Annotated in this window: 106 protein-coding genes and 1 pseudogene (1 of these 107 cut by a window edge); 59 read left to right on the forward strand and 48 right to left on the reverse strand. The window is 60.0% G+C overall.

All coding sequences use genetic code 11. The annotated features are described in order from the left end of the window. Window positions 1-153: 153 nt before the first annotated feature. On the reverse strand, window positions 154-996 hold the full coding sequence (locus AC07V0_RS21700; RefSeq protein WP_086944497.1) for a mechanosensitive ion channel family protein: 843 nt from the start codon (window positions 994-996) through the stop codon (window positions 154-156). A gap of 136 nt (window positions 997-1,132) precedes the next feature. After that, a complete protein-coding gene (locus tag AC07V0_RS21705) occupies window positions 1,133-1,618 on the reverse strand; it encodes a YajQ family cyclic di-GMP-binding protein (protein WP_018926510.1) in 486 nt (161 codons plus the stop codon). A gap of 140 nt (window positions 1,619-1,758) precedes the next feature. On the opposite strand from AC07V0_RS21705, the gene AC07V0_RS21710 reads away from it, so the two are divergent. From AC07V0_RS21710 to AC07V0_RS21720, 3 genes are read left to right on the forward strand one after another with little or no spacing between them, the layout of a single operon-like run. Next, window positions 1,759-2,676, forward strand: coding sequence for a putative 2-dehydropantoate 2-reductase (locus AC07V0_RS21710; RefSeq protein ID WP_086944496.1), 918 nt, complete (start codon window positions 1,759-1,761; stop codon window positions 2,674-2,676). 45 nt (window positions 2,677-2,721) lie between these two features. Further along, a complete protein-coding gene (locus AC07V0_RS21715; protein WP_064621203.1) occupies window positions 2,722-4,758 on the forward strand; it encodes a sensor histidine kinase in 2,037 nt (678 codons plus the stop codon). Window positions 4,759-4,760: 2 nt separating this feature from the next. Further along, window positions 4,761-5,342: a cob(I)yrinic acid a,c-diamide adenosyltransferase gene (locus AC07V0_RS21720; RefSeq protein ID WP_018926513.1), complete on the forward strand. Its 582-nt coding sequence runs from the start codon at window positions 4,761-4,763 to the stop codon at window positions 5,340-5,342. A 50-nt stretch (window positions 5,343-5,392) separates the two neighbouring features. On the opposite strand, the gene AC07V0_RS21725 is transcribed toward AC07V0_RS21720, so the two are convergent. The 4 genes from AC07V0_RS21725 to secA form a co-directional block, all read right to left on the reverse strand. Further along, on the reverse strand, window positions 5,393-6,337 hold the full coding sequence (locus tag AC07V0_RS21725; protein WP_018926514.1) for a Nudix family hydrolase: 945 nt from the start codon (window positions 6,335-6,337) through the stop codon (window positions 5,393-5,395). After that, window positions 6,334-6,966, reverse strand: coding sequence for a glutathione S-transferase family protein (locus AC07V0_RS21730; RefSeq protein ID WP_019581491.1), 633 nt, complete (start codon window positions 6,964-6,966; stop codon window positions 6,334-6,336). Before AC07V0_RS21730 ends, AC07V0_RS21725 begins: the two co-directional genes overlap by 4 nt. Before the next feature lie 146 nt (window positions 6,967-7,112). Beyond that, window positions 7,113-8,330 (reverse strand): bifunctional glutamate N-acetyltransferase/amino-acid acetyltransferase ArgJ, encoded by a 1,218-nt coding sequence (gene argJ / locus AC07V0_RS21735; protein ID WP_192351701.1) that lies wholly within the window; start codon window positions 8,328-8,330, stop codon window positions 7,113-7,115. A 119-nt stretch (window positions 8,331-8,449) separates the two neighbouring features. Beyond that, window positions 8,450-11,185 (reverse strand): preprotein translocase subunit SecA, encoded by a 2,736-nt coding sequence (secA, locus tag AC07V0_RS21740; RefSeq protein WP_018926517.1) that lies wholly within the window; start codon window positions 11,183-11,185, stop codon window positions 8,450-8,452. Between the two features lie 307 nt (window positions 11,186-11,492). Between secA and AC07V0_RS21745 the strand changes: the two genes are divergently transcribed. Beyond that, window positions 11,493-11,948 carry a DUF721 domain-containing protein gene (locus tag AC07V0_RS21745; RefSeq protein WP_018926518.1) on the forward strand — a complete coding sequence of 152 codons (456 nt, stop codon included), beginning with the start codon at window positions 11,493-11,495 and terminating at the stop codon, window positions 11,946-11,948. A 59-nt stretch (window positions 11,949-12,007) separates the two neighbouring features. Here AC07V0_RS21745 and AC07V0_RS21750 read toward each other — a convergent pair whose 3' ends face one another. After that, entirely contained in the window at window positions 12,008-13,495 is a 1,488-nt protein-coding gene (locus AC07V0_RS21750) for a helicase HerA-like domain-containing protein (protein WP_064621202.1), read from the reverse strand. Window positions 13,496-13,677: 182 nt separating this feature from the next. Here AC07V0_RS21750 and AC07V0_RS21755 point away from each other — a divergent pair. From AC07V0_RS21755 to gpgF, 5 genes and pseudogenes are all read left to right on the forward strand, one after another. After that, window positions 13,678-14,709, forward strand: a pseudogene (locus AC07V0_RS21755) (HAMP domain-containing protein); the annotation flags it as partial. 93 nt (window positions 14,710-14,802) lie between these two features. Next, window positions 14,803-15,567 (forward strand): methyl-accepting chemotaxis protein, encoded by a 765-nt coding sequence (locus AC07V0_RS21760; RefSeq protein WP_425439644.1) that lies wholly within the window; start codon window positions 14,803-14,805, stop codon window positions 15,565-15,567. A 244-nt stretch (window positions 15,568-15,811) separates the two neighbouring features. Continuing rightward, window positions 15,812-16,933 carry an N-acetylglucosaminyl phosphatidylglycerol synthase gene (gpgS, locus tag AC07V0_RS21765; RefSeq protein WP_086944495.1) on the forward strand — a complete coding sequence of 374 codons (1,122 nt, stop codon included), beginning with the start codon at window positions 15,812-15,814 and terminating at the stop codon, window positions 16,931-16,933. Beyond that, entirely contained in the window at window positions 16,926-17,702 is a 777-nt protein-coding gene (gpgD, locus tag AC07V0_RS21770; RefSeq protein ID WP_192351699.1) for an N-acetylglucosaminyl phosphatidylglycerol deacetylase, read from the forward strand. Before gpgS ends, gpgD begins: the two co-directional genes overlap by 8 nt. Next, window positions 17,699-18,694, forward strand: coding sequence for a glucosaminyl phosphatidylglycerol flippase (gene gpgF / locus AC07V0_RS21775; protein WP_086944494.1), 996 nt, complete (start codon window positions 17,699-17,701; stop codon window positions 18,692-18,694). The genes gpgD and gpgF overlap by 4 nt, the downstream gene beginning before the upstream one ends. Before the next feature lie 19 nt (window positions 18,695-18,713). Here the strand turns inward: gpgF and AC07V0_RS21780 are convergent, their stop codons facing one another. Both AC07V0_RS21780 and purU read right to left on the reverse strand, forming a co-directional pair. Further along, window positions 18,714-18,890 (reverse strand): hypothetical protein, encoded by a 177-nt coding sequence (locus tag AC07V0_RS21780; protein ID WP_173861182.1) that lies wholly within the window; start codon window positions 18,888-18,890, stop codon window positions 18,714-18,716. An 81-nt stretch (window positions 18,891-18,971) separates the two neighbouring features. Then, window positions 18,972-19,820, reverse strand: coding sequence for a formyltetrahydrofolate deformylase (gene purU / locus AC07V0_RS21785; RefSeq protein ID WP_018926525.1), 849 nt, complete (start codon window positions 19,818-19,820; stop codon window positions 18,972-18,974). A gap of 327 nt (window positions 19,821-20,147) precedes the next feature. Between purU and mvaT the strand changes: the two genes are divergently transcribed. Beyond that, on the forward strand, window positions 20,148-20,525 hold the full coding sequence (mvaT, locus tag AC07V0_RS21790) for a histone-like nucleoid-structuring protein MvaT (protein WP_007933316.1): 378 nt from the start codon (window positions 20,148-20,150) through the stop codon (window positions 20,523-20,525). Between the two features lie 98 nt (window positions 20,526-20,623). Here mvaT and sbcB read toward each other — a convergent pair whose 3' ends face one another. Beyond that, window positions 20,624-22,054 carry an exodeoxyribonuclease I gene (sbcB, locus tag AC07V0_RS21795; protein WP_086944493.1) on the reverse strand — a complete coding sequence of 477 codons (1,431 nt, stop codon included), beginning with the start codon at window positions 22,052-22,054 and terminating at the stop codon, window positions 20,624-20,626. Between the two features lie 183 nt (window positions 22,055-22,237). On the opposite strand from sbcB, the gene AC07V0_RS21800 reads away from it, so the two are divergent. The 8 genes from AC07V0_RS21800 (at window position 22,238) to AC07V0_RS21835 (ending at window position 30,158) form a co-directional block, all read left to right on the forward strand. Further along, window positions 22,238-22,963, forward strand: a complete 726-nt coding sequence (locus AC07V0_RS21800; RefSeq protein WP_064616343.1) for an RDD family protein — start codon at window positions 22,238-22,240, stop codon at window positions 22,961-22,963. Continuing rightward, a complete protein-coding gene (locus tag AC07V0_RS21805) occupies window positions 22,960-23,937 on the forward strand; it encodes a stage II sporulation protein M (protein ID WP_064616342.1) in 978 nt (325 codons plus the stop codon). The genes AC07V0_RS21800 and AC07V0_RS21805 overlap by 4 nt, the downstream gene beginning before the upstream one ends. Next, complete coding sequence (locus AC07V0_RS21810) at window positions 23,924-25,468, forward strand: DUF4129 domain-containing protein (protein ID WP_086944492.1); 1,545 nt, start codon at window positions 23,924-23,926, stop codon at window positions 25,466-25,468. The genes AC07V0_RS21805 and AC07V0_RS21810 overlap by 14 nt, the downstream gene beginning before the upstream one ends. Further along, on the forward strand, window positions 25,465-26,628 hold the full coding sequence (locus tag AC07V0_RS21815; protein WP_064616340.1) for a DUF4350 domain-containing protein: 1,164 nt from the start codon (window positions 25,465-25,467) through the stop codon (window positions 26,626-26,628). Before AC07V0_RS21810 ends, AC07V0_RS21815 begins: the two co-directional genes overlap by 4 nt. Next, window positions 26,625-27,626, forward strand: a complete 1,002-nt coding sequence (locus tag AC07V0_RS21820; protein WP_086944491.1) for an AAA family ATPase — start codon at window positions 26,625-26,627, stop codon at window positions 27,624-27,626. The genes AC07V0_RS21815 and AC07V0_RS21820 overlap by 4 nt, the downstream gene beginning before the upstream one ends. A gap of 148 nt (window positions 27,627-27,774) precedes the next feature. Next, complete coding sequence (locus AC07V0_RS21825; protein ID WP_495019924.1) at window positions 27,775-29,106, forward strand: DUF58 domain-containing protein; 1,332 nt, start codon at window positions 27,775-27,777, stop codon at window positions 29,104-29,106. Between the two features lie 142 nt (window positions 29,107-29,248). Continuing rightward, the gene (locus AC07V0_RS21830; RefSeq protein ID WP_064616337.1) at window positions 29,249-29,497 is read left to right on the forward strand and encodes a hypothetical protein; all 249 of its coding nucleotides are present in this window, start codon (window positions 29,249-29,251) and stop codon (window positions 29,495-29,497) included. A 274-nt stretch (window positions 29,498-29,771) separates the two neighbouring features. After that, complete coding sequence (locus AC07V0_RS21835; RefSeq protein WP_370741096.1) at window positions 29,772-30,158, forward strand: DUF6124 family protein; 387 nt, start codon at window positions 29,772-29,774, stop codon at window positions 30,156-30,158. A 53-nt stretch (window positions 30,159-30,211) separates the two neighbouring features. Here the strand turns inward: AC07V0_RS21835 and AC07V0_RS21840 are convergent, their stop codons facing one another. After that, on the reverse strand, window positions 30,212-30,571 hold the full coding sequence (locus AC07V0_RS21840; protein ID WP_495019925.1) for a PilZ domain-containing protein: 360 nt from the start codon (window positions 30,569-30,571) through the stop codon (window positions 30,212-30,214). A gap of 237 nt (window positions 30,572-30,808) precedes the next feature. Then, on the reverse strand, window positions 30,809-31,183 hold the full coding sequence (locus tag AC07V0_RS21845; protein WP_018926536.1) for a tetratricopeptide repeat protein: 375 nt from the start codon (window positions 31,181-31,183) through the stop codon (window positions 30,809-30,811). 173 nt (window positions 31,184-31,356) lie between these two features. On the opposite strand from AC07V0_RS21845, the gene pyk reads away from it, so the two are divergent. Further along, window positions 31,357-32,808 carry a pyruvate kinase gene (gene pyk / locus AC07V0_RS21850; protein ID WP_018926537.1) on the forward strand — a complete coding sequence of 484 codons (1,452 nt, stop codon included), beginning with the start codon at window positions 31,357-31,359 and terminating at the stop codon, window positions 32,806-32,808. 97 nt (window positions 32,809-32,905) lie between these two features. On the opposite strand, the gene AC07V0_RS21855 is transcribed toward pyk, so the two are convergent. The 3 genes from AC07V0_RS21855 to AC07V0_RS21865 form a co-directional block, all read right to left on the reverse strand. Beyond that, window positions 32,906-33,655 carry an enoyl-CoA hydratase-related protein gene (locus AC07V0_RS21855; protein ID WP_192351694.1) on the reverse strand — a complete coding sequence of 250 codons (750 nt, stop codon included), beginning with the start codon at window positions 33,653-33,655 and terminating at the stop codon, window positions 32,906-32,908. Window positions 33,656-33,803: 148 nt separating this feature from the next. Continuing rightward, window positions 33,804-34,739: an iron-sulfur-binding ferredoxin reductase gene (locus AC07V0_RS21860; protein WP_495019926.1), complete on the reverse strand. Its 936-nt coding sequence runs from the start codon at window positions 34,737-34,739 to the stop codon at window positions 33,804-33,806. Continuing rightward, window positions 34,732-35,838, reverse strand: a complete 1,107-nt coding sequence (locus AC07V0_RS21865) for a GGDEF domain-containing protein (protein WP_064616332.1) — start codon at window positions 35,836-35,838, stop codon at window positions 34,732-34,734. Before AC07V0_RS21865 ends, AC07V0_RS21860 begins: the two co-directional genes overlap by 8 nt. Window positions 35,839-36,404: 566 nt before the next feature. Here AC07V0_RS21865 and AC07V0_RS21870 point away from each other — a divergent pair. From AC07V0_RS21870 to AC07V0_RS21885, 4 genes are all read left to right on the forward strand, one after another. Further along, on the forward strand, window positions 36,405-37,928 hold the full coding sequence (locus AC07V0_RS21870) for a fumarate hydratase (RefSeq protein WP_007938826.1): 1,524 nt from the start codon (window positions 36,405-36,407) through the stop codon (window positions 37,926-37,928). A 217-nt stretch (window positions 37,929-38,145) separates the two neighbouring features. Beyond that, window positions 38,146-39,906, forward strand: a complete 1,761-nt coding sequence (locus AC07V0_RS21875) for a sensor histidine kinase (RefSeq protein WP_086944484.1) — start codon at window positions 38,146-38,148, stop codon at window positions 39,904-39,906. After that, complete coding sequence (locus AC07V0_RS21880) at window positions 39,906-41,249, forward strand: sigma-54-dependent transcriptional regulator (RefSeq protein ID WP_086944483.1); 1,344 nt, start codon at window positions 39,906-39,908, stop codon at window positions 41,247-41,249. The genes AC07V0_RS21875 and AC07V0_RS21880 overlap by 1 nt, the downstream gene beginning before the upstream one ends. Before the next feature lie 264 nt (window positions 41,250-41,513). Beyond that, entirely contained in the window at window positions 41,514-42,833 is a 1,320-nt protein-coding gene (locus AC07V0_RS21885; protein WP_018926549.1) for an MFS transporter, read from the forward strand. A gap of 112 nt (window positions 42,834-42,945) precedes the next feature. Here AC07V0_RS21885 and AC07V0_RS21890 read toward each other — a convergent pair whose 3' ends face one another. Beyond that, window positions 42,946-43,701 carry a COG4705 family protein gene (locus tag AC07V0_RS21890; protein WP_018926550.1) on the reverse strand — a complete coding sequence of 252 codons (756 nt, stop codon included), beginning with the start codon at window positions 43,699-43,701 and terminating at the stop codon, window positions 42,946-42,948. Between the two features lie 206 nt (window positions 43,702-43,907). On the opposite strand from AC07V0_RS21890, the gene AC07V0_RS21895 reads away from it, so the two are divergent. Beyond that, complete coding sequence (locus AC07V0_RS21895; RefSeq protein WP_018926551.1) at window positions 43,908-44,099, forward strand: hypothetical protein; 192 nt, start codon at window positions 43,908-43,910, stop codon at window positions 44,097-44,099. Between the two features lie 160 nt (window positions 44,100-44,259). Then, entirely contained in the window at window positions 44,260-44,889 is a 630-nt protein-coding gene (locus AC07V0_RS21900; RefSeq protein ID WP_018926552.1) for a flavin reductase family protein, read from the forward strand. On the opposite strand, the gene AC07V0_RS21905 is transcribed toward AC07V0_RS21900, so the two are convergent. Continuing rightward, window positions 44,890-45,120 (reverse strand): hypothetical protein, encoded by a 231-nt coding sequence (locus AC07V0_RS21905; RefSeq protein ID WP_018926553.1) that lies wholly within the window; start codon window positions 45,118-45,120, stop codon window positions 44,890-44,892. It abuts the gene before it with no gap. Window positions 45,121-45,161: 41 nt separating this feature from the next. Further along, window positions 45,162-45,515, reverse strand: a complete 354-nt coding sequence (locus AC07V0_RS21910) for a putative quinol monooxygenase (RefSeq protein ID WP_026286455.1) — start codon at window positions 45,513-45,515, stop codon at window positions 45,162-45,164. A gap of 336 nt (window positions 45,516-45,851) precedes the next feature. Between AC07V0_RS21910 and AC07V0_RS21915 the strand changes: the two genes are divergently transcribed. Further along, a complete protein-coding gene (locus AC07V0_RS21915; RefSeq protein WP_086944482.1) occupies window positions 45,852-46,781 on the forward strand; it encodes an AraC family transcriptional regulator in 930 nt (309 codons plus the stop codon). A 123-nt stretch (window positions 46,782-46,904) separates the two neighbouring features. On the opposite strand, the gene AC07V0_RS21920 is transcribed toward AC07V0_RS21915, so the two are convergent. The 6 genes from AC07V0_RS21920 to AC07V0_RS21945 all read right to left on the reverse strand — a co-directional run bounded on the left by AC07V0_RS21920 (window position 46,905) and on the right by AC07V0_RS21945 (window position 54,352). Continuing rightward, a complete protein-coding gene (locus AC07V0_RS21920; protein ID WP_495019927.1) occupies window positions 46,905-47,960 on the reverse strand; it encodes an ABC transporter ATP-binding protein in 1,056 nt (351 codons plus the stop codon). Between the two features lie 18 nt (window positions 47,961-47,978). Beyond that, entirely contained in the window at window positions 47,979-48,827 is an 849-nt protein-coding gene (locus AC07V0_RS21925) for an ABC transporter permease (RefSeq protein ID WP_018926557.1), read from the reverse strand. Further along, entirely contained in the window at window positions 48,824-49,732 is a 909-nt protein-coding gene (locus AC07V0_RS21930) for an ABC transporter permease (protein ID WP_019581522.1), read from the reverse strand. Before AC07V0_RS21930 ends, AC07V0_RS21925 begins: the two co-directional genes overlap by 4 nt. A gap of 203 nt (window positions 49,733-49,935) precedes the next feature. Next, entirely contained in the window at window positions 49,936-51,039 is a 1,104-nt protein-coding gene (locus AC07V0_RS21935; RefSeq protein WP_495019928.1) for an extracellular solute-binding protein, read from the reverse strand. A gap of 218 nt (window positions 51,040-51,257) precedes the next feature. Further along, window positions 51,258-52,706 carry an aldehyde dehydrogenase family protein gene (locus tag AC07V0_RS21940; RefSeq protein ID WP_495019929.1) on the reverse strand — a complete coding sequence of 483 codons (1,449 nt, stop codon included), beginning with the start codon at window positions 52,704-52,706 and terminating at the stop codon, window positions 51,258-51,260. 8 nt (window positions 52,707-52,714) lie between these two features. After that, on the reverse strand, window positions 52,715-54,352 hold the full coding sequence (locus AC07V0_RS21945; RefSeq protein WP_064616327.1) for a 5-guanidino-2-oxopentanoate decarboxylase: 1,638 nt from the start codon (window positions 54,350-54,352) through the stop codon (window positions 52,715-52,717). A 159-nt stretch (window positions 54,353-54,511) separates the two neighbouring features. On the opposite strand from AC07V0_RS21945, the gene AC07V0_RS21950 reads away from it, so the two are divergent. Next, the gene (locus AC07V0_RS21950) at window positions 54,512-55,393 is read left to right on the forward strand and encodes a LysR substrate-binding domain-containing protein (protein WP_018926562.1); all 882 of its coding nucleotides are present in this window, start codon (window positions 54,512-54,514) and stop codon (window positions 55,391-55,393) included. A gap of 60 nt (window positions 55,394-55,453) precedes the next feature. Here the strand turns inward: AC07V0_RS21950 and AC07V0_RS21955 are convergent, their stop codons facing one another. Next, complete coding sequence (locus AC07V0_RS21955; protein WP_086944480.1) at window positions 55,454-56,068, reverse strand: NAD(P)-dependent oxidoreductase; 615 nt, start codon at window positions 56,066-56,068, stop codon at window positions 55,454-55,456. 208 nt (window positions 56,069-56,276) lie between these two features. Next, window positions 56,277-57,158 (reverse strand): MBL fold metallo-hydrolase, encoded by an 882-nt coding sequence (locus tag AC07V0_RS21960; RefSeq protein WP_086944479.1) that lies wholly within the window; start codon window positions 57,156-57,158, stop codon window positions 56,277-56,279. Between the two features lie 114 nt (window positions 57,159-57,272). Here AC07V0_RS21960 and AC07V0_RS21965 point away from each other — a divergent pair, with 114 nt between their 5' ends. Continuing rightward, a complete protein-coding gene (locus AC07V0_RS21965) occupies window positions 57,273-58,178 on the forward strand; it encodes a LysR family transcriptional regulator (protein ID WP_310396896.1) in 906 nt (301 codons plus the stop codon). Window positions 58,179-58,272: 94 nt separating this feature from the next. Further along, the gene (locus tag AC07V0_RS21970) at window positions 58,273-58,449 is read left to right on the forward strand and encodes a hypothetical protein (protein WP_167331182.1); all 177 of its coding nucleotides are present in this window, start codon (window positions 58,273-58,275) and stop codon (window positions 58,447-58,449) included. 22 nt (window positions 58,450-58,471) lie between these two features. Here AC07V0_RS21970 and AC07V0_RS21975 read toward each other — a convergent pair whose 3' ends face one another. After that, window positions 58,472-59,383 (reverse strand): helix-turn-helix domain-containing protein, encoded by a 912-nt coding sequence (locus tag AC07V0_RS21975; RefSeq protein ID WP_019581529.1) that lies wholly within the window; start codon window positions 59,381-59,383, stop codon window positions 58,472-58,474. 179 nt (window positions 59,384-59,562) lie between these two features. On the opposite strand from AC07V0_RS21975, the gene pobA reads away from it, so the two are divergent. Together pobA and AC07V0_RS21985 are read left to right on the forward strand one after the other, a co-directional pair. Further along, window positions 59,563-60,756: a 4-hydroxybenzoate 3-monooxygenase gene (gene pobA, locus AC07V0_RS21980; RefSeq protein ID WP_018926568.1), complete on the forward strand. Its 1,194-nt coding sequence runs from the start codon at window positions 59,563-59,565 to the stop codon at window positions 60,754-60,756. Window positions 60,757-60,834: 78 nt separating this feature from the next. Beyond that, the gene (locus AC07V0_RS21985) at window positions 60,835-62,352 is read left to right on the forward strand and encodes an MDR family MFS transporter (RefSeq protein WP_018926569.1); all 1,518 of its coding nucleotides are present in this window, start codon (window positions 60,835-60,837) and stop codon (window positions 62,350-62,352) included. 246 nt (window positions 62,353-62,598) lie between these two features. Here the strand turns inward: AC07V0_RS21985 and AC07V0_RS21990 are convergent, their stop codons facing one another. The 3 genes from AC07V0_RS21990 to AC07V0_RS22000 all read right to left on the reverse strand — a co-directional run bounded on the left by AC07V0_RS21990 (window position 62,599) and on the right by AC07V0_RS22000 (window position 65,539). Then, window positions 62,599-63,468, reverse strand: a complete 870-nt coding sequence (locus AC07V0_RS21990) for a coiled-coil domain-containing protein (protein ID WP_173861197.1) — start codon at window positions 63,466-63,468, stop codon at window positions 62,599-62,601. 116 nt (window positions 63,469-63,584) lie between these two features. Next, window positions 63,585-64,577, reverse strand: coding sequence for an NAD-dependent epimerase/dehydratase family protein (locus AC07V0_RS21995; RefSeq protein WP_018926571.1), 993 nt, complete (start codon window positions 64,575-64,577; stop codon window positions 63,585-63,587). Between the two features lie 68 nt (window positions 64,578-64,645). Then, a complete protein-coding gene (locus AC07V0_RS22000; RefSeq protein WP_018926572.1) occupies window positions 64,646-65,539 on the reverse strand; it encodes a LysR family transcriptional regulator ArgP in 894 nt (297 codons plus the stop codon). A 96-nt stretch (window positions 65,540-65,635) separates the two neighbouring features. Here AC07V0_RS22000 and AC07V0_RS22005 point away from each other — a divergent pair, with 96 nt between their 5' ends. The 10 genes from AC07V0_RS22005 (at window position 65,636) to AC07V0_RS22050 (ending at window position 79,474) form a co-directional block, all read left to right on the forward strand. Beyond that, window positions 65,636-66,037, forward strand: coding sequence for an ACT domain-containing protein (locus tag AC07V0_RS22005; protein ID WP_086944476.1), 402 nt, complete (start codon window positions 65,636-65,638; stop codon window positions 66,035-66,037). Window positions 66,038-66,044: 7 nt separating this feature from the next. Further along, a complete protein-coding gene (locus AC07V0_RS22010) occupies window positions 66,045-66,647 on the forward strand; it encodes a LysE/ArgO family amino acid transporter (RefSeq protein ID WP_086944475.1) in 603 nt (200 codons plus the stop codon). 176 nt (window positions 66,648-66,823) lie between these two features. Further along, entirely contained in the window at window positions 66,824-67,420 is a 597-nt protein-coding gene (locus AC07V0_RS22015; RefSeq protein ID WP_007938876.1) for a superoxide dismutase, read from the forward strand. Between the two features lie 342 nt (window positions 67,421-67,762). Beyond that, window positions 67,763-69,814 carry a putative bifunctional diguanylate cyclase/phosphodiesterase gene (locus tag AC07V0_RS22020; protein WP_018926575.1) on the forward strand — a complete coding sequence of 684 codons (2,052 nt, stop codon included), beginning with the start codon at window positions 67,763-67,765 and terminating at the stop codon, window positions 69,812-69,814. Between the two features lie 144 nt (window positions 69,815-69,958). Then, window positions 69,959-71,293: an imelysin family protein gene (locus tag AC07V0_RS22025; RefSeq protein WP_018926576.1), complete on the forward strand. Its 1,335-nt coding sequence runs from the start codon at window positions 69,959-69,961 to the stop codon at window positions 71,291-71,293. A gap of 271 nt (window positions 71,294-71,564) precedes the next feature. After that, window positions 71,565-72,992: a di-heme oxidoreductase family protein gene (locus AC07V0_RS22030; protein WP_086946097.1), complete on the forward strand. Its 1,428-nt coding sequence runs from the start codon at window positions 71,565-71,567 to the stop codon at window positions 72,990-72,992. A gap of 27 nt (window positions 72,993-73,019) precedes the next feature. After that, window positions 73,020-74,084, forward strand: coding sequence for an imelysin family protein (locus AC07V0_RS22035; protein WP_019651380.1), 1,065 nt, complete (start codon window positions 73,020-73,022; stop codon window positions 74,082-74,084). A 14-nt stretch (window positions 74,085-74,098) separates the two neighbouring features. After that, a complete protein-coding gene (locus tag AC07V0_RS22040; RefSeq protein WP_018926579.1) occupies window positions 74,099-75,196 on the forward strand; it encodes a DUF1513 domain-containing protein in 1,098 nt (365 codons plus the stop codon). Window positions 75,197-75,285: 89 nt separating this feature from the next. Further along, on the forward strand, window positions 75,286-76,434 hold the full coding sequence (locus tag AC07V0_RS22045) for an efflux RND transporter periplasmic adaptor subunit (protein WP_086946095.1): 1,149 nt from the start codon (window positions 75,286-75,288) through the stop codon (window positions 76,432-76,434). 13 nt (window positions 76,435-76,447) lie between these two features. Next, a complete protein-coding gene (locus AC07V0_RS22050) occupies window positions 76,448-79,474 on the forward strand; it encodes a multidrug efflux RND transporter permease subunit (protein WP_028939448.1) in 3,027 nt (1,008 codons plus the stop codon). A gap of 57 nt (window positions 79,475-79,531) precedes the next feature. Here AC07V0_RS22050 and AC07V0_RS22055 read toward each other — a convergent pair whose 3' ends face one another. From AC07V0_RS22055 to colR, 5 genes are all read right to left on the reverse strand, one after another. Continuing rightward, window positions 79,532-79,759, reverse strand: a complete 228-nt coding sequence (locus AC07V0_RS22055; RefSeq protein WP_082920824.1) for a hypothetical protein — start codon at window positions 79,757-79,759, stop codon at window positions 79,532-79,534. After that, window positions 79,756-79,896, reverse strand: coding sequence for a hypothetical protein (locus AC07V0_RS22060; protein WP_173861190.1), 141 nt, complete (start codon window positions 79,894-79,896; stop codon window positions 79,756-79,758). Before AC07V0_RS22060 ends, AC07V0_RS22055 begins: the two co-directional genes overlap by 4 nt. Window positions 79,897-79,900: 4 nt before the next feature. Next, window positions 79,901-80,569 carry a class I SAM-dependent methyltransferase gene (locus tag AC07V0_RS22065; protein ID WP_064616321.1) on the reverse strand — a complete coding sequence of 223 codons (669 nt, stop codon included), beginning with the start codon at window positions 80,567-80,569 and terminating at the stop codon, window positions 79,901-79,903. A 141-nt stretch (window positions 80,570-80,710) separates the two neighbouring features. Beyond that, window positions 80,711-81,991 carry a sensor histidine kinase gene (locus AC07V0_RS22070; protein WP_064616320.1) on the reverse strand — a complete coding sequence of 427 codons (1,281 nt, stop codon included), beginning with the start codon at window positions 81,989-81,991 and terminating at the stop codon, window positions 80,711-80,713. Continuing rightward, entirely contained in the window at window positions 81,981-82,664 is a 684-nt protein-coding gene (colR, locus tag AC07V0_RS22075) for a two-component system response regulator ColR (RefSeq protein WP_007938890.1), read from the reverse strand. Before colR ends, AC07V0_RS22070 begins: the two co-directional genes overlap by 11 nt. A gap of 201 nt (window positions 82,665-82,865) precedes the next feature. Here colR and AC07V0_RS22080 point away from each other — a divergent pair, with 201 nt between their 5' ends. Together AC07V0_RS22080 and AC07V0_RS22085 are read left to right on the forward strand one after the other, a co-directional pair. Beyond that, on the forward strand, window positions 82,866-84,815 hold the full coding sequence (locus AC07V0_RS22080) for an LTA synthase family protein (RefSeq protein ID WP_138866895.1): 1,950 nt from the start codon (window positions 82,866-82,868) through the stop codon (window positions 84,813-84,815). A gap of 53 nt (window positions 84,816-84,868) precedes the next feature. Beyond that, on the forward strand, window positions 84,869-85,612 hold the full coding sequence (locus tag AC07V0_RS22085; RefSeq protein WP_064616318.1) for a phosphatase PAP2 family protein: 744 nt from the start codon (window positions 84,869-84,871) through the stop codon (window positions 85,610-85,612). Window positions 85,613-85,787: 175 nt separating this feature from the next. Here the strand turns inward: AC07V0_RS22085 and groL are convergent, their stop codons facing one another. The 4 genes from groL to AC07V0_RS22105 form a co-directional block, all read right to left on the reverse strand. Further along, window positions 85,788-87,434 carry a chaperonin GroEL gene (gene groL / locus AC07V0_RS22090; protein ID WP_018926587.1) on the reverse strand — a complete coding sequence of 549 codons (1,647 nt, stop codon included), beginning with the start codon at window positions 87,432-87,434 and terminating at the stop codon, window positions 85,788-85,790. Between the two features lie 49 nt (window positions 87,435-87,483). Continuing rightward, the gene (locus tag AC07V0_RS22095) at window positions 87,484-87,777 is read right to left on the reverse strand and encodes a co-chaperone GroES (RefSeq protein ID WP_018926588.1); all 294 of its coding nucleotides are present in this window, start codon (window positions 87,775-87,777) and stop codon (window positions 87,484-87,486) included. A 245-nt stretch (window positions 87,778-88,022) separates the two neighbouring features. Next, a complete protein-coding gene (locus tag AC07V0_RS22100; protein ID WP_018926589.1) occupies window positions 88,023-88,499 on the reverse strand; it encodes an FxsA family protein in 477 nt (158 codons plus the stop codon). A 66-nt stretch (window positions 88,500-88,565) separates the two neighbouring features. Continuing rightward, the gene (locus AC07V0_RS22105) at window positions 88,566-89,297 is read right to left on the reverse strand and encodes a HugZ family pyridoxamine 5'-phosphate oxidase (RefSeq protein ID WP_026286457.1); all 732 of its coding nucleotides are present in this window, start codon (window positions 89,295-89,297) and stop codon (window positions 88,566-88,568) included. Window positions 89,298-89,462: 165 nt separating this feature from the next. Here AC07V0_RS22105 and AC07V0_RS22110 point away from each other — a divergent pair, with 165 nt between their 5' ends. Beyond that, complete coding sequence (locus tag AC07V0_RS22110; protein WP_086946092.1) at window positions 89,463-90,221, forward strand: SDR family oxidoreductase; 759 nt, start codon at window positions 89,463-89,465, stop codon at window positions 90,219-90,221. Between the two features lie 64 nt (window positions 90,222-90,285). Here AC07V0_RS22110 and apbC read toward each other — a convergent pair whose 3' ends face one another. Then, window positions 90,286-91,380: an iron-sulfur cluster carrier protein ApbC gene (gene apbC, locus AC07V0_RS22115; RefSeq protein WP_018926592.1), complete on the reverse strand. Its 1,095-nt coding sequence runs from the start codon at window positions 91,378-91,380 to the stop codon at window positions 90,286-90,288. A 198-nt stretch (window positions 91,381-91,578) separates the two neighbouring features. On the opposite strand from apbC, the gene metG reads away from it, so the two are divergent. From metG to AC07V0_RS22155, 8 genes are all read left to right on the forward strand, one after another. Continuing rightward, complete coding sequence (gene metG, locus AC07V0_RS22120) at window positions 91,579-93,633, forward strand: methionine--tRNA ligase (protein ID WP_086946091.1); 2,055 nt, start codon at window positions 91,579-91,581, stop codon at window positions 93,631-93,633. A gap of 144 nt (window positions 93,634-93,777) precedes the next feature. Then, window positions 93,778-94,347 (forward strand): Rnf-Nqr domain containing protein, encoded by a 570-nt coding sequence (locus AC07V0_RS22125; protein ID WP_086946090.1) that lies wholly within the window; start codon window positions 93,778-93,780, stop codon window positions 94,345-94,347. After that, on the forward strand, window positions 94,344-95,348 hold the full coding sequence (rsxB, locus tag AC07V0_RS22130; RefSeq protein WP_018926596.1) for an electron transport complex subunit RsxB: 1,005 nt from the start codon (window positions 94,344-94,346) through the stop codon (window positions 95,346-95,348). The genes AC07V0_RS22125 and rsxB overlap by 4 nt, the downstream gene beginning before the upstream one ends. Then, window positions 95,335-96,327: an RnfABCDGE type electron transport complex subunit D gene (locus AC07V0_RS22135; RefSeq protein ID WP_018926597.1), complete on the forward strand. Its 993-nt coding sequence runs from the start codon at window positions 95,335-95,337 to the stop codon at window positions 96,325-96,327. Before rsxB ends, AC07V0_RS22135 begins: the two co-directional genes overlap by 14 nt. Further along, window positions 96,324-96,935, forward strand: a complete 612-nt coding sequence (locus AC07V0_RS22140; protein WP_064616314.1) for an RnfABCDGE type electron transport complex subunit G — start codon at window positions 96,324-96,326, stop codon at window positions 96,933-96,935. The genes AC07V0_RS22135 and AC07V0_RS22140 overlap by 4 nt, the downstream gene beginning before the upstream one ends. Continuing rightward, window positions 96,928-97,542, forward strand: coding sequence for an Rnf-Nqr domain containing protein (locus AC07V0_RS22145; protein WP_495019930.1), 615 nt, complete (start codon window positions 96,928-96,930; stop codon window positions 97,540-97,542). Before AC07V0_RS22140 ends, AC07V0_RS22145 begins: the two co-directional genes overlap by 8 nt. Further along, complete coding sequence (gene nth, locus AC07V0_RS22150; RefSeq protein WP_018926600.1) at window positions 97,539-98,177, forward strand: endonuclease III; 639 nt, start codon at window positions 97,539-97,541, stop codon at window positions 98,175-98,177. Before AC07V0_RS22145 ends, nth begins: the two co-directional genes overlap by 4 nt. 107 nt (window positions 98,178-98,284) lie before the next feature. Next, on the forward strand, window positions 98,285-98,464 hold the full coding sequence (locus AC07V0_RS22155) for a PA3496 family putative envelope integrity protein (protein ID WP_018926601.1): 180 nt from the start codon (window positions 98,285-98,287) through the stop codon (window positions 98,462-98,464). Between the two features lie 91 nt (window positions 98,465-98,555). Here AC07V0_RS22155 and AC07V0_RS22160 read toward each other — a convergent pair whose 3' ends face one another. Next, window positions 98,556-99,182 (reverse strand): response regulator transcription factor, encoded by a 627-nt coding sequence (locus tag AC07V0_RS22160; protein WP_018926602.1) that lies wholly within the window; start codon window positions 99,180-99,182, stop codon window positions 98,556-98,558. 565 nt (window positions 99,183-99,747) lie between these two features. Here AC07V0_RS22160 and AC07V0_RS22165 point away from each other — a divergent pair. Then, complete coding sequence (locus AC07V0_RS22165) at window positions 99,748-100,329, forward strand: hypothetical protein (RefSeq protein ID WP_064616313.1); 582 nt, start codon at window positions 99,748-99,750, stop codon at window positions 100,327-100,329. A 174-nt stretch (window positions 100,330-100,503) separates the two neighbouring features. Here AC07V0_RS22165 and AC07V0_RS22170 read toward each other — a convergent pair whose 3' ends face one another. Together AC07V0_RS22170 and AC07V0_RS22175 are read right to left on the reverse strand one after the other, a co-directional pair. Then, complete coding sequence (locus AC07V0_RS22170; RefSeq protein WP_020799894.1) at window positions 100,504-101,721, reverse strand: argininosuccinate synthase; 1,218 nt, start codon at window positions 101,719-101,721, stop codon at window positions 100,504-100,506. 129 nt (window positions 101,722-101,850) lie between these two features. After that, window positions 101,851-102,759, reverse strand: coding sequence for a flagellar protein MotY (locus AC07V0_RS22175; RefSeq protein ID WP_018926605.1), 909 nt, complete (start codon window positions 102,757-102,759; stop codon window positions 101,851-101,853). Between the two features lie 157 nt (window positions 102,760-102,916). Between AC07V0_RS22175 and pyrC the strand changes: the two genes are divergently transcribed. Both pyrC and rnt read left to right on the forward strand, forming a co-directional pair. Then, complete coding sequence (gene pyrC / locus AC07V0_RS22180; RefSeq protein WP_018926606.1) at window positions 102,917-103,963, forward strand: dihydroorotase; 1,047 nt, start codon at window positions 102,917-102,919, stop codon at window positions 103,961-103,963. After that, window positions 103,960-104,637: a ribonuclease T gene (rnt, locus tag AC07V0_RS22185; protein ID WP_007938919.1), complete on the forward strand. Its 678-nt coding sequence runs from the start codon at window positions 103,960-103,962 to the stop codon at window positions 104,635-104,637. Before pyrC ends, rnt begins: the two co-directional genes overlap by 4 nt. Window positions 104,638-104,713: 76 nt before the next feature. Here the strand turns inward: rnt and AC07V0_RS22190 are convergent, their stop codons facing one another. Further along, window positions 104,714-105,316, reverse strand: coding sequence for a peroxiredoxin (locus AC07V0_RS22190; RefSeq protein WP_018926607.1), 603 nt, complete (start codon window positions 105,314-105,316; stop codon window positions 104,714-104,716). 313 nt (window positions 105,317-105,629) lie between these two features. Here AC07V0_RS22190 and AC07V0_RS22195 point away from each other — a divergent pair, with 313 nt between their 5' ends. Both AC07V0_RS22195 and bfr read left to right on the forward strand, forming a co-directional pair. Next, the gene (locus AC07V0_RS22195; protein ID WP_018926608.1) at window positions 105,630-105,848 is read left to right on the forward strand and encodes a bacterioferritin-associated ferredoxin; all 219 of its coding nucleotides are present in this window, start codon (window positions 105,630-105,632) and stop codon (window positions 105,846-105,848) included. 200 nt (window positions 105,849-106,048) lie between these two features. Next, on the forward strand, window positions 106,049-106,522 hold the full coding sequence (gene bfr / locus AC07V0_RS22200) for a bacterioferritin (protein WP_007898512.1): 474 nt from the start codon (window positions 106,049-106,051) through the stop codon (window positions 106,520-106,522). A 174-nt stretch (window positions 106,523-106,696) separates the two neighbouring features. On the opposite strand, the gene grxD is transcribed toward bfr, so the two are convergent. From grxD to plzR, 3 genes are all read right to left on the reverse strand, one after another. Continuing rightward, on the reverse strand, window positions 106,697-107,038 hold the full coding sequence (gene grxD, locus AC07V0_RS22205) for a Grx4 family monothiol glutaredoxin (RefSeq protein ID WP_007938922.1): 342 nt from the start codon (window positions 107,036-107,038) through the stop codon (window positions 106,697-106,699). Between the two features lie 97 nt (window positions 107,039-107,135). Beyond that, the gene (locus AC07V0_RS22210) at window positions 107,136-109,244 is read right to left on the reverse strand and encodes a molybdopterin oxidoreductase family protein (protein ID WP_086946087.1); all 2,109 of its coding nucleotides are present in this window, start codon (window positions 109,242-109,244) and stop codon (window positions 107,136-107,138) included. A 135-nt stretch (window positions 109,245-109,379) separates the two neighbouring features. Further along, entirely contained in the window at window positions 109,380-109,670 is a 291-nt protein-coding gene (gene plzR, locus AC07V0_RS22215; RefSeq protein WP_018926610.1) for a PlzR type 4 pili assembly inhibitor, read from the reverse strand. A gap of 406 nt (window positions 109,671-110,076) precedes the next feature. Here plzR and argF point away from each other — a divergent pair, with 406 nt between their 5' ends. Together argF and AC07V0_RS22225 are read left to right on the forward strand one after the other, a co-directional pair. Then, on the forward strand, window positions 110,077-110,997 hold the full coding sequence (gene argF / locus AC07V0_RS22220; RefSeq protein WP_026286458.1) for an ornithine carbamoyltransferase: 921 nt from the start codon (window positions 110,077-110,079) through the stop codon (window positions 110,995-110,997). Next, window positions 110,994-112,103: an ABC transporter ATP-binding protein gene (locus AC07V0_RS22225; RefSeq protein WP_086946086.1), complete on the forward strand. Its 1,110-nt coding sequence runs from the start codon at window positions 110,994-110,996 to the stop codon at window positions 112,101-112,103. Before argF ends, AC07V0_RS22225 begins: the two co-directional genes overlap by 4 nt. Before the next feature lie 48 nt (window positions 112,104-112,151). Here the strand turns inward: AC07V0_RS22225 and AC07V0_RS22230 are convergent, their stop codons facing one another. Beyond that, window positions 112,152-112,723, reverse strand: partial view of a PhzF family phenazine biosynthesis protein gene (locus AC07V0_RS22230; protein WP_086946099.1) — the 3' portion only. Its footprint extends 211 nt past the window's final position; only the last 572 of its 783 coding nucleotides appear in the window; its start codon lies off the right edge, out of view; the stop codon is at window positions 112,152-112,154.

Genomic DNA, 112,723 nt, shown 5'->3' on the forward strand with positions numbered 1-112,723 from the left:
GAAATGCAAAACGCCCGATGCGGTGCATCGGGCGTTTTGAGGGTGAAACAGGTGTAAACCTATTTCAGGACTAGACACTACAGCATTGTTTAAAGGATCGGGGCTTGCAAAATGTTTGACCAAAAGGTCAGACATCAGTTGATTGACTGTTCCTTACACCGCCGCCGATTCCTGCACCACGCGAATAACCCGCTGCGGAAATGGAATATCGATGCCGGCAGTCTTCAAGCGATCGCGCGAATGCTCATTGAACATGAACATCACATTCCAATAGTCAGCGGTTTTCACCCACACGCGCAGGGAAACAGTAATTGAACTGTCGCCCAGTGTGGAAATCACCGCTTCCGGTGCCGGCTCAGCCAATACTCGCGGATCCTTGGCCAGCTCCAGCAACACTTCACGAGCCTTCTGCAAGTCCGCTTCGTAGTCCACACCCACATCAAATACTACTTTGCGGGTCGGCTGGCGGTTGGTGTTGGTGATGATGCCATTCGACAGATTACCGTTAGGCACGATGATGGTTTTGTTATCGCCTGTGCGCAGAACAGTATGGAAGATCTGGATGCTGTCGACAGTACCGGCAACACCTTGGGCTTCGATCCAGTCACCGATACGGAACGGACGGAACAACAGAATCAACACGCCGCCGGCGAAATTCGCCAGGCTGCCCTGCAGGGCCAGACCGATGGCCAGGCCGGCTGCACCGATAGCCGCGACGAAGGAGGTGGTTTCCACACCGATCATCGACGCCACGCTGACGATCAACAGAACCTTGAGAATGATGTTCGCCAGGCTGCTGATGAAGCCTTGCAGCGCCAGGTCGGCGTTGCGCAACGCCAACAGGCCGCCCAGTTTTTGCGTAACTTTGTTGATCAGCCACCAGCCAATGGCCAGGGTGATCACCGCCAGCAACACGCGGCTGCCGTATTCCATGATCATCGGAATCCAGGCTTGAGATGCCTTGACCAGGTTGTCCACTTCAGTATTCAAATCCATCTACTTTCTCCTGATTTCCGGCTGCCCGGCACGCAAAAAATGAGCGGCAGAAAGACCGACCCCATAAGGCTCGGTCGTTTCTGCCGTTGCTTGGGCCTCGGACGTCGAAATCGCCGAGAGGTTCCCGCTTGAAAGATCAGTCGCGGAAGTTATTGAACTGCAGCGGCATGTCGAAAGTTTTGGCGCGCAGGGCGGCGATGGCTTCCTGCAGATCGTCACGCTTTTTACCGGTGATACGCACCTGCTCACCCTGAATGGCAGCCTGGACCTTGAGCTTGGCATCTTTGACGTGAGCGACAATTTTCTTCGCCAGCTCTTTGTCGATGCCTTCCTTGAGGACCGCTTCCTGCTTCATCAGCTTGCCCGACGCATAGGCATCCTTGACTTCAAGGCATTGCACGTCGATCTTGCGCTTGACCAGGGCCAGCTTGAGGATCTCGATCATCGCTTCGAGCTGGAAATCGGCTTCAGCGGTCAGGTTGACGGTCAGGTCTTTTTCCTTGAACTCGAAGCTGCCCTTGCCTTTCAGGTCATAACGACGATCGAGTTCCTTGACGGCGTTCTCGACCGCGTTGGTGACTTCGTGTTTGTCCAGTTCGGATACCACGTCGAACGACGGCATGTAATTTCTCCAATAAAAAGGCGCGCTCGATAACGATGGAGCGCGCTTGGCTTGCGGTTAAAATCGGGCTCATTATAACGGGTCTTTTCCAACCGATACTGCGAGCCTCACATGCCAGCGACAAACCGAGTAAAAAGCTGATGTCTACCCCTTGGCATGTTCTGGGCGCCGGCAGCCTCGGCACGTTGTGGGCCACCCGTCTGGCACGGGCTTCAGTGCCGGTCAGGCTGATCGTACGGGACGCGGCACGCCTGCAGGCCTATCAGGCGGCGGGCGGGCTGACGCTGGTCGAGCACGGCGAAGCGCAGCTGTACCCGGTGCCTGGCGAAACAGCCGACAGCGACGGGCCGATCAGCCGTCTGCTGGTAGCCTGTAAAGCCTATGACGCCGTAACAGCCGTGGCCCAGCTCGCCCACCGCCTGACACCGGACGCCGAACTGATCCTGTTGCAAAACGGCCTTGGCAGCCAGGACGCCGTCGCCGCGCAAGTCCCGCATGCCCGCTGCATCTTCGCTTCCAGTACCGAAGGCGCGTTTCGCGATGGCGACTGGCGTGTGGTGTTTGCCGGTCATGGTTACACCTGGCTGGGAGATGCCGGCCATCCAGTGGCACCGTTCTGGCTGGAGGACTTGAGCGACGCCGGCATTCCCCATGAGTGGAGCACCGACATTCTCACAAGGCTGTGGCGCAAGCTGGCGCTCAATTGTGCAATCAACCCGTTGACCGTCCTGCACGAATGCCGCAACGGCGGTTTGCAGCAACATCAGTGCGAAGTGGCCACCCTGTGCGCCGAACTCACCGAACTGCTGGAGCGCTGCGGCCAGCCGGCGGCAGCCGAAAACCTCCGGGAGGAAGTCGAACGGGTGATCAAGGCTACCGCGACCAATTTCTCCTCGATGTACCAGGATGTCGCCAATCAGCGCCGCACCGAAATCAGCTACCTCTTGGGCCATGCCTGCAAAGTTGCGTCGCGGCATCAGTTGAACCTGCCCCACCTCAATCAATTGCAGCAGCGCTTGATCGATCATCTGCACAGCCTTGGATTGCCCAGCGACTGAGCAGCGGCTACGCTGGCCACTTGTTCCTTTTCAGCGATGAACCTGATGCCATTGCGCCAGCGCCTTGAAAACCTTCCGGTCGGCCAGAAACTGCTGGCCGCCCTGCTGGTGCTGTTGACCACCGTTTTGCTGGTCGCCAACCTGACCTTTATCAGCGCCGCGTATTACATCTCCCAGGAAAGCATGGCCCCCCAGGCCCTGCAGACCATCGGCCGACTGGTGTCCAACCCGAGCCTGGTGTCCGACGCCCTGAAGTCGCCGCAAAACGCCGAACGCCTGCTCAACGAACTCAACAGTTATTCACCACTGCGTGCGGCAGCCCTTTACGACGGCACGGGTACGCGTCTGGCGCAGCTGCAACACGGCGACATGCTGAGCCTGCCAGAGCACTACCAGCACCTCGAAGCCTGGCAAGCCACGGAGTTTCGCAGCAATCAAGTGATCACCCTGCCCCGCCCCGGCACCGCTCCCGGGCATTTGCTGCTGGTGGCCAGCAGCGAATTGCCGATGGCGTTCTACACCGGGACCCTGACCGCCAGCCTGGGGATTCTGATCTTCAGCGTGCTGTTGTGGCTGGTGATCGCCCGGCAGATCAAACGCCTGATTACCCGCCCCATCCATCAGCTCGAAGAGCTGTCCCGGCAAGTCACCCGGGAAGAGAACTACGCCCTGCGCGCCTCTCGCGGCAACCACGACGAAATCGGCAGCCTCGCCGAAGCGTTCAACACCATGCTCTCGCGCATCGAGGCCCGGGAGCAGCAGCTCAAGCGCGCCCGCGACGATTCCCAGGCGGCTTACGACCAGGCCCAGGGGCTGGCCGAAGAAACCCGTCACACCAACCGCAAGCTGGAACTGGAAGTTCAGGTGCGGAGCAAGATCGAGAAAAAACTCACCGGTTTCCAGAACTACCTCAACAGCATCATCGACTCCATGCCATCGGCACTGATCGCCCTCGACGAGCAGCTTTACGTGACCCAGTGGAATCAGGAGGCCAGCGCACTGTCCGGCACGCGCCTGGACGAAGCCCTGAACCAGCCGATCTTTCTCGCCTTCAAACCCCTCAAGCCGTTCCTGCCGCAGCTCAAGCAAACCGTCGAGCAGCATACGGTGGCCAAGATCGAACGCGTTACCTGGCCCAAGGACGACGAGCCCCGGCATTACGCCCTGACGTTCTACCCGTTGATGGGCGGTGCCGGACGTGGCGTGGTCATCCGGATCGACGACATCACCCAGCGTCTGTCCCTGGAAGAGATGATGGTGCAGTCGGAAAAAATGCTCTCGGTCGGCGGCCTCGCCGCCGGTATGGCCCATGAGATCAACAACCCGCTGGGCGCAATCCTGCACAATGTGCAGAACATTCGTCGACGTCTGTCCCCCGACCTGCCGAAGAACCTCGAACAGGCCGAGCAAATGGGCATCGAACTGGAAACGGTCAATAAGTACCTGAAAGCGCGTGAAGTACCGCAGCTGCTCGACGGCATTCAGCAGGCTGGCGCCCGGGCGGCGAAGATCGTGACCCACATGCTCAGCTTCAGCCGCCGCAGCACTCGGCAAATGGCACCATGCGACCTGCCGGCACTGATCGATCAAGCGGTGGAAATCGCCGGCAACGACTTCGACCTGGCCATTGGCTTCGACTTCAAGGGCCAGGCGATCATTCGCCAGTTCGATCCGGCGCTGGGCCCGGTACCCGGCACCGCCAACGAACTGGAACAGGTGCTGCTCAACCTGCTGAAAAACGCTGCGCAAGCCATTCACCAGCGTACAGACGACCGCGAACCGGGGCGGATCATTCTGCGCACAAAACTGAATCCGCCGTGGGCGGAAATCCAGGTCGAGGACAACGGCATCGGCATGAGCGAAAGCGTGCGCAAACGCACGTTCGAGCCGTTCTTCACCACCAAGGAAATCGGTCAGGGCACCGGCCTTGGGCTCTCGGTTTCGTATTTCATCATCACCAACAACCACAAGGGCCAGATGGAAGTGCAATCGACGCCGGGCCAAGGCACTTGCTTCACCTTGCGCCTGCCTTTGTCGGGCACTGCGGTGAACTCTCAAGAACTCAATCAGCTGTCGAGGTAACCATGGGCTTTCGTTTGTCGAAGATTTACACCCGCACCGGTGACAAAGGCGAAACCGGGCTTGGTGACGGCCGCCGGGTGCCCAAGGACCATCCGCGAATCGAGGCCATTGGCGAGGTCGATACGCTGAACAGCCAGGTGGGCGTGCTGTTGGCCGGGTTGGCCGCGCAAAGTGGCGAGTTTCCCGGACTTGGCGAAGTGATCGAGGTATTGGCGCCCTGCCAGCATCGGTTGTTCGACCTCGGTGGCGAACTGGCCATGCCGGTGTATCAGGCACTGAACACGGCAGAAATCGAACGGCTGGAAGCGGCCATTGATGTGTGGAATGAAGAGCTGGGGCCGCTGGAGAATTTCATTCTGCCCGGCGGTTCGGCGCTGATTGCCCAGGCCCACGTGTGCCGCAGCCTGGCGCGTAGTGCCGAACGCCGGTGTCAGCAGTTGAATACGATCGAACCGTTGGCCGGGGTGGGCCTGGCGTATATCAATCGGTTGTCGGATTTGTTGTTTGTGGCGGCACGGTTGATTGCCAAGCGCCAGGGGATTGCCGAGATTTTATGGCAGCCTGCGGCGAAACCTTCAAACTGATCGACTGATCATTCCCACGCGGAGCGTGGGAATGATCACAGCACTGCAAATCAAGCCTCAGGCCAGAACGCCCGAATCCCCGCCACACCTTGCGCGCCCGCTTCCCAGGCTTTCTGCCGCTCTACCGGGCCAACACCACCCAACAAGAACACCGGTTTGCTGAAGCCTTCGATCAAAGTCGACGCCAGCTCCCAACCCAGCGGCTGAGCATCCGGGTGCGTCTGGGTCGGCTGCACCGGCGACAGGGTCACAAAGTCCACGCCCATCTGCTCGGCCAGCGCCAGCTCTTCAGCGTTGTGGCAGGACGCCGCCAACCAGCGCGACGCCGGTAGCGGTCGGCCGGCCGCCGCGTACTTGCGCAACTGCGCGGCAGTGATGTGCCAGCCGGCGGACGGAAAGTCCCCCAGCCATTCAAACGGCCCCTTGATCATCAACTGCGCCTTGCCGGCACACAGCCCTGCCGCGTCCACCGCCAAATCGCGGTATTGCGGGTCATAGCCATTGGGCGCACGCAACTGAATCAGCTTGATGCCGCCCGCGATGGCTTTCTGAATACCGCGCAGCAAGGCCGGGGTTTCCAGACCGTCCGGGGTGATCAGGTACTCGCCAGGCAAGCGTGCTGCCGCGACGATCGGCTGGTTGGCGGCTGGAAACTCGTAGTCCAGCAGTTCCCGCGCAGTCACCCAGGCCAAAGGCTGACCTTCGGCACCATGGGGTTCGCCGGTAAACGCCGAGACTTCCCAGACATCCAGCAACACCTGCTTGTCCGGGTAGTCGTGGCGAACCTTGATCAACGGTCGCGCGGTATTGACCACAATGCCCAACTCTTCGTGAAGCTCGCGGGCCAGGGCGGTTTCGACGGATTCGTTATCCTCGACCTTGCCACCGGGGAACTCCCACAAGCCGCCCTGATGCTGGGTGTCGGCACGCCGGGCGATGAGGATCTTGCCGTTGCTATCGCGGATAACCGCCGCGGCCACGTGTACTCGTTTCACTGCCCGACCTCCTCCAGACCTGCCTTCTGCCAGGCCTTGAAAGCTGGCCATTGGTAAATGGTTTCGACATAGGCTGCATCGACCTCGGGCAGCTTCACTTGATAGGTGCGCAGGCGGACGGCGATCGGTGCGAAAAACGCATCGGCCAGGGTCGCGCCACCGAACAGGAACGGGCCGGCTTCAGTCGCGGCCGCACGACATTCAGCCCACAACGCCAGCATGCGCTCGATCTCGGCCTGAACGTCAGGCGGAGTCGGCAACAACGGCGCATTGTGGCTCAGGTCGAACGGCATGTTGCCGCGCATGGCGAAGAAACCGCTGTGCATCTGCGCGCAAGCCGAACGCGCTTGGGCGCGGGCGGCGGTGTCTTTGGGCCAGAGGCCGGCATCGGGGAATTGCTCGGCCAGGTACTCGGCAATCGCCAGCGAATCGGCGATGGTGCCGTGTTCGCTTTTCAGCAGCGGGACTTTCCCGGTCGGCGAATGCTTGAGCACGCGTGCGCGGGTGTCCGGCTGGTTCAGCTTGATCAGTTCTTCGGTGTAGGACGCGCCGGTCAGGTCGAGGGCCAGCGCGGCGCGCAGGGACCAGGAAGAATACAGTTTGTCGCCGATGATCAGGTGGAGGCTCATGTTCGGGCGCCTTTTGGTAAGAGTACAAGCCAGAATCTTTAGCGTCTGGTGGTCCGTCTTCGTGGGCAAGTCGGATCGCCGCACCGCTCGGCCCTACAGGTGGTGTGACCTGTAGGAACGAGGTTTGCCCGCGAAAGCGATCTGTCTTACGTGCGGTACTCGGCGTTGATCTTCACGTATTCGTGGGACAGGTCGGTGGTCCAGATGGTTTCGCTGCAATCGCCGCGACCCAGCTCGATGCGGATGGTGATTTCTTCCTGCTGCATCACCGCCGCGCCCTGGGCTTCGGTGTAGGTGGCAGAACGCGCGCCACGGCTGGCGATGCACACCTCGCCAAGGAATACGTCGATCTTGCTCACGTCCAGGTTCGGTACACCGGCACGGCCTACAGCGGCCAGGATGCGGCCCCAGTTCGGGTCGGAGGCGAACAGCGCAGTCTTGATCAGCGGCGAGTGGGCCACGGTGTAACCGACGTCCAGGCATTCCTGGTGATTGCCGCCGCCGTTGACTTCAACGGTGACGAACTTGGTCGCGCCTTCGCCGTCACGCACGATGGCCTGGGCCACGTCCATGCACACTTCGAATACCGCTTGTTTCAACTTGGCGAACAGCTCGCCTTCGGCACGGGTGATTTCCGGCAGTGCGGCCTTGCCGGTGGCGATCAGCATGCAGCAGTCGTTAGTCGAGGTGTCGCCGTCGATGGTGATGCGGTTGAACGACTTGTTGGCGCCGTCCAGCAGCAGGTTTTGCAGCACCTCGCGGGAGACTTTGGCGTCTGTGGCGATGTAACCGAGCATGGTCGCCATGTTCGGGCGAATCATGCCCGCGCCTTTGCTGATGCCGGTGACAGTGATGGTCACGCCGTCATGCTGGAACTGACGGCTGGCGCCCTTGGGTAGAGTGTCGGTGGTCATGATGCCGGTGGCGGCAGCTTCCCAGTTGTTTTCCGACAAATCATCGAGGGCAGCTTGCAACGCGCCTTCGATTTTCTCGACCGGCAGCGGTTCGCCGATCACGCCGGTGGAATACGGCAGCACCAGGCTGGCATCAACGCCGGTCAGCTCGGCCAGCTTGGCGCAGGTGCGCTCGGCGGCGGCCAGGCCTGGTTCGCCGGTGCCGGCGTTGGCATTGCCGGTGTTGGTCAGCAGGTAACGTGCCGGACCTTGCACGCGTTGCTTGGCCAGGATCACGGGAGCGGCGCAAAAGGCGTTCAGGGTGAACACGCCCGCCACGGTGGAACCTTCGGCACAGCGCATGACCACGACATCCTTGCGCCCCGGGCGCTTGATACCGGCCGAGGCGATACCGAGTTCAAAACCGGCAACCGGGTGCAACGTTGGCAAAGGACCAAGACCAACAGCCATGAATGCGCTCCTTAAAAAATGTTGTCACCGTCAGTGCGATGGACGGTGGTTTAAATGGCAAAACGCCGCGACGGCAGAAGCCGGTCGCGGCGCGGGTATTTCAGCGTTTGAAACGGGGTTTACTGGATCTGCCCGTGGCAATGCTTGTACTTCTTGCCCGAGCCGCAGTAGCACAGCTCGTTACGGCCCAGCTTCTGCTCGTTGCGAACCGGTGCGGTGGCGAGAGCTACATCGATCTCTTCACCCAACACTTCCGGTTGCTCCAGGCCAGGCGCTTCGTCGTGCTGGAACTGCATGCGCGCAGCCAGCGCCTCGGCTTCCTGACGCAGACGTTGCTCTTCGGCTTCCGGATCTTCGCGGCGCACCTGAACGTGCGACAGCACACGAATCGAGTCGCGCTTGATCGAATCCAGCAGCTCGGAGAACAAGGTGAAGGACTCGCGCTTGTACTCTTGCTTCGGGTTCTTCTGCGCATAACCACGCAAGTGAATGCCGTGACGCAGGTGATCCATGGTCGACAGGTGGTCTTTCCACAGGTCGTCGAGCACGCGCAGTACGATTTGCTTCTCGAAGGAGCGCAGTGCTTCGGCACCGGCCTGGTCTTCTTTCTCGTTGTACGCGGCGATCAGTTCGTTGAGCAGCTTCTCACGCAGGGTTTCTTCGTACAGGTGGTCGTCTTCGTCGAGCCATTGCTGGATCGGCAGCGCCACACCGAAGTCGCTCTGCAACGCCGCTTCCAGACCGGACACGTCCCACTGCTCAGGCAGCGATTGTGGCGGAATGTGTGCGCTGACGGTTGCGTTGAGCACGTCCTGACGGAAATCGGCAATGGTTTCGCCAATGTTGTCGGCGGCCAACAAACTGTTACGCATGTGATAGATCACTTTACGTTGTTCGTTGTTGACGTCGTCGAACTCAAGCAGCTGCTTACGGATGTCGAAGTTGCGGCCTTCAACCTTGCGCTGAGCCTTCTCGATGGCGTTGGTCACCATGCGGTGCTCGATCGCTTCACCGGACTGCATGCCCAGCGCCTTCATGAAGTTCTTCACCCGGTCAGAGGCGAAGATGCGCATCAGGCTGTCTTCCAGCGACAGGTAGAAACGGCTGGAACCGGCGTCGCCCTGACGACCGGCACGACCGCGCAACTGGTTGTCGATACGACGCGATTCGTGACGCTCGGAAGCGATCACCTGCAAGCCGCCCGACTCCAGCACTTGCTGGTGACGCTTCTGCCAGTCGGCCTTGATCTGGGCAATCTGCTCAGGGGTCGGGTCTTCCAGCGAAGCCACTTCCACTTCCCAGTTGCCGCCCAACAGGATGTCGGTACCACGACCGGCCATGTTGGTGGCGATGGTCAGTGCACCCGGACGACCGGCCTGAGCGATGATTTCGGCTTCTTTTTCGTGGAACTTGGCGTTCAGAACCTTGTGTTCGATGCCTTCCTTCTGAAGCAGGCCGGACATGTGCTCGGACGTTTCGATGGTGGCGGTACCCACCAGCACTGGACGGCCCTGAGCCATGCACTCCTTGATGTCGCCGATGATCGCCGCGTATTTCTCTTCGGCGGTCAGGAACACCAGGTCGTTGTAGTCTTTACGCGCCAACGGCTTGTTCGGCGGGATGACCATGACCTGCAGGCCATAGATCTGATGGAATTCGAACGCTTCGGTGTCCGCGGTACCGGTCATGCCGGACAGCTTGTTGTACAGACGGAAGTAGTTCTGGAACGTGGTCGACGCCAGGGTCTGGCTCTCGGCCTGGATGTTCAGGTTTTCCTTGGCTTCGATGGCCTGGTGCAGACCTTCGGACAAACGGCGACCCGGCATGGTACGGCCGGTGTGTTCGTCGACCAGCACCACCTGACCGTCCTGCACGATGTACTCGACATTGCGATGGAACAGTTTGTGCGCACGCAGGCCGGCATAGACGTGAGTCAGCAAGCCCAGGTTATGCGCCGAATACAGGCTCTCGCCTTCAGCCAGCAGGCCGACGCGGGTGAGCATTTCTTCGATGAACTGGTGACCGGCTTCGTTGAGTTCGACCTGACGGGTCTTCTCGTCGATGGTGTAATGGCCGGCCTTGGTGACTTCCCCTTCGACTTCCTCGATGTGCAATTCAAGCTGCGGGATCAGTTTGTTGATCTCGATGTACAGCTTGGAGCTGTCCTCGGCCTGACCGGAGATGATCAGCGGGGTACGGGCTTCGTCGATGAGGATGGAGTCGACTTCGTCGATCACGGCAAAATTGAGTTCGCGCTGGAATTTTTCTTCCATGCTGAACGCCATGTTGTCGCGCAAGTAGTCGAAACCGAATTCGTTATTGGTGCCGTAGGTGATGTCGGCGGCGTAAGCGGCGCGCTTCTCTTCCGGCGGCTGGAATGGCGTGACCACGCCGACCGTCATGCCAAGGAATTCGTAGAGCGGACGCATCCAGTTGGCGTCACGACGGGCCAGGTAGTCGTTCACCGTCACAACGTGCACGCCCTTGCCGGACAGCGCGTTGAGGTAAACGCCCAGTGTTGCCACCAGGGTCTTGCCTTCACCGGTACGCATTTCCGCGATCATGCCTTCATGCAAGGTCATGCCGCCGATCAGCTGGACATCGAAGTGGCGCATACCCATGACGCGCTTACCGGCTTCGCGGGCGACCGCAAAGGCTTCTGGCAGCAGCTTGTCGAGGGTTTCCCCTTTGGCGAGGCGGGCCTTGAACTCGTTGGTCTTGGCACGCAATTGATCGTCCGAAAGGGCCACCATTTGCTCTTCGAAGGCATTGACGAGCTGCACCGTCTTGAGCATGCGTTTGACTTCACGCTCGTTCTTGCTTCCAAAAAGTTTCTTTAACAAAGGCGCAAACATATCGGCAGGATCTTCCACACTAAAGGGATGGAGGGCGGCCCCGTGAGTCGCCCGTGCAGCCCTCATGGCCGCATGCGAACGAGCATTCTACCCGGAAACGATGGTGAGGAAAGTGGCGTTGTTCCACGATGCATGCACTGCGCTATGACGGGGCTCACTTAAAATAAGGGCTTTTTACTGAACTTCAACCCATTGAGGGTACAAGTTACTCGTTGATTTAATGGGTAAAGCGCTCGTAAAGCAATGGGTCGGGACCAGCGGGTGCTTTCTGTTACCATGGCCATTCTGTTACTTCAGGTGTTCGATCATGGCATTTCGCCCTCTCACGGCCAGAGCACCCGCCGTTCTGCTTCGCGAAGCCAAACCGCTGAAAGCCATCTTTGGCCACGCTCAACGCCTGGGTCATTTGCAACGTCTGGTGGAAAGCCAGCTGCAACCGGCCGCCCGCGAGCATTGCCATGTGGCGTCGTGGCGCGAAGGCAGTTTATTGCTGATTGTCACCGACGGTCACTGGGCCACCCGCCTGCGTTATCAACAAAAGCGTCTGCAACGCCAGTTACAGCTGTTCGACGAGTTCGCCAGCCTGACGCGGATCCTGTTCAAGGTGCAGCCACCGACCGTTCAGCAAGGAGCGGCTGGGCATACCATGGATTTGTCGACGGATGCCGCGGCGACCATTCAGGCGACGGCTGACGGGATTACCGACCCGAATCTAAGGGCGGCGCTGGAGCGCCTTGCGGCGCACGCAAAACCTAAATCCTGACTCAAATTTAATGTGGGAGCGCCACACCGCCGCTCCCACATTTTGACTGCGTACACTCGCTAGCGGCGCTTACTGCCCCCAAGCAATGACCCCATCAACCCGCGTACCAGTTGTCGGCCCAATTGATTGGCCGCCTGTCGCATCGCCGATTTAAGCGCCTGTCCTGCGGCCGTACCGAGGAATTCCCCAGCCTGTTCGGTGAAACTCGGCTCTTCGGGGGCAGGTTTGCCCGGCGCGGTTTCAGGCTCCGGCGCCAACCCCTTGCGCCCCATCAGCACTTCATAGGCCGATTCGCGATCAACCGGTTTGTCATATCGCCCTTTAAACGGCGAACCGGCAATCAGCACCGTGCGCTCAGTCTCGGTCAGCGGCCCGATCCGCGATTGCGGCGGTGCGACCAGTACACGCTGGACCATCTCCGGCGTGCCCTTGTCCTGCAAGGTGCCGACCAATGCCTCGCCGATGCCCAGCTCAGTCAACACCGACAAGGCATCAAATGCCGGGTTCGGCCGGAAGCCCTCGGCCACTGCACGCAGGGATTTCTGCTCTTTGGCGGTGAACGCGCGCAAGCCATGCTGAACACGCAGGCCCAACTGAGCCAGCACATCATCCGGTAAGTCCCCCGGCGATTGGGTGACGAAATACACGCCCACGCCTTTCGAACGGATCAGCCGCACCACTTGTTCCAGACGATCCTGCAACGCCTTGGGCGTACCGGCGAACAACAAGTGCGCCTCGTCGAAAAACAGCGCCAGCAGCGGTTTATCGGCATCGCCGCGTTCCGGCAGTTGCTCGAACAATTCAGCCAGCAACCACAGCAGGAACGTCGCGTAGACCTTCGGTGCTTCGTGCACCAGACGGCTGGCGTCGAGCAAGTGGATGCGCCCGCGACCGTCCATCGCCGGCTGCAAAATATCTTCCAGTTGCAGTGCCGGTTCACCGAACAACGCTTCGGCGCCCTGCTGTTCCAGCGTCGCCAAACGGCGCAACAGTGCCTGGCTGGAACCGGTGGTCATCAGCGCGGCGTCATCGCCCAGCAATTCGGGGTTATCGCGCAGATGATTGAGCAGCGCCTTCAAATCCTTCAAATCCAGCAGCAACAGCCCTTCGCGGTCGGCCACCTTGAACGCGGCATAAAGTGCCGACTGCTGACTGTCGGTCAGCTCCAGCAGGCTGCCGAGCAGCAACGGCCCCATTTCGCTCAAGGTGGTACGCAATGGATGACCGGACTGACCGTGAATATCCCACAGGGTTACCGGATACGCCTGAGGCTTATGGTTCAGCCAGGGCATGCCGGCGATCCGCTCCGCGACCTTGCCTTGAGGGTTACCGGCGGCGCCCAGGCCGCACAAGTCGCCTTTGATATCCGCCGCGAACACCGCCACGCCTGCATCGCTGAACGCTTCGGCCAGGCGCTGCAACGTAACGGTTTTACCGGTCCCGGTAGCGCCCGCTACCAAACCGTGACGGTTCGCCAGGCGCATGGCCTGGGCGATTGGCTGGCCAGCGAGGTCAGCGCCGATAACGAGTTGCGATGAGTCAGGCATTTTGTCACCCATGGTTAATCTTTGATCCTGCATGGCCGATAACAACCGAGAGACCAGACTGAAAATAGCGTCGGTAATTCCCTAAGGAGAGACGGAACTATCAGCTTACTTTCAACACTGCCCAATTTGCGTGCCTTTATAAAAGCACGCCCTGGACATTAAGACCTAGCGGACCCCAAGCCATGAATAAAAACCTGCGCTTCAGCCATAAAATACTGCTTGCCGCCGCCCTGATCGTTATCGCCGCATTCGCTTCGTTCACACTGTACAACGACTATTTGCAGCGCAATGCGATACGCCGCGACCTGGACAACTACCTGCAAGAAATGGGTAACGTCACCGCCAAGAACATTCAGACCTGGCTGGCGGGTCGTAGCCTGTTGATCGAAAACCTGTCACAGACCGTTGCCCTGAACGCCGAGACCGACAACGTCGCCAAACTGCTGGAACAGAAGGCTGTCACATCGACCTTCATGGGTGCCTACCTGGGCAACAAGGATGGCACCTTCATTATCCGTCCGGACAGCAAGATGCCCGACGGCTATGACCCTCGCGTCCGCCCTTGGTACAAGAGCGCGCAAAGCACCAGCGGGTCAGCCTTGACCGAACCTTACATCGACCTGGCGTCTGGCCAGTTGGTGATTTCCATCGTCGACAGCGTTCTCAAGGACGGTCAGAACATCGGTGTGGTCGGTGGCGACCTGAGCCTGCAAGCGATCACCGACAGCCTCAACGCGCTGGACTTCGACGGCATGGGCTATGCGTTCCTGGTCAGCGCCGACGGCAAGATCCTGGTCCACCCGGACAAAACGCTGGCGATGAAAAACCTCAAGGACGTCTACCCACAAGACACGCCCGTCATCGGTAATAAGCCGAGCGAGATCGAAGTCGACGGCAAAACCCGCATCGTGACCTTCACCCCGATCAAGGGACTGTCCTCGGTCAACTGGTACATCGGCCTGTCGGTGGACAAGGACAAAGCCTTCTCCATGCTCAGCGAATTCCGCACCTCGGCGATCATCGCGACCCTGATTGCAGTGGCCATCATCATTGGCTTGCTGGGCATGCTGATCCGCCTGCTGATCCAGCCGCTGCACGTGATGACCCGCGCCATGGAAGACATCGCCGACGGTGAAGGCGACCTGACCAAACGCCTGACCATCCAGAATCAGGACGAATTCGGCGTCCTTGGCACGGCGTTCAATCGTTTCGTGGAGCGAATTCATACATCGATCCGCGAAGTGTCCTCGGCCACCGGCCAGGTCAACGAAGTGGCCTTGCGGGTGGTGGCGGCCTCGAACTCGTCGATGTTCAACTCCGACCAGCAAGCTTCGCGCACCAGCAGCGTCGCCGCGGCCATCAACCAGCTCGGCGCCGCGGCTCAGGAAATCGCCCGTAACGCCGCCCAGGCATCGAATCAGGCCAGCGATGCCCGCAGCCTGGCCGAAGACGGCCAGCAAGTGGTGGATCGCAGCATTGCCGCGATGAATCAGCTGTCGAGCATGCTCAGCGCTTCGAGCACCAACATCGAATCGCTGAACAGCAAAACCGTGAACATCGGGCAGATTCTCGAAGTGATCACCAGCATTTCCCAGCAAACCAACCTGCTGGCGCTCAACGCCGCCATCGAAGCAGCGCGGGCCGGTGAAGCCGGGCGCGGTTTTGCCGTGGTGGCCGACGAGGTGCGCAACCTGGCGCACCGCACACAGGAGTCGGCGCAACAGGTGCAGACCATGATCGAGGAGCTGCAAGTCGGCGCCCGCGAATCCGTCAGCACCATGAGCGACAGCCAGCGCCACAGCCAGGACAGCGTGGAAATCGCCAACCTGGCGGGCGAGCGCCTGAACAGCGTGACGTTGCGCATCGGCGAAATCGACGGCATGAACCAGTCGGTGGCCACGGCGACCGAGGAACAGACGGCAGTGGTGGAGTCGATCAATGTGGACATCACCGAGATCAACACGCTGAACCAGGAAGGCGTGGAAAACCTGCAATCGACCCTGCGGGCGTGCTCGGACCTTGAGCAACAGGCTTCTCGATTGAAGCAATTGGTAGGCAGTTTCCGTATCTAGCGTCTGATCACAGACGCTGTGGCGAGGGAGCTTGCTCCCGCTGGGTCGCAAAGCGACCCAAAAATCGGGATTGAAGGTGTGTCAGATTGAACACACCAGCTGATTTTACGACTGCTTCGCAGCCGAGCGGGAGCACGCTCCCTCGCCACACAACAGTCCAAAGCCCTCGGCATCGCCGCAAAACCCAACCGAACATCTATCCTTCATATAGGTCAACCAAAGGGAGCACATCGAACCCGGAGGGATGTTCATCGTGCATATCGCTGACATAACCATGTTCTACGCCCCTGCCAGCGGTGGCGTGCGCACGTATCTGGATGCCAAGCACCGTCGTTTGGGCATCAAACCCGGCATTTGCCATAGCCTGCTGATCCCAGGGGCGCATTTGAGTGAACAGGATGGTGTCTATACGGTTCCGGCCCCCGCCCTGCCCTTCGGCAAGGGTTATCGCTTCCCCCTCCGTCTCGGGCCGTGGCGCAATGTTCTGCGAGATTTACAACCCGATCTGATTGAAGTCGGCGACCCTTACCTGACCGCCTGGGCCGCTTTGGACGCCAAGCGACAACTCGATGTGCCGGTAATCGGTTTTTATCACTCCGACCTGCCGATGCTGGTCAGCAATCGCATGGGCAACTGGGTTACACCCAATGTCGAGGCTTATGTCAGCAAGCTCTACGGCAACTTCGACCGGGTTCTGGCGCCAAGCCAGGTCATGGCCGACAAACTGATCGGGTTAGGGGTGAAGAACGTTTTCGTACAGCCCCTGGGCGTCGACCTGCAAACGTTCAACCCCAGCGTTCGGGATCCAGGCCTGCGGGCCGAATTGGGCATCGATGAAAACACTCACCTGCTGATCTTCGCCGGCCGTGGCTCCAAGGAAAAAAACCTGCCGGTGCTGCTCAACTGCATGAAACGCCTGGGTCGTCGCTACCACTTGCTGCTGGTGGGCTCGTCGATGCCGACCCTGGTGCCGCGCAATGTCACCGTCCTCGATGAATTCTGCCCGGCAGCGCAAGTCGCACGCCTGATGGCCAGCGCCGACGCGCTGGTGCATGCCGGCGACCAGGAAACCTTTGGCCTGGTGGTTCTCGAAGCCATGGCCAGTGGCATTCCCGTGGTGGCCGTGGCGGCCGGGGCTTTCCGGGAGATTGTCACCGATCAATGCGGCTTGCTCTGCGCGCCGAACAATCCAGTGGCGATGGCCAACACCGTTCGCGAACTGTTCAGCCAAGGCAGCGCCGCGTTGGGCAAACAGGCCCGACGGCATGTCGAGCAACATTACGCCTGGGACACCGTGGTCCACAGCCTGCTGGGGCACTATCACGCCGTACTCGGCACGCAATGGCCGCTGATCGCCAATGGCTGAGCCCATGAACACACCCAGTCTGTTATTGGTGCTACACGACGTTGCACCGCAGACCTGGCCCGATTACCAGGCCTTCGTCGAAGCCGTCGACGCATTGGGTACAGTGCCGATGACCTGGCTGGTGGTGCCGAATTTCCACAAACATGACGACCTTGACGCACATCCGGAGTTTCGACGTTTGCTGAGCCGTCGCGTCGCTCGCGGCGACGAACTGGTACTGCACGGTTACTACCATTGCGATGAAGGGCCGATTCCCACCACTCCCCAAGACTGGTTCATGCGCAGGATCTATACCCATGAAGGCGAGTTCTATGACCTGCCTCTAGACGCCGCCCTCGCCCGCCTGCGCGCCGGAATCGAGGTATTCCATCGCTACAACTGGCCGCTCGAAGGCTTTGTCGCCCCCGCCTGGCTGATGAGCGAAGGCACCCGTCAGGCGTTGCGTCAGTTACCGCTGCGCTACACCAGCGATTCGCAGCACCTGTATCGTTTGCCGGATTTCACTGCGATCGATGCCCCAGGCCTGGTCTGGAGCGCACGCAGCGCCTGGCGCCGTGGCCTGTCGAAAATCGTCAGCGATCAGCGCGAACAGCGCTGGCGCCAGGCGCCGGTGATTCGTCTCGGCTTGCACCCGGTGGACATGCGCCATGAGTTCTCGCGTCAATATTGGCTGCAAACGCTCAAGCGCTTGCTCGACGAGGGCCGTGTGCCGATGACCAAGGCCGGTTGGTTGAAACTGCAACGCGACCCCATCGGTCGCGCAGCATGAGCCGGGGAATTCTGCTGGTCATCGCGCTGCTCGCTGCGGTGCTCATCCCGGCGTTGCTGGGCGGCGGCGAGACATGGTCGCGGTTGCAACGCTTCCCGCTGGAATGGCTGCTGATCATGTTCGGCATGATCCTGTTGTGCTGGGTGCTCAACACCCTGCGCTTGCGCCTGTTGCTGGGCGATCAGCGTGACAAGGTGAGCCGACTCAAAAGCCTCGGGGTGGTGATGTCCGCCGAGTTCGCCTACTGCGCCACCCCCGGCGGCAGTGGTGGACCGCTGACCATCATGGCCCTGTTGGCGCGCCACGGCGTGCGGCCGGCCAGGGGCAGCGCCGTGTTCGCCATGGACCAGTTGAGCGACTTGCTGTTTTTTCTCTGCGCGCTGAGCGCGATTCTGATTTATGCACTGTTCCAGCACCTCAGTCAGCGCCTGGAATGGATGCTGACGGTCAGCGCCATCTCGTTGTTCGGCGGGCTGTTCAGCTGTGTATTGATGGCTCGCTGCCACCGTTCGCTGATTCGCCTGAGTGGTCGGTTGCTCGCCCGTTTCAATGTCAAGGAAGCGACCCGGCTTCGTTGGGCGCGAAAGCTCCTGCACTTCCTGGCGGCATTCACCGACACACTGAAGTTACCCTTTCAAACATTGATCACGGTGTTTGCCCTGACCTGTCTGCATTGGGTCTTGCGGTATAGCGTGCTGTATCTGGCGTTACGCGGGCTGGGCGTGGACTTGCAATGGGCCTGGTGCTTTCTGATCCAGATGCTGTCATTGAGTGCGGGGCAATTCAGTCTGTTGCCGGGCGGTGCCGGGGCGGCGGAACTGACATCGGCGGCGCTGCTGGCGCCGATGGTAGGGAAATCCACCGCGGCGGCAGCGATTCTGATCTGGCGGACGGTGACTTATTACTTCTATCTGGTGATCGGTGGCCCGGTGTTTCTGCTGATGCTCGGGCGGCCATTGCTGAAGAAGTTGATGAAGTTCAAGCAAGCTTAAAGATCCCCACAGGGGCTTTTCAGGCACCACCGGCTGTATCTTCAGAATCGTCCTGCAACTGCTCCCACAACTCGGCGGCGCCGGGAAACTCCGTGCCGTCTTCGGGGCTCAGGTCGTCCGGATCGTAGCGGCTCAAACAGCCCTCGCCCAATGTGGCGGGCGCCTTGGAAACGGCTTTATCCAGCGGATCGGCCATGGTCATGTCCTCGGTGCAGAAACGGCGAAGGGCCTGAAGCGATTGAACGCCCAGGCCCTTCGGATTTCAACCGTATGGTTGTCAGAACACGACGGTTTTGTTGCCGTGCACCAACACCCGGTCTTCCAGGTGATAACGCAGACCACGGGCCAGCACCATTTTCTCGACGTCACGACCGAAGCGCACCATGTCTTCAATACTGTCGCTGTGGCTGACACGCACCACGTCCTGCTCGATGATCGGACCGGCGTCCAACTCTTCGGTGACATAGTGGCAAGTGGCACCGATCAACTTCACACCGCGCATCGAAGCCTGATGATACGGCTTGGCGCCGACGAACGACGGCAGGAAGCTATGGTGAATGTTGATGACTTTGTGGGCATATTCGCTGCACAAGTCGGGCGGCAGAATCTGCATGTAACGAGCAAGTACCACCACTTCGGCGTCGTGCTGTTTGACCAGGCGCGAGACTTCGGCGAAGGCCGGTTCCTTGTCCTGCGGGTTGACCGGTACATGGTAGTAAGGAATACCGTGCCACTCGACCATGCTGCGCAAATCGTCATGGTTGGAAATCACGCAGGCGATTTCGCAGTCCAGTTCGTCGCTGTGCCAGCGGTGCAACAAGTCAGCCAGGCAATGGGACTCACGGCTGGCCATCAACACCACGCGCTTCTTCTGCTCGGTGTCGGTGATGCGCCAGTCCATCGAGAACTCTTGGGCAATCGGTGCAAACGCTTCGCGAAAGGCTTCGATACCGAAAGGCAGCGAATCGGCACGAATTTCGTGACGCATGAAGAACCAGCCACTCTGATTGTCCGAGTGATGGCTCGCTTCAGTGATCCAGCCGTTATGTGACGCCAGAAAGTTACTGACTTTAGCAACGATACCGACGCGGTCCGGGCAAGCAATCACCAGCCGAAAAGTGCGCATGAGGGGGAAACTCCAGAACTTCGCAAAGGCCGCCATTCTAGCGATTGCGCAGCAAAACTGCAGTATTGATGACGCGCGGCTGCGGATTGCGGTCATCGGCACAGGTTCCGGCGGTGCCATACGCCAGTGCATGGTGCTCTTGTAGCCAGCCTTCAAGAGGTTAACTGTGAATATTTGTGACGCTATTTAACTGCCTCTCCAATGTGTGTCCTATTCACCGCAACTAATTTAAGTAAAACTTCGGTTAAATGTTTACTTGATGAAACACCCTGACTATTATTGTCGCACTGTCACCCTGTCATCCAGCGCCAACATAAGGTAGTCCTCATGTCCTTGATCAACGAATATCGCGCCACCGAAGAAGCTATCAAAGAGCTGCAAGCCCGTTTGAAGAACCTGTCCCAAGACGACAAACTGCAAACCGAGCTGGAATTCGAAGGCAAATTGCGCACCCTGATGGGCGAATACTCCAAATCCCTGCGTGACATCATTGCCCTATTGGATCCAGAGTCCAAAACCAAGGCTCCACGTGGCGGCGCAGTAAAAACTACTGGCACCAAGCGTGCTCGCAAAGTTAAACAATACAAAAACCCGCACAACGGCGAAGTCATCGAAACCAAAGGTGGCAACCACAAAACTCTGAAAGAGTGGAAAGCCAAGTGGGGCGGTGATGTGGTTGAAGGCTGGGCTACCCTGCTGGGCTAAGCCGCAAGCACGTCGCAGACTGATCCGCGACCAAAAGAACGCCAGCAAATGCTGGCGTTTTTTTATGCCCGGAATTCAATCGCAAGTCATTTTCGTTTTCAAATATTCAAACGTTTGCGTAATGCCTGGACATGAATCTGCCATTCATCCAGAACCTCTTGCTGAAACGATGTAGGACTAATCGTCAATTGGGCGGCAGCTGTCAGAAAACTTTCCAGCGTATTGGGAGCGCCCCACTCCGGCACGGACAAACGCTGCTGACAAAATATTCGCCAGCGTTCTTGCTCTTCCAGGCTCAACGTATCCGGAAAGTTGCGTGCGCGATAACGAAACAATAATTCGGGCAAACGTTCATCATCGAAAGGCCACTGCTCTTGTGCTAATTGCGCAGGGTCGGCGGCTCTGACTTGCTCACATAGACGCCGATCCCGATCGCCGATAAAACCGTCGTATAACTGTTGCTCGGGGTCCAGGCTCGCGGCGAAATCCTCGCGGGCATAAACTCCCGAGACTTTATCTTGCCAAAGTTGTTGTGCGGCACTTAGCCGCAGCGCCCGTTCCTGATAGAGCGCCATGTCCAGCCCCAAACGTTGCTGATCTTCGGGACGAAGTACCGATAACGGCGCCACGACCGGGCACTTGTTGATGTGTATGAGCTTGAGCGGCACGGGCAGTTCGCCTTCGGCCAGATCGTCACGGCGTGTATAAAGCCGCTGACGCAAGGTTTCGGTATCCAGATCGAGCAGCCCCTGAGGGTCCAGGTGCAGGTCACAGACAATCAGCGCGTTGCGATTGCGTGGATGCCAGGCCAGTGGCAGTACCACGCCGACATAATGGCGGGCCGCCGAAAAGCGCCCGGAAATGTGCACCATCGGCTGCAACAGCCGAATCTGGTCCATCACCTTTTGTTTGCTGCGCAACTGAAACAGCCAGTCATACAACTTCGGCTGTTTTTCACGAATCAGACGCGCCAGGGCGATTGTGGCGCGAACATCCGATAGCGCCTCGTGGGCATTTCCGTGATCGATGCCATTGGCGGCGGTCAGGCGTTCGAGCTTGAGCGTCACCCGCCCTTCGTCATCCGTGGGCCAGACGAAGCCATCGGGACGCAACGCATAAGCCGCGCGCACGATGTCGATCAGGTCCCAGCGGCTGTTGCCGCCCTGCCACTCCCGTGCGTAGGGGTCGAAAAAGTTTCGATACAGGCTGTAACGGGTCATCTCGTCGTCGAAACGCAGCGTGTTGTACCCTGCCCCACAAGTGCCGGGCAGGGCGAGCTGGGCATGAACCCGTGTCATGAAATCGGCTTCGCTCAAACCTTGCTCGGCCAGAAGGCCAGGCGTGATACCGGTGATCGCGCAGGCTGCCGGATGCGGCAGGATGTCGTCACTGGGCTGGCAGTAGAGATTAACCGGCTCGTCTATTTCATTGAGATCGAAGTCAGTGCGAATCCCCGCCACTTGCAACGGACGGTCGCAACGGGGGTTGATGCCAGTGGTTTCGTAGTCGTACCAGAAGATCGAGGTCACGGGTTGTTCCTGAACAGAAGACCGGCGAAGTCTAGGCGCACACAGGCTGCCCCGACCAGAATTCTTGTTATTCAATCACCTCTGGCCACGCACCGTGCAATACATAGTTATGTCGTTTTCCCCCGAGAGGCTGCTAGCATCGAACGGACATCGAATCGCAAACCGGCCACAGCAAGGTTGCCCATGCTCGAGACCACAGCACTGCCACGGAAAGCAACGCTGGCCCCGCCACTGGACACGTGGTATCAGGTCGAAACGCCCGAAGGCATCGACTTGCCACTGCGCCCGGCCGGGTTGATGGTCCGTGCGCTGGCGTTCACCATCGACCTGGGCCTGCGCGGGTTGATCCTGGGCCTGCTGTTCATGGTGCTGGCGTTCCTCGGCAAACTCGGCGCGGGGCTTGGCTCGATTTTGCTGTTCGTGGTGAGCTGGTGGTACATGGTGCTGTTCGAGGTGCTCAATCAGGGGCGCTCGCCGGGCAAGCAATGGATGGGATTGCGCGTGGTGCACGACGATGGCACCCCGATCGGCTGGTCCGCGTCCTTGCTGCGCAACCTATTGCGATTTGTCGACATGTTGCCGTTCGGCTACTTCCTCGGGGCGATCAGTTGCCTGCAACATCCCACCTTCAAACGCCTCGGCGACCTGGCCGCCGGCACGCTGGTGATCTACCGCGAACAACCGCTCACCCGACCGCAGTTACCCGATGCCCCGCCGCGCCGTGCCGCTTTCGCGCTGACGCTGACCGAGCAACGCGCCATCCTCGGGTTTGCCGAGCGCCAGGGTGAACTCTCCGAGGCGCGGGCAGGTGAACTCGCCTCGATACTCGCGCAACCGCTGCACGTTTCAGCGCCGCAGGCCGTGGCCGAACTCAACGGCATCGCCCGCGGACTGTTGGGCCCGACATGAAGCAAAGCCTATTCGAAAGCCGCCACAAGACCGAATGGGAGCAGTTTGCACTCATGCTCGAACGGCTGGAACGCGGCAAGGAAACCTCGCGAGTCGCCAGCTTCCCCAGCGACTATCGACGGCTCTGCCAACACCTGGCCCTGGCTCAGGAGCGTGGTTACAGCAGCTTTTTGGTCGACTCGTTACAGCAACAAGTGCTGCGCGGGCATCAACAGCTTTATCGGCATCGCAGTTGGCTGAGGGCCAACGTACTGAGCTTCATCCTTGCCGACTTCCCGCGACTGGTGCGCGAACAATGGCCCTTCGTGCTTGCTGCCAGCCTGATATTTTTTGGCAGCCTGATTGGCATCGGGCTGCTGGTGTATCTGTTCCCGGAACTGGTCTACAACCTGATCCCGGCCGAGCAGGTCAGTGAGATGCAAAGCATGTACGACCCCGTCGCCGGTCATCTGGGGCGCTTGGCAGAACGGGCGGCCAGTGAAGACTGGGAGATGTTCGGTTACTACATCATGCACAACATCGGCATCGCGTTTCAGACCTTCGCCAGCGGTTTGCTGTTTGGCCTGGGCAGCGCGTTTTTCCTGTTCTTCAACGGCTTGATGATCGGTGCGGTGGCCGGGCACCTGACGCACATCGGCTACGGGCAAACCTTCTGGTCATTCGTGATCGGGCACGGCGCCTTCGAACTGAGCGCCATTGCCCTGGCCGGTGCCGCCGGCCTGCAACTGGGCTGGGCGTTGATCGCGCCGGGACGTTTGCCCCGCGCCGAAGCCCTGCGAGTGGCGGCGAGCAAGAGCGTGTTGCTGATTTGCGGGGTCATGCTGTTTTTGTTGATTGCAGCGTTTATAGAAGCCTACTGGTCGTCGCGGACCGGAGTCACGCCGCTGACCAAATACCTGGTCGGCGCAGCGCTCTGGGTGTTGGTCGCGACTTATCTGCTGTTTGCCGGACGGACCCGCCATGCGCCTGAGTGACGCCAGTGCAGTGATTCGCCCACGCACAAACTGGGAAGCCATGGACCTGGGGGTGCTGCTGAGTCAGCGCCATCGACGCCTGTTGATGACCAGTTGGGCGATCGTGACCCTACCGATTTTTACCTTGCTCAGCTTGATGCTGTGGGAGTCGCCCTCCCTCGCCCTGTTCCTGTTCTGGTGGCTCAAACCGGCGTTCGATCGGCTGCCGCTGTACATCCTGTCCAAAGCCATGTTCGGCGAAACACCCACGCTGAAACAGGCCCTGCGCCAATGGCCGCGCCTGCTCCCGCCGCAACTGCTGGCCAGCCTGACCTGGCGCCGCCTGAGCCTGAGCCGCAGCTTTCTGATGCCGGTGGTACAACTCGAAGGCCTGGAGGGCGAAGCACGACAACAGCGTTTACGCGTGCTGTTGCAGCGCAATGCCGGTGCCGCGCAATGGCTGACGATCATCGGCGTGCACCTGGAAACCGCGTTGTGGATCGGCCTGATGGTGCTGTTCTACATGCTCTTGCCGCTGCAGGTCGAACTCGACTGGGGCTGGCAGACCTTGATTGCCGCCGCCACACAAGACTGGCGCTGGCTGGAACACCTGACCAATGCTTTTTACGCCCTGGTGCTGGTGGTCTGGGAACCGATTTATGTCGCCTGTGGTTTCAGCCTTTACCTGAACCGGCGCACACGGCTGGAAGCCTGGGACATCGAACTGGTGTTCCGCCGCTTGCGCCAACGCCTGAGCAGCGCAGTCATCACGCTACTGCTGGCGGCGCTTGTGCTGGTGCCGACGGGGCAAAGCGTCTGGGCCGCCGAACCGGGCATGTCACCGGACAGCCCGCGTCTGCTGGAGCAACCGCTGACCAGTCAGGCATCCCGAGACAGCATCAAGGCCATCCTCGATCAGCCACCGTTCAAGAACAAGGAAACGGTGACCCGCTATCGGTTCGGCGAAGACAAGCCCGCCGACGACACTGCGCACGGTGGTCAAACACCCGCCTGGCTGAAAGCGCTGTTCAGTTTGCTCGACAGCCAACGTTTCGGCGCATTGGCCAACCTGATCGAGGTGTTGCTGTGGGGCGCGGTGATCGGCGCCATTGGCCTGTTGATCTGGCGTTACCGCGACTGGTTGCAGGCGTTCGTCAGCCGCCGGCCAGCGCTCAACCGAAAAGTGACGCGACCATTGCCGCAGCAGGCGTTCGGCCTGGACCTCAACCGCGAAACCCTGCCCGCCGATATTGCGGCCAGCGCCGAAAGTCTCTGGCAAACCAACCCGCGTGAAGCCCTTGGCTTGCTCTATCGCGCCTTGCTCAGCCACTTGCTGAACGACTTCGACATGACGCTCAAGCCCGCCGACACCGAAGGCGAAGTGCTTCAGCGCGTTGAACATTTGAAGCAACCGGCGTTGCTGGCCTTCAGCAAAAACCTGACTGCACACTGGCAGAACATGGCCTACGGGCATCGCCTGCCACCGGCGCATTTGCAACAGGAACTGTGTGACGGCTGGCGCGCATTGTTCGGCCCCGGAGCGGTCCGTTGAATCGCAGGGCATGGCTGGCGGTCGGCGTGTTCATCGTCGTGCTCTTGGGTGCGCTGAGTGTTTACCTGTATTTCAAGGCCACACCCTATCAGGTACAAATCGAACACGGCCCGTCCCCTGAAGCCCAGGCCAATCCCTACCTGGCCGCCGAGCATTTTCTGCGCAAACAGGGCCTGACCGTCAGCCACGCCAACAGCCTCGACATCCTGCCGACCCTCGAACCGCGTCAGCACAGCCTGTTGTTGCTCGGCGACCGCTCGAACATGTCGCCGCGCCAGGTGGATCAGGTGTTGAACTGGACCCGGGCCGGTGGGCGCCTGGTATTCGTCGCCGAAGCCCTGTGGGATGAAAAGACCGGCCAAAGCAATGACCTGCTGCTCGACCGGGTGCAGTTGCACCAGTTCCTGAGCAAAGACCTCAAGGACTCGCCTCCCGATCTGCGCGATGATCCCTACCCCAAACTGACCAAGCTCTATCTGGAAAACGAAGAGGCGCCGGCCTACTTCAGCTTCGATACCGCGTTCCACCTCGACGACCCGAAAAACCTCGCCCAGGCCTGGGCCAACAGTGGCAAGGCCACGCACATGATGCAGCTGAGCCACGGGCTGGGTTCGATCACCGTGGTCACCGATGCCGACCTCTGGAAAACCCCGGCCATCAACCAGTACGACAACGCCTGGCTGCTGTGGTACCTGACGGCCGACACCGATGTGACCCTGCTGTTCAATACCGAGCACGACAGTCTGCTGACCTTGTTGTGGCGTTACTTTCCCCAAGCCCTGGTGGCCCTGATCGCCTTGATCGCTTTGGGTTTCTGGCACGTTGGCGTGCGCAGCGGCCCGTTGCTGGAGCCGGCCCCAAGGGCGCGTCGGCATCTTCAGGAACACCTGCGCGCAAGCGCCGATTTCATGCTGCGCCGCAGCGGTCAGCACAGCCTGTTGCACGCCTTGCAGCAAGACATCCTGCGTCGTGTCCGCCACCGTCATCCCGGTTTTGAACAACTCGGCGTCGCCGAACAATGGCTGGTGCTCGCACGCCTGACCGGCCACCCCACACGCGCCATCAGCCAGGCCATGAGCCCGCGACCGAAACAGCGGCTGTCCAGCGCTGAATTCAGCCGTCAGGTCGCCCACCTGCAAACCTTGAGGAACGCCTTATGAGTGAACAGATCGAGCCCGGCACCCAGACCCACGCCGCCCAGCAGCGCCAGCGCGCAGGCCAGTTGGCCCAGGCGATAAGAACGGAGTTGCAAAAAGCGGTGATTGGCCAGAACACCGTGATCGACGATGTGCTCACCGCCCTGATCGCCGGCGGCCATGTGCTGCTCGAAGGCGTGCCGGGGTTGGGCAAGACGTTGCTGGTGCGCGCCCTCGCCCGTTGCTTCGGTGGCGAATACGCCCGCATCCAGTTCACCCCGGACCTGATGCCCAGCGACGTCACCGGGCATGCGGTGTACGACCTGCAAACCGAGCAATTCAAACTGCGCAAAGGCCCGTTGTTCACCAACCTGCTGCTGGCCGATGAAATCAACCGCGCCCCGGCAAAAACCCAGGCCGCGTTGCTCGAAGCCATGCAGGAACGCCAGGTCACCCTCGAAGGCCGCGCCCTGCCCATCGTGCAACCGTTCATGGTGCTCGCCACCCAGAACCCGATCGAGCAGGAAGGCACCTACCCACTGCCGGAAGCCGAGCTCGACCGCTTCATGCTCAAGGTGCGCATGGACTACCCCGAGGCCGATCAGGAATTGGACATGGTGCGTCAGGTCAGCCGCTCGACCCGCGCCGACATGCTCGATGTACAACCGCTGCGCACCGTGTTGCAAGCCAAGGACGTGCTGGCCTTGCAGCGCATTGCCAGTGACCTGCCGCTGGACGATCAGGTGCTCGATTACGCCGTGCGCCTGGCCCGCACCACCCGCACCTGGCCAGGTTTGACCCTCGGCGCCGGGCCTCGCGCCTCCATCGCCCTGGCACGTTGCGCCCGCGCCCGCGCCTTGTTGCGAGGAGGCGAGTTCGTGATTCCCGACGACATCAAAGGTTGCGCCCTGGCGGTACTGCGTCACCGCGTGCGGATTGCCCCGGAGCTGGACATCGAAGGGCTGGACGTCGATCAGGTGCTCAAGCAACTGCTCGACCAAGTGCCGGCGCCACGCCTGTGAACATGGCCATCCGGACCACCCCTGTGGCGAGGGAGCTTGCTCCCGCTGGGCTGCGAAGCGGCCCCAACATTTCTGATAGGGCGAAGAACTTGCCAGCGCTGCGCACTGGAGCGGGAGCAAGCTACCTCGCCACAGGAACTGTGTGCCGATGAAACCATCCCGGCTTCTACTGGCCTGGCTTGCGGCCTTGCTAGCCATCGGCATCGTGCTGGGCGCCTTACGGGCGCTGGACATCGCCGTTCCATCTAGCCTTTTATCGATCAACTGGGGATTACTGCTGGCCCTGCTGGCCCTGACGATACTCGACGCCATTCGCCTCAAGCGTTTGCCCTCACCGCGCCTCCAGCGACAAATGCCTGGCAGCCTGGCACTCGGTCGATGGAGCGAAGTGCGACTGGAGGTCGAGCATGATTTTACCCAGCCACTGAACATTCAGATCTTCGACCACGTACCCGACGGCCTGAGCTTCGAAAACCTGCCCCTGTCGGTCGAACTGCAACCCGGCCAACAGAGCCAGATCAGCTACCGCCTGCGCCCGCTCATGCGCGGCCATTTCAGCTTCGAATACTGCGAAATCAACCTGCCGAGCCCCATGGGTTTGTGGTCCGACAAACGCCTGCTCAACATACCCGACACCACCCGCGTCTACCCCGACTTCGCCCGCCTCTACGGCGGCCAGTTGCTGGCGGTAGACAACTGGCTCAGCCAACTCGGCGTACGCCAGCGCCAACGTCGCGGCCTGGGCCTGGAATTCCATCAACTGCGCGAATTCCGCGAAGGCGACAGCCTGCGCCAGATCGACTGGAAAGCCACCGCCCGCCAACGCACCCCCATCGCCCGCGAGTACCAGGACGAGCGCGACCAGCAAATCATCTTCATGCTCGATTGCGGCCGTCGCATGCGCAGCCAGGACGGCGAGCTCGCGCATTTCGATCACGCTCTCAATGCCTGCCTGCTGCTCAGCTACATCGCGTTGCGCCAGGGCGACGCGGTGGGCTTGAGCACCTTCGCCAGCAACCATCCGCACTACCTTGCCCCGGTCAAGGGCACAGGCCAGCTCAATGTGTTGCTCAACACCGTCTACGACCTCGACAGCACCCAACGCCCGGCCGACTACCAGGCTGCCGCCACACAGCTACTGGCCCGACAAAAACGCCGGGCACTGGTAGTGCTGGTGACCAACCTGAGGGATGAAGACGACGAAGAGCTGCTGACTGCGGTCAAACGCCTGAGCAAACTGCATCGGGTGTTGGTGGCGAGCCTGCGTGAAGACTTGCTCGACAATCTACGGCACGCCCCGGTGCAGACCTTGCCTGAAGCGCTGGCCTATTGCGGGACGGTGGATTATTTGAATGACCGGGCGCAGCTCCATGAGCGGTTGAGTGCTCATGGAGTGCCGGTGGTGGATGCTCGGCCCCAAGAGTTGGGGGCCGAGTTGGTGACGGCGTACTTGGGGTGGAAAAAAGCTGGAACGATGTAACGTCGAATCGTATATAAAATCGTCATATCACGATGCCGACATGGATATGACGTGCGAGCACGTACTACAAGCCCTCAATCCGGGTACTTACGAAAACCAGTCCCACTCAACAACCTGAAAGCTCTATCGCAAGGAATCCATCATGGACGAGACAAAACTATTTGCTTCAGTGCTAACGCAGATCAATGAGAACCAACTGGCTTTGGGGGCCGCTATAGAAGAACTATCGAATTGGATAGCGCAACGAGGTGCTACCGAAATAGCGGATAACATCCGATGTGCATTGCAAGCGATAGATCGAAACCAAGAATTCATCTCTTTGGCACTTATTTCTATCTCCACCGATTTTAAAGAATCACAAGCTCCAAAAAAGCATGACCCTAATGACTAGCTAACCATCAAGAGTCGTAATTCTCCTCGGCTGTTACCCGATGCTCCTCATCGGGTAACAACTGACGTTCATGGTCAGTAATATGCTTGTTGTCCTCCTCCCGACTTCTCGAATAGCAGCGCTAACGGCTACAGAATGAAGCGCATCTGCCTACAAGTGTCAGCGACCCAGGCTGATTGTGGGTGGTGTCCGTCCCAACATAAGGTTCTCCTTCCCTCGCTGCCGTCCATTCGTCTACCTCCGAATCGGCGGTAGCTCCAACAAGGAGTTAACCGTGTCAATGCCTCGACCCAATTCACTCAATACCATCCCGCGTTCCCCCTACGGAACCCTCGACTCAAGAAAACTCCAAGACGCTGCCAACAGGGCTCTAGATCACTATCTCAAACAGGAAAACACTGAGCCGCGTTTTGCCAACGAACGCCCCACCGAGGAACGATCCATGAAAATGTTCACCGTTGTCCCCGATGCCAATCCCGAAGCCTTGACCATCGAGACCTACGAAACCTTTTCGACGGTCAGCATTCTGCTACTCGACCTGGCGGAAAGCCTGGACGACAAGCCGCGGCATCTGGCCATGGCAATTTACCGGATGAGTGAGTTGGGGCTGATGCTGGTGGAACGGTCGCTGGATAACGAGAAGGCGATTAAAACGACGTAGCGACGAATCCCAGTAGCAGCAGGCTGCGCCAGCTGCTACTGGTTGCGGATTTGTCAGGCTGAAGCAGGCAATGGCTGAAAGCTGAAATACTGCGTCAACGCCTCCACCAATTGCCCGTACTCCGGCGGTGCCCGTTGCAGGCTGAACCCGGCGTCGTAATGATGGGGCGTGACGTCTTCATGGCACCACAGACAACACGCCTTCAGGTCAATGATCTGCTGGCAGCCGTCGCTGGCGGGGATTTTCAATCGCAGGTCAAAGTCGACGCCCACCATCATCGGCAACTGGCTGATGAGCATCAGCCCGTCGCTGGACAAGTTGCCCAGAAAGCCGATGGGTTTGTCGGTGACGCTGTTGAACACTTTCAGAAAACACGGCAGTTGATGCCGCTCGATCCGGCGGTCGGTAAACATGCGCAAATGGCCCAGCAAGGCCCTTAAGCAGGGCCGCACTAATGCTTCGGAACGTGCCGGCTGCTTGATAAGCCTGGGCGCGCTCTCCCCGATCCTGGTGCGTCAGTCCTTACAACGCTGACGCTTACTGCTGCCGATCACAGGTATCACCCCGGTTTAGAGGCAAGGCTCTAAAACCGATCCATTCGACTATAGCTCACCACCGCCGGGCCGCCAGCCGTTGCATGACAGTGGCCATCAGAACTGCGTCGGGCGCACGGCCGCCGCGCTGCGCGCTGGGTAATGGCCCAGGCTCTGCAAGGTTTCCAGACGGGCACGGGCGCGATAGGCATATTCGCTTTGCGGGTACGAGGCAATGATGAACTGATAAGTCTGCGCCGCATCGATGAACAGCTTCTGCCGTTCCAGGCACTGGCCGCGCATCATCGACACTTCCGGCTGTACGTAGCGGCGGGAACGACTTTCACGATCGACCTTGGACAGTTCGAGCATCACCTGTTCGCAGTTGCCGCGTTCGTAGGCGCTGTAGGCATTGTTCAAATGATGGTCCATCGACCAATGGGTGCAGCCCGCAGCACTGAGGGCAAGGACGGCAATGAGCACGAATCGCATAAGGGGATCTCCTGTCTTGCGCTCTGTATCGACCCGTCGTCGGAAATCTTCAGGATGGCGTGCTGCAAAGTTGTCACGTTCAATAAAGAAAGCAATAAGTAGTGCAAACGAACAATGACTACACCCAAAGACCATAGTAGCCTCTGCTAGCGCTTGAACTCAGGAGTCTTTGCATGTCCGTTCGTCGTACCAAAATCGTCGCTACCCTTGGCCCGGCCAGTAACTCGCCGGAAGTTCTCGAACAGCTGATTCTGGCTGGCCTGGACGTCGCCCGCCTGAACTTCTCCCACGGCACCCCCGACGAGCACAAGGCTCGCGCGAAGCTGGTGCGTGACCTCGCTGCCAAGCACGGCCGCTTCGTCGCCCTGCTGGGTGACCTGCAAGGCCCGAAAATCCGTATCGCCAAATTCGCCAACAAGCGGATCGAGCTGAAGATCGGTGATCAATTCACCTTCTCCACCAGCCATCCGCTGACCGAAGGCAACCAGCAAGTGGTCGGCATCGACTACCCGGACCTGGTGAAAGACTGCGGCGTGGGCGACGAGCTGCTGCTCGACGACGGCCGCGTGGTGATGCGCGTCGATACCGCCACCGCCACCGAACTGAACTGCACCGTGACCATCGGCGGCCCGCTGTCGGACCATAAAGGCATCAACCGTCGCGGCGGTGGCCTGACGGCACCGGCCCTGACCGAGAAAGACAAGGCCGACATCAAGCTCGCCGCCGAAATGGAAGTCGACTACCTCGCCGTGTCCTTCCCCCGTGACGCCGCCGACATGGAATACGCCCGTCAACTGCGCGACGAAGCCGGCGGTACTGCCTGGCTGGTGGCGAAGATCGAACGCGCCGAAGCCGTGGCCGACGACGAAACCCTCGACGGCCTGATCAAGGCCTCCGACGCGGTGATGGTGGCCCGTGGTGACCTGGGTGTGGAAATCGGCGACGCTGAGCTGGTGGGCATTCAGAAGAAAATCATTCTGCACGCACGTCGCCACAACAAGGCCGTGATCGTCGCGACCCAGATGATGGAGTCGATGATCCAGAACCCGATGCCGACCCGCGCCGAAGTGTCCGACGTAGCCAACGCCGTGCTCGACTACACCGACGCCGTGATGCTCTCGGCTGAAAGTGCTGCTGGCCTGTACCCGCTGGAAGCGGTGCAAGCCATGGCGCGCATCTGCATCGGCGCTGAAAAGCACCCGACCAGCAAGACCTCCAGCCACCGCATCGGCAAGGAATTCGAGCGCTGCGACGAGAGCATCGCGCTGGCAACCATGTACACCGCCAACCACTTCCCAGGCGTGAAAGCGATCATCGCGCTGACCGAAAGCGGCTACACCCCGCTGATCATGTCGCGTATCCGCTCGTCGGTGCCGATTTACGCGTTCACCCCGCACCGCGAAGCCCAGGCCCGCGCAGCGATGTTCCGTGGCGTGTACACCGTTCCGTTCGACCCGGCCTCGCTGGCACCGAACGAAGTCAGCCAGAAAGCCATCGACGAGCTGGTCAAGCGCGGCGTCGTGCAGAAAGGTGACTGGGTGATCCTGACCAAGGGCGACAGCTACCACACCACCGGCGGTACCAACGGCATGAAGATCCTGCACGTGGGCGACCCGCAGGTCTGAGTGACCGATTGCTGAAAAACAAAAGCCCCGCCATGTGAATGGCGGGGCTTTTTTCGTCTGTGGTGATCGTTCCCACGCAGAGCGTGGGAACGATCGGTTAGTGTTTGCTGATAAACGCTGACAACGCCGCCATCGCTTCCGGCGAGCGCAACCGCTGGGTGAACAACGCGCCCTCTTCTTCTATGACCTGGCGCAGCTGTTCCCGGTCCGGCGCTTTCATCAATTGCTTGCTGATGCGCACCGCTTCCGGTGGCAATGACTCGAACCGCAACGCCATCTCCCGCGCCTTGGCCAACGCCGCCTCGCCACTGCCCAAGGCCTCAGTCGCAATGCCCCACGCCGCAGCCTGTTCACCGCTGAACCCTTCACCCAACAGCAACAACTCCGCCGCTTTGGCCTGCCCAAGCAAGCGCGGCAGGATCAGGCTGGAGCCGAACTCCGGGCATAACCCCAGATTGACGAATGGCATGCGCAACCTCGCAGCCGCACTGACATAAACCAGATCGCAATGCAGCAGCATCGTCGTGCCGATCCCCACCGCCGCGCCGGCTACCGCAGCGATCACTGGCTTGCGGCAATCAAGAAGGCCGAGCATGAAGTGGAACACCGGGCTGTCGAGGTTGCCCGGCGGTTGCTGGATGAAGTCGGCGATGTCGTTGCCAGCTGTGAAGCACTCGGAGCTGCCGGTGATCAGCACGGCGTTGATGTCGGGATCGCTGTCGGCAAGCCGCAAGCCCTCCGCCAGTTGACTGTACATGGCGCGGGTCAGGGCGTTTTTCTTTTCCGGGCGGTTGAGGCGCAGGGTCAGTAAACCGCGCTCACGTTCAAACTGGATGGCGTCGGGCATGGCGTGTCCTGATCTGAGAGGATCAACTGTGGCGAGGGAGCTTGCTCCCGCTTGACCGGGCTGGCGCTCCAGTGCGCAGCGCTCACAAACTTTTGGGGCCGCTTCGCAGCCCCACGGGGGCGAGCCCCCTCGCCACAGCAATCAGCGCTCAACCATGGGGGACAAAGACATCCGCCAGCAGTTGATTGCGCGGCAAACCCGCCAGGTACAGGCGCCGGGCAAAGACGTCGACGCTGTCGGGTGCTCCGCAGACTAAGGCCAGGGTTTGCCGGGAAACAAGGCGCAGTTGCGCCAAAGCCGCGGGCAACTCGGCCGCCGTCCACAGCTCGACATTAAGGTTTTCACGGCCCTCGGCCATGGCTTGCAGGGGTTTGGCCAGATAATGCTCACTGGCATCATGGGCCAGATGAATGACGCGGATGGTGCCTTGGTGATGCTGACGCAACGCTTCGCGCAAGATGCCGAACAACGGCCCCAGACCGGTGCCAGCCGCCAGCAACCACAGCGGTCGGGTGTGCCAGTCCGGATCGTAATGCAGCGCCCCGGCGCGCAACTCGCCGAGGCGGATCGGATCGCCGATTCTCAAGCGACGCGCCGCGTCACTGAACTCCCCCGGTTGACGGCAATCGAGGTGGAATTCCAGAAAGCGGTCTTCTTCCGGCAGGCTGGCCAGGGAATATGGCCGCGCCACCTGCCCCGCCCACAACACCAGATGCTGCCCCGCCTGATAGCGCAACGGGCGCTCGCTGGTCAGGCGCAAGCGCAATACGCTGGCGCTCAGCCAATCGCTGGCGACCACTTGCGCGGCAAGACCATCGCGCAACGGGTCAAAGGTTTCGACTTGCAGATCGTCAACCACCTGGCACTGACAGGCCAACCGCCAACCCTGTTGGCGCTGTTCATTGCTCAAGGCATCGGGACGGCTGTCGCTGGGCAGGCCCTCGACACATTTGACCAGGCACGCGTGGCAACTGCCGGCGCGGCAGCTATAGGGCACCGGCACGCCGTTTTGATTGAGGGCATCGAGCAGGTTACTGCCTACCGCCACTGCCCATTGGCGTTCGCCGACCCGTAACTCAGGCATCGACATTCTCCCAGGCGGCCGCGCAACGGTTACGGCCGTCACGCTTGGCGCGGTACAGCGCCTGATCGGCGCGGTGCAAGGCGTGATCCAGATCGTGGCCCAGTTCCAACAAGGTCATGCCCGCCGACAGGCTGAGATGGGCGATCTCCAGGCCGACCAATTCGACATCCATGAAGGCTATGCGCAAGCGCTCGCAACAGGCCGTCAGGCGCTCGGCATCGCAATCGGGCAACAGCACCACGAATTCTTCACCGCCGTAACGGGCCAGAATATCGCCATCGCGCAGGCAGGCCGTGGCCACTCCGGCGAACGCTTGCAGCACCTGATCACCGGCGGCGTGGCCGTGAACATCGTTGATGCGTTTGAAGTGGTCGAGGTCGATCAGCGCCAGGCCATGCACCACACCGACTTCCATGGCGTTCAGCTCGCGGGAGGCCAGGCGCAGGAAATGCCGGCGATTGAACAGCCCGGTGAGTTCGTCGGTCGCCACCAGGCCTTCGAGCTGGCGCATCATCCCGCGCAGGGTGTCCTGATGCGCCTGCAAGGCGAACCGCCGCTGCCGCATACGCTGGCGCGACACCTGGACGTAACGGGCATAAAGCACCAGCCAGCCGAGCACCACAAACAGCACGCACACCTGCAACAGGGACTGCGTCGGGTCGTGCAGCTCGAAGTGGTAGAGCTCCCATAACGTGATGGCGCTGAAACTGAAAAACACCAGCAACGCGCAACGCACAAAAGCAATACGCGACAGATGAAACAGCCCGAACAACAGGATCAGCAGGTAAAACACCAGAAACGCACCGCGCGCCTCGTCCAGATGGGCGATCAGCCAGGATTGCCAACTCAGCCCCAGCAGAATTTGCACTTCGGTCAGGCTGGGGTCGGAACACCGCAGGTTCGTGCCGCTGTAAAACACCGCGAACAACACGGCCTGACTGAACACCGTCAACACGCTGCCGATCACCATGCCAGCAAGGGAGTCGTTGTAATGGCCGGTGAAAAACGCCAGCCACACCAGCAGCAAGGCCAGGGCATAAGTGCCGGCCGCAAGGGCAAAGCGTTTGAGCAAAAGCCGCTGGATGGCGTTATGGGTCAATCGTTGATTCACCGTGCGAAAGGAGGCTGTCAGAGTGTCCTACTCTACAGGCCGGATGCCACTTTAGTGGCGAGTCTGATAAATGACCATTCAATTTTTGTGGCGAAAATCTGGCGTCAAACCCATGACCCGCTTCCTGTGAGTCGAGCCTTGCTGCATTCCAGGTAGCAGCTGCCGAAGACTGCGTTCGCTGTAGCAGCTGTCGAGCTTGCGAGGCTGCGTTCGGCTGCGAAGCAGTCGTGAATCCGGCTGACACGGTCTGCCTGACATACCGCAAATCTCTGATATTGCGACTGCTTCGCAGCCGAACGAAGCCTTCGGCAGCTGCTACAGGTTCGCGTTGTGCGGCTATATCAGGATTCGTGGCGATCCGCACCGGCGATGTATGCGACCAACGTTTGACTGTCAACAGATGTACCCGCCTTTGATGCGCGGTATACTGCCGCGCCTTTTTAGCGTCGCGCCAGCATGCCCGGCGTGCCTTGAAAGGTGTCTGCGACCGACCGATGCACCCAAGCCGCAGGCACCTTATTGAATGTTCCCGTCTTTTAGAGGAGCGCGACTCGATGACCGTGATCAAGCAAGACGACCTGATTCAGAGCGTTGCTGACGCCCTGCAATTCATTTCTTACTACCACCCCGTGGATTTCATCCAGGCGATGCACGAGGCCTACCTGCGTGAAGAATCGCCGGCAGCCCGCGATTCCATCGCGCAAATCCTGATCAACTCGCGCATGTGCGCCACCGGCCACCGCCCGATCTGCCAGGACACCGGCATCGTCACCGTGTTCGTGCGCGTAGGCATGGACGTACGTTGGGATGGCGCCACCATGGGCCTGGACGACATGATCAACGAAGGCGTGCGCCGGGCTTACAACCTGCCGGAAAACGTCCTGCGTGCCTCGATCCTCGCCGACCCGGCGGGCGCTCGTAAAAACACCAAGGACAACACCCCGGCCGTTATCCACTACTCCATCGTTCCGGGTAACACCGTGGAAGTGGACGTGGCGGCCAAGGGCGGCGGTTCCGAGAACAAGTCGAAAATGGCCATGCTCAACCCGTCCGACTCGATCGTCGACTGGGTTTTGAAAACCGTTCCGACCATGGGCGCCGGCTGGTGCCCACCGGGCATGCTCGGCATCGGCATCGGCGGCACCGCCGAGAAAGCCGCCGTGATGGCCAAGGAAGTGTTGATGGAATCCATCGACATTCACGAGCTTAAAGCACGCGGCCCGCAGAACCGTATCGAAGAGATGCGCCTGGAGCTGTTCGAGAAGGTCAACCAACTGGGCATCGGTGCCCAGGGCCTGGGCGGTCTGACCACCGTGCTCGACGTGAAGATCATGGATTACCCGACCCACGCCGCCTCCCTGCCGGTGTGCATGATCCCGAACTGCGCCGCCACCCGTCACGCGCACTTCGTGCTCGACGGTTCCGGCCCGGCCTCGCTGGAAGCGCCACCGCTGGACGCCTACCCGGAAATCGTCTGGGAAGCCGGCCCGTCGGCCCGTCGCGTCAACCTCGACACCCTGACGCCGGAAGAAGTGCAGAGCTGGAAGCCGGGCGAAACCGTCCTGCTCAACGGCAAGATGCTCACCGGTCGCGACGCCGCGCACAAGCGCATGGTCGAGATGCTGAACAAGGGTGAAACCCTGCCGGTGGACCTGAAAGGTCGCTTCATCTACTACGTCGGCCCGGTTGATCCGGTGCGCGAAGAAGTGGTTGGCCCGGCTGGCCCGACTACCGCTACGCGGATGGACAAGTTCACCCGTCAGATCCTCGAGCAAACCGGCCTGTTGGGCATGATCGGCAAATCCGAGCGCGGCCCGACCGCAATCGAAGCGATCAAGGACCACAAAGCCGTTTACCTGATGGCAGTCGGCGGCGCGGCTTATCTGGTGGCGCAAGCGATCAAGAAATCCCGCGTGGTGGCGTTCGCCGAACTGGGGATGGAAGCGATCTACGAGTTCGACGTGAAAGACATGCCGGTCACCGTTGCGGTGGACAGCAAGGGTGAGTCGGTACACATCACTGGCCCTGCGATCTGGCAGCAGAAGATCAGCGAAAGCCTGGCGGTGGAAGTGCAGTAAGCGCTTCAGTCTGCCCGTACGGCCGGCTCATCGTTATGGATGACCCGGCCGTTTTTTTTATCCAGTGTCCAAACCGTTCGCGATAGAAAAACCTGGTACTTTGGCAACTCTCAAGCCTGTCAGTCGCCCGAACGATCGGTGAGTGCGCGAACAGGACGCCGAGCCGATCACCTGCATGGTATGGTGCCCGCCCGACTTACTCTCTGTTTGCGCCAGCATGCTGCCGACCTCCCGTACCCTGCGTCTGTCGTTGTACTCCCTGCTGATCGTCGCCGGTGCCGTCCTCGCCGCCACCCTGGCCATCCGCCACGCCGAACGCCAGGCGCTGGAAGAAGACGCCGCCCGCGCCAACCAGCAACTGGCGCTGTACGCCAATTCCCTGCATACCCTGATCGACCGCTACCGCGCCCTGCCCGCCGTGCTGGCGCTGGACCCGGAGTTGCGCGCCGCGCTCGATGGCCCGGTAACGCCTGAGCAGCAGGACGCACTGAACCGCAAACTGGAAAAAATCAACGGTGCCGCGCAGTCCTCGACCCTGGAACTGCTCGACCGCACCGGCCTGGCCGTGGCCGCCAGCAATTGGCGTTTGCCCAGCAGTTACGTCGGCCACAACTACGGTTTTCGCCCTTACTTCAGCCAGACCCGCACCCAGGGCGCCGGGCGCTTTTATGCGGTAGGCGTCACCAGTGGCATTCCCGGTTACTTTCTCTCCAGCGCGGTGACCCGCGACAGCGGCGAGTTCCTCGGCGCCATGGTGGTGAAACTGGAATTCCCGGAGCTGGAGCGCGAATGGCGTCAGGGCAGCGACACGTTGCTGGTCAGCGATGCACGCGGGATCATCTTCATTGCCAACCAGCCGGGCTGGCGCTATCGCCTGTTGAAACCGTTGAACGACAGCGATCACACCGAGCTCAAGGCCACCCGCCAATACGACAAACAACCGCTGACACCGCTGGATTACCAATCGCTGCAGCGCTTTGACGACAACAGTGATCTGGCGCGCGTCGTCGGTCCTGACGGCACGGAAAACTACTTGTGGGAATCGCTACCGCTGACCACTGAAGGCTGGACCTTGCACCTGCTGCGCCGCCCACAAGTCGCCTTCGAAGACATCCGTAACGCCGCGCTCGCCGCTGCCGGGTTGTGGCTGGCGCTGGTGTTTCTGTTGCTGTTCCTTAATCAACGCTGGCGACTGGCCAAAATGCGCCAACGCAGCCGCGAAGAACTCGAACAACTGGTGGAAGAACGCACCCGTGACCTGCGCACCGCTCAGGACGGACTGGTGCAATCGGCCAAACTCGCGGCGCTGGGGCAGATGTCCGCAGCGCTGGCCCATGAAATCAATCAGCCCCTGACCGCCCAGCGCATGCAGCTTGCTACGCTGAGGTTGCTACTCGATCACGGCCGGGTCGACGACGCCTACAAGGCGCTCAAACCGGTGGACGACATGCTCACGCGCATGGCTGCCCTCACCGGCCACCTGAAAACCTTCGCGCGCAAAAGCCCCAGCGGTTTGCGCGAACGGCTGGATCTGGCGGCGGTGGTGGATCAGGCCCTGCAATTGCTCGACGCGCGCCTGCGCGATGAACAGGTCAGCCTGGTGCTGCACCTGACCCGTCCGGCCTGGGTGCGTGGCGATGCGATTCGTCTGGAACAGGTGCTGATCAACCTGCTGCGCAACGCCCTGGACGCCATGCAGGGCAAACCCTGCAAGCGTCTGGAGATTCGTCTCGAAGCCGATGAACAGCTATGGCGCCTGAGTGTGATCGACAATGGCGGCGGCATTGCCGAAGAACATTTGAGCCAGGTGTTCGATCCATTCTTCACCACTAAACCGGTGGGTGATGGCCTGGGCTTGGGGCTGGCCGTGTCCTTTGCCATCGTCCACGAAGCAGGCGGACGCCTGAGCGCCGATAATGGCGAAAAAGGCGCGGTGTTCAGCCTGACGTTGCCCATTGATCTGGAGGTAGCTGCCTGATGCTCAATTCGGTGATGGTGGTCGATGACGAAAGCAGCATCCGCAGCGCCGTCGAACAGTGGCTGAGCCTGTCGGGGTTCGAGGTGCAGCTGTTCAGCCGCGCCGATGAGTGCCTGGCGCAACTGCCGAAACACTTCCCCGGGGTGATTCTCAGCGATGTGCGCATGCCCGGCATGAGCGGGCTGGAGCTGCTGGCCGAAGTGCAGCACCGCGACGCCGATTTGCCGGTGATCTTGCTGACCGGTCACGGCGATGTGCCGATGGCCGTCGAAGCGATGCGCGATGGCGCCTACGATTTCCTCGAAAAACCCTTCAGCCCGGAAACCCTGCTGAGCAGCCTGCGTCGGGCGCTGGACAAGCGCCGGCTGGTGCTGGAAAACCGTGCCCTGCACGAACAGGCCGATAATCGCGCCAAACTCGATGCCACACTGCTGGGGGTGTCCCGTGGTTTGCAGACACTGCGCCGGCAAGTGCTGGATCTGGCGACACTGCCGGTCAATGTGCTGATCCGTGGCGAAACCGGCAGCGGCAAGGAACTGGTTGCCCGCTGCCTGCACGACTTCGGCCCCCGCGCCGACAAGCCCTTTGTCGCGCTGAACTGCGCGGCGATTCCCGAGCAGTTGTTCGAGGCCGAACTGTTCGGCCATGAGAGCGGCGCGTTCACCGGCGCCCAGGGCAAACGCATCGGCAAGCTCGAATACGCCGACGGCGGCACACTGTTTCTCGATGAAATCGAAAGCATGCCGCTGGCGCAGCAGGTGAAACTGCTGCGGGTGTTGCAGGAGCAGAAGCTTGAGCGCTTGGGCTCCAATCAGAGCATCCGCGTGGATTTGCGGATCATCGCCGCGACCAAACCCGACTTGCTGGATGAGGCCCGGGCCGGGCGTTTTCGCGAGGACCTGGCGTATCGCTTGAACGTCGCCGAGCTGCGGCTGCCGCCGTTGCGTGATCGGCGTGAAGACATTCCACTGTTGTTCGAGTTCTTCGCGCAGAGTGCCGCCGAACGTCTTGGCCGTACCTTTCCACCGTTGAGCGGGCCGCAATTGAGCCATCTGCTGAGCCACGACTGGCCAGGCAATGTGCGCGAGCTGGCGAACGTCGCCGAGCGCCAGGTGCTGGGCCTCGGCGAACCGGAACCGGTGGGGATCGATCCCGGCCAGTCACTGGCGGCGCAGCAGGAAGCCTTCGAAGCGCATTGCTTGCGCGCGGCGCTGACCCGGCACAAGGGCGATGTGAAAGCGGTGCTTGAAGAACTGCAACTGCCGCGCCGGACCTTCAATGAAAAGATGCAGCGCCATGGCTTGAGCCGGGAGATGTTTATCCGGAACGACCCATACCTGTAGGAGCGAGGCTTGCCCGCGAAGCAGTCACCGCGGTGTATCTGACAAACCGCGGTGACTGCTTCGCGGGCAAGCCTCGCTCCTACAGGGGCCAGGCGTGCGCGGAAATCCGCTTGTAGCCTTATGCACGATAAGCGGATTTCCGCTCAACAAAACCCGCCATCCCCTCTAAACCGGCCCTCCTCTCCTTGGCACAGCTCCTGCTATAGCCCCTGCAGGCTGCGTTTACACGCGCTCCACAAAAACAATTAAACGAAGGATCCTTCAATGGATAACTCCAACGCCCTGCCCCTTGGGTCGGCTGCCGTGCCGGCTAAAGAAAGAAGCACCGCCAGCCGGATCAAATCGATCTTCAGCGGCTCTGTCGGCAACATGGTCGAGTGGTACGACTGGTACGTCTACGCCGCCTTCTCCCTGTACTTCGCCAAAGTCTTCTTCCCCAAAGGCGACACCACCGCCCAACTGCTCAACACCGCCGCAATCTTCGCCGTGGGCTTCCTGATGCGCCCGATCGGCGGTTGGCTGATGGGCCTCTACGCTGACAAGGCCGGCCGTAAAGCCGCGCTCATGGCGTCGGTCTACCTGATGTGCTTCGGCTCGCTGCTGATCGCCCTGAGCCCGGGCTATGAAACCATCGGTATCGGCGCGCCGATCCTGCTGGTGTTCGCCCGCCTGCTGCAAGGTTTGTCGGTGGGGGGTGAGTACGGCACCTCGGCAACGTACCTCAGCGAGATGGCGACCAAGGAACGTCGCGGCTTCTACTCCAGTTTCCAGTACGTGACGCTGATCTCCGGCCAGCTCATCGCCCTGGGTGTGCTGATCGTGCTGCAAAACTTCCTGACCACCGAAGAGCTGTACGCCTGGGGCTGGCGTATTCCGTTCGCCATCGGCGCGCTGTGTGCCGTGGTCGCGCTGTATCTGCGTCGTGGCATGGAAGAAACCGAGTCGTTCACCAAGAAAGAGAAAGCCCGAGAAAGCGCGATGCGCACCTTGCTGCGCCATCCCAAGGAACTGATGACCGTGGTCGGCCTGACCATGGGCGGCACGCTGGCGTTCTACACCTACACCACGTACATGCAGAAATATCTGGTGAACACCGTCGGCATGAGCATTTCCGACTCCACCACGATTTCCGCGGCCACGCTGTTCCTGTTCATGTGCCTGCAACCGATCATCGGCGGGCTGTCGGATAAAGTCGGTCGTCGGCCGATCCTGATCGCCTTCGGTATTCTCGGGACGCTGTTCACCGTACCGATCCTGACCACCCTGCACACCATCCAGAGCTGGTGGGGCGCGTTCTTCCTGATCATGGCGGCGCTGATCATCGTCAGCGGCTACACCTCGATCAACGCGGTGGTCAAAGCCGAATTGTTCCCCACCGAAATCCGCGCCCTGGGCGTCGGCCTGCCGTACGCACTGACCGTGTCGATCTTCGGCGGCACCGCTGAATACATCGCCCTGTGGTTCAAGAGCATCGGCATGGAAACCGGTTACTACTGGTATGTCACGGCGTGCATCGCGGTGTCGTTGCTGGTGTACGTGACCATGAAAGACACCCGCAAGCATTCGCGGATCGAGACCGACTGACAGCAATATTGATAGTGGCTGTATCGTCCTCTTCGCAGGCAAGCCTCGCTCCTACAGGGGTACGCGATCATCTGTAGGAGCGAGGCTTGCCCGCGAACGGGACACCTCGGTATCAGGTCAACTCAGCCGCCGTCTGCTTCGCGTACTTGCCCTGCACGTAAGACGCCCCCGCAATCATCACCACCAGAACCCCCGCCAACACCAGCGAAGAACCGATGGTGCCGAAATCCAGGCCACCCTTTGCATGGGGTTTGGTCAGGAAGTCGCCCAAGGTTGCGCCGAATGGCCGCGTCAACACGAACGCCACCCAGAACAGCAGCACCGACGAAATCTTCGTGAAGTATTTCAACAGCACCACCAGCGCAATGGTCGAACCGATCAACAGTGCGCCGCCGGCAAAACCCAGGCCCGAGTCGTCGGCCAGGTAATCGCCAAGCGCCGTGCCCAGGGTGTTGGAAAACAGAATCGCCATCCAATAGAACATCTCGCCCCGGAAGGTCTGGACCTTGGTGACGTTCAGCGAATCGCCGCTCAAGCGCCAGGCCGCGAATATCCCCAGCAGAATCGCAATCAGGATCATCGAACCCGTGGCGTAGCCCAATTCAAGGGTGCGGTCCATGAAGTCGGACATGGTGGTGCCTGCGGTGCTGGTCGACAGAATCACGATCCAGTACAGCACCGGCTTGTAGGTTTTGGACATCAACTGCGTGACCAGCGTCAGCACAAAGACGCTGATCAGGATCAGCGAGCTGATGGCGTAACCGACATTAAGGGTCATCGATAACAAATCCCCCGCGGTTTCACCCAGGGTCGTTGCGCAGATTTTCATGACCCAGAACGCCAGGGTGATCTGAGGAAGTTTATTCATTCAAGGCAAGCTCCAGTTCGTGGCAGTCGTTTCTTCGGGTTATTGACCGGTGCGCAGACTGGCGGTGGAGCGGTGAAAAATAGGTAAGTGCAGGATGAAAATTCTGTCACGCAGACAAGAGAGCCCGATTAATCGCTGGTTAATGCCCAGTACGCATCCTGCCCCCCGTCGATCAATTCATTGCAATGTGCAAACTGGAGTTACCCATGAAAACCAAACTGATGCTTGCCCTGACCCTCTCTGTGCTGGCGGCCAATACCTTCGCCGCCGATGGTTACGACCGCACCGGTTCCGCCGTCTTCACTGCGCAAAGCAACACCGCAGACGACAGCCGCACCGACGCGGCCAAAGTCGCTACCGACAGCGTCGATCGCACCGACGCTGCCCGTACCAACTGATCCCTGTACGCACCACACAGCCCGGCTCTGGCCGGGCTTAGTCATTTCTGGGGAAAGCAAAACCCGGTGATCGCCACAGAAGCCCCACTCCCACTGATTGAAATCTGCCGCTGGCCCTTGCACCATGCTCACCTCCCGGACGCCCTCAGGAATTCACTCCATGCCCGACGATATCCATTTCTACGAACCCGCCAACGGCCATGGCCTGCCCCATGACCCGTTCAACGCCATCGTCGGCCCGCGTCCCATCGGCTGGATTTCCTCCCAGGACGCCAACGGTCGCCTGAACCTGGCGCCCTACAGCTTCTTCAACGCCTTCAACTACATCCCGCCGATCATCGGGTTTTCCAGTGTCGGGCGCAAAGACAGCCTGAACAACATCGAGCAGACCGGCGAGTTCGCCTGGAACCTGGCGACGCGTCCGCTGGCCGAGCAGATGAACCAGAGCTGCGCCATGGTCGGGCCGGAAGTCAACGAGTTCGAACTGTCCGGGCTGACCACCGCCGCGTCGAAGATCATTCAGGTGCCACGGGTCGCCGAAAGCCCGGTGTCCTTCGAGTGCAAGGTCACGCAGATCATTCAGTTGCAGCGCGCCAACAAGGAAGTGGTGCCGAGCTGGCTGATTCTCGGCGAAGTGGTCGCCGTGCACATCGCCAAATGGCTGTTGAAGGATGGGGTGTACGACACCGCCGCGGCAGAACCGATTCTGCGCGGCGGCGGGCCAGCGGATTATTTTCAGCTGGGGCCAGAGGCACTGTTCAAGATGTTCCGCCCGGGGGCGGTCAAGTGATTACCAGAGCAGGTCGGCGTCTTGTTTGACGTCTTTGAGGTGGGTCAGCTCTTTGGCCGCGGCCTCGTCGGCTTCATGAGCGGTCTTGAACGTCTGGCCTTCCAGCACTTTGTGAAAAACCGGGGCACCGGAACCACCGAGGGCTTTGACGGCAATCGCGGCGTGGTAACCGCCCTCGCTCGGTACTACTGCTGAAACGGCTTCGAAGTGTTCAAAGGCTTTACGTGCCATGTCGCGGATCCTGGCTAATGGAGAGTTGCGCCATTAAACCCTCAACCGGCCAGTTTGTGTACCGCTGCCTGGGACTGGCCGAGGGCCTGGGTCGCCGAGACATCCTTGAAAGTATGGAAATCCAGGCTGTTGACCACCATTTCCTGCACCAGCTCGGCAAAAATTTGCATCGCCGGGCTGCCGAAGTAAGCGGTCATCGCCTGTTGGCTGGCCCAGAAACCGGACACCAGCCACAGCTCGGGATCACATTGCGAGTGCTGCAGGGCGAAGCTCAGGCAACCCGGCGCGTTGCGCGACGGTTCGATCAGGGCGCTCAGGCGCGCACCGAGTTCTGCCGAACGCCCGGCGCGGGCGCGAACGAAGGCCATATGACTGACGGGGATCTGCGTAGACATGTTCAACCCTCCCAGGGAGTCGAGTGGCAGCCGTGGGACGGGCTGCGACAGGATCCAAGATTAGGCGGCGCATCACAGTCAGCGTTAGTCGATTTCTGCCGGCTTATTGCACAATCCTGCGCAACTGCAAAAAGCCTCTGTAACAGCGCGCAAAGTACTGTCACACCGCTGTCACACCACTTTTAAGCAAGTTTCATCCACATTGCCCTGCTATGGCAGCCTCGTGTATTCACCCCGCGCAGAATCAGGCAAGCTTTTGACAGGATGTGTCTACCGCTGTCCCTTGCACAAATTTAAGCTCGGCCCATGACCAACACCTCACGGAGGATTCCCTGCATGTCGTCGCTCGATCACTTTCAGGCTCCGCTTCCCGCTGACATGGAAAAACAGCGCGCGGAACTGGCCGACCTCATCCGTCGCAACACCATGGACGATGGGTCCTACGCCACCGCCGTCGGTTCGCTGTTCATGTCGCGTCACAGCAAATCCCATGATTTCGCCCCGGGGCTGGCCCAACCGGCCCTGTGCATCATGGCCCAGGGACGCAAGGAAGTTCGGTTGGCGGACGAACACTTCAATTACGACCCGCTGAATTACCTGGTGGTATCGGTCTCGATGCCCCTGAGCGGGCGGGTGGTGAATGCCTCGCCCGAAGAACCGATCCTCGCGGTGCGGCTGGACATCGACCCGGCGGAAATCACCGCGCTGATTGCCGATGCCGGCCCCATCGGTCTGCCCACACGGCCCACGGGCCGAGGCCTGTATGTCGAGCGGATCGACGCGGCCATGCTCGACGCCGTGCTGCGCCTGGCGCGTTTGCTGGACACACCGAAAGACATCGCCATGCTGGCGCCGCTGATTCGTCGGGAGATTCTGTATCGGCTGTTGCGCAGCCAGCAGGGGCATCGGCTGTATGAGATTGCCATCGCCAACAGCCAGAGCCATCGCATCGGCCAGGCGATCAAATGGCTCAACGGCAATTATGAGCAACCGCTGCGCATCGATGATCTGGCGCGGGAAGTGAACCTGAGCGTGTCGACGCTGCATCACCGCTTCAAGGCGATGACGGCGATGAGTCCGCTTCAATATCAGAAACAGCTGCGCCTGCAAGAAGCGCGACGGTTGATGCTGGCCGAAGGGCTGGAAGCGTCGGCGGCAGGGTATCGGGTGGGGTATGAAAGCCCTTCGCAGTTCAGCCGCGAGTACAGCCGATTGTTCGGGGCACCGCCGCTGCGGGATTTGGCGCGGTTGCGGTTGTCCGTGTAATCAGATTCATACCCTGTAGGAGCGAGGCTTGCCCGCGAAGGCGTCGTATCAGCCAGCATCAATGCTGAGTATGAAATAGCCTTCGCGGGCAAGCCTCGCTCCTACGAGGATGGGGGTGTTTGTTCAGGCGCTCAACACTCGGCACGCCTCAGCCGGCAAGGTCACCGACACCGGATTGCCAATGCTCAACCCAACGTCCTGACACGGCGTGCTCAACGCGGTAAACGACACCCCGGAACATTCGACGGTGGTTTCGATGGTCGCGCCGATATCCCGCACAAACGTCACCTTGCCCAGCAAGCGATTCCCCGCCGTCGCCTGGGGTTGCGACAATTGCAGGTCTTCGGGGCGAATCAGCATTTTCACCTTCTCCCCCACCACGATGCTGCTGCAGATCGGCACTTGCAGCGCATCACCGCCGGGCAGGCTGACCTTGCCATTGCCCAACGCCGTGGCCGGGAAAATATTCCCCGAACCGATGAAGTCCGCGACGAATTCATTGGCCGGGTGCCGATAAATCTCAATCGGCGTGCCCACCTGCTGCACCCGATGCTCACCCAGCACCACCACGATGTCGGCCATGGTCATGGCTTCGCGCTGGTCGTGGGTGACCATGATGGTGGTGATGTTCAAGCGCTGTTGCAGCTGACGGATTTCCACCTGCATCGACTCGCGCAACTTGGCGTCCAGCGCCGACAGCGGTTCGTCAAGCAGCAGGATTTTCGGCCGCGAAGCAATCGCCCTCGCAATCGCCACGCGCTGACGCTGACCGCCGGAGAGTTTTGCCACTGGGCGATCAATCATTTCCTGCAGTTGAATCAGCTCAAGCAACTCCACCACCCGCGCCTGCTGATCGGCCTTGCTGACCCCACGCAGTTTCAACGGATAGGCAATGTTCTCCCCCACCGTCATGTGCGGGAACAGCGCCAGGGATTGAAACACCATGCCGAAATTGCGCTGATGCGCAGGGGTATGGCTGATGTCTTCACCGTCCAGGCGAATCTCGCCGCCGGTCAGGGTTTCGAGCCCGGCGATCATCCGCAGCAAAGTGGTTTTACCGCAGCCCGACGGGCCGAGAAAACACACCAGTTTGCCCTCGGGCAAATGCAGGTTCACATCCTTTACCGCGCAGGCCGAGCCGTAATGTTTCTCGACGTTTTCCAGAATCAGACCAGTCATTTGAATCACCTCAAGAAATCAGAACGAAACGCCGCCTTCGCCAACCAACTTTTCCAGCGCCCAAATGAGCACGAAGTCGATCAGCACGATCAGCACGGCAAACGAGAAAACGGTAGGGTCGAGCGATGACACGGTGCGGCTGTACATCCAGATCGGCACGGTCATGACGTCGATGGTGTAGAGGAAATAGGTCACGGTGAATTCGTTGAACGAGACGATGAACGCCAGCAGCATGCCCGCCAGAATCCCCGACTTCATCAACGGCACCACCACATCGACAATCGCCCGAGTCGGTGAAGCGCCGAGCATTTGCGCGGCCTCTTCGACTTCGCTGCCGATGGAGAGCATCGCTGCCGTGCAGTTCTTCACCACGAACGGCAGCGCCAGAATCACATGGGCAATCACCAGCCGCGAGGTGGTGATCTGGAATGGCAGGCTGTCGAACACCAGCAGCAAGGCCAGGCCCAACACCACCATCGGGAACACCAGTGGCAGCGACATCAATTGCAGCGCCACGGCCTTGCCGCGGAACTCGCAACGGGTCAGCGCGTAAGCCGCCGGCACCGCGATGATCGTGGCGAAGATCATGGTCAGGCAGGCCACCAGCAAACTGGTGCTCATGGCCTTGCCCAGGCTCAGTACGTCGCTGGCGTCCGGCGAGACGAACGTGTGCCAGGCGGCCTTGTACCATTGCAGGCTGTAGCTGCTGGGCGGAAAGTCGAGGTTCGAGGCGCCGCTGAACGACATGACGATCATGGTCAGGATCGGCAGCACCGCCAACAGCAGAATGAAGCCCGAGAGGATGCCGGCGAACTTGCCGGTATCGCCCGGCAGCAACGACTGACGCTTCTTGATCAAAGTGCTCATTGGGAAGCCTCCAGCATGCGCCGACGACGGCCAGTGATGTATTCGGACAAGGTCATGATGGCGAGCGTGGTAACGATCAGCACCACGCCGGCAGCGGACGCGGCGGGCCAATTCATCAGCGGGGCGATCTGGTCATGGACCATTACCGCCAGCATCGGCACGCGCCGACCGCCGAGCAGCAAAGGCACCACGAAGCTGCTGGCGTTGTAGGCAAACACCAACGTCGCGCCGGTGATGATCCCCGGAAAACTCATCGGCAACACCACTTGGCGAAACACCTGCAGGCGACTGGCGCCCAAGGTTGCAGCGGCTTCTTCGTAAGTGCGGGCGACTCCGCGCATGGCACTGGCAATCGGCAGCACAGCCAACGGGAACGCGGTTTGCACCAGGCCCATCAACACGCCGTTCTGGTTGTACAGCAGCATGATCGGCCGCTTGATCAGGCCCAGGCCCATCAGCGCCTGATTGAGCATCCCGCCCGGGCCGAGAATCACCAGCCAGCCATAGCTTTGCAGTAACAGGTTGACCAGCAACGGCAACAGCACCGCCGCCAGGAAAATCCGCCGCACGAACGGTGAGGTCAGCCGCGACATGGTGTAGGCCACCGGGATCGCCAGCAGCACCGCGATCACCGCGCTGATCAGCGCCAGGCGCAGGGTCAGCAGCAAGGATTTGAGGTAGTACGGTTCCAGCAATTGCGCGTAACTGGCCAGGCTGAAGCCGGACCACTCCGCACCTTTGGTGCCCACGCTCATGCGCAGCACCAGGAGGCTGGCGGCAATCAGCACGCCGAGAAACAGCATCGACGGCGACAGGAAAAACCACGCACGCACTGTCGGTGAGACACCCCGATTAGCGCGCGTGGGTGCGACGCTTACCGGATGGGTCAGAGGTTGGTGTTCCATAGCAAGGGTCTCGTCAATGGAAAGCAGCAAGACTGAGATTCGGCAAAACCTGTGGCGAGGGAGCTTGCTCCCGCTGGGTTGCGCAGCGACCCCAATCAATCACCGCGCCCTTTCAGATAGAACGCGGTGCCTGGTTTTGCGGCTGCTACGCAGCCGAGCGGGAGCAAGCTCCCTCGCCACAATGAATCTTCAAACCGCAGAAATCAGGAAGAAAAGATTTCCGTGTAACGACGAATCCATTGGTCATGCACGGTGGCCAGGAAGGCGTTGTCGTGCATGATCGCCTTCTCGGCAATCTGCTCCGGCGTAAGGATGTACGGGCTCTTGCGGGCTTCGGCGGAGATGATCGCCTTGGCGTTGACCGGACCGTTGTAGATGTCTTCGGCCATCTTGCCCTGCACCAGCGGGTCCAGAGAGTGGTTGATGAAGGCATAGGCCAGGTCGGTATCGCCCGGACGGCTTTTCGGCATCACCGAGAGCATCAGGTCGGTGTAGAAACCTTCCTTCATGCCGAACGTGGCGCCCAGACCGTAGGCCGGGTCGCGGATCTGTTTGGGGAAAAACGCCGGTGCGTACAAGCCGCCCATGTCCAGGGACCCGGTGCGGAACAGCTCGGCGATCTGGTTCGGGTTTTCGCCCAGGGTCACCACGCGGCTCTTGAGCTCGGCGAGTTTCTTGAAGCCTGGCTCGATGTTGTGTTCGTCACCACCGGCCAGTTTGGCGGCGATGATGATCAGGTCCATGGCCTCGGTCCAGTTCGGCGGCGGCAGGAAAATGTTCGGCGCCAGGTCGGCGTCCCACATCGCGGCGTAGCTGTCCGGGGCTTCTTTCTGGGTACGGGTGCTGTAGACCAGGCTGTTGCACCACAGCAGGTAACCGATACCGTGGCCATTGGCGCCGGTGCGATATTTCTCCGGCACGTCCACCAGGTTGGGGATGCGGTTGAGGTCGGGTTTTTCCAGCAGGTTGGCGGCGGCCAGGCCTTCGGCGCCGACGCCGGCCAGGGTGATGATGTCGTACTGTGGACGATCACCGCCGGCCTTGAGTTTGGCGACCATTTCCGAGGTACTGCCGGTGCGGTCAGCGATGACCTTGCAGCCGTACTTGTCTTCGAAGGTCGCCGCGATATTGCGCAATGCTGCAAGGCCAGTGTCATCGGACCAGGTCAGCAAGCGCAGGGTCTTGCCCGTAAAGCGCGTGTCGCTGGCATTGGCCCGGATGAACGGCATGCTCATGGCTGCCGCGGCTACCGACGCCACACCCACGGCTTTGATGAATTGACGTCTGTTCAGATCATGCTTGCCCATGAAGGACTCCCTTTGTTTTTTTAAGTATGAGGTTGGTCGCAACCGTTGCATCCGCGCGGCCAGATCGGCTTGAAGTCCCCGGTTTCAAAGGACTTGAGCTTGACCTGCGGGTTCATCCTGAGGTCGTGCAAAACACCTGACTATCGATAAATACTCATTGAAGCCATGACGTTGGCGCATGCCTCATCAAGAGGCATGCGCTCACCGTTTTCGTGCTGTCAGACGGCTCGAATCACATGCTTGATTTCCTGGAAAGCCTGCAAGCCCCACGGTCCCAATTCGCGGCCGATGCTGCTCTGTTTGTAGCCACCCCAGGCGGTCTGCGGGAAGATCACTTGCGGCGCGTTGATCCACACAAGCCCCGCCTGCAAAGCGTTGGCGACCCGATCGGCGGCCTCGCTGTCGCGCGTGACCACACTGGCCACCAGACCGAACGGGCTGTCGTTGGCCAAGGCGATCGCCTCGGCTTCAGAGCTGAAACTGCGCACGCAAATCACCGGACCGAAAATCTCTTCGCACCACAACGCACTCTCGAGGGGCGCGTCGATGAAAACGGTCGGCTGCAAAAAGTAGCCGCGCGACAGGTCCGCCGGGCGATTGCCGCCGCAGATCAGCTTCGCGCCAGCGCTCAAACCGCGATCGATGTGGCCCAGCACCCGCTGGTAATGCGCCTGGTTGACCAGTGCGCCCATCTCCACGTTCGGGTCGAACGGGTCGGCCACGCGAATGGCTTCGGCACGGGCCTTCAATCGCGCGACAAATTCATCCGCCAGTTCATCGGCGACCAGCACGCGGCTGGTCGCGGAACACATCTGCCCGGCGTTGAAGAAACCGCCGCCACAGGCCACTTCCACGGCCAGTTCGATATCGGCATCGGCGAGCACCAGCAGCGAGGATTTACCGCCCAGTTCCAGGCTCACGCCTTTCACGGTTTCCGCCGCCCGCTGCATCACCTGCACGCCCACCGCGTTGCTGCCGGTGAAGGAAATCTTGGCGATGCGCGGGTCAGCCGACAGCGGTGCGCCAACGGCAAGGCCGGTGCCGCAGACCAGGTTGAACACGCCGTCTGGCAGGCCGGCCTCGGCAATGATCGTCGCCAGTTCCAGTTCCGGCAGCGGCGTCACTTCAGACGGTTTGAGCACCACGCAGCAACCGGCGGCCAGGGCCGGGGCGAGTTTCCAGGCGGTGGTGACCATCGGGAAATTCCACGGCACGATCAGCCCCACCACGCCGCACGGCTCACGGCGCAAGCGGGCGCTGAAATCGTCACTCGGCAACGCCACGGCGCTGTCTTGTTTCGCGTCCAGGCCTTCAGCCAGACCGGCGTAATACTCAAAGGTGGCGATCACGTCGTCGACGTCGATGGCCGCTTCGAACAGCGGTTTGCCGTTGTTGCTCGACTGCAACTTCATCAACTGTTCGCGCCCGGCCTGCACGCCTGCGGCGATTCTGCGCAGGATCGCCCCACGCTCGGCTCCGGTGGTTTTCGACCATTGCTTAAAAGCGTTGGCCGCCGCGGTGACGGCCTGATCGACAGCGTGTGCATCGCCGCCGTTAACGGTGGTTAGCAGGGCTTCGGTCGCCGGGTTGATCACGCGCAGATGTTCGTTGCCAGCGGACCATTGGCCATCGATGAACAGGCCGTCGAGGGTCGTCGGAAAGGTCATGGGAGCACTCATTGCGACACCGCCTTCATCCACTGGGTCTGGTCGATTTCAATCAGGGTCGGGCCCTGACGATCGGTGGCCAGGCGCAACGCATCACGCAATCCGTCAACACTGTTGACCGCTTCGGCCGCACAGCCCAGGGCCTTGGCCACACCGATAAAGTCCGGGGTATAGATGTCCACGCCCACCGGCTCGATGGCGCGGTTGACCATGTATTTCTTGATCTCTTCGTAGCCCTGGTTATTCCACAGCAACACAATCACCGGCGTACGCGCTTCCACCGCACTGGCCAGTTCCGGCAAGGTGAATTGCAGGCCGCCGTCGCCGATCAGGCACACCACCGGCGGGCGCGTGCCGCCTTCGACGCTGCCACCGAGCCAGGCGCCAATCGCCGCCGGCAAGGCGTAACCGAGGGTGCCGTAACCGGTGGACGAGTTGAACCAGCGACGCGGACGCTCCGGGTTGAAGGTCAGGTTGCCGGTGTACACCGGTTGGGTCGAATCGCCGACGAACACCGCGTTCGGCAATTCGTACAGCACGGTTTCCAGGAAGCGGGTCTGGGCCAGGGTCGGGGCGTCCCAGGTCGCGGCGAGCTCTTCTCGCAAGCGAGCGGCGCGCACCTGGCCCCAGTCGTTGCGGCGCTCGGCCAGCGACTTGTGGGACAGCGCACTCAGCAGGGCCTGGGCGGCATTGCGCGAGTCGGCCACCAACGCCACCTTCGGCGGGTAATTACGCACGGTCTGGTCTGGGTCGATGTCCACGCGCAGCAGCACGCCCGGGATTTCGAAGCCGCCGGCGAAGGTGATGTCGTAATCGGTTTCGGCCAGTTCGGTGCCGATGGCCAGCACCACGTCAGCCTCGGCCACCAGCGCACGGGTGGCCACCAGGCTTTGGGTCGAACCGATCAGCAGCGGATGGCTGGATTCGAGCATGCCTTTGGCATTGATGGTCAGGGCCACTGGCGCATCCAGCAGCTCGGCCAGTTCAGTCAGCTCGGCCGCCGCATCGATGGCGCCGCCACCCGCGAGAATCAATGGGCGTTTGGCACCGGCCAGCAGGTCGGTCATGCGGCTGATCGCGCTGGGCGAAGCACCGGCACGATCGATGTTCACCGGCACGCTGGCGAGCAAGTCATCGGCCTCTTCGACCAGTACGTCCAACGGGATTTCGATGTGCACCGGACGCGGACGCCCGGCCTGGAACAGCGCGAAGGCCCGCGCCAATACGCCCGGCAATTCCGCCGCCGACATCAAGGTATGGGAGAACGCCGCCACGCCGCCGACCAGTGCGCTCTGGTTCGGCAGCTCATGCAGCTTGCCGCGCCCGCCGCCCAATTGGCTGCGCGATTGCACGCTGGAGATCACCAGCATCGGGATCGAGTCGGCGTAAGCCTGGCCCATGGCGGTGGTGATGTTGGTCATGCCGGGGCCGGTGATGATGAAGCACACACCCGGTTTGCCGCTGGTGCGGGCATAACCGTCGGCCATGAAACCGGCGCCCTGTTCGTGACGTGGAGTGACGTGGTTGATGCTCGAACGGGCCAGCCCGCGATACAGCTCCACGGTATGCACCCCGGGAATGCCGAACACCTGCTCGACCCCGTAATCTTCGAGTAACTTGACCAATACTTCGCCGCACGTCGCCATGTGTTTGCCCTTTTTGTTCGTTTGAGACGCCGGGCCTGCGCAGTGTTTATGATGGATTGGCAGGCCCGGGAATGGCCTCATTGGAACGGGCGACACATAGCCGCAACAATGGATAAAAAGTCATACTAGCCATGTCCTCACGTCATACCTTGGATCCCAATGAAACGACTGCCTCCCCTGCCGGCGCTGCACACTTTTCTGATCACCGCGCAGTGCTGCAACTTCACCCGGGCCGCCGAACAGCTGCACATCACCCAAGGCGCGGTGAGCCGGCAGATCGCCGGGCTGGAAGATCATCTGGGCTATGAACTGTTCATTCGCCAGGCGCGGGGCTTGAGCCTGACCGCCGAAGGACGTGAGTGGTTGCCACGGGTGCAGCAGATTTTCGGCCTGATCGATGAGGCCGTGGAGCAGATCGGCGAGAAGCGCGAAACCTTGCAACTCAAGGCGCCGACCTGCGTGATGCGCTGGCTGTTGCCGCGCCTGTTGCAGTGGCAAAAGGAACGCCCGGATGTGCCGGTGGAATTGACCACCACGGTGAAACACGGCGTGGACTTTCATCGTGAACAGTTCGACGCGGCGGTGATGTATGGCCCGCCGCCGGAGAGCTCACTGGCCTCCCATCATTTGTTCGATGAGCAACTGACGCCCGTGTGTTCCCGGCCGATGCTTGAAGGGCCACTGGCCTTGCAGACACCGGCAGACCTGCAACAACACTTGTTGCTGCATCCGACCCGGGATGAACGGGACTGGAAAGCCTGGTTGAAAGCGGCGGATATTCATCTGAGTAATGTCGGCAAGGGCCAGCACTTCGAAACCCTGGACCTGGCGATGTCGATGGCGTCCCAGGGGACAGGTGTGGCGATTGGCGATTGGTCGTTGATCGGCGATGACCTGAGCGCCGGGCGGCTGGTCATGCCCTTTGATTTGAAGGTGAAAACCGGATTGGCGTATTACCTGGTGTTCCCCGAAAAACCTGCGCCTTCGCCGAAGTTGCGCGAATTGATGGGGTGGTTGGTGGAGCAGGCGCAGGCACGCTGAACCGAAATCGCCCTGTAGCAGCCTGCGTTCGGCTGCTACAGGGGATGTGGTGTTGCGAAGTTAATACCCGACCGTAAACCGCTGGCGGGAATGCTTCGGTGTTTCCACTTCATCCAGCAATGCGATCGCGTAATCGGCAAAGGTAATCCAGCTGCGGCCCTGCGCACTCACCAGCAAGTCATCCTTGCCGACTCGAAACGTGCCGGTACGCTCACCTTCGACAAACTCCGCCGACGGCGACAGGAAGGTCCAGTCCAGGTCCTGTTCCTGACGCAAAGTGTTGAGGAAATCGGCACCGGCGCTGGCCTCAGCCTTGTATTCCTTCGGGAAGCCTTCGCTGTCGATCACCCGTGTGCCGCCCGGCAGCAACAGCGAACCGGCACCGCCCACCACCAGCAGACGCTTGACCCCGGCCTGCTTCACCGGCTCGATGACGGCGCTGGCGGGGATGGTGGAGAAATGTGCAGCACTGATTACTGCATCATGGCCAGCGACGGCGGCTTGCAAAGCGGCAGCATCGAGCACGTCGACGTTTTTGCTGACGACACCGGCACGCTGGCCGATTTTAGAGGTGTCGCGGGCGATGGCGGTGACGCTGTGACCGCGACGCAGGGCTTCTTCCAACAGTTGGCTACCGGCACGACCGGTGGCACCGATGATTGCGATTTTGCTCATGACGTTCTCCAGTTGATGTAACTGTGATGTATAGCGTGTGTGTAATCAGCACAACCTTTGTGGCGAGGGAGCTTGCTCCCGCTCGGCTGCGAAGCAGTCGTAAAACCTGTAAATGCGGTGTGCCTGATGGAGTGCAGGGAGCGCTTCGCACTCCAGCGGGAGCAAGCTCCCTCGCCACAAAGGCTTGTTCAGTTTCAGGTCCGACGGGTTACCACTTCATCTCGCCCTTGGCGACTTTGGCGCTCAGCTCAAGCGAGCTTTCTTCGCCCAGGGTCGGGTAGCGTTTTTTCATCGCGCCGATCAGTTCGGCTGAATCTTTCGCCTTGGCGGTTTCTTCGTCGAACGCCTTGATGTAATCAGCGGTGAACTGCACAGCCGCCAGGGAGCGAGCGCTCTCGCCCAGGTAGTGACCCGGCACGATGGTGTTCGGCTTCAAGGCTTCGATCGTGTGCAGCGTCGTCAGCCAATCGGCATGGGACTGCGCAGTTTGGGTATCAGCCATCCACACATGAATGTTTTCGGCGACAACCACGCCACCGACCACTGTCTTGATCGACGGAATCCACACAAAGCTGCGATCCGGTTGCTTGCCATCCAGGCCGAGCACCTGCAGTTTCTGCCCTTCCAGCATCAGGCTATCGCCCTTGAGCACGTGCGGCACGATGGTTTTGTTCGGCACATCGGCGCCCATTTTCGGACCCCAGAACGCCAGTTTGCCGTCGACAGTTTTCTTGATGTGATCAACGGTCGGTTGCGAGGCCAATACTTTGGCCTTCGGGAACGCTTGGGTGATGGTGTCGAGGCCGAAGTAGTAATCCGGGTCACCGTGGCTGATGTAGATGGTGGTCAGTTGTTTGCCGCTGGCGCGGATTTTTTCCACCACCTGTTCAGCCTGGGATTTGCCGAATTGCGCGTCCACCAGAATCGCTTCTTTCTCGCCGCTGACCAGTACCGAGGTCACCGGGAAGATTGCGTTGGTGCCCGGGTTGTAGACGTCCAGGGTCAGGGTCGACGCCGCAGCGGCGTGGGCCGCGAAGCCCAGTGCGGCGGTTGCCAGAAGAATGCGTTTGATTGAAGTGAAGCTGATCATCTGTTGCTCCGTTGTCCGAATGCCGTGCTTGGCGATGGGATAGAGCTTAGTTGCCTGGTTCGATACAAAAAATGCGATGCTTGAACATAGTTTGTTTCTGAAAGCGGGCAAATCATGGATCGTCTACAAGCAATGCGGGTGTTCGTTACGGTGGTGGACCTGGGCAGCCAATCGGCCGCCGCCGATCACCTGGACCTGTCGCGGCCGGTGGTTTCACGGTATCTGGCGGAGCTGGAAGATTGGGTCGGCGCACGCCTGATGCACCGCACCACGCGCAAATTGAGCCTGACCGCCGCCGGCAGCGAAATCCTGCCCCGGTGCCGGCAGATGCTCGATTTATCCAGCGACATGCAAGCCGCCGTCAGCGAGCCGGACGACGCACCGCGCGGCCTGCTGCGGATCAGCGTCAGCACCTCGTTCGGCCAGGCGCAACTGGCCGATGCCATGGCCGCCTACGTCAAACGTTACCCCGGTGTAAGCATCGATCTGCAAATGCTCGACCGCACGGTGAACCTGGTGGATGAGCGCATCGACCTGGCCATCCGCACCAGCAACGACCTGGACCCGAACCTGATCGCCCGGCGCCTGACGGTGTGCCGCTCGGTGATCTGCGCCTCCCCCGCTTACCTGCGCGAGCACCCGGCGCCACAGCGGGTCGAAGACCTGAGCCTGCACAATTGCCTGACCCACTCCTACTTCGGCAAAAGCCTCTGGCATTTCCAGCAGGATGGCGAACCGGTCTCGGTGCCGGTACAGGGCAACATCAGCGCCAACGAAGCCAGCACGCTGTTGCGCGCGGCGATGGCCGGGGCCGGCGTGGCGATGCTGCCCAGTTACCTGGCCGGCATGCATATCCACAGCGGCGAACTGATCCGCCTGCTGCCCCAGGCCGAGCCCCGTCAGATGAACATCTATGCGGTGTATGCCTCACGCAAGCACATGCCGGTGGCGTTGCGCAGCATGCTGGATTTTCTGGTGCTCAGATTTCCCGAAGAACCGGCATGGGATGTGGGCCTTTAACCGGAGTGAATGTGGGGTGGTTTTGATGGCAACTCACCGGCGCTGACCTATGCTCAAAGCAGTACCCAAGGGTATTCGTTCAGAGGTCAACGCCATGAACATCAAAACAAGAAGATACCTCGCCATTTTCATCACCTGCGCGGCGACGCTGGCGCTGTATGGCACAGCCGCCTGGCGTGTCGAACAGTTGCGCAAAGTGCCCCATGACTTCGCGAGCTGCAACTTCGAGCGCTGCATCCCCCACAGCGCAAGCCTCAACGCCCTCCGCTGACGAACACCTTGTGGCGAGGGGGTCAGGCCTCGCTCTTCTGATCGGCAGCGTCCTGATCGGCTTTCAAGCGGTCGCGAAAAGCCTTGGGCGAGATCCCCACCCGACGTCGGAACAAGCGTGTGAAGTTGGTCGGATCGGAAAACCCCAGCACATCGGACATTTCATAAATGGTCATGCTGGTGTAGGTCAGCAAGCGCTTGGCCTCCAGCAACTGACGCTCGTGCATGATCTGCAACGCCGGTTGCCCCGCCAGTTCACGGCACGTGCCGTTGAGGTGGGACACGGAAATCCCCAGCCGATGGGCCAGGTCCTCGACCTTGACGTGCTGGCGATAGGTCTCCTCCACCAGCTGGATAAAACCGTTGAGGTATTCCCGGGCACGCTGCGGACGCTGATTGGCAGCGCGGCGCTGGATCACCTGGCGGCTGACCCACACCATGATCACGCTGACGAGAGAATGCATGAGCATTTCCCGCGCCGGCTGATGGCCGGTGTATTCGCTTTGCAGCGCTGAAAACAGGCTGTTGAGGTACTCGCTGTCCTTGCCCGCCGGGTAGCTTTCGGCTTGGGCCAGGGCATTTACCGAATTGCCCAACTGCGCCTGAAGATGGGCGACCAGCGGCGCGGCCAGGGTGACGACGAACCCTTCGACGTCCTCGGAAAACCGATAACCATGCACCGATAACGGCGGCAGAATGATGATTGCCGGCTCAGCCAATTGTGAGCGTTTCCCTTCGATCTCAAGCTCTGCCTGACCTTTGAAGACGAAGAGCAACTGACACAAATCAGCGTGGCGATGGGGTTTTATTTCCCATTGATGTTCGCGGCTGCGTTTTGAAATGGTTTCACAGTGGAGCAAATCGGGGGTCGGCCAATCCAGGCTTTCACCGTAGAGTTTGAACACCGGAATCGATGGCAGGGCGGGCTTGTTCATCACTTCAATCCAGGCCTCGAAGGTAACGGGGCGATAATCGCACCGATTGGCAGAATGTACAGGTATCGGCTCAGTTTTCACCTTCAATTGACGGACCCGCAAGTGAAAAATGCAAGCACTCGATCCATAAAAATCATCCACCGGCGTTGGTCGCGTGGAGCTTGCGAGTCATAAAAACAATGAAAACACTAAAAACCCAAATCGCCATCATCGGCGCCGGCCCCTCTGGTTTGCTACTCGGCCAATTGCTGCATAACGCCGGCATCGACACCCTGATTCTCGAACGCCAAACCCCGGACTATGTGCTGGGACGCATCCGTGCCGGTGTCCTCGAACAAGGCATGGTAGAGCTGTTGCGTCAGGCCGGAGTGGGCCAGCGCATGGACGCCGAAGGGCTGGTTCACACCGGCTTCGAACTGGCCCTGGACGGGCGCCGGGTACACATCGATCTGCAAACATTGACCGGTGGCAAAACCGTGATGGTGTATGGCCAGACCGAGGTCACCCGCGACCTGATGGCCGCTCGTCGGGACACTGGCGCGCAGACAATTTATTCGGCCGGCAACGTCGTCCCCCACGGCATGAAAAGCGCTGAACCCTATGTGACCTTCGACAAGGACGGCGAAACGTATCGACTCGATTGTGACTACATCGCCGGTTGCGACGGTTTCCATGGCGTGGCGCGACAGTCGATTCCTGCCGACTGCCTGAAGGTATTCGAACGGGTGTATCCGTTCGGCTGGCTGGGGATTCTCGCTGACACTCCGCCAGTTCACGAGGAATTGGTCTATGCGCGGCATGAACGGGGCTTTGCGTTGTGCAGCATGCGTTCGCCGACACGCACCCGTTATTACCTTCAGGTACCGGCACAGGATCAGGTCGATGACTGGTCCGACCAACGCTTCTGGGACGAACTCAAATCCCGTCTGCCAGCGGCCCTCGCCGATGTGCTGGTGACCGGCCCGTCGATCGAGAAAAGCATCGCGCCGCTGCGTAGTTTCGTGGTCGAGCCGATGCAGTACGGGCGGATGTTCCTGGTCGGCGACGCCGCGCACATCGTCCCGCCCACCGGTGCCAAAGGCCTGAACCTGGCGGCCAGCGACGTCAGTACGTTGTTCAATATTCTGCTGAAGGTTTACCGCGAAGGCCGTGTTGATTTGCTGGAGAAGTATTCCGAAATCTGCCTGCGGCGGGTGTGGAAAGCCGAACGGTTTTCCTGGTGGATGACCTCGATGTTGCATCGCTTCGACGAGCACGACGCGTTCAGTCAGCGCATCAGCGAATCGGAACTGGCCTATTTCGTTGACTCCGAGGCGGGCCGAAAAACCATCGCGGAAAACTACGTCGGCCTTCCGTACGAGGCTATCGAATAGGCTCCTATCGACTTACACTGGCGAGCACTCCCGCTCGCCTTGCTCCTTGCGGGTCCATTACTGTCCGCAGGTTTTACCGTGACCAATCTCAACCGGCCTGAAACGCCCAAACCGGCTATTCGCAGCGTGCTGATCGCCCTGATGCTGGCGATCTTTCTGGGCGCGCTGGACCAGACCATCGTCGCTGTGTCGATGCCGGCGATTTCCGCGCAGTTCAAGGACGTCAGCCTGCTGGCCTGGGTCATTTCCGGCTACATGGTGGCGATGACCGTGGCGGTGCCGATCTACGGCAAGCTCGGCGATCTGTATGGCCGCCGCCGGTTGATGCTGTTCGGCATGGGCTTGTTCACCCTGGCTTCATTGTTCTGCGGCATGGCGCAAAGCATGGAGCAACTGGTGCTGGCGCGGATCTTTCAAGGCATCGGCGCCGGCGGAATGATTTCGGTGAGCCAGGCGATCATCGGCGACATCGTTCCACCGCGCGAACGCGGTCGCTATCAGGGCTACTTCAGCAGCATGTACGCGGTGGCCAGCGTGGCCGGCCCGGTACTCGGTGGCTACATGACCGAATACCTGTCCTGGCGCTGGGTATTCCTGATCAACCTGCCGTTGGGCCTGGGTGCCTGGTGGGTGGCTTATCGCACGCTGGTAGGGCTGCCGGTGCCGCAGCGCAAGCCGATCATCGACTACCTCGGTACGTTGCTGATGATCATTGGCCTGACGGCGTTGTTGCTGGGCATCACTCAGGTTGGCCAGGGGCATTCGTGGCGCAGCCCCGAAGTGGCGGGTTTGCTCGGTTGTGCGGTGGCGGTGCTGGCGGTGTTCGTCTGGCATGAACGGCGGGCGCGGGAACCGTTGCTGCCGATGCATTTGTTCGCCAACCGCAATGCGATCCTTTGCTGGTGCACGATTTTCTTCACCAGTTTCCAGGCGATTTCCCTGATCGTGCTGATGCCGCTGCGCTTCCAGAGCGTCACCGGCGCCGGGGCCGACAGCGCGGCACTGCACCTGTTGCCGCTGGCCATGGGCTTGCCGATAGGCGCCTATTTTGCCGGGCGCCGGACCTCGGTGACCGGTCGTTACAAACCGATGATCCTGACCGGCGCGTTGCTCATGCCGTTGGCGATTCTCGGCATGGCGTTCAGTGCGCCGCAGGCGTTTGTGCTGAGCAGCCTGTTCATGTTGCTCTGCGGAATCGCTGGCGGCATGCAGTTCCCGACGTCGTTGGTGGGCACGCAAAACTCGGTGGATCAACGGGACATTGGCGTTGCCACCAGCACCACCAATCTGTTCCGCGCTCTGGGCGGCGCAGTGGGCGTGGCGTTGATGTCGGCACTGTTGCTGGCGTTGTTGCAGGATTCCAGTTTCGCGCACCTGGCCGGCTCGTCGCTGATTGCCGAGGGTCGTTCGGGGAATGTCTTGCTCGATGGTTTGAACGCCGCGCCGGGGGATGCGCAAAACGCCTTGCGCGCCGAGCTGCTGCTGACCTTCAGGCATTTGCTGATGGTCAGCGCGGCGGTGTCGCTGCTGGGGCTGGCGGCGGCGATTGCCATGCCGAACAGGGTGTTGCGCGGGCGGGAAGACAAGGTTCGCTAGAAAGACCGAGGCTTGCCCGCGAAGACGTCAGCCCGGACACCACTAACGACCAGGCGTTGTGTTGCTTTGTGGCGAGGGAGCTTGCTCCCGTTGGGTGGCGCAGCCGCCCCAAACCCATTCACCACCGCTATTCAGATAACCTGCGGTGCCTGATTTGCGACTGCTGCGCAGTCGAGCGGGAGCAAGCTCCCTCGCCACAAAAGCCTCACGCCACAGGCCCACTCCACACAACATCACTGCATCGGGCTATTGAGGCCGGGCGTGCAGCTGTTGTTGCAGGTTCTGGATCTGCGCCTGCAGGGTGTTGATGTTGCGGGTGACCTGGCCACGGAAGGCGTCGAACTCGGCGGTATTGTTGCCACCTTGCGCCGCGGCCGGGCGGTTGTCCTGTTGGCTTTTGAGCACGATCATGTCTTGCTCCAGACGCTCGATGGCGGCGCTCGGGTTACCTTGCCGCTTCAGCGCAGCGATATCGGCGCCAAGGCTTTTGAGTTGGGCGTCGACTTTGCTGGTATCGGCCGGCGCGCTCTTCAACGCGGCCAGCTCGCCGCTCAAGGCTTTGACCTGGGCCTGCAACTGAGCATTGGCGGCTTGTTGTTCGCTGGCCTGCGTGGTCATTTGCGCCAGGCGCTTGTCCAGATCGGAGGTCTGGCCGAGCACGCCTTGCTGCTGTTTACTCTGATCCTGGAGTTTGCTTTCCAGCTGTTTGCTCTGGTCCTGGAGCTTGCCTTCCAGTTGTTTTATTTGCAGCTTCAACGCTTCACTGCCGGTGTTGACCGTGGACTGGCTGGCCACGACCTTGCCGGAAATGTCCTGCAAGCGCCCCGCCGCTTCCTCACTGATACGGGCGAAACTTTCCTGGGTCGCCACCAGTTGTTGTTCCATCAGCGATATCTGCTGGAAACTCCACCAGGCAAGGCCAGCGAAGGCAAAGAACAACGCACCGACCAACGCCCACAGCGGGCCGGTGCTCGGGCCTTTGACCTTGACTACCGGTGTGGTGCGCGAATGCACGGAAGTGCGCGCGGTGGTCGGAAAATCATCGTCGTCGAGGCTGTCGGCACGCAGGCTCGGTACATCGTCGAAGTCGTCGTTGGCATCGTTACGCATGGACATTGAGTCAACCTTTGTAAAACGCGGTGATGGCTTGATGCGGCGAAGTATAACCCTCGCTGCCGCACCGGTTGACCCTGAACCCCGAACTCGGTTCAGTGAGGGCCGGCCCTTGTGTGTCAGCGAATGTCCTGAGCCTTCCACCAGGCGCAAAATTCATCGAGGGCGGTCCAGAGACTGACTTTCGGATCGTAATCCAGATAATGCCGGGCGCGACTGATGTCCAGGGTGAAATTTTTGTTCATTACCTGCATGCCCAGCCGCGACAGGGTCGGCTCGGGACGACCCGGCCACAGCTTGCAAACACCCTCGTTGAGCGCGGCAAGGCTGTAGGCCAAGCCGTAGGAACGGTAACGGGTCACCTGTGGCACATCCATATTGCGCATCACGTAATTGACCACATCCCACAACGGCACCGGCGCTCCGTTGCTGATGTTGTAGGCCTTGCCCAAGGCCGAACCGCTGGCCAGCAAGCTGCTGAACAACGCCTCATTGAGGTTTTGCACACTGGTGAAGTCAACCTTGTTCAGGCCATTGCCGATAATCGCCAACCGCCCTTTGCGCTGCATCTTCAGCAACCTGGGGAAAATGCTCATGTCGCCTGCGCCCGTCACGAAACGCGGGCGCAGGGCCAGGGTTTCGAGGCCGAACTCCTGTGCACCGAAAACTTTTTGCTCGGCCAGGTATTTGGTTGCGGCGTAAGGATGCTTGAAGCGCTTGGGCACCTGGTCTTCGGTCAACCCCAGATGATCGCGGCCATCGAAGTAAATCGATGGCGACGACAAGTGCACCAGGCGCCGCACCCGTTGTTTCAGGCAGGCCTCGACCACGTTCTCGGTGACCTCGACGTTGCCTTGATGGAAATCCTGATAGCGCCCCCACAAACCGACAGCGCCTGCGCAATGGACCACGGCTTCGACGTCGGAACACAGGTCGCGCGCCAGTTGCGGGTCGCTCAAGTCGCCCTGGATGAACTCGGCACCACGGCGCACCAAATGCTCGACGCTCTCGGCCCGGCGACCGTTGACCCGCACATCCAGGCCCTGCTCCAGGGCAAAACGCGCAAAGCGTCCGCCAATGAAGCCGCTTGCGCCGGTGACCAGAATCTTCATGTATTGCTCCGAATATTTCGTTTTGCGTTTTTCGTTTTGCATAGGGCGTGAGGCCTTGACGCCAGCCGTCAGTCCAACGGCACCAGCCATTGCTTCGACGAACGCACCAATTGATCGGTGAGTAACCCCAACAGCTGACCGCCATTGCGCCAATGATGCCAGTACAGCGGCACATCGATCGGCTTATCTGGCAAAAGCTCCACCAATTGGCCGCGCGCCAGTTGCTCGCGCACTTGCAATTCAGGCACCAGGCCCCAGCCAAGCCCTGCTTCCGTGAGACGAAGAAAACCTTCGGAAGACGGGCATAAATGGTGTTCGAAACCGCCATTCACGCCGACTGACGCGAGGTAACGATGCTGCAGGAAATCGTCCGGGCCAAATACCAGCGCCGGGGTTCTGGCCAACTGATCGGCACGCACACCTTGGGGAAAATGCCGGGCAATGAATGCAGGGCTGGCCAACGCACGGTAGCGCATCGCCCCCAACAGCACGCTGCGCGCACCGGCCACCGGCCGCTCACTGGCGCACAGACACCCCGCCACTTCGCCTGCGCGCATGCGTTTGAGGCCGACGGTCTGGTCTTCCACCACCAGGTCGAGCAACAGATGCTCCTGCGCGCAAAAATCCCCCACCGCCGCAGCCCACCAGGTGGCCAGGCTGTCAGCGTTCAGCGCGATGCGCAGACGTTCCGGCAGGCCTTCTTCGTCCAGCGCCGGCACCAGGCTTTGCAGATCGCGCTCCAGCAATCGCACCTGCTGCACATGGTTGAGCAATCGCCGGCCAATCTCCGTCGGAGCAGGAGGCGTGACCCGCACCAGCACCGGTTGGCCGACCCGCGCCTCGAGCAATTTGATGCGCTGGGAGATGGCCGATTGGGACAAGCCCAAGACCTGCGCGGCGCGTTCGAATCCGGCCTGCTCGATCACGGCGGCGAGAGCGGACAGTAATTTGTAGTCGAACATCAGTTTTCCTAATGAGCGATCAGCACTATTGGTTTTTCTTATACAACTTCCCACCGGAGAATGGCCAGCAAGAACTCTTGAACAAGGATCACCGACATGGCTGGCGAAACCTCTTTGGCAACCCTGCTGCGCAGCATGAGCCCGCAACTCAACGACGGCGAATACGTGTTCTGCACGTTGCCTGACGGCAAGCTGCCCGCAGGCCTTGAGATTGTCGGCAGCTTCCGCGAACAGGAAGGGCTGACGGTGATTCTGCAACGTTCCCACGCCGAGAAGGCCGGTTTCAGCTTCGACTACATCGCTGCCTGGATCACCTTGAACGTGCACTCAGCCCTTGAAGCCGTCGGCCTGACCGCCGCGTTCGCCACGGCACTGGGCCAGGCCGGCATCAGTTGCAACGTGATTGCCGGCTACTACCACGACCATTTGTTCGTCGGCCAGGCCGATGCCGAACGCGCCCTGCAGGTACTGCTGGATCTGGCGGCCAACGCGGAGTAAAAATCTTATGTGGCAAAGCTATGTGAACGGCCTGTTGGTGGCCGCCGGGCTGATCATGGCGATCGGCACTCAGAATGCGTTTGTGTTGGCGCAGAGCCTTCGACGTGAACATCACCTGCCGGTGGCGGCGCTCTGCGTAACCTGCGATGCGTTGCTGGTAGCCGCCGGGGTGTTCGGCCTGGCGACGTTGCTGGCGCAGAACCCGACTCTGTTGGCCATCGCTCGTTGGGGTGGCGCGGCGTTTCTGCTGTGGTATGGCAGCCTGGCGCTGCGTCGGGCGTGCTCGAAACAGAGCCTGCAACAAGGTGAGAACCAGACCGTGCGCTCATTGCGGGCGGTACTGCTCAGCGCTTTGGCGGTGACCCTGCTCAACCCGCACGTCTACCTGGACACCGTGTTGCTGATCGGCTCCCTTGGCGCACAACAGACCGAGCCCGGTGCTTATGTCGTGGGCGCGGCCAGTGCTTCGTTGCTGTGGTTTTTTACCCTGGCCCTTGGCGCAGCGTGGTTGGCACCGTGGTTGGCACGGCCAAGCACTTGGCGAATCCTCGACCTGTTGGTGGCCGTAATGATGTTCACCGTAGCGTTCCAGTTGATCATCGCTTCATGATTTATTCCAAAAGGCTCTGGAACCTCTATTCCACACAGTTGTTGCGTGGTTATGCCGCCCCCCCGGTGCTATGATCCGATCCCTGCGCCGCAAAGAGTACAAACTCCCCGGCGCATGTCTGGCCGCCCGTGATCGGCCTTGCGCTCACCGCAACTGACCTGATTAGGAGAATCATCATGGCTTTCGAATTGCCGCCGCTGCCTTACGCGCACAATGCCCTGCAGCCGCACATTTCAGAGGAAACTCTGCAATACCACCACGACAAGCACCACAACACCTATGTCGTGAACCTGAACAACCTGGTGCCAGGCACCGAGTTCGAAGGCAAGACCCTGGAAGAAATCGTCAAGACTTCCTCGGGCGGTATCTTCAACAACGCCGCTCAGGTCTGGAACCACACTTTCTACTGGAACTGCCTGGCGCCAAACGCCGGCGGTCAACCAACCGGCGCTCTGGCTGATGCCATCAACGCTGCTTTCGGTTCGTTCGACAAGTTCAAGGAAGAGTTCAGCAAAACGTCCATCGGCACCTTCGGTTCCGGTTGGGGCTGGCTGGTGAAAAAGGCTGACGGTTCCCTGGCCCTGGCCAGCACCATCGGCGCCGGCAACCCGCTGACCAGCGGCGATACCCCGCTGCTGACCTGCGACGTCTGGGAACACGCTTACTACATCGACTACCGCAACCTTCGTCCGAAGTACGTCGAAGCGTTCTGGAACCTGGTCAACTGGAAATTCGTGGCTGAGCAGTTCGAAGGCAAAACCTTCACCGCTTAAGCTTCGCGCCAGTCAAAAAACCCGGCTTTTATGCCGGGTTTTTTTATGCCATCGAAAATCCGTACGTAAGGCGTGCTTTCCCACAACGCGCGCCGCATTCGCCCTCTTGCCCCCGCAGTACAGCGGTCTAACATCAACACTAGGAAAAATTGCCTCAACCGCCTCAAGTTGAGGGCCCCGGCAACCGACACAGTGTTAATAGGGCAAATACTCCAAACAGCAGCATATCGGCCAAGCTACCGGCAATATCCCCCGGGTTGGATTGTCCCTTTGACTGCCATCACGGGATTGCCAATACTCATGGCAACTTGACGCTACCCGCACGGAACAAGGAATAACCCTTTGAAGCTGGAACTCAAGAACAGCTTGTCGGTGAAGTTACTCCGGGTCGTGCTCCTGTCGGCATTGATCGTCGGCGTGGTCTTGAGCTGCGCACAGATTGTTTTCGATGCCTATAAAACACGTCAGGCGGTTGCCAACGATGCCCAGCGCATCCTCGACATGTTCCGCGATCCCTCCACTCAGGCGGTCTACAGCCTGGATCGGGAAATGGGCATGCAGGTGATCGAAGGCCTGTTCCAGGATGACGCCGTGCGCATGGCCTCCATCGGCCACCCCCACGAAGCCATGCTCGCGCAAAAATCCCGCGAGCTTCAGCAGTCCCACAGCCGCTGGCTGACTGACCTGATCCTCGGCCAGGAACGCACGTTCACCACCCAACTGGTGGGTCGCGGTCCCTACAGCGAGTACTACGGCGACCTGAGCATTACCCTCGACACCGCCACCTACGGCCAGAGCTTCATCGTCAGTTCGGTGATCATCTTCATCTCTGGCGTCTTGCGCGCCCTGGCCATGAGCCTGGTGTTGTATCTGGTTTACCACTGGCTGCTGACCAAACCATTGTCGCGGATCATCGAACATCTGACTGAAATCAACCCGGACCGGCCCAGCGCCCACAAGATCCCACAGCTCAAGGGTCATGAAAGAAACGAGCTGGGGGTCTGGATCAACACCGCCAACCAGCTGCTCGAATCCATTGAGCGCAACACTCACCTGCGCCACGAAGCAGAAAACAGCCTGTTACGCATGGCCCAGTACGATTTTCTCACCGGTCTGCCGAACCGCCAGCAATTGCAGCAACAGCTGGACAAGATCCTTGTCGACGCCGGCAAACTGCAGCGTCGGGTCGCGGTGTTGTGTGTCGGGCTCGATGACTTCAAAGGCGTCAACGAACAGTTCAGCTACCAGACCGGCGACCAGTTGCTGCTGGCCCTGGCCGATCGCCTGCGGGCTCACAGCGGCCGCCTCGGCGCCCTCGCCCGCTTGGGTGGCGACCAGTTCGCGCTGGTCCAGGCCGACATCGAACAACCCTACGAAGCCGCCGAACTGGCCCAAAGCATTCTCGATGATCTGGAAGCGGCGTTCGCCCTCGATCATCAGGAAATCCGCCTGCGCGCCACCATCGGCATCACCCTGTTCCCCGAGGACGGTGACAGCACCGAGAAGCTGCTGCAAAAAGCCGAGCAGACCATGACCCTGGCCAAGACGCGCTCGCGCAACCGCTATCAGTTCTATATCGCCAGCGTCGACACGGAAATGCGTCGGCGTCGCGAGCTGGAAAAAGATCTGCGTGACGCCTTGATCCGCGACCAGTTCTACCTCGTCTACCAGCCGCAGATCAGCTACCGCGATCATCGCGTGGTAGGTGTCGAGGCGTTGATTCGCTGGCAGCATCCCGAGCATGGGCTGGTGCCGCCGGACCTGTTCATCCCGCTGGCCGAGCAGAACGGCACCATCATTGCCATTGGCGAATGGGTGCTGGACCAGGCCTGCAAACAACTGCGCGAGTGGCACGATCAGGGCTTCGTCGACCTGCGCATGGCGGTGAACCTGTCCACCGTGCAATTGCACCATGCCGAGTTGCCGCGGGTGGTCAATAACCTGCTGCAGATCTACCGCCTGCCACCGCGCAGCCTGGAGCTGGAAGTCACCGAAACCGGCCTGATGGAAGACATCAGCACCGCCGCCCAGCACTTGCTGAGCCTGCGTCGCTCCGGCGCGCTGATCGCCATCGACGACTTCGGCACCGGTTATTCGTCATTGAGTTATCTGAAAAGCCTGCCGCTGGACAAGATCAAGATCGACAAGAGCTTCGTTCAGGACCTGCTCGATGACGACGACGATGCGACCATCGTCCGGGCCATCATCCAGCTGGGCAAAAGCCTGGGCATGCAGGTGATTGCCGAAGGCGTGGAAACCGCCGAGCAAGAGGCCTACATCATCTCCGAAGGCTGCCACGAAGGTCAGGGTTATCACTACAGCAAACCGCTGCCGGCGCGGGAATTGAGCGTCTACCTCAAGCAGGCCCAGCGCAGTAACGCGGCCATCCTCTGAAACAACGGCGATCTTTTGATCTGCGTGAATAAGAAATATTTGCAGGCGTAACCCTTTACAGGTAATGCGAAAGATTTGCATTATGTCGCACTTTTGCGCGCCGCCCGTGCGCGCCCACTCCATCACCGAAGCAGGATGTTCGCCATGATTCGTATGCCTCTGGCCACCGCCAGTCTGCTGGCCATCGCTATTTCCCTCGCCGGTTGCGGCGAAGGCAAAGACAAGGCTGCCGCTCAACAAGCGCCGACCCCGGCCGCCAGCACAGCTGCGCCTGCTACCACAGCTAAAGTCGATGAAGCCGCCGCCAAGGCTGTGGTCGCGCATTACGCCGACATGGTCTTTGCCGTTTACAGCGATGCCGAATCCACCGCGAAAACCCTGCAAACCGCCGTCGACGCGTTCCTCGCCAAGCCGGACGCCGACACCCTCAAAGCCGCCCGGGCTGCCTGGGTCGCGGCCCGCGTGCCTTACCTGCAGAGCGAAGTGTTCCGCTTCGGCAACACCATCATCGACGACTGGGAAGGTCAGGTGAACTCCTGGCCACTGGACGAAGGCCTGATCGACTACGTCGACAAATCCTACGAACACGCACTGGGTAACCCGGGCGCTACTGCCAACATCATCGCCAACACCCAGATTCAGATTGGCGAAGACAAGGTCGACGTGAAAGACATCACCCCGGAAAAACTCGCCAGCCTGAACGAGCTGGGCGGTTCCGAGGCCAACGTCGCCACCGGCTACCACGCCATCGAATTCCTGCTCTGGGGCCAGGACTTGAACGGCACCGGCCCTGGCGCCGGCAACCGCCCAGCCTCCGACTACCTGGAAGGCAAAGGCGCTACCGGCGGTCACAATGATCGTCGTCGCGCTTACCTGAAATCCGTGACCCAACTGCTGGTCAACGACCTGGAAGAAATGGTCGGTAACTGGAAGCCGAACGTGGCCGACAACTACCGCGCCACCCTGGAAGCGGAACCGGCTGAATCCGGTCTGCGCAAAATGCTGTTCGGCATGGGCAGCCTGTCCTTGGGCGAACTGGCGGGCGAGCGCATGAAGGTTTCCCTGGAAGCCAACTCCCCGGAAGACGAACAGGATTGCTTCAGCGACAACACCCACAACTCGCACTTCTACGATGCCAAAGGCATTCGTAACGTGTACCTGGGCGAATACACCCGTGTCGACGGCACCAAAATGACCGGCGCCAGCCTGTCGTCCCTGGTGGCCAAGGCCGACCCGGCTGCCGATGCCGCGCTGAAAGCCGACCTGGCTGCGACCGAAGCCAAGATCCAGATCATGGTCGATCACGCCAACAAGGGTGAGCACTACGACCAACTGATCGCTGCCGGCAACACCGCTGGCAATCAGATCGTGCGCGACGCCATTGCCTCTCTGGTCAAGCAGACCGGTTCGATCGAAGCTGCCGCCGGCAAACTGGGCATCAGCGACCTGAACCCGGACAACGCTGATCACGAGTTCTGATCAACGCTGGCTGAGCGAATACAAAGGCGACCTTCGGGTCGCCTTTTTCATGCCTGTCTTTTGGGTGATGCTGATGACCTCATCGCGGGCAAGCCACGCTCCCACGGGGTCAGCGCAAAACCCTGTGGGAGCGTGGCTTGCCCGCGATGGGGGCGACGCGGTCTGACATCAAACCCTGCCTCACATCAACCAAACGATAATTCCTCTTATTCAAACTCCCCTGCCCTGTTAGACTTTGCGCCCTTGTTTTGCTCGTCTTGCAGGATGTCCGATGCCCACGCTGCCTCTTCGCTTGTCTGCACTGTTGCTGGCCCTGGGCCTGAGTGCCTGCGATGACGCCCCGCGTTTTACCCAGGCCGAACCTGGTGAAGCCCGGTCCGGTGGCAGCGCAACAGTGCGCAAGACCGATAAGAACGCATTCTCCTTGCCCTCCGCCAATCTGGCGCCGTCACGACGCGTCGACTTCAGCGTCGGTAATAGCTTCTTTCGCAGCCCCTGGGTGATCGCGCCGTCGACCACCACCGCCCGCGATGGCCTCGGCCCGTTGTTCAATACCAACGCCTGCCAGAACTGCCACATCAAGGACGGGCGCGGTCATCCGCCAACGCCCGACGCGCCGAATGCGGTGTCGATGCTGGTACGCCTGTCGATCCCCAATGCCCCCGCCTACGCCAAGGTCATCGAACAACTGGGCGTGGTACCGGAGCCGGTCTACGGCGGCCAGTTCCAGGACATGGCGGTGCCCGGCGTCGCCCCGGAAGGCAAGGTGCGCGTCGATTACACGCCAGTCCCGGTACGCTTCAAGGACGGCAGCGAAATCGAGTTGCGTAAACCAATCTTGCAGATGACCCAACTCGGCTACGGCCCGATGCACCCGGACACACGTTTCTCGGCGCGCATCGCACCGCCGATGATTGGCCTGGGCTTGCTTGAAGCGATTCCCGACGAGGCCATCCTGGCCAACGCCGAGGCTCAGGCCCGGGAGAAAAACGGCATCGCCGGACGACCGAACCGGGTCTGGGACGACGCGCAGCAGAAGACTGTTCTCGGACGATTTGGCTGGAAAGCCGGGCAACCGAACCTCAATCAGCAGAATGTTCATGCGTTCTCTGGTGATATGGGCCTCACGACCAGCCTGAGACCCATTGATGACTGCACCGACGCCCAAACTGCTTGCAAACAGGCGCCCAACGGCAATGGCCCCGATGGCGAGCCGGAAGTCAGCGACAACATTTTGCGTCTGGTGCTGTTCTACAGCCGTAACCTCGCCGTGCCGGCCCGTCGCGATGTTGGCGCACCTGAGGTGCTGGCCGGCAAGAATCTGTTTTTCCAGGCCGGATGCCAGTCCTGTCACACCCCTCAATACACCACCGCCGCCAACGCCGCGGAACCTGAATTGGCCAATCAAGTGATTCGCCCTTACAGCGATCTGCTGCTGCACGACATGGGCGACGGTCTGGCCGACAACCGCACCGAGTTCCAGGCCAGTGGCCGCGACTGGCGTACGCCGCCGTTGTGGGGCATCGGCCTGACGCAGACGGTCAGCGGACACACCCAGTTTTTGCACGACGGCCGCGCCCGCAACCTGCTCGAAGCCGTGCTCTGGCATGGCGGCGAGGCAAAAGCGGCGCAGCAACAGGTTTTGTCTTTCAACGCCGAGCAGCGCGCGGCGTTGCTGGCGTTTTTGAATTCCCTTTAATACGTATTCCTTCAGCGGGAGCCCGACATGTTCCGTCCCAAATTGTTGTTCACCAGCCTTGCCGCCCTCGCCCTGGGCGCCTGTTCGCCCCAGGATCCGCAAGCGGTCACCTCGGCGGCCATCGCCAAGCAAGTGATCCTGCCGAGCTACAGTCGTTGGGTGGAAGCCGACCGGCAATTGGCGGTCAGCGCCTTGGCGTTCTGCCAAGGCAAGGAAACCCTGGACACCGCTCGCGCCGACTTCCTGCACGCGCAAAAAGCCTGGGCCGAGTTGCAACCGCTGCTGATCGGGCCGCTGGCCGAGGGCAACCGTTCGTGGCAGGTGCAGTTCTGGCCGGACAAGAAAAACCTCGTCGGCCGTCAAGTCGAGCAACTGGTCACTGCGCAGCCGCAGATCGATGCTGCCGCCCTGGCCAAGTCCAGCGTCGTGGTGCAAGGCCTCTCGGCTTATGAATACATCCTGTTCGACAGCAAGATCGACATGGCCGACAGCGCTCAGAAAGCCAAATACTGCCCGCTGCTAACCGCCATTGGCGAGCGTCAGAAGCAACTGGCCGAAGAGATCCTGTCGCGCTGGAACACCAACGACGGCATGCTCGCGCAGATGAGCAAATTCCCCAACCAGCGCTACGCCGACTCACACGAAGCGATCGCCGATCTGCTGCGTGTGCAAGTGACTGCACTGGACACCCTGAAGAAAAAACTCGGCACGCCGATGGGCCGTCAGAGCAAGGGTACGCCACAGCCATTCCAGGCCGATGCCTGGCGCAGCCAATCGTCGCTCAAAGGCATGGAAGCAAGCCTGAGCGCTGCGCAAACCGTCTGGGTGGGTGTCGACAACAAAGGCCTGCGCGGTCTACTGCCGAACGAGCAAAAACCGTTGGCCGACAAGATCGACGCGGCCTACGCAGCGTCCCTGAAACTGCTTGCCGGCAACCAGCGCTCGCTGACCGACATGCTCACCGACGATGCCGGTCGCCAGCAGCTGAACGACATCTATGACAGCCTCAACGTTGTCCACCGCTTGCACGAAGGCGAACTGGCCAAGGCGCTGGGCATCCAACTGGGCTTCAACGCCAACGACGGCGACTGATGAGGGCAAGTGCCATGCTGCGACGCCAGGCTCTGACGTTAGGGAGTTTGCTGCTGGGTGCGGTGACACTGGGCGGCTGGACGCTGTTCAAGCAAAAGGACAAAAGCCCGCTGCTGCTCTCGGCGCGGGACGACGGTGACGGCAAGCACTATGCCGTCGGTTATCGACTGGACGGCACCCGGGTGTTTGCCACCCAGGTCGGTCAGCGCTGCCATGACATCATCAACCACCCGACACTGCCGATTGCGCTATTCGTCGCTCGGCGTCCGGGCACCGAGAGCTACCTGATCGACCTGCGCGACGGCACGCTATTGCAAACCGTGGTGTCGCAGCCGAACCGGCACTTCTACGGTCACGCGGTGATTCACCAGAGCGGTGACTGGTTGTACGCCACCGAGAACGACACCTCCGATCCGGGCCGTGGCCTGCTTGGTGTGTATAAGTTCGAAGGTGAGCGACTGGTGCACAGCGGCGAAATTTCCACCCACGGCGTCGGCCCGCATCAGGTGTCGTGGATGCCCGATGGCGAGACGCTGGTGGTGGCCAACGGCGGTATTCGCACCGAGGCCGAAAGCCGGGTCGAGATGAACCTCAATGCCATGGAGCCGAGCCTGGTGCTGATGCAACGCGATGGCACGCTGCTGAGCAAGGAAACACTGGCCCAGCAGATGAACAGCGTGCGGCACTTGGGTATCGCCAGTGACGGCACCATCGTCGCCGGTCAGCAGTTCATGGGCGATGCTCACGAGTCTTCGGAGCTGCTGGCGATCAAGCGTCCCGGTCAACCGTTCGTGGCCTTCCCGGTGCCTGAGCATCAGTTGCAGGCCATGGGGCATTACACCGCCAGCGTTGCCGTACACAGCGAACTGCGCCTGGTCGCCCTGACCGCGCCTCGGGGCAACCGTTTTTTTATCTGGGACCTGGACAGCGGTGAAGTACGCCTGGATGCACCGCTTCCCGATTGCGCCGGGGTCGGGGCCGTGGCCGATGGTTTTGTCGTGACCTCCGGGCAAGGCCGTTGCCGGTTCTACGATTGCCGCCAGACAAACCTTGTTGCAAAACCTCTGGAATTGCCTGCGGGGCTCTGGGACAACCACCTTCACCTGATCTGAACACGCAACCTGTAGCAGCTGGAATCCCCTTCGCAGTGGGAGTAATGTTTTCGCCTGTCTCACCTGATTTTCTCCAAGGAAATGGAAATATGCTGCGTCGCCGCATGCTGATCATGTTGGGTGTTGTCCTGCTAATCGTGCTGGTCCTGGCCGGTTACAAAGCCTTCTCCATCTATACGATGATGAAGGGCTTCTCTGTACCGAAACCACCGATCAGCGTCGCCGTGGCCACCGCCACCGAACGTCCGTGGCAAAGCCGTTTGCCAACGGTCGGCACCCTTACGGCGCTGCAAGGGGTCGATCTGAGCCTGGAGGTCGACGGCACCGTCAAGGAAGTTCAGTTCGAGTCAGGACAGAAGGTCAAGGTCGGTCAGCCGCTGCTGCAACTCGACAGCGCCGTGGAAACCGCCCTGCTGGCAACCGCCCAGGCCGACCTGGGACTGGCGCAACTGGATTACGGTCGCGGCAGCCAACTGGTAGGCAGCCAGGCTATTTCCAAAGGTGAGTTCGACCGACTCTCGGCGGTATTGCAAAAGAGCCGGGCCACGGTCAATCAGCTCAAGGCGGCGCTGGAGAAAAAACGAATCCTCGCACCGTTCAGCGGGACCATCGGTATTCGTCGGGTAGACGTCGGCGACTACGTGGCCAGCGGCACGATGATCGCCACCCTGCAAGACCTCAGCAGCCTCTACGTCGACTTCTTTGTACCCGAGCAGGACGTGCCGAAGATCACCCTCGGCCAATCGGTACAGGTCATTGTCTCGGCCTACCCGACGGAGACTTTCCCCGGCACCGTCAGCGCCATCAACCCGAAGGTAGAAAGCAGCACCCGCAACGTGCTGGTGCGCGCGACCCTGGCCAACCCCGACGGCAAACTCCTGCCGGGGATGTTTGCCAGCCTGCAGGTGTTGTTGCCCGACCCGCAGCCGCACATCGTGGTGCCGGAAAGCGCGATCAGCTACACCCTTTATGGCAACTCGCTGTATGTCGTCGCGCAGAAAAAGGCCGAAGACGGCAGCCTCGAAAAAGACGACAAGGGCGAACCGGTTCTGATCGCCGAACGACGCTTCGTCGAAACCGGCGAGCGCCGCGACGGGATGGTCATGATCACCAAAGGCGTGCAGAACGGCGAAAAAGTGGTCACGGCTGGTCAGCTCAAACTGGACCACGGCGCGCACGTTGCCATCAGCGACGACAAGACCCTGGCTGAGAAGAACAGTCAGCCACGCGCTGACTGATCAAGGAATCCCCATGGCTTTTACCGATCCGTTCATCCGCCGCCCGGTGCTCGCCACCGTGGTCAGCCTGTTGATAGTGCTGCTGGGCTTCCAGGCCTGGAGCAAGTTGCCGCTGCGCCAATACCCGCAAATGGAAAACGCCCTGATCACGGTGACCACCGCTTATCCCGGAGCCAACGCCGAGACCATCCAGGGCTATATCACCCAACCGATGCAGCACAGCCTGGCCAGCGCCGAGGGCATCGACTACATGACCTCGGTCAGTCGCCAGAACTTCTCGGTGATCTCGATCTACGCGCGCATCGGCTCCAACACCGACCGCCTGTTCACCGAACTGCTGGCCAAGGCCAACGAGGTCAAGAACCAGCTGCCCCAGGATGCCGAAGACCCGGTGCTGAGCAAGGAAGCCACCGGCGCCTCGGCGCTGATGTACATCAGTTTCTTCAGCAACGAGCTGAGTAACCCGCAGATCACCGACTACCTGTCCCGGGTTATCCAGCCGAAACTGGCGACCCTGCCGGGCATGGCCGAAGCCGAGATTCTCGGCAACCAGGTGTTCGCCATGCGCCTGTGGCTGGACCCGGTGAAGCTCGCCGGTTTCGGCCTGAGCGCCAGCGATGTGACCAACGCCGTGCGCCAGTACAACTTCCTCTCCGCCGCCGGCGAAGTGAAAGGCGAGTACGTGGTCACCAGCATCAACGCCAACACCGAACTCAAGTCCGCCGAGGCCTTTGGCGCAATTCCGCTCAAGGTCGACGGTGACAGTCGTGTGCTGTTGCGAGACGTGGCGCGGGTCGAGATGGGCGCGGAGAACTACAACACCATCAGCTCCTTCGGCGGCACACCTTCGGTGTACATCGGCATCAAGGCCACACCCGGCGCCAACCCGCTGGACGTGATCAAGGAAGTGCGCAAGATCATGCCGGACCTGGAAGCCCAGCTGCCGCCAAACCTCAAGGGCGAAATCGCCTACGACGCCACGCTGTTCATCCAGGCCTCCATCGACGAGGTGTTGAAAACCCTGTTCGAAGCGGTGCTGATCGTGATTGTGGTGGTGTTCCTGTTCCTCGGCGCCCTGCGTTCGGTGGTGATCCCGGTGGTGACCATTCCGCTGTCGATGATCGGCGTGATGTTCTTCATGCAGATGATGGGCTACTCGATCAACCTGCTGACCTTGCTGGCGATGGTCTTGGCCATCGGACTGGTGGTGGACGACGCCATCGTGGTGGTGGAAAACATCCACCGGCACATCGAAGAAGGCAAGACACCGTTGGATGCGGCCATCGAGGGCGCACGGGAGATCGCCATGCCGGTGGTGTCGATGACCATCACCCTGGCGGCGGTCTATGCGCCGATCGGCTTCCTGACCGGCCTGACGGGGGCGTTGTTCAAGGAGTTTGCCCTGACCCTGGCCGGGGCGGTGGTGATTTCCGGTGTCGTCGCCCTGACGCTGTCGCCGATGATGTGCGCCATGCTGCTGCGCCACGATGAAAACCCCAGCGGCCTGGCCCATCGCCTGGACGTGATCTTCGAAGGCCTCAAACGCCGCTACCAGCGCGTGCTTCACGGCACTCTCAACACCCGGCCGGTAGTGCTGGTGTTCGCGGTGATCGTGCTGTGCCTGATCCCGATACTGCTCAAGTTCACCAAGTCGGAACTGGCGCCGGACGAAGACCAGGGCGTGATCTTCATGATGGCCAACGCCCCGCAACCAGCCAACCTCGACTACATGAACGCCTACACCGACGAGTTCGTCGCCATTTTCAAGGAGTTTCCCGAGTACTACTCTTCGTTCCAGATCAACGGCTTCAACGGCGTGCAATCGGGGATCGGCGGCTTCCTGCTCAAACCCTGGAATGAACGCCACCGGACCCAGATGCAGATCCTGCCGCTGGTCCAGAGCAAACTGGAAAGCATTCCCGGACTGCAAATATTCGGCTTCAACCTGCCGTCCCTGCCAGGCACCGGCGAGGGCTTGCCATTTCAATTCGTGATCAACTCGGCTAACAGCTACGAGGCGCTGTTGCAGGTGATGGACCGAGTGAAAAAAAGAGCGATGGAATCCGGCAAGTTTGCTTTTGTCGACGTCGACCTGGCCTTCGACAAGCCCGAAGTCGTGGTGGATATCGATCGCGCCAAGGCTGCGCAGATGGGTGTGTCCATGCAGGACCTGGGCGGTACTCTTGCGACGATGCTGGGCGAGGCGGAGATCAACCGGTTCACCATCGAAGGTCGCAGCTACAAGGTCATCGCTCAGGTGGAACGGCCCTACCGCGATAACCCTGACTGGCTGAACCATTATTACGTCAGGAACACCAAGGGCGAACTGCTGCCCCTGTCGACCCTGATCACCGTGACCGACCGCGCGCGGCCGCGTCAGTTGAACCAGTTCCAGCAACTCAACTCGGCGATTCTTTCCGGGGTCCCGCTGGTCAGCATGGGTGAAGCCATCGACACCGTGCGCCAGATCGCCCGGGAAGAGGCACCGACGGGTTACGCCGTCGACTATGCCGGTGTTTCACGGCAATACGTTCAGGAAGGCAGCGCGCTGTGGGTCACCTTCGCCCTGGCCTTGGCGATCATCTTCCTGGTGCTGGCGGCCCAGTTCGAAAGCTTCCGCGATCCGCTGGTGATTCTGGTGACTGTGCCGCTGTCGATCTGTGGCGCATTGATCCCGTTGTTCCTCGGCTGGTCGAGCATGAACATCTATACCCAGGTGGGGCTGGTGACGTTGATCGGACTGATCAGCAAGCACGGGATCCTGATCGTCGAGTTCGCCAACCAGTTACGCAAGGAGAAAGGCCTGACACCTCGCGAAGCGGTAGAGGAAGCGGCGGCCATTCGCCTGCGCCCGGTATTGATGACCACGGCGGCAATGGTGTTCGGCATGGTGCCGTTGATCATCGCCACGGGCGCGGGAGCCGTCAGCCGGTTCGACATCGGCACGGTGATCGCAACGGGGATGTCGATCGGGACGCTGTTCACCTTGTTCGTGCTGCCATGCATTTACACATTGCTGGCCAAACCCGATAAACCTTAACGTCAAAAAGCAAAAGGCCTCGCAACTGCGAGGCCTTTTATTTGGGCTTCAATCTGTTCAACTCTGTGGCCTCAGTCCCTGAGAAAGTCCGAACATGAACAGTAACAAGTCATGATCGGGTTGAGTGGCCACGGGTGCTTTGGCTACCCGGGGCAACGGACAACGTGCGTCGCCGTGCACGGAACTGAGGACTTGCGTGCGGGGCTGCTCCCAGGCAGCCACCGCCAAAGAAGCAACTGCCAAGGCTCCGGCTAAAAACAAACCTCGTGCAATTTCGAGTTTCATTGCGATAAGCCTTTGATAGCGCTGCCAAACGCCTTCTCATAAAAATAGACGAGTTTTTCCCAGTCTGTATCGCTGAACGACGAGTGGCGACGCCCTTGCTTCAGGTCATTGGGCGCAGCTGCATAGTGCACTGTCATTCTGTTACCTCTTGCGTAATACATAGACCCGCCACATGGCATAGAGCGGTAAAAAATCCATTTGCCCCTGAATATGGAAACCCGCCTGCTCAAACTCCTTTTCAATCGTGGCAGCCGGTAACACAAATCGAGTCTGGTAACCTTCCTGCCCACGCATCCTCTCGGCGCGCTTGCGTTTCCAGGCCTTGAAATTGCCGTCTACCCATAGCGAAACGATCACGCTGTCGCGGGTGACACGCTCGAATTCGCGCAGGATGGTCAGTCGTTGCTCGGCTTCACCGATGTGATGGAGCAGACGCATGCAGAAAATGCTGTCGACCGCGTTATCGGGCAAGGCAATGTCGAATGCAGACGTGTGCAAGGGTTGTACCCTTTTGACCACGTCGGCGGGTTGAGTGCGCATGGCAGTCTTGAGCATGGACACCGAGTTGTCGGCCCCGATGATGACACGGTTGTGCTTTTCCGCGAGCAACGGCCAGAAACGCCCGGCACCGCAGGGCAAATCGAGGACCAGGCCAGGTTCACCGGCCAACGCCAGGGCCTTTCGCGCCAGGTGTTCATCACGCCATTGGGACAGCCGGCGACCGAGCCCCACCTGGTGCTTGCGCACATTTTTCTGTGCGGGTTGATCGTCGTATTTTTCGGAGAAGCCGAGCTTTATCGGGCCAGCCATGACTGCAATCTCCTGAGCTTCTGATGACAACCACCTTAAGTTGCGGGGTGTCAGCGTCAGGTCATGCCTTGGTGAAAATTTCGTCAGGTAAACCCGGAATCATTTCAGGGTTTTACGGAGCCGATTTATTTTTCAACCCATTCACCTCTTTTTCTGACTCAACTCCACCTGGAAGCGACAACCGTTGGGCTCCATGTTCGTCAGGCTGACACTCCAGCCCTGGTTCTCGCAGATCCGTTGCACCAGCGACAGCCCCAGCCCCAAGCCCTCGCCACGCTTTTCGCTGCCGCGCACGAAAGGCTCGAACATCGCCTCGCGTTTTTCTTCCGGAATGCCCACACCACTGTCCTCGACCACGAACCCCGTATCCGTCAGGGCCAAGCGGATAAACCCATGCTCGGTGTAATGCAGCGCATTACGCAACAGGTTGCCCATCACCGCGTGCAGAAGCGTCGCGTTATAGCGAGTGTCCGGCGGGTTGCCCAACTCGACGTTCAACGTCAGGCCCTTGGCTTCGATCGGTTCGCGCCATTGGCAAAGCAACCCGTCGGCCACCTGACTGAGGCTCTGCTGGGGGCCCATGCTGGCGTCTTCATGCTGAGCGCGGGCCAGCATGAGGAAGGTCTGCACCAACTCGCGCATCTCTGCGCAAGCCCGGGCGATCCGCTCGACCTGGGCACGCCCGCGCTGATCGATGCCGGGGTTTTCCAGCAACAATTCACAGGAACTGGCCAACACCATCAATGGTGTGCGCAGTTCGTGGCTGACGTCACTGGTGAACAATCGCTCACGGGTCAACGCCTGACGCAAGCGCCCGAGGGTGGCGTCGAAGGCCACGGCCAGCTCGCCCACTTCATCGGCGGCATAATCCGGCGCCAGTGGCGGTGCCAGACCCAACAGCTGATCGCGATGGCGCACCTGGCGGGCCAGTCGCACCACCGGCGCCATCACCTTGCGCGCCAGCACCCAGCCCAGAAATACCGCCAGCGCCAGGCTCAGTACGAACCCCACCAGCACTACGGCAAACAGCACCCGTTCACGCTCTTCGAAATCGCTCTGGTCCTGCAACAGCACGTAGCGCCTTCCGTCGACGATTTCGACCATGGCGTGATACGACAGATGGTCGCGAAAGACTTCATGAAAACCCGAGTCCAGGTGCCGCAAATCCTTGGGTAACTCAAAATCGCCCGGCCCTCCGCTGAAATAGAACAACTGGTCCGGCTCGGGGCGGTGGCTCCAGTCCGTCACGCTGTCCATCAGCAACAGGCGTTGCAAATCGCCACCCAGACCTGACGAAATCAGTTTCTCCTCCACCAGGTGCACGGTCGCGATGATGCCTATCGCGAAGGCTCCCGCGACCAATGCGCTCATCAACGCAAAGGCGATGATGATCCGTTGCGAAAGGCTCTGCTTAAACTCCATCACGGCCCTCGGCCAAGCGATAACCGACGCCGTGCACCGTGTGCAGCAGGGGTTTGGCGAACGGCTTGTCGATCACCTGGCGCAATTGATGGACGTGGCTGCGCAGGCTGTCGCTGTCCGGGCAGTCGTCACCCCACAGGGCCTCTTCGAGAATTTCCCGGCGCAGCACGTGCGGGCTTTTCTGCATCAACACCGCCAGCAACTTCAGGCCCACCGGGTTGAGTTTCAGCAGACGGCCTTCGCGCGTCACCTCCAGGGTATCGAGGTCGTAGCTCAGATCGCCGACCTGCAAGGCACGGCGACCGCCACCCTGGGCACGGCGCATGACCGCCTCGATGCGCGCCGCCAGTTCTGACAGGGCAAAGGGTTTGATCAAGTAATCGTCGGCGCCGGATTTGAAGCCTTGCAGACGGTCGTCCAGTTGATCGCGCGCAGTGAGCATGATCACCGGCGTATCACGGCGGGCGTCTTCGCGCAGGCGTTTGCACAGGGTGTAGCCATCGATACCGGGCAGCATGATATCGAGTACGATCAAGTCGTAATGCTCGGTGGCCGCCAGGTGCAAGCCAGATAAACCGTCCTGCGCGCAATCCACGGTGTAACCTTTGAGCCCCAGATAATCGGCCAGGTTGGCCAGGATATCGCGGTTGTCTTCAACCAATAGAATTCGCATCGGCACCTCCTCCGTATACAGTAACGGCCGTCTTGGCCCGCGCAGCTTAAGGCCTAGTGTGACTCAGGGCTAGGGCGGCCGGTCGTAGAATCGATGCGCTCAACCAAATAATGGTGCTAACAAGTTTTTCACTGTCGGTTCACAACCCGACTACAGCGTTCAAGAGAAACTTTCGCGCGATTGATATAGGGAATGTAGATAATGGATTGTTTGAAGACGGCGCCAATGCGCTTTCTGCTACTGGTAACCGGTTCCTGGCTGGTCATTTTTCTCCTGACCCGAAGCGTTCTCCTCCTCACTCACCTGGATGAGGCAGGCAGCGGGCTCCTGTCCGTGTTTGGCATCGGCCTGCTTTATGACCTGGGTTTCATTGCCTACGCGGCGCTGCCCATGGGCCTCTATCTGCTGCTATGCCCGCCGGCCTTGTGGCGCCGCCGTGGCCATCGCTGGTTCCTTCAGGGCCTGCTGACCGTCAGCCTGTTTGCCATGCTGTTCACGTCGGTGGCCGAATGGCTGTTCTGGGATGAGTTCGGTGTGCGTTTCAACTTTATCGCTGTCGATTACCTGGTCTACTCCGACGAAGTGCTGAATAACCTGTTGGAGTCGTACCCGATCGGCAAGCTGCTGAGCCTGCTCGCGGTGCTGGCCGTGGTCCTGAGCCTTGCGTTGCGCAAATCCTTCAACGCTGCACTGGACGCACCATTGCCTGCCATGCGCGGGCGTCTGCTGAATGCACTCGGCCTGCTGATCGTCGCGGGCCTGAGCGCGCAACTGCTCAGCCAGGATGCGCCGCGCGCTCAGGGCGGCAATGCCTATCAGAACGAACTGGCGAGCAATGGCCCGTACCAGTTCTTCGCCGCCTTTCGCAATAACGAACTGGATTACCCGCAGTTCTACAGCACCCTGCCGACCTCCGTCGTCGCGCAACAGATTCGCGCGGAACTGACCGAGCCCAATGCTCGCTTCATCGGCGAGGATCCACAGGACATCCGCCGGATGATCGATAATCCCGGCACCGAACGAAAACCCAACATCGTGCTGGTCACCATCGAAAGCTTCAGTGCCAAGTACATGGGCAGCAATGGCGACGATCGCAACCTGACACCAAACCTCGATGCCTTGCGCAAACAAAGCCTGTACTTCAATAATTTCTACGCCACCGGCACCCGCACCGATCGCGGCCTGGAGGCCATCACCCTGGCCATTCCACCGACGCCGGGGCGCTCGATCGTCAAGCGCGTGGGTCGTGAAAGCGGTTTCGCCAGCCTCGGCCAGCAACTTGGCGCCGTGGGTTACGACAGCGTATTCGTGTATGGCGGGCGCGGTTACTTCGACAACATGAACGCGTTCTTCAGCGGCAACGGCTATCGCGTCGTCGACCAGAGCAGCGTCGATGAATCAGAGATTCACTTCAAGAACGCCTGGGGAATGGCTGACGAAGACCTCTATAACCAGACCCTGAAACTGGCCGATGCCGACTACGCCAGGCAACAGCCGTTTCTACTGCAACTGATGACCACCTCCAACCATCGCCCCTACACCTACCCGGATAACCGTATCGATATCAAATCCGGTAACGGACGCGACGGTGCGGTGAAGTACACCGACTTCGCCATTGGTCAGTTCCTCGATCAGGCGCGCAAAAAACCCTGGTTCGATAATACAATCTTCGTCTTCGTTGCCGACCACACGGCTGGCAGCGCCGGCAAAGAAGACTTGCCGATCAGCAACTATCAGATTCCGCTGTTCATCTATGCACCGAAGCTGATCGACGCTCGGGAAACCGCACAGCTGGCCAGTCAGATCGACCTTGCGCCAACGTTGCTCGGGCTGCTGAACCTGGATTACCAGTCGACGTTCTTCGGTCGCAACCTGTTGCAGGACAATCCACTGCCGCCGCGAGTGGTGGTGGGCAACTATCAACATCTGGGCTTGTTCGATGGTAAGGATTTAGCGATCCTGAGCCCGCGTGAGGGTCTGCGTCGCCACGACGATGCACTGACCGACAGTCGCGAATCACAGGCAACCACAGGTGATCCGTTGATCACCCGCGCAATCACTTACTACCAAACTGCCAGTCATGGCTTCAAGCAACAGCTGCTCGGCTGGAAAGCGCCCACGGAGGGCATCCGCCAAGTCAGCGAACGTTAATCGAATGGCCCCGGGCTGATGCCCCGGGGTTTTTCCATTCATCAGGATCCACCATGTCATCAACCGCTGTCCGTCCCGTCTCCCGCCCGCTCAATTTCTGGCTGTGCCTGGGGGTGCCCGCCATTGCGGCGATCACCCTGATGCTGCTCGAGTTGACGTCCCTGGACATGGACCTTGCCAAGCTGTTCTATGATCCGGTCGCCGGTGCGTTCATCGGGCGCCACAGTTATTTCCTGGAAAACATCCTGCATGACCGGGCCAAGCAAGTGGTCATTGCCTTTTCGGTGTTCTCTATCCTCGGCTTTGTCAGTTCCTTTTTCATTGAAAGGCTCAAACCGTTCAAACGTGAAATGGGTTGCCTGGTGTTGTCTCTGGCGCTGTCAACCTCCTTTGTCACTCCGCTCAAAGCGGCAACGGCGGTGCAATGCCCATGGAGCCTGGAACAATTCGGCGGGCACGAAACCTACAGCGAACTGCTGAGTCCTCGCCCGCATACCGACAAGCCAGGCCGCTGCTGGCCCGGTGGTCATGCGGCGACCGGTTTCACCCTGTTTGCGTTGTTCTTTGTGTTGCGTGACCGACGCCCACGGCTGGCACGCTATGCGTTTATCTTCGCTTTCACGTTGGGCTCCGTGTTTTCCATCGGCCGGATGATGCAGGGCGCGCACTTCTTCTCGCACAACGTGTGGACGGCGATTTTCTGCTGGCTGTTTTGCCTGGGTGCGTACTACAACATCCTGTACCGGCCGGCCTCCAAGACTGAACAGGCGAACGAGGCAAAACCGGTCAGCGCCTGAACCGACGCCATTGCGGGCAAGCCCTGCTCCCACAGGTTTACGCAATCCACTGTGGGATCGTGGCTTGCCCGCGATGGATGGCCGCGACGCGATCTGCGGACCTACCAAAATGAAGGCAATAAAAAGCCCCGCCTGCTCGACGCAGGCGGGGCTTTTTTATAGGGGTAAGGCTGGCTTACATCATGCCGCCCATGCCACCCATACCGCCCATGTCTGGCATACCGCCGCCAGCTGCACCGTCTTTCTTCGGTGCTTCGGCAACAGCGGCCTCGGTGGTCAGGATCAGACCGCCAATCGAGGATGCAGCTTGCAGAGCCGAACGGGTCACCTTGGTTGGGTCCAGGATGCCCATTTCGATCATGTCGCCGTATTCGCTGGTGGCAGCGTTGTAACCGAAGTTACCCGCGCCTTGCTTGACCTTGTCGACAACCACGCTTGGCTCGTCGCCGGAGTTGGCAACGATCTGACGCAGTGGCGCTTCAACCGCACGACGCAGAACAGCGATACCGACGTCCTGATCGGCGTTGTCGCCTTTCAGTTCGCTGATGGCTTGCAGGGCACGGATCAGTGCCACGCCGCCGCCAGGTACCACGCCTTCTTCAACGGCTGCACGGGTAGCGTGCAGGGCGTCTTCAACGCGGGCTTTCTTCTCTTTCATTTCAACTTCGGAACCAGCGCCGACCTTGATCACTGCAACGCCGCCGGACAGTTTGGCCAGGCGCTCTTGCAGTTTTTCACGGTCGTAGTCGGACGAAGTGTCGGCCACTTGTTGACGGATCTGGGTCACGCGAGCCTGGATATCAGCCTCAACGCCGGCGCCGTCGATCACGGTGGTGTTTTCTTTGGACAGGATAACGCGCTTGGCATTACCCAGGTGTTCCAGGGTAGTGCTTTCCAGGCTCAGACCGATCTCTTCGGAGATCACGGTACCGCCGGTCAGAACAGCGATGTCCTGCAGCATGGCCTTGCGACGGTCGCCGAAGCCTGGAGCCTTGACGGCTGCGACTTTAACGATGCCACGCATGTTGTTCACAACCAGAGTCGCCAGGGCTTCGCCTTCAACGTCTTCGGCCACGATCAGCAGTGGACGGCCGGCTTTGGCAACGGCTTCCAGTACTGGCAGCATTTCGCGGATGTTCGAGATCTTTTTGTCGACCAGCAGGATCAGCGGACCGTCCAGCTCGGCAGTCATGGTCTCTGGCTTGTTGACGAAGTACGGGGACAGGTAGCCACGGTCGAACTGCATGCCTTCAACAACCGACAGTTCGTTTTCCAGGCCCGAGCCTTCTTCAACGGTGATCACGCCTTCTTTACCGACTTTTTCCATGGCTTCGGCAATGATGTCGCCGATGGAGTTGTCGGAGTTGGCCGAGATGGTACCTACCTGAGCGATTGCCTTGGTGTCAGCGCAAGGCTTGGACAGGGCTTTCAGTTCCTTGACGATCGCGATGGTCGCTTTGTCGATACCGCGCTTCAGGTCCATCGGGTTCATGCCGGCAGCGACGGCTTTCAGGCCTTCGTTGACGATCGACTGAGCCAGAACGGTAGCGGTGGTGGTACCGTCGCCTGCGTCATCGTTGGCACGGGAGGCAACGTCTTTGACCAGCTGCGCGCCCATGTTTTCGAAGCGGTCTTCGAGTTCGATTTCTTTGGCTACGGAAACGCCGTCCTTGGTGATGGTCGGAGCGCCGAAGCTCTTCTCGATGATCACGTTACGGCCTTTCGGGCCCAGGGTCGCTTTTACTGCGTCAGCCAGAACGTTGACACCGGTGAGCATTTTCTTGCGGGCGGAGTCGCCGAATTTAACTTCTTTAGCAGCCATGATCGATATTCCTTAAATACTTTGTAGTAGCGGGAAAATGAGCGGGGAATCAGCCTTCGACAACAGCGAGAATCTCGTTCTCAGCCATGATCACCAGGTCTTCGCCATCGACTTTCACAGTGTTGCTGCCGGAGTACGGGCCGAACACCACCTTGTCACCCACTTTCACGGACAGTGCACGCACTTCGCCGTTGTCCAGCACTTTGCCTGGGCCTACAGCTAGGACTTCACCCTGGTTTGGCTTCTCAGCAGCCGAACCTGGCAGGACGATACCGCCAGCGGTTTTCTTTTCTTCTTCGCTGCGACGGATAACGACGCGGTCATGCAGAGGACGAAGCTTCATTGTCGATCTCTCCTAATTGTGGTTTTCATCGGCCGGTGTAGTCCCGGCGGGTTTAACAAATCCGGCGGCGCCGGGTGCGGTTCGTCGAGCGAACCGCGGAAGTCTGTCTGGCGCAATTGCCAGAAACCTTGCGGTGACCGTTACATAAGGGCGCGCGAGCCTATTTCAAGGGCCGAGAGCGAAATTTTTACGTCGATACCCTGAAAATGAACACGGCACCCAAAGGTGCCGTGTCGATGGACATGTTACTTGGAGTCGCGGTGTTCGAACTCGCCTTCGATCACGTTAGGCTCACGGCCCAACGGCTGACGTGGAGCAGGACCGCCCCGCGGCTGAAGGTCATCGGCAAACGCACGCTGGCGCATCGCTTGTTCCTCGGCGCGCTGGCGCATTTTATTGGCCAGCAGTCGACGAGAGATCGGCAGCAACATAATCAGACCCAGCACGTCGGTGACGAAGCCCGGCAGAATCAACAGACCACCCGCCAGGGCCAGCATCAGGCCTTCGAGCATGGTCTGGGCCGGCAACTCGCCGCGGCTCAGGCTTTCACGAGCGCGCAGCGCAGTAGCCAGACCGGCGATACGCAGCACGAACACGCCGAGCATCGAGCCGAGAATGATCAGCAGCAGGGCCGGGAAAAACCCGATCGCTGCGCTGACCTTGACGAATACGAACAGCTCCAACACCGGAAACAGTACAAAGAGCAACAAAAAAGGGCGCATCAAATGGTTCCTCAACGCAAGTAAGCCTTGCCAGTGTTCCTTAGATGACGTCGCCGTTTCGTGAATTCAAGCATCGGCCACTTGATTTTTCGGCCAATGTTCGGCGTGAGCCAGGAAAACCAAGGCTTCCCGGACTTGTGTCGGCGTATTACAAGGCGCTTGAAACGGCAGCCAGTAGAGCCCCTGGCCGATGCGCAAGTGCATGCCTTCGCTGTCGATGCCGACCAATTGCGCCGGCACGGTTTTCGGCAGGCCCGCCAAGTCGACATAGTGGGCGATGGCTTTGGCGTGATCGGCATTCATGTGCTCGACCATGCTCACTTCGGCCTTGCCGGCGAACGGGTTGGCGAGGGTCAGTTGGTCGACCCAGTGAATCGCGCCGAAGCCGCCGATGTAACGGTGGCGTACCGGTTTGAGCACCCAGAAATCGAAATCGTGGGCCTTGTGATAGTTCTGCGAATCCGGGAAATAGCGGTAGTAACGCTCGGCTGCCGCTTCGATGGCTGCGGTGTCCTCGAGTTTTTCCCCTTCGGCCAGGTAGGTCAGCCGACCAACGGCTTGCACGTCTTCGGCCTCGCGTTCACCCACCAGCAGCGAACATTTCGGATCCTTCAGCAGGTTGTGAGTGTGCTGTGCGATGCGGCTGATAAGGATCAGCGGCCGGCCCTGTTCGTCCAGACAGTACGGAACCACGGAGCCAAACGGGAAACCGGGCATCGCTTTGGAGTGCGTCGAGAGCACTCCACGGTATTCCTTGAGAAGCAATTCTCGGGCATGCTTAGCCACTACAACGCTCAATTTATGACTCCTTATATAGATTCCGTCGAAAAAACGGACAGGCGTCTGGGTGAAAGTTCCAGTACGCCACAGGGGCAGTTCTCATGTGCAGCCAGGCCACATCAGGCTCAGATCGAGAGGCCCTCTAGAAGGAGAAACACTCCGATCGGCTATGGGGCTATGCGAATGCAACTCACTGACAAAGTAATCATTATCACCGGCGGTTGCCAGGGTTTAGGCCGCTCCATGGCCGAGTATCTTGCAGGTCGTGGCGCCAAGCTGGCCCTGGTGGACCTGAACCAGGAAAAACTCGCCGCCGCCGTCGCCGCTTGCAAGGCCAAGGGTGTCGAGGCCCGTGCCTACTTGTGCAACGTCGCCGATGAAGAGCAAGTGACCCACATGGTCAGCCAGGTGGCCGACGATTTCGGCGCGATCCATGGCCTGATCAACAACGCCGGCATTTTGCGTGACGGCCTATTGCTGAAGGTCAAGGATGGCGAAATGACCAAGATGAGCCTGGCCCAATGGCAAGCGGTGATCGACGTCAATCTGACCGGCGTGTTCCTGTGCACCCGTGAAGTCGCGGCAAAAATGGTCGAGCTGAACAACAGCGGCGCGATCATCAATATCTCGTCGATCTCACGCGCCGGCAATATCGGCCAGACCAACTACTCCGCCGCCAAGGCCGGTGTCGCTGCGGCGACCGTGACCTGGGCCAAGGAACTGGCGCGCTACGGGATTCGCGTGGCGGGCATTGCGCCGGGCTTCATCGAAACTGAAATGACCCTGAGCATGAAACCTGAAGCGCTGGAAAAAATGACTTCCGGGATTCCGCTCAAGCGCATGGGCAAACCCGAAGAGATCGCCCAGTCGGCGGCCTACATTTTCGAGAATGACTACTACACCGGTCGGATTCTGGAGCTGGATGGCGGGTTGCGTATCTAAAGCAATATCAAAAGATCGCAACCTCGTGTCGAGCGAAGCGAGGCTGCGATCTCTTTTCAGCGATTTAATCGTCGCTGACGGTGATGTTCGGCATCGCCGGCGTCGCAGCTTCCTGCAACACGATCCGCGCGCCGACATGGCGGGCCAGTTCCTGGTAAACCATCGCAATCTGGCTGTCAGGCTCGGCGATCACCGTTGGCTTGCCGCCATCGGCCTGTTCGCGAATCAGCATCGACAGCGGCAACGAAGCCAACAGTTCGACGCCATACTGGTTGGCCAGCTTCACACCCCCGCCCTCACCGAACAAATGCTCGGCATGCCCGCAGTTGGAGCAGATGTGCACGGCCATGTTTTCGACCACGCCCAGCACCGGGATGTTGACCTTGCGGAACATTTCCACGCCCTTGCGCGCATCCAGCAATGCCAGATCCTGCGGGGTGGTCACGATCACCGCACCGGCCACCGGGACTTTTTGCGCCAGGGTCAACTGGATGTCGCCGGTGCCTGGAGGCATGTCGATGACCAGGTAATCCAGGTCGCCCCAGGCCGTTTGCGTGACCAGTTGCAACAAGGCGCCGGACACCATCGGCCCACGCCAGACCATCGGCGTGTTGTCGTCGGTCAGGAAGGCCATGGACATCACTTCGACGCCATGGGACTCGATCGGAATGAACCATTTCTGATCCTTGACCTGAGGACGGGTGCCTTCAGGGATGCCGAACATGATGCCCTGGCTCGGACCGTAGATGTCCGCGTCGAGAATCCCCACTTTGGCACCTTCCCGAGCCAACGCCAGCGCCAGGTTGGCGGCCGTGGTGGATTTGCCCACGCCTCCCTTTCCAGACGCCACGGCCACCACGTTTTTGACGTTGGCCAACCCCGGAATCTGTGCCTGGGCCTTGTGCGCGGCAATCACGCTGGTGATCTCGACACGGGCAGTGACCACGCCATCCAGGCCCTCGATGGCCATCTGCAACAACTGCGCCCAGCCACTCTTGAACAGACCGGCGGCGTAACCCAGTTCCAGCTGGACGCTGACGCGATCGCCCTGAATATCGATGCTGCGCACGCACCCGGCGCTGACCGGGTCCTGGTTCAGATAAGGGTCGGTGTATTGGCGAAGGACGGCTTCCACCGCTGCGCGATTGACGGCGCTCATGGGCAACTCCGATAGCAAGACTGGAAAATCAGGCGGGTATCCTAACCGTTCTGTCGCCTGGACGGGATGCTTTCAGAATATGACAAATATCTTATGACCGGCGGGTACAAAGGTCCGTGGAAGCTGGCCGTGGGGGTGAAAAATATGCGCCGGCGCTTTATAGTGGCCGACCTCCGTTTCATCAAGTAGCCGAGCCCCATGTCCGAGCCACGCAAGATCCTCGTCACCAGCGCCCTGCCCTATGCCAATGGTTCGATCCACCTCGGCCATATGCTGGAATACATCCAGACCGATATGTGGGTGCGCTTCCAGAAGCATCGCGGTAACCAATGCATTTATGTCTGCGCCGACGACGCCCACGGTTCGGCCATCATGCTGCGCGCGGAAAAGGAAGGCATCACCCCGGAACAACTGATCGCCAACGTCCAGGCTGAACACAGCGCCGACTTTGCCGAGTTCCTGGTGGACTTCGACAACTTCCACTCCACTCACGCCGAAGAAAACCGTGAGCTGTCGAGCCAGATCTACCTGAAGCTGCGCGACGCCGGGCACATCGCCACGCGCTCGATCACGCAGTACTTCGACCCGGAAAAGAAAATGTTCCTGGCCGACCGCTTCATCAAGGGCACCTGCCCGAAATGCGGCACCGAAGACCAGTACGGCGACAACTGCGAAAAATGCGGTGCAACCTACGCGCCGACCGACCTCAAAGATCCGAAGTCGGCAATCTCCGGCGCCACGCCGGTGCTCAAGGATTCCCAGCACTTCTTCTTCAAGCTGCCGGACTTCCAGGAAATGCTGCAAGCCTGGACCCGCAGCGGCACCTTGCAAGAGGCCGTGGCCAACAAGATCGCCGAATGGCTGGACGCCGGCTTGCAACAGTGGGACATCTCCCGCGATGCGCCGTACTTCGGCTTCGAAATTCCTGATGAACCAGGCAAGTACTTCTACGTGTGGCTGGACGCGCCGATCGGCTACATGGCCAGCTTCAAGAACCTGTGCAACCGTACGCCTGCACTTGATTTCGACGCGTTCTGGGGCAAGGACTCCACCGCCGAGCTGTACCACTTCATCGGCAAGGACATCGTCAACTTCCACGCCCTGTTCTGGCCAGCGATGCTCGAAGGCGCCGGTTTCCGTAAACCGACCGGCATCAACGTGCACGGCTACCTGACCGTCAACGGTCAGAAGATGTCCAAGTCCCGCGGCACCTTCATCAAGGCCCGGACCTATCTGGATCACCTGTCGCCGGAATACCTGCGCTACTACTACGCAGCCAAGCTGAGCCGTGGCGTCGATGACCTGGACCTGAACCTCGAAGACTTCGTGCAGAAGGTCAACTCGGACCTGGTCGGCAAAGTCGTCAACATCGCCAGCCGTTGCGCCGGTTTCATCAATAAAGGCAACGCTGGCGTGCTGGTGGCCGGCAACGCCGCGCCAGAGCTGACCGAAGCGTTCCTGGCCGCAGCACCGAGCATCGCCGAAGCCTACGAGGCGCGTGACTTCGCCCGGGCCATGCGCGAAATCATGGGCCTGGCCGACCGAGCCAACGCCTGGATCGCCGACAAGGCGCCATGGTCGCTGAACAAACAGGAAGGCAAGCAGGATGAAGTCCAGGCCATTTGCGCCCTGGGTATCAACCTGTTCCGCCAATTGGTGATTTTCCTCAAGCCGGTGCTGCCGCTGCTGGCCGCCGATGCCGAGGCGTTCCTGAACGTCGCACCGCTGACCTGGAACGACCACGCCACCTTGCTCAGCAACCATCAGCTGAACGAGTTCAAACCGTTGATGACCCGCATCGACCCGGTAAAAGTGCAAGCCATGACCGACGCCTCGAAAGAAGACCTGACCGCCAGCCAGACCGACACCGGCGAAGCTGCCGCGCCTCAAGGCAACGGCGAACTGGCCAAGGATCCGCTGTCGCCGGAGATCGAGTTCGATACCTTTGCCGCGGTCGACCTGCGCGTCGCCCTGATCCTCAAGGCCGAAGCCGTCGAAGGTGCCGACAAACTGCTGCGCCTGACCCTGGACATCGGTGACGAGCAACGCAACGTGCTCTCCGGCATCAAGAGCGCCTACCCGGACCCGGCCAAGCTTGAAGGTCGCCTGACCATGATGATTGCCAACCTCAAGCCTCGCAAAATGAAATTCGGGATCTCCGAAGGCATGGTGATGGCGGCCGGCCCTGGTGGCGAAGAAATCTATCTGCTGAGCCCCGACAGTGGCGCCAAGCCAGGTCAGCGCATCAAGTAAAGTCCTGCGCTAAACCGATCCCACAGTCGTGCCCGGCGCGACTGTGGGATTTTCATATCTGGCCCACCCTCCTTCCTTGCCGGATAATGCCTAATCTCTTTTTAGAGAGCCCCTTAAGAAAGCCCTGTTCTTACCGGCACGATCATGACCGAACTGCTTCTTACGCTTATCAGCGCTGCCCTGATCAACAACCTCGTGTTGCACTGGCCGCTGGGCGTCGATCCGGTGCTGGGCAGCGAGCGGCGACAAGTGCATGCATTGGGCATCGCGACGACGTGCCTGATGCTGATCGTCGGCACGCTCGGCCATGCGCTCTACCACTGGCTGCTGGTGCCGCTGGGGCTGACGTCGCTGCAACTGTTCGTATTCCTGCCGCTGAGCGTTCTGCTGATCGGCCCGCTGCTGAAACTGCTTCCACGGTTATTCGCCAAGCTTTCATTCGAGGGTCTCTGGCCCCTGCTGCTGGGCAATGCCGGCGTGCTTGGGCTGACCTTGCTCAACGCCCAGGACGACAAGGGACTTTTCCACGCCATAGCCTTGAGCCTAGGTGCCGGGCTGGGTTTCTGGCTGGTGCTGAGCCTGTTCAGCGACTTGCGCCAACGCACACTCGATAACGATGTCCCCCTGCCCTTTCGCGGCCTGCCGATCGAATTGATCGGCGCCGGATTGATCACAGTGGTTTTTCTCGGATTCAGCGGGCTGATCAAAACATGAGTCTGATTCAACGCATCGATGCCCTCTTGCCGCAGACCCAATGCGGCAAGTGTGGCCACCCCGGATGCAAACCGTACGCCGAAGGCATCGCCAGCGGCGAGCCGATCAACAAGTGCCCACCGGGCGGCAGCGAAACCATCGCGGCCCTCGCCGAGCTGCTGAAAGTGCCGGTGCTGGAACTGGACGTCAGTCGCGGTTCGGCACCGGCGCAAATCGCGTACATCCGCGAAGCCGAATGCATCGGCTGCACCAAATGCATTCAGGCCTGCCCGGTCGACGCGATTGTCGGCGCGGCGAAATTCATGCACACGGTCATCGTCGACGAATGCACCGGTTGCGACCTCTGCGTGGCGCCCTGCCCGGTGGATTGCATCGAGATGCATCCGCTACCGCTGGCCACGCTGCCGATTGTCGGTGGGCTGGCGTTCAGCCTAGAGGAGCAACAGGCCCGGGCCGCCAAGCGCAACCGCGCGCGACGTCGCTTCGAACAGCGCAATGCCCGCCTACATCGCGAAGAGGAACAGAAACTCGCCGAACGTCAGGCCCGCGCCCAACGCGCCGTGCAGCACAGTGAAGTGACGCTCGACCCGGTTCAGGCCGCGCTCGAGCGCGTACGGGCGCAGAAGGCCGCCAATGCCGATGCGGCGCTGAAAAAGGCCAAGGTCGATCTGGCGATGAGTCGGGCGCAGCTGAATAAATCGCTCAAGGCCTTCGGGCATCCACCGACCTTCGAACAGCAATCGCAACTGATCGTGCTGCAACAGCAGTTCGAAGCTGCCGAACAGGCGCTGTCGCTGCTGGAAAGCAGTGCACCGGTGGTAGCTACTCCACCTGTTCCGACAAACGATGCCGAGCTGAAACGGGCGAAGATCCAGTTGGCCATGCGCCGCGCCGAACTCAAGAAGGCTCAAACAAACGAAGCGCCGGCCGAACAGATCACAGCATTGCAACATGCGCTCAGCGAAGCCGAGCGGCAGGTGGATGCCTATGCCGCCCCTTGAATCGGTGGATGAACGCCTTCAGCAGGCCATGAAGCTGGTGTTGCTGGCCACCCTGCCGGGAATGCTGATGTTGTTCTGGCTGTACGGTTGGGGCGTGTTGATCAACCTGATTCTGACGGCAGCTACCGCACTGGCCGTTGAAGCAGCGGTGTTACAGCTGCGCAAGCAACCTGTAAAACCGACAGTGAGCGATGGCAGTGCGCTGGTCAGCGCGACCCTGTTGGCCCTGGCCTTGCCGCCTTATTGCCCGTGGTGGCTGACGGTCAGCGCAGCGGCATTCGGACTTTTTTTCGGCAAGCACCTGTATGGCGGCGTCGGCAGGAATCCGTTCAACCCGGCGATGCTCGGTTTCGCCCTGGCTTCAGTGACGTTTCCTCAGCAAATGACCCATTGGCCGTCGTCCCACGGCATGGACTTCCTCGCTGGCCTGCAACAAGTGTTCGGCTTCAACCTCGGCCAGACACCAGACGCGTGGGCCCAGGCCACCGCGCTGGACAGCCTGCGAATCAACAAAAGCCTGACCATGGACGAACTGTTTGCCGGCAACCCGGCATTCGGCCATTTCGGCGGCCGGGGCGTGGAATGGGTCAACCTGGCCTTCCTGGCCGGCGGCGCGTTTCTGCTGCAACGGCGGGTGTTCAGCTGGCATGCGCCGGTCGGCATGCTCGCCAGCCTGTTCGTCATCAGCCTGTTGTGCTGGAACGGTTCGGGCTCCGATTCCCATGGCTCGCCACTCTTCCATCTGCTCACTGGCGCGAGCATGCTGGGTGCCTTCTTCATCGTGACGGAACCGGTATCCGGCGCGAAAAACCCCACGGCCCGGTTGCTGTTCGGCGCCGGAGTGGGGCTGCTGACTTACTTGATTCGCACGTGGGGCGGCTATCCCGACGGGGTGGCTTTTGCCGTCCTGCTGATGAACCTCTGTGTACCGGCGCTGGAGCGGTTTGCTGCCTCCAGACAAGCGCAGGTCAGCCCATGAACCGAGCGACAAGCGTTGTGACCCTGGTATTACTGGCAGGCCTGGGGACAGGCGCGACTTACCTCGCGCAGTACACCAGCGCCGCACGCATTGCCGCCGAACAACGCCTGATCGACAGCCGCAATTTGCTGGATCTGCTAGCGCCCGACAGCTACGACAATCAGCCACTGGAACACCCCCTCAACGTCGAAAAAACACGCCTGCCCAACAGCACGCTGCTGAATGGCTATCTGGCGTCCAAGGCCGGCCAACCGAGCGCCGTGTTGCTGCGCAGCCAGACACTGGGCTACGCCGGCGCCATCGATTTGCTGATCGCCATCGACCCCCATGGCACGTTGCTGGGGGTCAAAACCCTCAAGCAATCGGAAACCCCGGGGCTGGGCGGCAAGCTCGCCGACTGGCCCAATGCCTGGCTGCAAGTGTTTACCGGCAAGTCTCTAGGCGAACCAAGCGACACTGGCTGGGCCTTGAAAAAGGACCGAGGGCAATTCGATCAGATCGCAGGCGCGACCATCACCTCAAGAGCGGTGATCAATGCCACCCACGATGCATTGCGTTACTTCGATGAACACCGGCAACCGCTGATCGGGAGCAGCGCCCATGAATAAGTCATCAACCCTGCAGAACTCGCTGATGCTTGCGCCTCTGATCGGCGTCACTGATTCGTTGGTAACGGCTCTAGGCCTGTGGCTGATGTTCGCTCTGGTGCTCAGTGTTTATGACGTGAGCATGGGTATCTTGCGCTCACGACTGATTCCGGCAACCCATTTACTGGCCTGCCTCCTGCTGGCTGCCACACTGACCAGTTGTGTGGAACTCGCCATGCAAGCCTGGTCGCTTCAATGGCACCAGCATCTGGGGTTCTATACCGGATTGATCGCCTTGCAATGCGTGGTGCTGGAACATAACGGTTTTTTCCAGGGCACAACGCGTGACCGCCTGCGCCTGTGCGGCCTGTTCGGCGCCTTGATGATTGGCCTGGGCCTGCTGCGCGAGCTTATCGGCAACGGGACACTGGGTAGCCATCTGCCCTGGCTGACCGCTGCCATGCAACCGGACTGGCAAGGTTGGGTGCTCACCGCTGACGGTGGCCTGCGCTTGGCCACGCTGGCCCCCGGTGGGTTTATTCTGCTGGGGCTGCTGATCGCCGCACGTCAGGCCTGGACCCGCCCCTCCCCCACATTGACCTCCTTCGAGGAAACGCATCGCCCATGAATGCCGCAAAACGTCTGGAAATTTTCCGCAGGTTTCACGAAGACAATCCTGAACCGAAGACCGAGCTGGCCTATTCCTCGCCGTTCGAACTGCTGATTGCCGTTATTCTCTCGGCGCAATCGACCGATGTCGGCGTCAACAAGGCCACCGCCAAACTGTTTCCGGTGGCCAATACGCCAGCGGCGATTTATGCCTTGGGCGTTGAAGGATTATCGGAGTACATCAAGACCATCGGCCTGTATAACAGCAAAGCAAAAAACGTGATCGAAACCTGTCGCTTGCTGGTAGAGCGCCATGGCGGTGAAGTACCGCAGACCCGCGAAGCGCTGGAAGCGTTGCCCGGCGTCGGCCGCAAGACCGCCAATGTGGTGCTCAATACCGCCTTTCGTCAGCTGACCATGGCCGTGGACACCCACATTTTCCGGGTCAGCAACCGTACCGGCATTGCTCCGGGCAAGAATGTGGTCGAGGTGGAGCAGAAACTGATGAAATTCGTGCCGAAGGAGTATCTGCTCGACGCCCATCACTGGCTGATTCTCCACGGACGCTACGTTTGCCTGGCCCGCAAGCCGCGTTGTGGCAGCTGCCGGATCGAGGACTTATGCGAATACAAGCAAAAGACCTCGGACGATTGAGGCTCTATTAGTTTTCTTGATTAGCCGATTGAAAAAATCTTTTTTACCCGCCGGGAAATTGTCGATATAAGGAGCGCCAAAGGCAGTCTTAGCCTGGAGTTAACCTTATGAGCACTGGCAAAGAGCAATTGGACGTAGAAGACGACTTCACCGCCGTTGAGGCCGATGACGCAGAACCGGTGGTGGAAGTAGCGAAGACCAACCTGAGCAAACGCCGCACCATCGACAATCTGCTGGAGGAGCGCCGACTGCAAAAGCAATTGGCCGATTACGATTTTGACCTATGACACCTAAAAGCCTCCCGAAACGGAGGCTTTTTACTAAGTGCCCATCCCCGACAAACGCCCGCTCATCGCCCCTCGTCAAACGCTGGCATACTCATACCAGGCCATTACGTTGAGCCAATTCAATAAGATCGACCAGTGAGCGAGCATTGAGCTTCAGCAACAGGCGAGTCTTGTAAGTACTGACGGTTTTATTGCTGAGGAACATCCCATCGGCGATTTCCTTGTTTGTCTTTCCTCGGGCCAACTGCTGAAGGACCATCATTTCCCGCCCGGACAAACGATCCACCATATCGGCTTCACTGGCATTCCCAAGACTGGAGCGCACAGTATGCAGCGCCTGATTAGGAAAGTAGCTATAACCTGACAATACAGCCTTTATTGCACTGAGCAACTCAGTAAGGTCCTGTTGTTTACAGACATATCCGGCGGCACCCGATTGCATACAACGCATGGAAAAATGTCCTGGAGCCTGGGACGTCAATATCAGCACTTTAAGAGGCATCGCCGCCGAGGTCAGGCGCGCGATAACTTCCAACCCATCCAGCTTCGGTATTCCAATATCCAGGATAACGATATCCGGCATAAGTTCACGAGCAAGTTGCAATGCATCCACGCCATTGTCTGTTTCTGCAATGACTTCGTAGCCATGACGCTCCATTAGCATACGTACCGCAAGACGAATGACGGGGTGATCATCCACGATCAGCACTTTATTCATGGGCAATTCCAATTTTCGCTGTTCGAATTTTTAGAGCCCGCACCATAGCCTAGTCGTTTCACCCATGGCATGCCGTCCCCCTCGACCACTCGCACCGAGAGACATTACCTACAAACAACACGGATTATTCCTACAAGAAATCATTGCGCATGATAAGCCAGGGATTTTATTGGCCGAACACTGCTAAACGCTTCGACAATGTCTTTGTAACAATTCACCCCCCAAAAAAACAGGGTTCAACGCCCTTGGTCCGACAGACCGCGACTATTAAGCTATCCTTAAAGGTAACGAGTATCTTGCAGAATCTTACATAACCCGGCCCGAACCACTCGAAAAAACTTACATACAGCAACACTTCACAACTCAAACAAACCCACACAACTTTAAAACAAATAAACAGCCATACCCAGACCCAGAACAATACAGTTACTATATCAACCTCAACCACACAACAAAAAGAAACTTAAAATAACAAATACAAAAAAACACACTCATACATGCATCACCACCAAAACACACCCTATAAACCAACAGAGAAAAAGATAATACCTAATGAGTAAAAAACATGACAAAACTCAAAAAAAGAATCACCAACCCCATGACAATCATTGCAATATTTGCAGCACTGTCCGAAACATCAGCTGCTGTATCGCTGCCCTTTCTTGACCACAAGGAGAGAGAACTCTACATCTGGTTTCTGATCAGCTTTCCCTTTTATTTGCTTTTTCTTTTCTTCGCCACACTTAACTTCAATTATCGATCGCTTTACGCGCCCTCCGATTTCGAGAAGGGAAAGCATTTTATAAAAGTCATGGACAACGCTGATCACTCTGGAAACAGCACTTCCAGTGTGTCGCCTGAACGCTCGGTCCAACACCATGTGCAGCTGCCCGCGCCGCTAAAGGATCTGCACATCATTGATGCACGCTGGATAACCAAAAAAATGGGGTTCAGCGCCCTGATGGAGAGTATCCAGCACGCTCCGGATAATCCTGCACACGTGATCGTATTTCTCACGTGTGCCGATTCGGAGGTAGTGCTGAAGGACAGTGCGCTCAAACACTGGAAACAACTAAAGAAACGCAGCAACGCAACGTTCTGTGTTTCTTACAATTTGAGCTCACATGGCGTGACGATCATGGGCTAGGTTTTGACCCGTCGCACAGAGCAAGGCAGCCCTTGAAGTGAGATCAAAGGCAGGCAGCAAAAGGAACGGTTGGAAGAAACCAGCAGAAAGCGAAACGTAATATGCAGCAGCCCTTTTTCAGAACTGTGGCCTTGTCATCGACAAGGCCACAGTTCCATTACCGCATCAAAGGTCTCAGAACAGCTTGCGGCCTTTGTTCGCCGCGATACGCATGCGCAAGGCGTTGAGCTTGATGAAGCCCGCCGCATCGGCCTGGTTGTAGGCGCCGCCATCTTCCTCGAAGGTCGCGATGTTGGCGTCGAACAACGACTCGTCGGACTTGCGTCCGGTGACGATCACGTTGCCCTTGTACAGTTTCAGGCGCACTACGCCGTTCACGTGGGCCTGGGAAGCATCGATCATCTGTTGCAGCATCAGACGCTCTGGGCTCCACCAGTAGCCGGTGTAGATCAGACTGGCGTATTTAGGCATCAGCTCGTCTTTGAGGTGAGCCACTTCGCGGTCCAGGGTGATCGATTCGATCGCACGGTGAGCGCGCAGCATGATGGTGCCGCCAGGCGTCTCGTAGCAGCCACGGGACTTCATGCCCACATAGCGGTTTTCGACGATGTCCAGACGGCCGATACCATGTTCGCCACCGATACGGTTCAAAGTCGCCAGCACGGTGGCCGGGGTCATTTCGACACCGTCCAGTGCAACGATGTCGCCGTTGCGGTAGGTCAGTTCCAGGTACTGCGGTTTGTCGGGAGCTTTCTCCGGGGAGACGGTCCAGCGCCACATGTCTTCTTCGTGCTCGGTCCAGGTGTCTTCCAGCACGCCGCCCTCATAGGAGATGTGCAGCAGGTTGGCATCCATCGAGTATGGGGATTTTTTCTTGCCGTGACGCTCGATCGGAATCGCGTGCTTCTCGGCGTAGTCCATCAGCTTCTCACGGGACAGCAGGTCCCATTCGCGCCATGGAGCGATCACTTTCACGCCTGGCTTCAAGGCGTAGGCGCCCAGTTCGAAACGAACCTGGTCGTTGCCTTTGCCGGTCGCGCCGTGGGAAATGGCGTCAGCACCGGTTTCGTTGGCGATTTCGATCAGGCGTTTGGCGATCAACGGACGAGCGATGGAAGTACCCAGCAGGTACTCGCCTTCGTAAACGGTGTTGGCGCGGAACATCGGGAACACGAAATCACGCACGAATTCTTCGCGCAGATCGTCGATATAGATTTCTTTTACGCCCATGGCCTGTGCCTTGGCGCGGGCCGGTTCGACCTCTTCGCCCTGACCCAGGTCAGCGGTGAAGGTCACTACTTCACAGTTATATGTATCCTGCAGCCACTTGAGGATCACCGAAGTGTCCAGGCCGCCGGAATACGCCAGAACGACCTTGTTTACGTCCGCCATGCCATCACTCCACGGGGTTCTACGGAAAGCTGTCAAGTCTACCGCTCATGCAGGATAATTTACAGAGGCGCGACAGCTTATGACGACGAAGCGACAGATTATGTCGAGCGAGCGACGAATTCAGCAGGTTCAGGAGGTCGTCGCGCTGCTCGCGGCGGCGGTGGCTTGAGGCGCAGGTTTCTCGGTCGGTGCGACCCGCTCGAGACGTACGGCAACCCGGCGGTTCTTCGCCCGGTTGGCGGCATTGTTGTTGGGCGCCAGCGGATAGCGCTCACCGTGAAAACGCAGGGTGATCTGCGATTCCTGCACACCATTGGCCTTGAAGAAATCCATCACCGCCAGCGCCCGGCGTCGTGACAGTTCACGGTTGGTCAGCCGGTTACCGCTATTGTCGGAATGGCCATCGAGTTCAATGTGGTTGACCGTCGGATCGGCCTTCATGAACTCCAGCATGACCTGCAACTGGGCCTTGGCCCTGGCATCGAGATCGATACCCTCCCCCGGAAAGCCGACCTCGGATTGCTTCACTTGCTCGAAATTCTGTGGCAACAGCTTGGCGACGCAACCCTGATAGTCACCATAGGCCTTGCTGAACTTGACCGGCAGCAGACGCACTTCAGACACCCGACCGTCGCCCGATGAGTGTCGTACGACCGGGCTGCGCCCCTCCATCAGCCCGCTGATCAGGCGCCCGGCCTGCACTTGCGAACTGTTGAACAGCACGTTGCCACTACCGATTCTCACCGAGCCCAGGTTAATGTCGCCACGCCCCGGCTGCCATGGCGCAGCCGCCGCCAGCAAGGTGGCGGAACCCCCACCGATCATTGAGTTGTAGGCCTTCAGTCGAAATGTCGCCTGCTCTCCGGCGCGCCGCACAAACTCACCCGAACCGAAATCGGTGATCGGTTGAGTCAGGCGGCATTCGAACTTGTCGCCTTCGACCGTCCACTCGATGCTCTCCAGGCGAGTCTGGAAAGTGAGCGCCATCGCGGGAAGGCTGGCAAACACACTGAGCAAGGCTAAATAACGCTGGCGCACGGGAGGCTCCACTGGCTTCTACGACAAAAAGACAGACACACATATTCACGGCCTGCCTGTTGGGTATCGGAAGCTTGTCGTAAAACTTGATAGCGAGTGCCTGGAAGAGTCTTTTCCGGTAGCATTCCCCTGAGTTTGACCCGCCTGGAATTCCCTCATGTCCGACCGCCTGACCCTGCTGCGTCCCGACGACTGGCACATTCATCTTCGCGATGGTGCCGTGTTGACCAATACCGTCGCGGATGTCGCGCGCACCTTTGGTCGCGCCATCATCATGCCCAACCTGGTACCTCCGGTGCGCAACGCTGCTGAAGCCGATGGCTATCGCCAGCGGATTCTCGCCGCACGTCCGGCCGGCAGCCGTTTCGAACCGCTGATGGTTCTGTACCTGACCGACCGCACCCAGCCCGAAGAAATTCGTGAGGCCAAGGCCAGCGGTTTCATTCACGCCGCCAAGCTGTACCCGGCAGGCGCGACCACCAATTCGGACTCTGGCGTCACCAGCATCGACAAGATTTTCCCTGCACTGGAGGCCATGGCCGAAGTCGGGATGCCCTTGCTGGTTCACGGTGAAGTCACCCGTGGCGATATCGACGTTTTCGATCGGGAAAAAATCTTCATCGATGAGCACATGCGTCGCGTGGTCGAGCGTTTCCCAACGCTCAAAGTGGTGTTCGAACACATCACCACCGCCGATGCCGTGCAGTTCGTCAACGCGGCTTCGGCCAACGTTGGCGCCACCATCACCGCGCATCACCTGCTGTACAACCGCAACCACATGCTGGTGGGTGGGATTCGGCCGCACTTCTATTGCCTGCCGATCCTCAAGCGCAATACCCACCAGGAAGCCCTGCTCGACGCCGCCACCAGCGGCAGCGACAAGTTCTTCCTCGGCACCGACTCGGCCCCCCATGCCCAGCACGCCAAAGAAGCGGCTTGCGGCTGTGCCGGTTGCTACACCGCTTATGCCGCGATCGAGATGTATGCCGAAGCCTTCGAACAGCGTAATGCGCTGGACAAGCTCGAAGCCTTCGCCAGCCTCAATGGCCCGCGTTTCTACGGTCTGCCGGCGAACACCGATCGCATCACCCTGGTCCGCGAAGAGTGGACCGCCCCAACCAGCCTGCCATTTGGCGAGCTGACCGTTATCCCGCTGCGCGCCGGTGAAAAACTGCGCTGGCGCCTGCTGGAGGAACACGCGTGAGTGAAGACCATTTCGACGACGAACAGGACGGTCAAGGCGGTGGAGGTGGTCCTCGTCATCCAATGGCTGCCAGATTCCGTGGTTACCTGCCGGTTGTCGTCGACGTAGAAACCGGTGGCTTCAACTCGGCCACCGACGCCCTGCTGGAAATTGCTGCAACCACTATCGCCATGGATGAAAAAGGGTTCGTGTACCCCGATCACACCTACTTCTTCCGGGTCGAGCCATTCGAAGGCGCCAACATCGAAGCAGCAGCCCTGGAATTCACCGGGATCAAACTCGATCACCCGTTGCGCATGGCAGTGAGTGAAGAAGCGGCGCTGACCGATATCTTCCGTGGCATTCGCAAGGCCCTGAAAGCCAACGGTTGCAAACGGGCGATTCTGGTCGGTCACAACAGCAGCTTCGACCTGGGTTTCCTCAACGCGGCAGTCGCGCGCCTGGACATGAAACGCAACCCGTTTCACCCGTTCTCCAGCTTCGACACCGCGACCCTCGCCGGTCTTGCCTACGGTCAAACCGTACTGGCCAAGGCCTGTCAGGCAGCGGACATCGACTTCGACGGTCGTGAGGCTCATTCGGCTCGCTACGACACCGAGAAGACTGCTGAGCTGTTCTGCGGCATCGTCAATCGCTGGAAACAGATGGGCGGCTGGGAAGACTACAACGACTGAGGCTGGTCGCCGGTTTATCCCGCCCATAAAAAAACCGGCCTCAGTGAGGCCGGTTTTTTATTGCCGGACGCCTGGCTTACAGCGCAGCAGCGTGCTCGGTCAGGTAAGCCGCAACGCCTTCTGGCGAAGCGTTCATGCCTTTGTCGCCTTTTTTCCAGTTGGCAGGGCAAACTTCGCCGTGCTCTTCGTGGAATTGCAGAGCATCAACCAGACGGATCAGCTCTTCCATGTTACGGCCCAGCGGCAGGTCGTTGACGATCTGCGAGCGGACAACGCCTTTGTCGTCGATCAGGAACGCACCACGGAAAGCCACGCCGTCAGCGGACTGAACGTCGTAAGCCTTCATGATTTCCTGCTTGATGTCAGCAGCCATGGTGTAACGAACCTGGCCGATACCGCCATTGTTCACCGGGGTGTTGCGCCACGCGTTGTGGGTGAAGTGCGAGTCGATCGAAACGGCGACCACTTCAACGTTGCGTGCCTTGAAGTCAGCCATGCGGTTGTCCAGAGCGATCAGCTCGGACGGGCAAACGAAGGTGAAGTCCAGTGGGTAGAAGAACACCAGGCCGTATTTGCCTTTGATGGCCGAGGACAGGGTGAAGCTGTCTACGATTTCGCCATTGCCGAGTACGGCCGGTACGGTGAAGTCAGGGGCTTGTTTGCCTACGAGTACGCTCATTGGATATCTCCTGGTGTAATAACGTTGAAGAACAGGGCTCATGCCAGCCTGTCACCCTCAGGCGACAGCCCTGTGACACGAACCTCCTTCGCAAAAGGCCGACCATCATACACCGCGTTTTTCGCCTGTCCTTAGCGGTTTTTTTCTGGCGGGCAAAATGGCCGCTGCTATTTTTTTCGCAAGGCGCGAGAGGAAACCGTTCGTCAGTCAAAGGCCCTTATGACGAAAAGCCTTCAGAAACAACTTTGACAATCATTCTCGTTAACATTAAGATCCATCGCAATTGAGTCACAACCAGCGACGGTTCTCACTTATGTATGTCTGCCTCTGCACCGGCGTCACCGACGGTCAAATCCGCGATGCAATCTATGAAGGTTGCTGCAGCTACAAGGAAGTCCGTCTGGCTACCGGCGTAGCCGGCCAATGTGGCAAATGCGCTTGCCTGGCCAAGGAAGTGGTGCGTGAAACACTGGGCAAACTGCAAACGGCCCAGGCGGCGATCCCCTACCCCGTAGAATTTACAGCCGCATAACTACCGTATTTCGAAGAACCGGACTTGATGTCCGGTTTTTTTATGTCTGAAAATCAATCGCTTAGGCCTTAGACGCGGAACACAAACATTCTTATTCCGATTAATTTTCATTTAAGTTTCAATAACTTAGGTTTGACACTATTAATTACGCGGCTCAAACTCCGCCTTATATACAGCTAATACAGGGCAGGACTCCCACCATGAAAGGCGACGTTACAGTCATCCAGCATCTCAACAAAATCCTTGCCAATGAACTGGTCGCGATCAATCAGTACTTCCTGCACGCGCGCATGTATGAAGATTGGGGCCTGAACAAGCTCGGCAAGCACGAGTACCACGAATCCATCGACGAGATGAAGCATGCTGACAAGCTGATCAAGCGCATCCTGTTCCTTGAAGGCCTGCCGAACGTCCAGGACCTGGGCAAGCTGCACATCGGCGAACACACCAAGGAAATGCTTGAGTGTGACTTGAAGATCGAGCGCGACGGTCATGCCGACCTGAAAGTCGCTATCGCCCATTGCGAAACCGTTGGCGACTTCGGTAGCCGTGAACTGCTCGAAGACATTCTTGAGTCCGAAGAAGAACATATCGACTGGCTGGAAACCCAGCTGGGCCTGATCGATAAAGTCGGCCTTGAGAACTATCTGCAATCGCAGATGGGCGAAGAGTAAGTTCTACGCCGCTAACCCCGACGCAATAAAAAGCCCCGCTCTCTTTACAGAGGCGGGGCTTTTTACGTGCGCTCTTGTAGGAGCGAGGCTCGCCCGCGAAGAACGATGACGCGGTGTATCTGCAGAAGCGCGGCGCCTGCTTCGCGGGCAAGCCTCGCTCCTACAGGTACCGAATCAGGCTTCGGTCTTGGCAGCGGCGGCTTTGGCGGCGGCGTCTTTGATCAGTGCCTGCAACGAACCGTCGGCAGACATTTCAGTCATGATGTCGCTACCACCAACCAGCTCACCGGCAACCCACAGTTGTGGGAAGGTTGGCCAGTTGGCGTACTTTGGCAGGTTGGCGCGGATTTCCGGGTTCTGCAGGATATCCACATAGGCAAACTTTTCACCACAGGCCATCACAGCCTGGGCGGCTTTCGCGGAGAACCCACACTGCGGGGCATTCGGCGAGCCTTTCATGTAAAGCAGAATGGTGTTGTTGGCAATCTGCTCTTTAATCGTTTCGATGATATCCATGGAGCACCTCGGCTGAACTTTCCGACTCAGTGGTCGGCACGGTGGCGCATTGTAACGGAAACCCGAGCGCCATGCTCGGCCTCCCCGACAGACATGTTCACGCCGCCGCCACGGTCACCGGCACGCCGTTCAATGCCGCATTGCCCGACAACTCATCGAGCTGACATTCGTCAGTCAGGTCATTGGCGCTGGAACCTGGCTGGCCACTGGCAATCGTCATCTGCACGCCCGGTCGCGCATGACCCCAACCGTGGGGCAGGCTGACCACTCCTTTCATCATATCGAGGCTGGCGACCACTTCAACCTCGATCGCGCCGACCCGTGAACTGACGCGCACCCGCTGCCCATCGCTGAGCCCGCGGCTGGCCAGGTCGTCCGGGTGCATCAGCAGTTGATGGCGCGGCTTGCCCTTCACCAGGCGGTGATAGTTGTGCATCCATGAGTTGTTGCTGCGCACATGGCGGCGACCGATCATCAGTAACTCATCGGCGGCTGGTGCTTGCAACGCCGCAAAGCGCGCCAGATCGGCGAGGATCTCCACAGGCGCCGCCTGGATGCGCTGATTGGCCGTCTTCAGACGAGGCGTCAAATTGGGCTTGAGCGCGCCGAGATCGATACCGTGAGGGTGATCGAACAAGGTCGCCAGCGACAGTTTGTGCCCTGAAGCATCGCCATACAGGCCCATCCGCAGCCCCCGGTCAATCATCTGCGCCGGCGCAATGGTCGGTTTCAGCTCCTTGCCGGTCTTCGCCGCAAAGGCCTTGGCCAGCCCCACGAAGATCTCCCAATCATGCAGCGCGCCTTGCGGCTTGGCGAGAATCGCCCGGTTGAAACGGGTGACGTTGCGCACCGCGAACATATTGAAGGTGGTGTCGTAATGATCGTTTTCCAGCGCCGAAGTCGACGGCAGGATCAGGTCGGCATAACGCGTGGTTTCATTGATGTACAGGTCGACGCTGACCATGAACTCCAGTCCGTCCAGCGCCTGCTCCAGCTGTCGGCCATTGGGCGTGGACAACACCGGATTACCCGCCACGGTGATCAGCGCACGGACCTGCCCTTCCCCTTCGGTGAGCATCTCTTCGGCCAGCGCCGACACCGGCAACTCGCCACCGTATTCAGGACGCCCGGACACGCGGCTTTGCCACAGGTTGAAATGGCCGCCCGACGTGGACGCCACCAGGTCCACCGCCGGCTCGGTGCACAACGCACCGCCGACACGATCAAGGTTGCCGGTCACCAGATTGATCAATTGCACCAGCCAATGGCACAAGGTGCCGAAGGCCTGGGTCGAGACGCCCATGCGGCCATAGCAGACCGCCGTCGGGGCTGCCGCGAAGTCCCGCGCCAGTTGACGGATCTGTTCGGCGGGGACTGCGCACAGCGGGCTCATGGCCTCGGCAGTGAAACCTGCGATCGCCTTACGCACTTCATCCAGCCCATCGACCGGCAAATGACTGTCGCGGGTCAGGCCTTCAGCGAATAACGTATTGAGCAACCCGAACAACAGCGCCGCATCGCCGCCGGGGCGCACGAACAGATGCTGGTCGGCAATCGCCGCCGTTTCGCTGCGACGCGGATCGACCACCACCACTTTGCCACCCCGGGCCTGAATCGCCTTGAGGCGCTTCTCCACATCCGGCACGGTCATGATGCTGCCGTTGGAGGCCAGCGGATTACCGCCCAGGATCAATATGAAATCAGTGTGATCGATGTCCGGGATCGGCAACAGCAAGCCGTGGCCATACATCAAATGACTGGTCAGGTGATGGGGCAACTGATCGACCGACGTCGCGGAAAACCGGTTACGGGTTTTCAACAGGCCGAGGAAGTAATTGCTGTGGGTCATCAACCCGTAGTTGTGCACGCTGGGGTTGCCCTGATAGACCGCCACCGCGTTCTGCCCGTGACGCTCCTGAATCGCCGCCAGGCGTTCGGCTACAAGGCTGAACGCATCTTCCCACTCGATAGGCTGCCACTCGCTACCCACTCGCTGCATCGGCTGACGCAGGCGATCCGGGTCGTTCTGAATGTCTTGCAGGGCCACCGCCTTGGGGCAGATATGCCCACGGCTGAAGCTGTCCTGAGGGTCGCCCTTGATCGAGGTGATCTGCACGCCGCTGCCTTCGACCTCGGTGGTTTCGATGGTCAGGCCGCAGATGGCTTCACACAGGTGGCACGCACGGTGATGGAGAGTCTTGGTCATGGCCAGTCTCTGTTTTGTTCTGGGCGGGCAATGTCAGCCGCGGGAACAAAACTATGGCGCGTGACTTGCCACCGCGCCAGCGACGTTCGTCTTGTGAATCGACGACCATCAGGCCGGCCGATGGCAGCAAGGAGATCAGTTCGGCGGCAGACTCGGCGGCGCCTGCAGCTGGATTTCCTCGATGGTTTCGATCTGCTCGTGGGCGACGTGCACGCCGGTGAGCTCGCCGATCAGCCGCCAATGCTCGTCGAGCCCGGCACTGATGGTGGCCATGCGGTCGATCATACGCCGGCCAGCCGCCTTGGTGACTTCATCTTCACTGCGTAACAACTCGAAAGACATCGAGGTCATGGAAGCAGTGAGGTGGGTCAGAGAGCGAGCCGTAAGGCCGAGTAGCTCCATCAATAACTGTTCTTTCGATTCCATTCCTGAGGCTTCCTGCGTCGCTCGTGCTTTAGTTATAACCCAGCACTTTGCATTAGCAAATGTTTCAGACTAGACACATTGCCCGCCAAAGGCTCGAATGACAGATCAAAAACCGACTGCCAATCTGTCGCCCGCGCCCTGCCTGATTGCCAAGCCCGGCGAGCCCAGTGTACAAATGCTCAGCTGCTGTCAGGAAACAGGCTTCAAAAGCGCTACTGCAGTCACCCCGTAGCCTCTCTGAAATCCTCTAAACACCGTAGCCTATTGGAAAAACGCGACATTTAATGTCAATATCGCGCCTCCCCCTATTTCGTCGCCCCGTGCGGCTTACGCCGCAGGTCTCGCCCGTTTTTCAGTTAAACAAGGCTTTGAGTATCTGCGGTCTGTTGCAAAAAGGTAGTCAATGATGAGCGCAAGGCACTTTCTCTCCCTGATGGATTGCACGCCCGAAGAGCTGGTCAGCGTGATCCGTCGAGGCGTTGAGCTCAAGGACCTGCGTAACCGCGGCGTACTGTTCGAGCCTTTGAAAAACCGCGTCCTGGGGATGATTTTCGAGAAGTCCTCGACCCGTACCCGTATTTCGTTCGAAGCCGGCATGATCCAGCTCGGTGGCCAGGCGATCTTCCTGTCGCCGCGCGACACTCAGCTGGGCCGTGGCGAACCGATCGGCGACGCCGCCATTGTCATGTCGAGCATGCTCGATGCAGTGATGATCCGTACGTTTTCGCACAGCACCCTGACCGAATTCGCCGCCAATTCGCGAGTCCCGCTGATCAACGGCCTGTCCGATGACCTGCACCCGTGCCAGTTGCTGGCCGACATGCAAACCTTCCTCGAACATCGCGGTTCGATCCAAGGCAAGACCGTGGCCTGGATCGGCGACGGCAACAACATGTGCAACAGCTATATAGAAGCGGCGATCCAGTTCGACTTCCAGTTGCGCATCGCCTGCCCGGAAGGTTACGAACCCAATCCTGAGTTCGTGGCCAAGGCCGGCGATCGGGTAAGCATCGTCCGCGATCCTCGGGAAGCCGTACGCGGCGCGCATCTGGTGAGCACCGACGTCTGGACCTCCATGGGCCAGGAAGAGGAAACCGCCAAGCGCCTGAAGCTGTTCGCACCGTTCCAGGTCAACCGGGCGCTGCTCGACCTGGCCGCACCGGACGTGCTGTTCATGCATTGCCTGCCGGCCCACCGTGGCGAGGAAATCAGCCTCGACCTGCTCGACGACCCGCGTTCGGTGGCCTGGGATCAAGCCGAAAACCGTCTGCATGCACAAAAGGCCCTGCTCGAGTTTCTCGTCCCACCTTCGTACCATCACGCATGAGCCAGCCATTACTGCTGAACCTGCGCAATCTGGCCTGTGGTTATCAAAACCAGCGGGTTGTGCAGAACCTCAACCTGCATTTGAATGCCGGCGATATCGGTTGCCTGCTGGGCTCTTCGGGCTGCGGCAAAACCACCACCCTGCGGGCCATTGCCGGTTTCGAACCGGTGCACGAGGGTGAGATCCAGTTGGCGGGCGAGACCATCTCCAGCGCCGGCTTCACCCTCGCCCCGGAGAAACGCCGGATCGGCATGGTGTTCCAGGATTACGCGCTGTTTCCGCATTTGAGCGTGGCCGAGAACATCGCCTTCGGGATCCGCAAGCACCCGCAAAAGGATCGTGTCACCGAAGAACTGCTCGAACTGGTCAACCTGAAAAACCTCGGCAAGCGCTTTCCCCATGAGCTGTCCGGTGGACAGCAGCAGCGGGTTGCACTGGCCCGCGCCCTGGCACCGGAACCGCAACTGTTGTTGCTCGACGAACCGTTCTCCAACCTCGACGGTGAGCTGCGACGCAAGCTCAGCCATGAAGTACGCGACATCCTCAAGGCTCGCGGCACCAGTGCGATTCTGGTGACCCACGATCAGGAAGAAGCTTTCGCGGTCAGCGACCATGTCGGCGTTTTCAAGGAAGGTCGCCTGGAACAATGGGATACCCCCTACAACCTCTATCACGAACCGCTGACACCGTATGTGGCCAGCTTCATTGGCCAGGGTTACTTCATTCGCGGTCAGTTGAGCAGCCCGGAGTCGGTGCAGACCGAATTGGGTGAATTGCGCGGCAACCGTGCCTACACCTGGCCGATCGGTGGCGCCGTGGACGTATTGCTGCGTCCGGACGACATCGTCTATGCACCGTCCAGCCCACTGAGGGCGCAGATTGTCGGCAAGAGCTTCCAGGGTGCCTCAACGCTGTACCGCTTGCAGTTGCCTACGGGCGCACAGCTGGAGTCGATTTTCCCAAGTCATGCCGATCATCTGGTCGGTGCTGAAGTCGGCATTCGGGTAGCGGCGGAACACCTGGTACTGTTCCAGGCCTCCGGCAGTACAGCGGCGCAGATTCCGACGATCGAGTCCGGGGTTCGGCGCTACAGCGCCGCTAGCTGAACAACGCGGACATAGGTGGGAGCTCGCTCCCATCTATTGGATTTTCGTTTAACCCAGCATTAGCGTTCCGCTCGCGACCAGCGTCGCATTCCCGCCAATACTCACCCGATCCCCTTCCAGCTGACAAAACAACTCCCCACCCCGCGCCGAGCACTGATAAGCCGTCAGACTCGACTTGCTCAAGCGTTTCGACCAGTACGGAATCAGGCTGCAATGGGTTGAACCGGTCACCGGGTCTTCGTTGATGCCGATCGCCGGGGCAAAGTAGCGCGACACAAAGTCATGCTTGTTGCCTTTGGCTGTCACGATGGCGCCCGGCCACGGCAATTTCGCCAGGGCAATCATGTCTGGCTGACAATCGAGCACCGCCTGCTCGGACTCCAGCACCACGAACAATTCGTTCGAGCCCAGCACATCGACCGCCTCGACGCCCAAGGCGCGCTCGACATCCAGGGTCACGCCCACTTCCGACGGCACGACTGCCGGGAAATCCAGCCACAAGCGCCCACCCTCTCGGGTGACACTCAACGGGCCGGACTTGCAGATGAAGTCCAGTCGCTCGACCGGTTCTTTATAGAGTTCAAACAGTACGTAGGCACTGGCCAGGGTCGCATGACCGC

The sequence above is a fragment of the Pseudomonas sp. GW821-FHT01E10 genome, from assembly GCF_059422365.1.

What these genes read in the sequence shown, in the direction of transcription:
- AC07V0_RS21700 (WP_086944497.1), bottom strand. Translation starts at nt 996, where the DNA reads ATGGATTTGAATACTGAAGTGGACAACCTGGTCAAGGCATCTCAAGCC.
- AC07V0_RS21705 (WP_018926510.1), bottom strand. Translation starts at nt 1,618, where the DNA reads ATGCCGTCGTTCGACGTGGTATCCGAACTGGACAAACACGAAGTCACC.
- AC07V0_RS21710 (WP_086944496.1), top strand. Translation starts at nt 1,759, where the DNA reads ATGTCTACCCCTTGGCATGTTCTGGGCGCCGGCAGCCTCGGCACGTTG.
- AC07V0_RS21715 (WP_064621203.1), top strand. Translation starts at nt 2,722, where the DNA reads ATGCCATTGCGCCAGCGCCTTGAAAACCTTCCGGTCGGCCAGAAACTG.
- AC07V0_RS21720 (WP_018926513.1), top strand. Translation starts at nt 4,761, where the DNA reads ATGGGCTTTCGTTTGTCGAAGATTTACACCCGCACCGGTGACAAAGGC.
- AC07V0_RS21730 (WP_019581491.1), bottom strand. Translation starts at nt 6,966, where the DNA reads ATGAGCCTCCACCTGATCATCGGCGACAAACTGTATTCTTCCTGGTCC.
- argJ (WP_192351701.1), bottom strand. Translation starts at nt 8,330, where the DNA reads ATGGCTGTTGGTCTTGGTCCTTTGCCAACGTTGCACCCGGTTGCCGGT.
- secA (WP_018926517.1), bottom strand. Translation starts at nt 11,185, where the DNA reads ATGTTTGCGCCTTTGTTAAAGAAACTTTTTGGAAGCAAGAACGAGCGT.
- AC07V0_RS21745 (WP_018926518.1), top strand. Translation starts at nt 11,493, where the DNA reads ATGGCATTTCGCCCTCTCACGGCCAGAGCACCCGCCGTTCTGCTTCGC.
- AC07V0_RS21750 (WP_064621202.1), bottom strand. Translation starts at nt 13,495, where the DNA reads ATGCCTGACTCATCGCAACTCGTTATCGGCGCTGACCTCGCTGGCCAG.
- AC07V0_RS21760 (WP_425439644.1), top strand. Translation starts at nt 14,803, where the DNA reads ATGTTCAACTCCGACCAGCAAGCTTCGCGCACCAGCAGCGTCGCCGCG.
- gpgS (WP_086944495.1), top strand. Translation starts at nt 15,812, where the DNA reads ATGTTCATCGTGCATATCGCTGACATAACCATGTTCTACGCCCCTGCC.
- gpgD (WP_192351699.1), top strand. Translation starts at nt 16,926, where the DNA reads ATGGCTGAGCCCATGAACACACCCAGTCTGTTATTGGTGCTACACGAC.
- gpgF (WP_086944494.1), top strand. Translation starts at nt 17,699, where the DNA reads ATGAGCCGGGGAATTCTGCTGGTCATCGCGCTGCTCGCTGCGGTGCTC.
- AC07V0_RS21780 (WP_173861182.1), bottom strand. Translation starts at nt 18,890, where the DNA reads ATGGCCGATCCGCTGGATAAAGCCGTTTCCAAGGCGCCCGCCACATTG.
- purU (WP_018926525.1), bottom strand. Translation starts at nt 19,820, where the DNA reads ATGCGCACTTTTCGGCTGGTGATTGCTTGCCCGGACCGCGTCGGTATC.
- mvaT (WP_007933316.1), top strand. Translation starts at nt 20,148, where the DNA reads ATGTCCTTGATCAACGAATATCGCGCCACCGAAGAAGCTATCAAAGAG.
- AC07V0_RS21800 (WP_064616343.1), top strand. Translation starts at nt 22,238, where the DNA reads ATGCTCGAGACCACAGCACTGCCACGGAAAGCAACGCTGGCCCCGCCA.
- AC07V0_RS21805 (WP_064616342.1), top strand. Translation starts at nt 22,960, where the DNA reads ATGAAGCAAAGCCTATTCGAAAGCCGCCACAAGACCGAATGGGAGCAG.
- AC07V0_RS21810 (WP_086944492.1), top strand. Translation starts at nt 23,924, where the DNA reads ATGCGCCTGAGTGACGCCAGTGCAGTGATTCGCCCACGCACAAACTGG.
- AC07V0_RS21820 (WP_086944491.1), top strand. Translation starts at nt 26,625, where the DNA reads ATGAGTGAACAGATCGAGCCCGGCACCCAGACCCACGCCGCCCAGCAG.
- AC07V0_RS21825 (WP_495019924.1), top strand. Translation starts at nt 27,775, where the DNA reads ATGAAACCATCCCGGCTTCTACTGGCCTGGCTTGCGGCCTTGCTAGCC.
- AC07V0_RS21830 (WP_064616337.1), top strand. Translation starts at nt 29,249, where the DNA reads ATGGACGAGACAAAACTATTTGCTTCAGTGCTAACGCAGATCAATGAG.
- AC07V0_RS21840 (WP_495019925.1), bottom strand. Translation starts at nt 30,571, where the DNA reads ATGTTTACCGACCGCCGGATCGAGCGGCATCAACTGCCGTGTTTTCTG.
- AC07V0_RS21845 (WP_018926536.1), bottom strand. Translation starts at nt 31,183, where the DNA reads ATGCGATTCGTGCTCATTGCCGTCCTTGCCCTCAGTGCTGCGGGCTGC.
- pyk (WP_018926537.1), top strand. Translation starts at nt 31,357, where the DNA reads ATGTCCGTTCGTCGTACCAAAATCGTCGCTACCCTTGGCCCGGCCAGT.
- AC07V0_RS21855 (WP_192351694.1), bottom strand. Translation starts at nt 33,655, where the DNA reads ATGCCCGACGCCATCCAGTTTGAACGTGAGCGCGGTTTACTGACCCTG.
- AC07V0_RS21860 (WP_495019926.1), bottom strand. Translation starts at nt 34,739, where the DNA reads ATGCCTGAGTTACGGGTCGGCGAACGCCAATGGGCAGTGGCGGTAGGC.
- AC07V0_RS21870 (WP_007938826.1), top strand. Translation starts at nt 36,405, where the DNA reads ATGACCGTGATCAAGCAAGACGACCTGATTCAGAGCGTTGCTGACGCC.
- AC07V0_RS21875 (WP_086944484.1), top strand. Translation starts at nt 38,146, where the DNA reads ATGCTGCCGACCTCCCGTACCCTGCGTCTGTCGTTGTACTCCCTGCTG.
- AC07V0_RS21880 (WP_086944483.1), top strand. Translation starts at nt 39,906, where the DNA reads ATGCTCAATTCGGTGATGGTGGTCGATGACGAAAGCAGCATCCGCAGC.
- AC07V0_RS21885 (WP_018926549.1), top strand. Translation starts at nt 41,514, where the DNA reads ATGGATAACTCCAACGCCCTGCCCCTTGGGTCGGCTGCCGTGCCGGCT.
- AC07V0_RS21890 (WP_018926550.1), bottom strand. Translation starts at nt 43,701, where the DNA reads ATGAATAAACTTCCTCAGATCACCCTGGCGTTCTGGGTCATGAAAATC.
- AC07V0_RS21895 (WP_018926551.1), top strand. Translation starts at nt 43,908, where the DNA reads ATGAAAACCAAACTGATGCTTGCCCTGACCCTCTCTGTGCTGGCGGCC.
- AC07V0_RS21900 (WP_018926552.1), top strand. Translation starts at nt 44,260, where the DNA reads ATGCCCGACGATATCCATTTCTACGAACCCGCCAACGGCCATGGCCTG.
- AC07V0_RS21905 (WP_018926553.1), bottom strand. Translation starts at nt 45,120, where the DNA reads ATGGCACGTAAAGCCTTTGAACACTTCGAAGCCGTTTCAGCAGTAGTA.
- AC07V0_RS21910 (WP_026286455.1), bottom strand. Translation starts at nt 45,515, where the DNA reads ATGTCTACGCAGATCCCCGTCAGTCATATGGCCTTCGTTCGCGCCCGC.
- AC07V0_RS21915 (WP_086944482.1), top strand. Translation starts at nt 45,852, where the DNA reads ATGTCGTCGCTCGATCACTTTCAGGCTCCGCTTCCCGCTGACATGGAA.
- AC07V0_RS21920 (WP_495019927.1), bottom strand. Translation starts at nt 47,960, where the DNA reads ATGACTGGTCTGATTCTGGAAAACGTCGAGAAACATTACGGCTCGGCC.
- AC07V0_RS21925 (WP_018926557.1), bottom strand. Translation starts at nt 48,827, where the DNA reads ATGAGCACTTTGATCAAGAAGCGTCAGTCGTTGCTGCCGGGCGATACC.
- AC07V0_RS21930 (WP_019581522.1), bottom strand. Translation starts at nt 49,732, where the DNA reads ATGGAACACCAACCTCTGACCCATCCGGTAAGCGTCGCACCCACGCGC.
- AC07V0_RS21935 (WP_495019928.1), bottom strand. Translation starts at nt 51,039, where the DNA reads ATGGGCAAGCATGATCTGAACAGACGTCAATTCATCAAAGCCGTGGGT.
- AC07V0_RS21940 (WP_495019929.1), bottom strand. Translation starts at nt 52,706, where the DNA reads ATGACCTTTCCGACGACCCTCGACGGCCTGTTCATCGATGGCCAATGG.
- AC07V0_RS21945 (WP_064616327.1), bottom strand. Translation starts at nt 54,352, where the DNA reads ATGGCGACGTGCGGCGAAGTATTGGTCAAGTTACTCGAAGATTACGGG.
- AC07V0_RS21950 (WP_018926562.1), top strand. Translation starts at nt 54,512, where the DNA reads ATGAAACGACTGCCTCCCCTGCCGGCGCTGCACACTTTTCTGATCACC.
- AC07V0_RS21955 (WP_086944480.1), bottom strand. Translation starts at nt 56,068, where the DNA reads ATGAGCAAAATCGCAATCATCGGTGCCACCGGTCGTGCCGGTAGCCAA.
- AC07V0_RS21960 (WP_086944479.1), bottom strand. Translation starts at nt 57,158, where the DNA reads ATGATCAGCTTCACTTCAATCAAACGCATTCTTCTGGCAACCGCCGCA.
- AC07V0_RS21965 (WP_310396896.1), top strand. Translation starts at nt 57,273, where the DNA reads ATGGATCGTCTACAAGCAATGCGGGTGTTCGTTACGGTGGTGGACCTG.
- AC07V0_RS21970 (WP_167331182.1), top strand. Translation starts at nt 58,273, where the DNA reads ATGAACATCAAAACAAGAAGATACCTCGCCATTTTCATCACCTGCGCG.
- AC07V0_RS21975 (WP_019581529.1), bottom strand. Translation starts at nt 59,383, where the DNA reads ATGAACAAGCCCGCCCTGCCATCGATTCCGGTGTTCAAACTCTACGGT.
- pobA (WP_018926568.1), top strand. Translation starts at nt 59,563, where the DNA reads ATGAAAACACTAAAAACCCAAATCGCCATCATCGGCGCCGGCCCCTCT.
- AC07V0_RS21990 (WP_173861197.1), bottom strand. Translation starts at nt 63,468, where the DNA reads ATGTCCATGCGTAACGATGCCAACGACGACTTCGACGATGTACCGAGC.
- AC07V0_RS21995 (WP_018926571.1), bottom strand. Translation starts at nt 64,577, where the DNA reads ATGAAGATTCTGGTCACCGGCGCAAGCGGCTTCATTGGCGGACGCTTT.
- AC07V0_RS22000 (WP_018926572.1), bottom strand. Translation starts at nt 65,539, where the DNA reads ATGTTCGACTACAAATTACTGTCCGCTCTCGCCGCCGTGATCGAGCAG.
- AC07V0_RS22005 (WP_086944476.1), top strand. Translation starts at nt 65,636, where the DNA reads ATGGCTGGCGAAACCTCTTTGGCAACCCTGCTGCGCAGCATGAGCCCG.
- AC07V0_RS22010 (WP_086944475.1), top strand. Translation starts at nt 66,045, where the DNA reads ATGTGGCAAAGCTATGTGAACGGCCTGTTGGTGGCCGCCGGGCTGATC.
- AC07V0_RS22015 (WP_007938876.1), top strand. Translation starts at nt 66,824, where the DNA reads ATGGCTTTCGAATTGCCGCCGCTGCCTTACGCGCACAATGCCCTGCAG.
- AC07V0_RS22025 (WP_018926576.1), top strand. Translation starts at nt 69,959, where the DNA reads ATGATTCGTATGCCTCTGGCCACCGCCAGTCTGCTGGCCATCGCTATT.
- AC07V0_RS22030 (WP_086946097.1), top strand. Translation starts at nt 71,565, where the DNA reads ATGCCCACGCTGCCTCTTCGCTTGTCTGCACTGTTGCTGGCCCTGGGC.
- AC07V0_RS22035 (WP_019651380.1), top strand. Translation starts at nt 73,020, where the DNA reads ATGTTCCGTCCCAAATTGTTGTTCACCAGCCTTGCCGCCCTCGCCCTG.
- AC07V0_RS22040 (WP_018926579.1), top strand. Translation starts at nt 74,099, where the DNA reads ATGCTGCGACGCCAGGCTCTGACGTTAGGGAGTTTGCTGCTGGGTGCG.
- AC07V0_RS22045 (WP_086946095.1), top strand. Translation starts at nt 75,286, where the DNA reads ATGCTGCGTCGCCGCATGCTGATCATGTTGGGTGTTGTCCTGCTAATC.
- AC07V0_RS22050 (WP_028939448.1), top strand. Translation starts at nt 76,448, where the DNA reads ATGGCTTTTACCGATCCGTTCATCCGCCGCCCGGTGCTCGCCACCGTG.
- AC07V0_RS22055 (WP_082920824.1), bottom strand. Translation starts at nt 79,759, where the DNA reads ATGAAACTCGAAATTGCACGAGGTTTGTTTTTAGCCGGAGCCTTGGCA.
- AC07V0_RS22060 (WP_173861190.1), bottom strand. Translation starts at nt 79,896, where the DNA reads ATGACAGTGCACTATGCAGCTGCGCCCAATGACCTGAAGCAAGGGCGT.
- AC07V0_RS22065 (WP_064616321.1), bottom strand. Translation starts at nt 80,569, where the DNA reads ATGGCTGGCCCGATAAAGCTCGGCTTCTCCGAAAAATACGACGATCAA.
- AC07V0_RS22070 (WP_064616320.1), bottom strand. Translation starts at nt 81,991, where the DNA reads ATGGAGTTTAAGCAGAGCCTTTCGCAACGGATCATCATCGCCTTTGCG.
- colR (WP_007938890.1), bottom strand. Translation starts at nt 82,664, where the DNA reads ATGCGAATTCTATTGGTTGAAGACAACCGCGATATCCTGGCCAACCTG.
- AC07V0_RS22080 (WP_138866895.1), top strand. Translation starts at nt 82,866, where the DNA reads ATGGATTGTTTGAAGACGGCGCCAATGCGCTTTCTGCTACTGGTAACC.
- AC07V0_RS22085 (WP_064616318.1), top strand. Translation starts at nt 84,869, where the DNA reads ATGTCATCAACCGCTGTCCGTCCCGTCTCCCGCCCGCTCAATTTCTGG.
- groL (WP_018926587.1), bottom strand. Translation starts at nt 87,434, where the DNA reads ATGGCTGCTAAAGAAGTTAAATTCGGCGACTCCGCCCGCAAGAAAATG.
- AC07V0_RS22095 (WP_018926588.1), bottom strand. Translation starts at nt 87,777, where the DNA reads ATGAAGCTTCGTCCTCTGCATGACCGCGTCGTTATCCGTCGCAGCGAA.
- AC07V0_RS22100 (WP_018926589.1), bottom strand. Translation starts at nt 88,499, where the DNA reads ATGCGCCCTTTTTTGTTGCTCTTTGTACTGTTTCCGGTGTTGGAGCTG.
- AC07V0_RS22110 (WP_086946092.1), top strand. Translation starts at nt 89,463, where the DNA reads ATGCAACTCACTGACAAAGTAATCATTATCACCGGCGGTTGCCAGGGT.
- apbC (WP_018926592.1), bottom strand. Translation starts at nt 91,380, where the DNA reads ATGAGCGCCGTCAATCGCGCAGCGGTGGAAGCCGTCCTTCGCCAATAC.
- metG (WP_086946091.1), top strand. Translation starts at nt 91,579, where the DNA reads ATGTCCGAGCCACGCAAGATCCTCGTCACCAGCGCCCTGCCCTATGCC.
- AC07V0_RS22125 (WP_086946090.1), top strand. Translation starts at nt 93,778, where the DNA reads ATGACCGAACTGCTTCTTACGCTTATCAGCGCTGCCCTGATCAACAAC.
- rsxB (WP_018926596.1), top strand. Translation starts at nt 94,344, where the DNA reads ATGAGTCTGATTCAACGCATCGATGCCCTCTTGCCGCAGACCCAATGC.
- AC07V0_RS22135 (WP_018926597.1), top strand. Translation starts at nt 95,335, where the DNA reads ATGCCGCCCCTTGAATCGGTGGATGAACGCCTTCAGCAGGCCATGAAG.
- AC07V0_RS22140 (WP_064616314.1), top strand. Translation starts at nt 96,324, where the DNA reads ATGAACCGAGCGACAAGCGTTGTGACCCTGGTATTACTGGCAGGCCTG.
- AC07V0_RS22145 (WP_495019930.1), top strand. Translation starts at nt 96,928, where the DNA reads ATGAATAAGTCATCAACCCTGCAGAACTCGCTGATGCTTGCGCCTCTG.
- nth (WP_018926600.1), top strand. Translation starts at nt 97,539, where the DNA reads ATGAATGCCGCAAAACGTCTGGAAATTTTCCGCAGGTTTCACGAAGAC.
- AC07V0_RS22155 (WP_018926601.1), top strand. Translation starts at nt 98,285, where the DNA reads ATGAGCACTGGCAAAGAGCAATTGGACGTAGAAGACGACTTCACCGCC.
- AC07V0_RS22160 (WP_018926602.1), bottom strand. Translation starts at nt 99,182, where the DNA reads ATGAATAAAGTGCTGATCGTGGATGATCACCCCGTCATTCGTCTTGCG.
- AC07V0_RS22165 (WP_064616313.1), top strand. Translation starts at nt 99,748, where the DNA reads ATGACAAAACTCAAAAAAAGAATCACCAACCCCATGACAATCATTGCA.
- AC07V0_RS22170 (WP_020799894.1), bottom strand. Translation starts at nt 101,721, where the DNA reads ATGGCGGACGTAAACAAGGTCGTTCTGGCGTATTCCGGCGGCCTGGAC.
- pyrC (WP_018926606.1), top strand. Translation starts at nt 102,917, where the DNA reads ATGTCCGACCGCCTGACCCTGCTGCGTCCCGACGACTGGCACATTCAT.
- AC07V0_RS22190 (WP_018926607.1), bottom strand. Translation starts at nt 105,316, where the DNA reads ATGAGCGTACTCGTAGGCAAACAAGCCCCTGACTTCACCGTACCGGCC.
- AC07V0_RS22195 (WP_018926608.1), top strand. Translation starts at nt 105,630, where the DNA reads ATGTATGTCTGCCTCTGCACCGGCGTCACCGACGGTCAAATCCGCGAT.
- bfr (WP_007898512.1), top strand. Translation starts at nt 106,049, where the DNA reads ATGAAAGGCGACGTTACAGTCATCCAGCATCTCAACAAAATCCTTGCC.
- grxD (WP_007938922.1), bottom strand. Translation starts at nt 107,038, where the DNA reads ATGGATATCATCGAAACGATTAAAGAGCAGATTGCCAACAACACCATT.
- AC07V0_RS22210 (WP_086946087.1), bottom strand. Translation starts at nt 109,244, where the DNA reads ATGACCAAGACTCTCCATCACCGTGCGTGCCACCTGTGTGAAGCCATC.
- plzR (WP_018926610.1), bottom strand. Translation starts at nt 109,670, where the DNA reads ATGGAATCGAAAGAACAGTTATTGATGGAGCTACTCGGCCTTACGGCT.
- argF (WP_026286458.1), top strand. Translation starts at nt 110,077, where the DNA reads ATGAGCGCAAGGCACTTTCTCTCCCTGATGGATTGCACGCCCGAAGAG.
- AC07V0_RS22225 (WP_086946086.1), top strand. Translation starts at nt 110,994, where the DNA reads ATGAGCCAGCCATTACTGCTGAACCTGCGCAATCTGGCCTGTGGTTAT.